The sequence below is a fragment of the Bacillus cereus ATCC 14579 genome, assembly GCF_000007825.1.
GTDB classification, from domain to species: Bacteria; Bacillota; Bacilli; order Bacillales; family Bacillaceae_G; genus Bacillus_A; species Bacillus_A cereus.
The window spans coordinates 297,501-412,843 of sequence record NC_004722.1; the positions used below are offsets into that span (position 1 = coordinate 297,501).

Genomic DNA, 115,343 nt, shown 5'->3' on the forward strand with positions numbered 1-115,343 from the left:
AGTCGAGCAGGGACGAAAGTCGGGCTTAGTGATCCGGTGGTTCCGCATGGAAGGGCCATCGCTCAACGGATAAAAGCTACCCCGGGGATAACAGGCTTATCTCCCCCAAGAGTCCACATCGACGGGGAGGTTTGGCACCTCGATGTCGGCTCATCGCATCCTGGGGCTGTAGTCGGTCCCAAGGGTTGGGCTGTTCGCCCATTAAAGCGGTACGCGAGCTGGGTTCAGAACGTCGTGAGACAGTTCGGTCCCTATCCGTCGTGGGCGTAGGAAATTTGAGAGGAGCTGTCCTTAGTACGAGAGGACCGGGATGGACGCACCGCTGGTGTACCAGTTGTTCTGCCAAGGGCATAGCTGGGTAGCTATGTGCGGAAGGGATAAGTGCTGAAAGCATCTAAGCATGAAGCCCCCCTCAAGATGAGATTTCCCATAGCGTAAGCTAGTAAGATCCCTGAAAGATGATCAGGTTGATAGGTTCGAGGTGGAAGCATGGTGACATGTGGAGCTGACGAATACTAATAGATCGAGGACTTAACCATATAATATGTAGCAATGTTATCTAGTTTTGAAGGAATATGCCTTCATAGTTTGGTGATGATGGCAGAGAGGTCACACCCGTTCCCATACCGAACACGGAAGTTAAGCTCTCTAGCGCCGATGGTAGTTGGGACCTTGTCCCTGTGAGAGTAGGACGTCGCCAAGCAAGAACCTAAGTTATTTTGACTTAGGTTTTTTTGTGTTTATTTTTATTTACCGAATGCTATAATCCGTAAATTTAATAAAGCTACAGACGAAAAAAGAATGAAGTAGAGACTCTTTAAAATAATAGTAATGATTTTTTGTGTTCCTGATTTTCCTAATGTCGCTAAAGTAATACTTAAAATAGGACACATTATTTCTATCATAAGTATATATTTTAAATAATGAGATGCTATAAATAAATATTTAATAATTACAGAAATTACTGCAATAGAGAAAAATAAATAGGATAATAGCCAAGTTCTTTCTTTAACAGTTATCCTCCTTAGAAATTAAATCGTTATAATAATACAAGAGTGTATATATTTTGATTAAAAACATACTGAAGTGCTATTTAAACGATAAATACATAAAATAGATCTCTAGAAATATATATTCTAATTCCCTTTTCTTCTTGTATATAGTTGCAATTCTTCTTTTGAATATAACTAAAACACGAACGTTATTGACTGCTAATAAAAAAACATTCGATTATTTATTGACATTGTTTATGAAATATTGTTAATATAGCCATAGAAACAATAATATAAGACCTCATATAATCGCGGGGATATGGCCTGCAAGTCTCTACCTAACGACCGTTATTCGTTAGACTATGAGGGAAAGTCACTCGGTATTTTTCTATTCACAAGGGATACGTATGCCTGAGTAGAGCGCTTTCTCTCATAGTAAAAGAGAAACTGTTCTATTTCAGGCTTTTTTTATTTGAATCGGGGGGATTCTAATATGAAATCACTAGTTGGAGTCATAATGGGAAGTACGTCAGACTGGGAAACAATGAAATATGCTTGTGACATTTTAGATGAATTAAATATACCGTATGAGAAAAAAGTTGTATCCGCTCATCGGACTCCGGATTATATGTTTGAATATGCAGAGACGGCTCGTGAACGTGGATTGAAAGTTATTATTGCTGGAGCTGGTGGAGCAGCACATTTACCAGGAATGGTTGCAGCGAAGACAAATCTTCCTGTAATTGGAGTTCCAGTTCAATCAAAAGCATTAAACGGCTTAGATTCATTATTATCCATCGCCCAAATGCCAGGAGGTGTTCCAGTTGCAACTGTTGCAATTGGTAAAGCCGGTTCAACGAATGCTGGATTACTTGCCGCACAAATACTTGGATCATTTCATGATGATATACATGATGCATTAGAATTGAGACGAGAAGCGATTGAAAAAGATGTGCGTGAAGGTAGTGAGCTAGTATGACGAGAATCATTTTACCTGGAAAAACAATCGGTATTATTGGAGGCGGCCAGCTAGGAAGAATGATGGCATTGGCAGCTAAGGAGATGGGATATAAAATTGCTGTTTTAGATCCTACAAAGCATTCGCCATGTGCACAAGTTGCTGATATTGAAATTGTTGCACCATATGATGATTTAAAAGCAATTCAGCATTTAGCAGAGATAAGTGATGTTGTCACATATGAATTTGAGAATATTGATTATAGATGTTTACAATGGCTTGAAAAACATGCGTACTTACCACAAGGTAGTCAGTTGTTAAATACAACACAAAATCGTTTTACAGAAAAGAATGCGATTGAGAAGGCTGGGTTACCAGTAGCAACGTATAGATTAGTTCAAAATCAAGATCAGCTTACAGAAGCAATTGCTGGGTTATCATTCCCTTCCGTCTTAAAAACGACGACAGGTGGATATGATGGGAAAGGACAAGTTGTTTTAAGAAGTGAAGCTGATGTTGAGGCAGCAAGAAATCTTGTGGATAAAGCAGAATGTATTTTAGAGAAATGGGTGCCTTTTGAAAAAGAAGTATCAGTTATTGTGATTCGTAGTGTAAGTGGTGAAACAAAAGTGTTTCCAGTAGCAGAAAATATTCATGTAAATAACATTTTACATGAATCTATCGTTCCAGCTCGCATTACAGAAGAGCTTTCTCAAAAAGCAATTGCGTATGCAAAGGTACTTGCGGATGAATTAGAACTTGTGGGAACACTAGCTGTAGAGATGTTTGCTACAGATAATGTTGAGATTTATATTAATGAATTAGCGCCAAGACCTCACAATTCAGGACACTATACACAGGATGCATGTGAAACGAGTCAATTTGGTCAACATATTCGAGCAATCTGTAATTTACCTCTAGGAGAAACAAATTTGTTAAAACCAGTTGTCATGGTAAACATTTTAGGCGAACATATAGAAGGGGTCCTAAGACAAGTGAATAGATTAACCGGGTGCTATTTACACTTGTATGGAAAAGAAGAAGCAAAAGCACAGCGAAAAATGGGGCATGTTAATATTTTAAATGATAATATTGAAGTCGCTCTAGAAAAAGCGAAGAGTTTGCATATTTGGGACCATCAAGAACAACTGTTGGAGGGAAAAAGATGATTAGTCGTTATACACGCCCTGAAATGGGTGCGATTTGGACGGAAGAGAACAAATTTAAAGCGTGGTTAGAAGTTGAGATTTTAGCTTGTGAAGCATGGGCTGAGCTTGGCGATATTCCAAAAGAAGATGTTAAAAAAATTCGTGAACATGCATCATTTGATATTGATCGTATTTATGAAATTGAAAAAGAAACACGTCATGACGTAGTTGCATTCACTCGTGCTGTATCAGAAACGCCAGCATTAGGCGAAGAACGTAAATGGGTTCATTACGGTTTAACATCTACAGATGTAGTAGATACAGCATTATCTTACATCTTAAAACAAGCGAATGAAATTATATTAAAAGACTTAGAGAACTTTGTAAGCATTTTAGCTAACAAAGCGAAAGAGCATAAATACACAATCATGATGGGAAGAACACACGGTGTTCATGCAGAACCAACGACATTTGGTTTAAAACTTGGTCTTTGGTATGAAGAGATGAAACGTAACGTAGAGCGTTTCAAACAAGCTGCTGATACAGTTCGTGTTGGTAAACTATCTGGTGCGGTTGGTACATATGCAAATATCGATCCATTCGTAGAAAAATATGTTTGTGAAAATTTAGGATTAGAAGCAGCACCAATTTCAACACAAACATTGCAACGTGATCGTCACGCACACTACATGTCAACACTTGCACTAATTGCAACATCTATCGAAAAGATGGCAGTTGAGATTCGTGGTTTACAAAAGAGTGAAACACGTGAAGTTGAAGAAGCTTTCGCAAAAGGTCAAAAGGGTTCTTCTGCAATGCCACATAAACGTAATCCAATTGGTTCTGAAAATATGACTGGTTTAGCTCGTGTTATCCGCGGTTATATGATGACAGCTTACGAAAATGTTCCATTATGGCATGAGCGTGACATTTCTCACTCTTCGGCAGAACGCGTAATTTTACCAGATGCTACAATCGCATTAAATTACATGTTAAATCGCTTTGGTAATATTGTTAAAAACTTAACTGTATACCCAGAGAATATGAAACGTAATATGACAAGAACATACGGCTTAATTTATTCTCAGCGCGTAATGCTTACACTAATCGACAAAGGTATGGTACGTGAAGAAGCTTATGATATCGTACAGCCTAAAGCGATGGAAGCTTGGGAAACACAAGTACAATTTAAAGAGCTTGTAGAAGCTGATGAGCGTATTACAAGCAAGTTAACACAAGAAGAAATTAATGAATGCTTCAACTATGAGCATCATATGCAACACGTTGATACAATCTTTGAACGCCTTGGATTAAACGAAGCGTAAAATTTCATATGGCACAGAATAGAGTCATTCTGTGCCATTCTTTATAAAAATATTATTCACATTTTTCAAACTACAGGGGGCTTGCGAAATGCAAAAGCTAGAATTGCTGTATGAAGGTAAGGCAAAAAGAATTTATCGTACAGAATCAGCAGATATGGTTTGGGTAGAGTACAAAGATAGTGCGACTGCTTTCAATGGGGAGAAAAAAGAGACGATTACAGGAAAAGGTCGTTTGAACAATGAAATTACAACTTTATTGTTCAGAAAGTTACAAGAAGTGGGAATTAAAACACATTTTGTTGAGAAGTTATCTGAAACAGAACAACTTGTTAAAAAAGTGAGTATTATTCCTTTAGAAGTTGTCACAAGAAATGTAATTGCAGGAAGTCTTTCAAAACGATTAGGAATGGAAGAGGGAACTGTACTTGCAGAACCAATCGTAGAATTTTACTTCAAAGATGATGATTTAGGAGATCCGCTTGTAACGGAAGATCATATTCGTGTATTAAACGTTGCATCGCCAGAGCAAGTAAGTGTATTACGAGATATGGCTCTACAAATCAATCAAGTGTTGATTGATCATTTCGCAAGCTGTCGTGTAAGATTAGTAGATTTCAAATTAGAGTTTGGTGTAACGGAAGAAGGAGAAATCATTTTAGCGGATGAAATTTCACCAGATACTTGCCGTTTATGGGATGAAACGAGCAATGAAAAGTTTGATAAAGACGTATTCCGTCGTGATCTTGGAAATTTAACAGATGCTTATGAAGAGATTTTAAAACGTTTAGGGGGAATTTCACATGTATAAAGTTAAGGTATATGTAACATTAAGAGAAAGCGTATTAGATCCACAAGGAACAGCAGTAAAAGGAGCACTTCATAGTCTTTCATTCACAGAAGTACAAGACGTTCGAATCGGAAAGTACATGGAACTAACAATTGATAAATCTGTATCTGATTTAGATAGCAAGGTAAAAGAAATGTGTGAAAAACTATTAGCGAACGTTGTAATGGAAGACTTCCGTTATGAAGTTGAGGAGGTTGTCGCACAGTGAAATTTGCCGTAATAGTATTTCCGGGTTCGAACTGTGATGTCGATATGTTCCATGCAATTAAAGATGAGCTTGGCGAAGAAGTAGATTACGTTTGGCACGATACAGAGAATTTAGATGAATATGATGCAATTCTACTACCAGGTGGATTTTCTTATGGTGACTACTTACGCTGCGGTGCTATCTCTCGCTTTGCTAATGCAATGAAAGCAGTGCAAAAAGCTGCTGAGCAAGGAAAGCCGATTTTAGGTGTATGTAATGGATTCCAGATTCTTGTTGAATCAGGATTACTACCAGGAGCGTTAATAAGAAACGAAAACTTAAAATTTATGTGTCGCACTGTTCAGTTACGTGTTGAAAATAATGAAACGATGTTTACATCACAATATGAAAAAGATGAAATAATTAATATTCCAATCGCGCATGGTGAGGGGAATTACTATTGTGATGAAGCGACTCTTAAACAATTAGAAGAGAACAATCAAATCGCATTCCGTTATGTAGAAAACCCTAACGGTAGCGTTTCAGATATTGCTGGTATTGTAAATGAAAAAGGAAATGTACTTGGTATGATGCCGCACCCAGAGCGTGCTGTAGATGAATTACTTGGCGGTGCTGAAGGGTTAAAAGTCTTTCAATCTATCTTAAAACAGTGGAGGGAAACATATGTCGTTAATGCTTGAACCAAATCCAACACAAATTAAAGAAGAGCGTATATATGCGGAAATGGGGTTAACAGACGAAGAGTTTGCCATGGTTGAAAAGATTTTAGGTCGTCTGCCAAATTATACAGAAACAGGGTTATTCTCTGTAATGTGGTCTGAACATTGTAGTTATAAAAATTCAAAACCAGTGCTTCGAAAATTCCCAACAACAGGTGAGCGTGTTCTACAAGGGCCTGGGGAAGGTGCTGGAATTGTAGATATCGGTGATAATCAAGCAGTTGTATTTAAAATGGAAAGTCATAACCATCCTTCAGCTATTGAACCATATCAAGGAGCTGCAACAGGTGTTGGTGGTATTATTCGTGACGTATTCTCTATGGGAGCACGTCCGGTAGCTCTATTAAACTCACTTCGTTTCGGTGAATTACAGTCACCACGTGTGAAATATTTATTCGAAGAAGTAGTAGCAGGAATTGCAGGATACGGTAACTGCATCGGTATTCCGACTGTTGGCGGCGAAGTACAATTTGATCCATGTTATGAAGGAAATCCACTTGTAAATGCAATGTGCGTAGGTTTGATTAACCACGAAGACATTAAAAAAGGGCAAGCACATGGTGCTGGTAACACAGTAATGTACGTAGGAGCATCAACTGGTCGTGACGGTATTCACGGTGCAACATTCGCGTCGGAAGAACTATCTGAAAGCTCAGAAGCGAAACGTCCAGCGGTTCAAGTAGGGGATCCATTTATGGAAAAACTTCTTATTGAAGCGTGTTTAGAATTAATTCAATCTGATGCACTTGTTGGAATTCAAGATATGGGTGCGGCTGGTTTAACATCATCATCTGCAGAAATGGCAAGTAAAGCAGGAATGGGTATTGAAATGTACTTAGATGATGTACCACAGCGTGAAACAGGAATGACACCATATGAAATGATGCTATCTGAATCACAAGAGCGTATGTTAATTGTCGTGAAAAAAGGTAGAGAACAAGAAATAGTAGATTTATTTGAGAAGTATGATCTTGCAGCGGTTACGATGGGGAAAGTAACAGAAGATAAAATGCTTCGTTTATTCCATAAAGGTGAAAAGGTAGCTGAAGTTCCAGCAGATGCTTTAGCAGAAGAAGCACCAATTTATCATAAGCCATCAAAAGAAGCAGCATACTTTGCTGAATTCCAAGCAATGAAAATGGAAACGCCAAAAGTAGAAAATTATAAAGAAACGTTATTCGCTTTATTACAGCAACCAACAATTGCAAGTAAAGAGTGGGTATACGATCAATACGATTACCAAGTTCGCACAAGCACAGTTGTTACGCCAGGTTCAGATGCTGCAGTTGTACGTGTACGCGGTACAGAAAAAGGATTAGCAATGACGACAGATTGTAACTCTCGCTACATTTATCTAGACCCAGAGATGGGCGGTAAAATTGCAGTAGCAGAGGCAGCGCGTAATATCGTATGTTCTGGCGGAGAGCCACTTGCAATTACAGATTGCTTAAACTTCGGTAACCCAGAAAAACCAGAAATCTTCTGGCAAATTGAGAAATCAGTAGACGGTATGAGTGAAGCTTGTCGCACATTACAAACACCAGTTATCGGCGGAAACGTATCGATGTATAACGAGCGTAGTGGTGAAGCTGTATATCCAACACCAACTGTTGGGATGGTTGGACTTGTGCATGACTTAAAACATGTAACAACACAAGAGTTTAAGCAAGCTGGTGATTTAGTGTATGTAATTGGTGAGACGAAAGCTGAGTTTGGCGGAAGTGAATTACAGAAAATGATTCACGGCAAAATTTTCGGTCAATCACCAAGTATCGATTTAGATGTAGAATTAAAACGCCAAAAACAAGTATTAGAAGCAATTCAAGCTGGTCTTGTTCAATCTGCACATGATGTTGCTGAAGGTGGTTTAGCAGTTGCGATTTCAGAAAGTGCAATTGGTGCTAAAGGCTTAGGTGCTACTGTGAAATTAGATGGAGAAGCAACAGCAGCATTATTCGCTGAATCACAGTCTCGCTTCGTGATAACTGTAAAACGTGAAAATAAAGAGGCGTTTGAGAAAGTGGTAGAAGCAATCCAAGTTGGAGAAGTAACAAGTACAAATGAAGTAACAATTCATAATGAAGAAAATGAAGTATTACTTACAGCAAATGTAGATGAAATGAGAAAGGCTTGGAAAGGGGCAATCCCATGCTTGCTGAAATAAAGGGGTTAAACGAAGAATGTGGCGTTTTCGGAATTTGGGGGCATGAAAATGCAGCACAAGTTTCATACTACGGATTGCACAGTTTACAGCACCGTGGGCAAGAAGGCGCAGGCATTGTCGTAAATAATGGGGAAAAAATCGTCGGTCACAAGGGGTTAGGTTTAATATCAGAAGTGTTTTCAAGAGGTGAGCTAGAAGGATTAAATGGAAAATCAGCGATCGGACATGTACGATATGCAACAGCTGGTGGAAGTGAAGTTGCTAACGTTCAACCATTGTTGTTCCGTTTTTCCGATCATAGTATGGCGTTAGCTCATAACGGAAATTTAATTAACGCAAAAATGCTTCGTCGTGAATTAGAAGCAGAGGGCAGTATTTTTCAAACTAGTTCAGATACAGAAGTACTTTTACATCTTATTAAACGTAGTACGAAAGATTCTTTAATTGAAAGTGTAAAAGAAGCTTTAAACAAAGTGAAAGGTGCGTTTGCGTATCTTTTACTAACTGGAAATGAAATGATCGTTGCATTAGATCCGAATGGGTTCCGTCCGCTTTCAATTGGAAAGATGGGGGATGCTTACGTTGTAGCATCTGAAACATGTGCTTTTGATGTAGTAGGTGCAACATACATTCGTGATGTAGAACCGGGTGAATTACTTATCATTAATGATGAAGGAATTCACGTAGATCGTTTCACAAACGATGTAGAACATGCAATTTGTAGTATGGAATACATTTACTTTGCACGACCAGATTCTAATATTGCAGGCGTTAACGTTCATGCAGCACGTAAGAATATGGGGAAACGTTTAGCGGCAGAAGCTCCTATTGAAGCAGATGTTGTTACTGGTGTACCAGACTCTAGTATTTCAGCTGCGATTGGCTATGCGGAGGCGACAGGTATTCCATATGAGTTAGGATTAATTAAAAATCGTTACGTTGGACGTACGTTTATTCAACCTTCTCAGGAACTGCGAGAGCAAGGGGTTAAGATGAAACTTTCCGCAGTAAGAGGTGTAGTTGAAGGGAAACGAGTTGTTATGATTGATGACTCTATCGTAAGAGGAACGACAAGTAAACGAATTGTTCGTATGCTTCGTGAAGCTGGAGCGACAGAAGTTCACGTAAGAATTGCTTCACCACCTCTGAAATATCCATGTTTCTATGGCATTGATATTCAAACGAGAAAAGAATTAATTGCAGCAAATCATACAGTAGAAGAAATCCGTGAAATGATCGGAGCAGATTCTTTAACATTTTTAAGCGAAGATGGATTAGTAGATGCAATTGGACGTCCATATGAAGGGAAATATGGTGGCCTATGCATGGCTTACTTTAATGGGGACTATCCAACAGCTCTTTATGATTATGAGCAAGAGCTTTTAGAAAGTATGAAATAAGAAAAGTGAAACAAGCTTCTACTTCTTTTGATGTAGAAGCTAGCTCCTTTCTTAAAATAGCCCGCCCTGGATGGGGAGAAATTAAAAGACGAGGTGTAAATAACGATGGCGAATGCATATAAGCAAGCAGGAGTAGATATTGAAGCTGGATATGAAGCGGTATCTCGCATGAAAAAACACGTACAAACAACTATGAGAAAAGAAGTACTAGGCGGTTTAGGCGGTTTTGGAGGTATGTTTGATCTATCAAAATTTGCATTAGAAGAACCTGTATTAGTATCTGGAACAGATGGCGTGGGAACGAAATTGATGCTCGCTTTTATGGCAGATAAACATGACACAATTGGTATTGATGCAGTAGCAATGTGTGTAAATGATATTGTTGTCCAAGGAGCAGAGCCGCTTTTCTTCCTTGATTATATTGCTTGTGGTAAAGCTGAACCTAGTAAAATTGAAAACATCGTCAAAGGTATATCAGAGGGCTGTCGCCAAGCTGGTTGTGCATTAATCGGTGGAGAAACAGCTGAAATGCCAGGAATGTATTCTACGGAAGAATATGATTTAGCTGGTTTTACAGTTGGGATTGTTGATAAAAAGAAAATTGTAACAGGTGAAAAGATTGAAGCTGGTCACGTGCTAATTGGCTTAGCATCTAGCGGTATTCATAGCAATGGTTACTCTTTAGTAAGAAAAGTGTTACTAGAAGATGGGGAACTATCTTTAGAGCGTATTTATGGCCGCTTAGAACTACCTCTTGGTGAAGAATTATTAAAACCAACGAAAATTTATGTCAAACCTATTTTAGAACTATTGAAGAAACATGAAGTATACGGTATGGCGCATATTACAGGTGGTGGATTTATTGAAAATATTCCACGCATGTTGCCAGAAGGAATCGGTGCCGAGATTGAACTAGGATCTTGGGAAATTCAGCCGATCTTTAGTTTGCTTCAAGAAGTTGGAAAACTGGAAGAAAAAGAAATGTTCAATATTTTTAACATGGGTATTGGTATGGTAGTAGCAGTGAAGGAAGAAGATGCAAAAGATGTTGTTCGTCTTCTTGAAGAGCAAGGAGAAATGGCTCGTATTATTGGACGTACTATACAAGGAGCTGGCGTTACTTTTAATGGGGGCACAGCACTATGAGTAGATTAGCAGTTTTTGCTTCTGGAAGCGGATCTAACTTTCAATCTCTCGTTAATGCGGTAGAAGAAAAAAGATTGGATGCAGAAATTAGTTTATTAGTATGTGATAAACCAGAAGCACGCGCTGTTGGACGGGCAAATTATCATCATATTCCGTGTTTTGCTTTTTCAGCGAAAGCATATGAGTCAAAAGAAGCATTTGAAAAAGAGATATTAAAGAAGCTAGAAGAATATGAAATTGATTATGTTATTTTAGCTGGATATATGCGGTTAATCGGGCCGACGTTACTAGAAGCATACGGCGGGAAGATTATTAATATTCATCCATCATTACTACCGAGCTTTCCGGGTAAAGATGCTGTCGGTCAAGCGTTAGAAGCAGGTGTGAAAGTAACTGGAGTAACAATTCATTATGTAGATGCAGGTATGGATACAGGGCCAATTATTGCGCAAGAAGCAGTGGTTGTTTCTGAAGGGGATACGAGAGAAAGTTTACAAAAGAAAATTCAACAAGTTGAACATAAATTATACGTAAATACAGTGAATCAAATTGTTCAGTCTGTGAAAGAATCAACTGTTAACTAACATACAACCAGGGGTGAAGGATAAATGAAAAAGCGTGCATTAGTAAGTGTTTCAGATAAAACAGGAGTAGTAGAATTTGTTAAAGGGTTACTAGAACAAGGGATTGAAGTTATTTCAACAGGTGGTACGAAAAAGTTATTAGAAGAAAACGGTTTACAAGTAATTGGTATTTCTGAAGTAACTGGTTTCCCTGAAATTATGGATGGCCGTGTGAAAACGTTACATCCAAATATTCATGGTGGTCTATTAGCAGTTCGTGATAATGAAACACATGTAACACAAATGAATGAATTAGGTATGGAGCCAATTGACTTTGTTGTTGTTAACTTATATCCATTTAAAGAAACAATCGCTAAGCCTGATGTAACATTTGCTGATGCAATTGAAAATATTGATATCGGTGGCCCGACAATGATTCGCTCTGCTGCGAAAAATCATAAATTCGTATCTGTAATTGTAGATCCAGTAGATTATGATATTGTGTTAGCAGAACTGAAAGAGAACGGTGAAGTAGCAGAGGAAACAAAACGTAAACTAGCAGCGAAAGTATTCCGTCATACAGCAGCGTATGATGCGTTAATTTCTAACTACTTAACAGAGCAAATGGGTGAAGAAAGTCCAGAAACATTAACTGTGACATTTGAGAAAAAGCAAGACTTACGTTATGGCGAGAACCCACATCAAAAGGCAACTTTCTATAAAGCGCCATTCGCGGCAACTTCTTCTGTTGCATACGCAGAACAATTACACGGTAAAGAATTATCGTATAACAATATTAATGATGCAGACGCAGCACTTAGCATCGTAAAAGAATTTACAGAACCAGCAGTAGTAGCAGTAAAACATATGAATCCATGTGGTGTTGGAGTAGGAACTGATATTCACGAAGCATATACTCGCGCTTATGAAGCAGATCCAGTATCAATTTTCGGCGGTATTATTGCAGCAAATCGTGAAATTGATAAAGCTACAGCAGAAAAGTTACATGAAATTTTCTTAGAAATTGTTATCGCACCTTCGTTCTCGCAAGAAGCTTTAGAAGTGTTACAAAGTAAGAAGAACTTACGTTTATTAACTATAAATATTGAAAAAGCGACAAGTGCAAGCAAAAAACTAACTTCTGTACAAGGTGGACTTCTCGTTCAAGAAGAAGATACGTTATCATTAGATGAAAGTACAATTTCAATTCCAACGAAACGTGAACCTTCAGAGCAAGAATGGAAAGATTTAAAACTAGCTTGGAAAGTTGTAAAACATGTGAAATCAAACGCAATTGTTTTAGCGAAAGATGACATGACAATTGGCGTCGGTGCGGGACAGATGAACCGTGTAGGTTCTGCAAAAATCGCAATTACACAAGCTGGTGAAAAAGCACAAGGTAGCGCACTTGCATCTGATGCTTTCTTCCCAATGCCAGATACATTAGAAGAAGCAGCAAAAGCAGGAATTACAGCAATCATTCAACCAGGCGGATCAATCCGTGATGAAGATTCTATTAAAGTGGCAGATACTTATGGGATTGCTATGGTGTTCACTGGCGTACGTCATTTCAAACACTAATAGAGGATGTTTAAAAAGTCCGGTCAAGATAACCTTCGCATGTCGTCGTTGCATCGCCAGTGCGGTACTCATGTAGGAAAGCTACACTCCGTGTCCTCCTGGCAAATGCGCCTAGACCTGCTCGGTGCTCTTGATCCTCCTTTTTAAACCTTTATTGATATGGATGTTTAAAAAGTCCGGTCAAGATAACCTTCGCATGTCGTCGTTGCATCGCCAGTGCGGTACTCATGTAGGAAAACTACACTCCGTGTTCTCCTGGCAAATGCGCCTAGACCTGCTCGGTGCTCTTGATCCTCCTTTTTAAACCTTTATTGATAGGGATGTTTAAAAAGTCCGGTCGAGATAACCTTTTATTGATATGAAAAAGCAAACTAGGAGCATAGCTTCTAGTTTGTACTTATTTAATTATTGGGGGATGAAATATGAATGTTTTAGTAATTGGCCGCGGTGGGCGTGAGCATGCTTTAGCTTGGAAGTTTGCACAATCTGAAAAAGTAGAAAAGGTATATGTAGCACCAGGTAATGAAGGTATGAGAGATGTTGCAACACCAGTTGATATTGATGAAAATGATTTTGATGCATTAGTTTTATTTGCAAAAGAGAATAATGTTGAGTTAACTTTCGTTGGACCAGAAATTCCGCTTATGAATGGAATTGTTGATTGTTTTAAAGAAGAGGGACTTCGCGTATTTGGTCCGAATAAAGCGGCTGCTGTTATTGAAGGTAGTAAAGCTTTTACAAAAGAGCTTATGAAAAAGTATGATATTCCAACTGCGGCGTACGAAACTTTTACAGATTATGAAGAAGCAGTACAGTACATTCAAAAAGTTGGTGCACCAATCGTTATTAAAGCTGACGGCCTAGCTGCGGGTAAAGGGGTAACGGTAGCAATGACGCTTGAAGAGGCATTACAAGCTGTGAAAGAAATGCTACAAGATGTGAAATTCGGCGCGGCAAGTAAGAAGATCGTTATTGAAGAGTTTTTAGATGGACAAGAATTTTCATTAATGGCATTCGTGAATGGAACAACTGTACATCCAATGGTAATCGCCCAAGATCATAAAAGAGCTTTTGATGGTGATAAAGGTCCAAATACGGGCGGAATGGGTGCATATTCTCCAGTACCACAAATTCCAGAATCAGCAGTTCAAGAAGCGATTCAAACCGTATTACATCCAACTGCTAAGGCGATGATTGCAGAAAACCGTTCGTTTACAGGTATTTTATACGCAGGTCTTATTTTAACAAATGATGGTCCGAAGGTAATTGAATTTAATGCACGCTTCGGTGATCCTGAAACAGAAGTTGTATTACCTCGCTTAGAAAATGATTTAGTTGACGTATGTAACGCTGTATTAGATGAAAGTGAACTAACGTTACAATGGTCAGAAGAAGCTGTAATCGGTGTTGTACTTGCTTCTAAAGGATATCCAGAAGCATATAAAAAAGGTGATATTATTAGTGGACTAGATGCACTGCAAGATGTGATTGTTTTCCATGCAGGTACAGCAATGAAACATGGGGACTTTGTAACGAACGGTGGCCGTGTATTATTTGTTGCTTGTAAGGCAAATAGTTTACAAGAAGCAAAAGATAAAGTATATAAAGAAATCGGTAAAATTGAGAGTGATGGTCTATTTTATCGAAGTGATATAGGATATCGTGCAATTGGGCATGAGATGACGAAAAGTTAATATGTAAAAATCCCGCTGAGGAATCAGCGGGATTTTTTATGCATCTTTATCTTTTTTTAATTTCCCTTTTTGCTTTGCCATTTCTCGAAGTAAATACTCGATGTGTGCATTGACGCTACGAAATTCATCATTTGCCCATTTTTCGATGACTGCGTGTAATTCAGGATCAATACGTAATGGAAAGCTTTTCTTTTTAGCCATAATTACTTATAGCCCTTAGTATAGGCTTCCTGTATTAATAACTGGTTGCGCACCTTTATCTGAAACGATGGCAACTAATAAGTTGTTTACCATATTTGCTTTACGCTCGTCATCGAGTTCTAGTACGCCTTCTTCATCTAACATATGGATGGAATCTTTCGCCATCTTCACAGCACCTTCAACAATTTCTTTTCTAGCAGCTAATACTGCTTTTGCTTGCTGGCGTTGTAGCATTGCATGGGCAATTTCTGTTGCGTAAGCTAAGTGCGTTAAACGAGTTTCTAATACTTCTACACCAGCAATTTCAAGACGCGCCTCTAACTCACGTTTTAATTCTTCAGAGATTTCTTCAGTATTTCCGCGTAACGTAACGCAGGTTTCATCTTGGAAATTGTCATAAGGATATTTTGTTGCAACATGGCGGATTGCCGTTTCGCTTTGAATTTCTACAAATCGATCATAATGTTCAACACCAAACATTGCTTTTGCAGAATCAACAACTTTATATACGATAACAGCTGCAATTTCAATTGGATTTCCATCAACGTCATTTACTTTTAATTTTTTACTGTTAAAGTTTTCAACACGTAAAGATACAGTTTGACGGAATGCGAACGGAATCGTTAAAAATAAACCGTTTTGACGAATTGTTCCTAAATAATTACCGAAGAACGTAATAACCTTCGCTTGATTCGGTTGAACAATACCGATACCTGTAGCGAGAACTGCGGCTAATATAATAGTTAGTGCCGCTCCTATGAAAATTTCTTGTGCAAGGAAAAATACACCGATAGCAGCTAAAATCAAAATTCCAATAATACCGAGAAAACCATTTACATAAAATACTTGTTTTTCTTTCATATGATCGCCTCCTGATATAAAAATGATATCACTTTTATATCATTTTAAGCAAGAGGTATGCACCTAATTTTCTGAATTTTATTGATTGATATCTTTTATATACATTTTAAGGCCGAAAAAGAGAATGTACGTTCTGTTTTATGGTAAAATAAAGAAGACTTAACCGCCCACTGCAGCAGCTAAGTCCCTTTGAGAGCATCTTGCATCGTGACAAATGATTCAAAGCGGTTTTGCCAGGATTATATTTTCAATCGCTGACTCAATCTCTTTGTCAGAAGCGTCATAACTTCCTTTTGACTTTGGCTTGTCATGAGTGGAAGTTTGATTCACTTCTTCTTTAGCATGTCCTTTTTCAGCAAAATTCATGCTAGGCATTTTAAATGCCCCCATATTCATGTATTTTCCGAATTTCCACATTTCAACAACAGGGCAGAAACGAACAATTCCTTCTGCAACTTTCATTGCACCAATCCATAGAAAAATGTTAGACCAAGTGCACCACGGCTTGCGTACAAGTTTAGTTGCACTACATCCGAAGAGGACAAGCCCAAGTGTAATTCGAATTAGAGCGTTTATTGTCCCGATATTTTGCTTCATTAGAAAAACACTCCTTTTTATGAAAGTTGAAATAGATAATACTATTTCTTTTATTAGTATCCCGTTTGATTTTTGGGATATGTAATCCAACATTTGACGTGGAAAAAGATGTTGGAATGTGCGTGTGTGTAAGTAACTTTTTTTGTTATAATGAAAGAATGCATAAAAGGAACTTCAAAATTAAATCCTCTAGTTTAAAAAATATGGAAGAGGTAATTCCAAACTTAATTCTCCGTTTTAAACAAATATTTAAGATGAAGTTAAAACAATAATGATGAAAATAAACTGTTATTTTGAACAGAAATATATATAACTAGAGAAAAGGAAGGGTGTTTTCATGTACGATATTTCCGGATGGAAACATGTATTTAAGCTTGATCCAAATAAGGAGTTAAGCGATGAACATTTAGAAATGATTTGTGAGTCTGGAACTGATGCGGTTATTGTAGGCGGAAGTGATGGAGTTACAATTGATAACGTATTACACATGCTAGTTAGCATTCGTAGATATGCAGTTCCTTGTGTATTAGAGGTTTCTGATGTAGAAGCAATTACACCAGGATTTGATTTTTATTACATCCCAAGTGTTTTAAATAGCCGAAAAGTAGAATGGGTAACAGGTGTTCATCATGAGGCATTGAAAGAATTTGGGGATATTATGGACTGGGACGAAATTTTTATGGAAGGGTATTGTGTTTTAAATCCAGAAGCGAAAGTAGCCCAGCTTACAGAAGCGAAATGTGATTTAACAGAAGATGACGTTATTGCATATGCTCGTTTAGCAGACAAGTTATTACATTTACCGATATTTTATTTAGAATATAGCGGTACGTATGGAGATGTTGAACTTGTTAAAAATGTAAAAGCAGAATTGAAACAAGCTAAGTTATACTATGGCGGTGGTATTTCTAATGCAGAACAGGCGAAAGAAATGGCACAATATGCTGATACAGTAGTTGTTGGAAATATTATTTATGATGATATAAAATCGGCGTTAAAAACAGTTAAAGCAGTAAAAGGAGAGTAGGTGCAGGCGTATATGAGTATGACAGATAGATTATTAAACGGTTTAAATCCACAGCAACAAAAAGCAGTCCAAACAACGAATGGACCACTTCTATTAATGGCAGGTGCAGGTAGTGGTAAGACACGTGTGTTAACACATCGTATTGCATATTTACTTGGTGAAAAAGGTGTAGCACCATGGAATGTACTGGCTATTACCTTCACAAATAAAGCAGCTCGTGAAATGCGTGAGCGTATTGATACACTTGTGGGACCAGAAGCAGAAGATATTTGGATTTCGACGTTCCACTCTATGTGTGTACGTATTTTACGACGGGATATCGATCGTATTGGTATTAATCGTAACTTTACAATCTTAGATTCAGGCGATCAGCTAACTGTAGTCAAAAAAATTATGAAAGAGCGCAATATTGATCCGAAGAAATTTGAGCCGCGCTCTATTTTAGCGGGTATTAGTAATGCGAAAAATGAACTGTTATCTGCGGATAAATATGCAAAAAAAATTACAATGGCTGATCCATATGAAAAATTAACGAGCGATGTATACACAGAGTATCAAAAACGTCTTTTGAAAAATAATTCATTAGACTTTGATGATTTAATTATGACCACGATTCAGTTATTTGAACGTGTTCCAGAAGTATTAGAGTTTTATCAGCGTAAGTTCCAATATATTCACGTTGATGAGTATCAAGATACGAACAAAGCGCAATATCTTCTTGTTAAACATTTGGCAGCGCGTTTTAAAAATCTTTGCGTTGTAGGTGACTCTGACCAGTCTATTTATCGCTGGCGTGGTGCAGATATTTCTAACATTTTGTCGTTCGAAAAAGACTATGAGAATGCACAAGTAATTTTGTTAGAACAAAACTATCGTTCGTCACAAAATATTTTAAATGCAGCGAATGCTGTTATTGAAAAAAATACGAATCGTAAGCCGAAGAAATTATGGACAGACAATCAAGTTGGAAGTAAAATCTCGTATTATCGTGCTGCAACTGAAAAGGACGAAGCGTATTTTGTTGCGAAAAAAATTCGTGACGATATTCAAATGGGGAAACGAAAATATACTGATTTTGCAGTGTTATATCGTACGAATGCTCAGTCTCGTATGGTCGAGGAGATTTTCCTTAAATCTAACATTCCGTACAAAATTGTCGGGGGTACGAAGTTCTACGACCGTAAAGAGATTAAAGATATTTTGGCGTACTTACGTTTAATCGGTAATCCAGATGATGAAATTAGTTTTGCACGTATTATTAACATGCCAAAGCGTGGTATTGGTGCGACTTCTATCGATAAAATTATTAATTACGGTGTGCAAAACGGAATTTCATTAACTGCTGTATTTGATGAAATTGAGCATGTTGGAGTAAGTGCAAAAATTACAAAGGCAGTAAAAGAATTTGCGAATTTATTAAATAACTGGGTAAATATGCAAGAGTATTTATCTGTTACAGAATTAGTAGAAGAAGTTATTGAAAAAACAGGCTATCGCGATATGTTGAAAAATGAACGTTCTTTAGAAGCGGAAGGTCGTTTAGAAAACTTAGACGAGTTCTTATCTGTTACGCAAACATTTGAATCTCAAAGCGAAGATAAGAGCCTTGTTGCATTCTTAACAGATTTAGCACTTGTTGCTGATATTGATCGTGTAGATGAAGACCCAACTGCTGGTGAAGAAGTTATTTTAATGACGATGCACTCAGCGAAAGGATTAGAGTTCCCGGTTGTCTTTATTGTTGGCTTAGAGGAAGGGATATTCCCTCATACTCGTTCTCTTATGGAAGAGGATGAAATGCAAGAAGAACGTCGTCTTGCTTATGTAGGTATTACCCGTGCAGAAGAAGAGCTATATTTATCTAACGCGCAAATGCGTACTTTATTTGGTAGAACAAGTATGAACGCTGCGTCTCGATTCATTACAGAAATCCCGACAGAACTAGTGGAATCATTAAATGAAACAGCGCCAAAGCGTGAAACATCGTTTGGTGCAAAAGGCAGAACGGCAAGTAGCGGCAAAACGACAATCACAACGACAACACGCTCTCGTTCAGCTTTCGCGCGCCCTGCAGCTAAGACGACAGGTGGCGAACAAATTGGCTGGGCAGTAGGAGATAAAGCTTCCCACCAAAAATGGGGAGTCGGTACAGTTGTAAGTGTAAAAGGTGAAGGTGATGCAAAAGAATTAGATATTGCATTCCCAAGCCCAATTGGTGTTAAACGTTTGTTAGCAAAATTTGCACCTGTGACGAAACAATAGAAAGGAATGAGGATATGTCAAAAGAGATAGCAAAAAAACGTATAGAAGAACTGCGTGATTTATTAAATACATTTAACTATCAATATCACGTATTAGACAATCCTTCTGTTTCTGATGCGGAATATGACCGTAATATGCAGGAGCTTATAAAATTAGAAGCAGAGAACCCAGAGTTTATGAGTGAAGATTCTCCCTCCGTTCGCGTTGGGGGGACTGTTCTTGATATATTTGAAAAAGTAACACATAAGTCACCAATGTTAAGTTTAGGAAATGCATTTAACGAAGGAGATTTACGTGATTTCGACAGAAGAGTACGTCAAGGAATTGATGGTGCGAATGTAAGATATATATGTGAATTAAAAATTGACGGGCTTGCCGTTTCGCTTCATTATGAAAAAGGACGCTTCATTCAAGGGGCGACACGTGGTGATGGTGTAACGGGTGAAGATATTACTCAAAATTTAAAAACGATTAAAGCTATCCCACTTCGTTTAAATGAAGAAGTAACGTTAGAAGCACGAGGCGAAGCTTATATGCCGAAGCGTTCATTCGTTAAACTAAATGAAGAAAAAGAGCAAAATGGAGAAGATGTATTTGCGAATCCGCGTAATGCAGCAGCAGGTTCAATACGTCAACTTGATCCGAAAATTGCAGCGAAGCGTAACTTATCTATGTTTGTGTATGGTCTTGCGAATGTAGAAGAAAAAACAATTCCATCACATAGTGAATCGCTTGATTTCTTAGGTGAACTTGGATTTAAGACAAATCCAAATCGCCGTACATGTGAAACAATTGAAGAAGTTATAGCTTATGTAGAAGAATGGCAAGAAAAACGTCCGCATCTTGATTATGAGATTGATGGAATCGTTATAAAAGTAGATGATGTTGCCCTTCAAGAAAGTCTAGGAACTACAGCGAAGAGTCCAAGATGGGCGATTGCTTATAAATTCCCGGCTGAAGAAGTTGTAACGAGATTAACAGGCATTGAATTAAGTGTTGGCCGAACAGGAGTTGTAACACCGACTGCAGAACTAGAGCCAGTGAGAGTTGCTGGTACGATTGTTCGTCGTGCTTCTTTACATAACGAAGATTTAATTCGTGAAAAAGACATTCGAATTGGTGACTACGTTGTTGTGAAGAAGGCTGGAGATATTATTCCTGAAGTTGTGAACGTTATTTTTGATAAGCGTACTGGTGAGGAAGAAGAATACCGCATGCCAACTCATTGTCCAGCATGTGAGAGTGAACTTGTTCGTTTAGAAGAAGAAGTAGCACTTCGTTGTATAAATCCAACTTGTCCTGCTCAAATTCGAGAAGGGTTAATCCATTTCGTTTCAAGAAATGCAATGAATATTGATGGACTTGGAGAACGTGTCATTACACAACTCTTTGATGCTGATTACATTCGTACATTTGCTGATTTATATGCATTGACGAAAGAGCAATTATTACAGTTAGAACGTTTTGGTGAAAAATCAGCAACAAACTTAATACAAGCAATTGAAAATTCTAAAGAAAACTCGTTAGAGCGATTATTATTTGGTCTTGGAATTCGCCACGTTGGAGCGAAAGCAGCACGTACATTTGCAGAGCACTTTGAAACGATGGATGAGCTTGTAAAAGCAACGGAAGAAGAACTAAAAGCAATTAATGAAATTGGCGAAAAAATGGCTCAATCTGTTGTGACATATTTTGATAATGAAGATGTATTAGAGTTATTACAGCAGTTTAAAGAGTATGGCGTGAATATGACATACAAAGGTATAAAAATTGCAGATTTACAAAATGTTGAATCTTACTTCGCAGGAAAAACGGTTGTTTTAACAGGTAAGCTAGAAGTTATGGGGCGAAGTGAAGCGAAGAAGAAGATTGAGGCATTAGGTGGAAAAGTAACGGGAAGTGTTAGTAAGAGTACGGATTTAGTTGTTGCAGGTGAAGCGGCTGGTTCGAAATTAGCACAAGCGGAGAAACATAATGTTGAGGTTTGGAATGAAGAGAGGTTCTTACAAGAGCTAAATAAGTAAGAGGTGCAAACTTACCATGAAAAAAATAGCATTAGCGGTATTAAGCCTTGGCCTACTTGTAAGTGGGTGTAGTGCAGGTGCCGACAAAGATGAAAAAGTGGCTGAGAAATCGGGGAAAGCAAAAGAACAATCAGTTGTTCCAAAATACGCTATTTCGGATGAATATTATAAGACGACTATTCCATTTGATGGTGGAAATGCACGTGGTTTAGTGGTGCAAGGGTTAAATAGTCGTCTTGATATAGATGAATTTGAAACAGGGTTAATGCGAATTGCAAAAGAATCATTTAGTACGAAAGATAATTTTTTAAAAGGCGGAAAAGCTCTAGATACTCAAACTATACAGATGCTTGTTAAAAGAAAACGTACAGATGCTGAACAAAAGGAACTAGAGGACAAATTAAAAAAAGATGCAGTTAAATTTCCTAATATAGGATTAAACCCTGCATTAGGAACAGGATCCGAATCACTAGAAGTGAAAAATAAAAAAAATCCAATATATATTTCAAATATTTTAGAGCATGATTATTATGTGAAAAAAGGCGATAACGGCGAGGAACGCGTTGGTATGGTAGTTGGATTAGCAATGAATTCTGTTCAATATTTTAACGAAGAGCATGGTTATCCACGTGAAGCTGCAATCCCGGATGAAAAGATGTTAGCTGAAGGGAAAAAAATGGCGCAAGAAATTTTGAAAGTCATACATCAAAAAGAACCTGAAACCAAAAATATTCCAATAACATTTGCGATTTATCGCCAAGCTCCAAAGTCTTCGCTCGTGCCAGGTAACTTTGTTTCTTATGCGAATGTTGAAAAAGGTAGTGAAACGGTTGAAGATTGGCAACAAATTAATGAAAAATATTATTTGTTCCCATCAGAGCAAGCGAAAACAGATAATAAACGTGAAGACCTTGCAAGAGTATCCAACTTTAAGGCAAAACTAAGCGATTATTTCCAAGGCGACTATACAGCTGTTATTGGTACTGGTATGTATAGAGATGATGAATTAAGAGAAATGAAGCTTGATATTCCTGTCCAGTTTAATGGAAAAGCTGAAATAGTTGGTTTTACACAATATGTGGCAGGGCTTGTTATGGAATACTTCCCGAATTATATGAAAGTACAAGTAACGATTAAATCTGTAGAACGCCCAGAAGCTATTATTATACGTGAAGCAAAACAAGATGAACCACTTGTGAAGATTTTAGATTAAATATGAAGGCTGTTCCTCTATGGAACAGCTTTTTTTCTTATGTAATTTTGTTATAATTTAAAATGTTGTAAAAAATAGGGGTAAGGGGTAAAGCTCATGGAAGAATTAAGTTTTCAAGTCATTATTTTATTAATTGCATTCGGTTTTTTAGCAGCTTTTATTGATTCCGTTGTTGGAGGAGGAGGGTTAATTTCGCTTCCTGCGCTTATGTTTGTTGGCTTATCGCCAGCTTCGGCAATTGCAACGAATAAATTAGCGGCAACAATGGGGACGTTTACGAGTGCGATGTATTTTATTCGATCAGGAAAAGTTGATTTTAAAATTGTAGGAAAGTTAATCCCGTTAACTATTGTTGGAGCTGTTGCAGGTGCTTTAGTAGTAAAATTTATTCCACCGGATATTTTACGCCCATTAGTACTTGTAATGTTGGTATTTATTGCTATTTATATTATTGCAAAAAAGAATTGGGGAAGTGTGTCTACCTATAAGAAGATGACGCAAAGAAAAACATTAATATTTTTCTTTGCTATTTTAATGATAGGATTTTATGATGGATTTTTTGGACCAGGGACAGGATCGTTTTTAATTTTTGCATTTTTATTAATTGGCTTGGATTTTATTCAAGCGGCAGCATCTGGAAAACTTTTGAACTTTGTTAGTAATATTGTATCTTTAATTACTTTTTTATTTTTAGATATAATTCATTTTGAATACGGTATTATCATGGGATTATCAATGATCTTAGGTGCTTATTTTGGATCGAAGTTTGCGGTTCAAAAAGGTGTTGGATATGTAAGGACTTTATTTTTATTAGTTACTATATTATTGATCGGGAAAAATGTTTTGGAATATACTCATATTTTGTAGATTCATACGCATGTATGAATCTCTTTTTTTTATTATATTTTAAAAATTTATTAATTTTTAAAATATAAGTCTAGGAATATTTGAATAAATCTAAATTATCGTGTAGAATAATGTTGTAAAATGTAAACGTTTTTCTAAGGGGAGGCTAAAAAAAATGGTAGTAGCATACAAACATGAGCCATTTACAGATTTTTCAGTGGAGGCTAACAAATTAGCGTTTGAAGAAGGTTTAAAGAAAGTAGAATCTTATCTTGGACAAGACTATCCATTAATTATTGGGGGAGAAAAAATCACTACAGAAGACAAAATTGTTTCTGTAAACCCTGCAAATAAAGAGGAACTTGTTGGTCGTGTTTCAAAAGCAAGCCGTGAGTTAGCTGAAAAAGCAATGCAAGTAGCGGATGAAACATTCCAAACTTGGAGAAAATCAAAGCCAGAAATGCGTGCAGACATTTTATTCCGTGCTGCAGCAATCGTTCGTCGCAGAAAACATGAATTCTCTGCTATTCTTGTAAAAGAAGCAGGTAAGCCATGGAATGAGGCAGACGCTGATACAGCAGAAGCAATCGACTTTATGGAATATTATGGTCGTCAAATGTTAAAATTAAAAGACGGTATTCCAGTAGAAAGCCGTCCAATTGAATATAATCGTTTCTCTTACATTCCATTAGGAGTAGGTGTTATCATTTCTCCTTGGAACTTCCCATTCGCAATTATGGCAGGTATGACAACAGCTGCTTTAGTTTCTGGTAACACAGTATTACTAAAACCAGCTAGTACAACTCCTGTAGTGGCAGCGAAATTTATGGAAGTATTAGAAGAAGCTGGCTTACCAGCTGGCGTAGTAAACTTCGTTCCAGGTAATGGTTCTGAAGTTGGTGACTACTTAGTTGATCATCCTCGTACACGTTTCGTAAGTTTCACGGGATCTCGTGATGTAGGTATCCGTATCTATGAGCGTGCAGCGAAAGTAAACCCAGGCCAAATTTGGTTGAAACGCGTTATCGCTGAAATGGGCGGTAAAGATACAATCGTTGTTGATAAAGAAGCAGATCTTGAATTAGCAGCTAAGTCTATCGTTGCATCAGCATTCGGATTCTCAGGACAAAAATGTTCTGCATGTTCTCGTGCAGTAATCCATGAAGATGTATATGATCATGTATTAAATCGTGCTGTTGAATTAACAAAAGAATTAACAGTTGCTAACCCAGCAGTATTAGGTACAAACATGGGTCCTGTTAATGACCAAGCTGCATTCGATAAAGTAATGAGCTATGTTGCAATTGGTAAAGAAGAAGGTAGAATCTTAGCAGGTGGCGAAGGAGACGATTCTAAAGGCTGGTTCATCCAACCAACAATCGTTGCTGACGTTGCAGAAGATGCTCGCTTAATGAAAGAAGAAATCTTCGGACCAGTAGTAGCATTCTGTAAAGCGAAAGACTTCGATCATGCACTTGCAATTGCAAATAATACGGAATACGGTTTAACAGGTGCTGTTATTACTAACAACCGTGACCATATTGAAAAAGCACGCGAAGACTTCCACGTTGGTAACTTATACTTCAACCGTGGATGTACTGGTGCAATCGTAGGTTACCAACCATTCGGTGGCTTTAACATGTCTGGTACAGACTCTAAAGCTGGTGGACCTGATTACTTAGCACTTCACATGCAAGCAAAAACTACTTCTGAAACTTTATAAGAAATAGTAGAGGAGCTCTTCACAGAATGTGAAGAGCTTCTTTTAAAATTGAAATCCTATATATTACCATCGTTCGAAGGGAATGAGCTAAAACCTATTAATAGCGGGATAAACATGTGAACAGAAATAAAATGATGAGAAAAGTTGACTTATTAGTCATATTTTTTAGTATTCATTTTGAGAATTTCCTGTATAATACAATTTGAAAGAAAATCTATGGTTCGACAAGGAACACTCCTTTCGGTTTTGCTCACTGAAAGGAGTGTTTTTTTATGTAGCTAAAAATTCTTGCGTGCTTATTACATTTGCATATACGCCATTTAAACTAGCTAAAATTGTATTGTGAATGTAAACAGCTGGTATAGTAGCGTTCTTAAAAGACAGGTCTTTTGTAGCACAAGCATCATGTATAACGGTACATTGAAAGCCAAAATCGAATGCAGCCCTTACTGTAGCATCGATACACATATGAGTCATCATCCCACATACAACGACATGTTCAATATTTAAACGTTTTAATTGCTCTAGAAGATTAGTTTCTCGGAAGCTATTTGGATAATGTTTGACTATAACTGTTTCTTCTCTAAGTGGACGTACGCTTTCGTGAATATGTACACCTTCTGTATTAGGTAGGAAAAAAGTAGCGTCATCTTTTATAGCTACGTGTTGGATATGAAGAATAGGTTCGCTGTTTGTTCTAAAGTGTTGTAATAACTGATTAGCATATTCGCTTGCTTCTACTGGATTACGCAATTCCATCTTTCCATTTGGAAAATAATCGTTTTGAATATCGACGAGTAAAAGAGCTGTTTTCATATATTTATCTTCCTCCGAGTTTCATATTCAAATAAATTTATTCAATTCGTAGAGAGGATTCTCCTGTTTAAAAATATGAGGAAGAAGAATTTTAAATAACCTTGAAAGTTACTATTTTCTCATGAATTTTCATCTGAAAATTTTAATAAAGGAATAATTAATATTTTTCTAAAAAATGTATTGACTCTTATTATTCTGAGTTCTATAATGAGAATTAATTAAACGACAATTAAATCGATACATTCTTATCCAGAGAGGTGGAGGGACTGGCCCTACGATACCTCAGCAACGGGTTTTTTTAATACCGTGCTAACTCCAGCAAGCCATATAAAGGCTTGGAAGATGAGAAGATGTGAATGAGTACATATAAGTGCTCTCCTTCTTATCTTTATGGTTGATAAGAAGGAGAGCACTTTTTATTTTACCTCGAAAGCTCTGCTTCAAGTTTTTACAGCATATAGGAGGGGAAAAAATGATTTCTTTTAACAATGTAAGTAAATTGTATGAATCAGCTGGGCAATCTGTTCATGCGGTGGAGGATGTAACATTATCAGTTGAGAAAGGCGAAATTTTTGGCATTATTGGTTTTAGTGGCGCTGGAAAGAGTACGTTATTACGCTTAGTAAATATGTTAGAGAGACCGACGGCAGGAACGATTTCAATAGATGATAAAGATATTACATCATTATCGACGAAAGAATTACGTAAACTGAGACAAAGAATCGGAATGATTTTCCAAAGTTTTAATTTATTTAATTCAAGAACAGTATTTGGAAATATTGCTTATCCATTAAAGTTAGCGAAAGTACCAAAGAATGAGATAAAAGAAAGAGTAAATGAACTGCTGAAGTTTGTAGGGTTAGAAGATAAAGCAAACTATTACCCAGAGCAGCTATCAGGTGGACAAAAGCAGCGTGTGGGCATTGCTAGAGCACTTGCGACATCGCCAGATATTCTTATATGTGATGAGGCAACATCAGCCTTAGATCCAGAAACAACGACAGAAATTCTAAACTTATTAAAGAAAGTAAATAGAGAATACAATTTAACAATTCTTCTTATTACACATGAAATGCATGTTGTGAAAGAAATTTGTCACCGTGTAGCTGTAATGGAGAAGGGAAAAGTTATTGAAGAAGGAAAACTGTTTGATGTTTTCACGCAACCAAAAACAAAGACGACTCAAAACTTTGTACGTTCTGTCATTAATGATCATTTACCGGAAAGTGTTCTAGCGAAAATTCAAAATGGTGGTCAAATTTATCGTCTAACATTTACTGGTGAGGAGACAGGACAGCCGGTACTATCATATATCGCAAAAAACTATAACGTCGATGTAAATGTACTGTACGGAAATATTATTGAACTTCAAAATGTGCTATTTGGAAATCTTCTTGTAGAGTTGCAAGGTGAGCAGAGGGAAATTCAAAAAGCATTACAACATCTAAGACTGCAAGTGCAGCTGAAGGAGGTAGAAGCTCATGCGAGTTGATTGGAGTATATTTTGGCCGCGCATACTAGATGCGACGGGGGATACCCTCTTAATGGTAATTGTAACCCTTATATTTGCTACAATTCTTGGTATACCTCTAGGTTTACTTTTATATGTAACGAGAAAAGGAAACTTTTTAGAAAATAAATGGGTCTTTTCTATTCTTAACATCATAATTAATACAATTCGTCCGGTACCATTCATTATCTTTTTAGTAGCCTTAAGTCCACTAACAAGAAGTGTTATCGGAACGACGATTGGAACAGCAGCGGCAATTTTCCCGATGACGTTAGTCGCATCAATTGGTATTGCTAGAATGGTTGAAACAAACCTTGTTTCCGTTCCGAAAGGAGTAATTGAAGCAGCGCAAGCAATGGGCGCCTCGCCAATTAGAATTGTTTTTGAAATCCTTGTACCAGAAGCGTTAGCACCATTAATCTTAGGTGTCACATTTATGACAGTTGGTTTAATTGAATTTTCTGCAGTTGCTGGGCTTGTCGGTGGTGGCGGTCTTGGTGATTTAGCAATGACATATGGTTATCAACGTTTTGATACATCAGTTATGTTCGTAACGGTCGTGTTACTTATTATTCTCGTACAGATAGCTCAAAATTTAGGAAATTACTTTGCGAAAGTCTTGTTACGTAGATCATAAAAAGGAAGAGAGGAAAAGAAAATGAAGAAAATGAAGAAAATTTTAGCATTTGCATTATCAGCGATTGTAGGGATTTCGGCGTTAAGTGGCTGCTCGGATGCAGGAGCAAAAGAGAAAACAGTTCGCATTGGTGTAACTGGAACGGATGGAAACGCTTGGGAAATTGTAAAGAGAAAAGCTGAAAAAGAAGGGATTAAAGTTAAACTGATTGAGTTCTCTGATTACACAACGCCAAATAAAGCGTTAGCTGATGGAGATATTGAACTAAACTCATTCCAGCATATTGCGTTCTTAGAGCAATTTAAAAAGGAACATAAGTTAGATATTACAGCTGTTGGTACAACACAAATTGCACCAATGGGTTTATACTCTGAAAAATATAAGAAATCAAATGAAATCCCAGATGGTTCAGAAATTGCAATTCCAAACGATCCAACGAACCAAGCACGTGCATTAAAACTTCTTGATGCAGCTGGATTATTAAAGCTGAAAAAGGATTTTGGTCTATTTGGAGATCCAAGTGGTATTGCTGAAAATCCGAAGAAATTAAAAATTACACCGGTTATCGCACAGCAAACACCTCGTGTGTTAAAAGATGTAGCGGCATCAGTTATTAATAACGGTGTTGCTGGTCAAGCTGGATTAGATCCAGCGAAGGATCCTATTTTCTTAGAAGATCCAAAGAATGAAAATGCGAAGCCTTATATTAATATTTTCGCAGCTCGTACGAAAGATAAAGATGATCCAACACTGAAAAAAGTAATTGAATTATACCATTCAAAAGAAGTAACAGATGCAATTAAGAAAGAAACAAATGATGGTTCAATTTCAGTAGATCTTTCACTTGAGGAGCTTGAAAAAATCGTAAAATAATGATTGAGTTTAATGGACTAACAGAAGGAACCCCTCCGCTGTTAGTTCGTTCAACATATAAACTTAACAAACAAACCCTAATTCTGTACCTTCCAATTTTGTATAACGTAGAATCCAATGTTTGTTAAGTAGAGTAATGGACCAGGAGTTTTCCTGGTCTTTTTTTATGAATGAAAATAGCTAGCGAACAGTAAGGTAATCTGAAAAACCAATTGTTTAGATTGTTTTTTCAGATTAGGCAGAAAACTTTCTTTAAAATAGTATTCTTTTATGATAGATTTATAAATATAAAACTAGAATTTACATAAAAATCCATCATGGTAAATATACTTATCTATAATGGGTATACAGCTAACGAGGGGGAGAACGATGAGAAGACGTAATACGCAAGCGTTCACATTTTTAGCATGGACTTCATTTGTTTGTGCGCTTTCAGGTATGCTAATTGGGATTTATACGTTAGATGAAACGCTTAGTGTAAAAGGATACTATTTAATTGGAACATTATTTTTAACGATGTCTTGTTTTGTATTACAAAAAACAATTCGTGATAATGAAGAAGATAACGAGAGATTTCCAAAAAATAAACCGTTAGATAAAGAGTAAATTGTAAAGAAAGGCATTTGCCTTTCTTTTTTTATGTAAAAATGGCGTAAGTACTCTGTGTTGACTTGCTTGAAGTACTGAAAATTTGGTATCATCAATAGTATTGTAGATTGAACGATATATTATGGAGGTGGCCTAGCCGTGTCAAGAATTTCCGTTGAGAATGTAAAGCACGTAGCACATTTAGCACGTCTTGCAATTACTGATCAAGAAGCAGAAAAATTTCAAAAACAACTAGATGCAATTGTTACATTTGCAGAACAGTTAAATGAATTAGATACAACAGATGTAAAACCAACAACTCATGTATTAACTATGAAAAATGTTATGCGTGAAGATGTACCAGAAAAAGGTTTACCAGTTGAAGAAGTATTAAAAAATGCACCGGATCACAAAGATAATCAAATCCGTGTTCCAGCAGTATTAGAATAGAGGAGGGGAATTTCGATGTCATTATTTGATCATTCAGTATCAGAGTTACATAAGAAGTTAAACAACAAAGAAATTTCCGTTACGGATTTAGTAGAAGAATCTTACAAACGTATTGCGGATGTTGAAGATAACGTAAAAGCCTTTCTTACATTAGATGAAGAAAATGCACGCGCAAAAGCAAAAGAATTAGATGCAAAAATCGGCGCTGAAGATAATGGTTTATTATTCGGTATGCCAATTGGTGTAAAAGATAACATTGTAACTAACGGTCTTCGTACAACTTGTGCAAGCAAAATATTAGCAAACTTCGATCCAATTTATGATGCGACAGTTGTGCAAAAGCTAAAAGCTGCTGACACAATTACAATCGGTAAATTAAACATGGACGAGTTCGCAATGGGTTCTTCAAATGAAAACTCAGGATTCTACGCTACGAAAAACCCATGGAACTTAGATTACGTTCCAGGCGGATCTAGTGGTGGTTCTGCAGCAGCTGTAGCAGCAGGAGAAGTACTATTCTCTCTAGGTTCTGATACGGGTGGTTCTATCCGTCAGCCAGCTGCATATTGCGGTGTTGTAGGTTTAAAACCAACTTACGGACGCGTATCTCGTTACGGATTAGTAGCATTCGCATCTTCACTTGACCAAATCGGACCGATTACACGTACAGTAGAAGACAATGCATACTTATTACAAGCTATTTCAGGTATTGACCGCATGGATGCAACTTCTGCAAACGTTGAAGTTGGAAACTATTTAGCTGGTTTAACAGGCGATGTTAAAGGTTTACGCATTGCTGTACCGAAAGAATACTTAGGCGAAGGTGTTGGCGAAGAAGCTCGTGAGTCAGTACTAGCTGCTTTAAAAGTATTAGAAGGTATGGGCGCAACTTGGGAGGAAGTATCTCTTCCACACTCTAAATACGCTCTAGCAACGTATTACTTACTATCTTCTTCTGAAGCATCTGCTAACCTTTCACGCTTTGATGGCGTGCGTTACGGTGTTCGTTCTGATAATGTAAATAACTTATTAGATCTTTACAAAAACACACGTAGTGAAGGTTTCGGTGATGAAGTTAAACGTCGTATTATGCTTGGTACATTTGCTCTTAGCTCTGGTTACTATGATGCATATTACAAAAAAGCACAACAAGTACGTACATTAATTAAGAACGACTTTGAAAATGTATTTGCTAACTATGATGTTATTATTGGACCAACAACACCAACTCCGGCATTTAAAGTGGGAGAAAAAGTTGACGATCCAATGACAATGTATGCAAATGACATTTTAACAATCCCAGTAAACTTAGCGGGTGTTCCAGCGATTTCAGTTCCATGTGGATTCGGTGCTAACAACATGCCACTTGGTCTACAAATTATTGGTAAACACTTCGATGAAGCGACAATTTACCGCGTTGCACATGCGTTTGAGCAAGCAACAGACTATCATACAAAAAAAGCAAGTCTGTAAGGAGGCGAGCATAGATGAATTTAGAAACAATTATTGGTTTAGAGGTTCACGTTGAGTTAAAAACAAATTCGAAAATTTTCTCTGCGAGTCCAACAGAATTCGGAGCGGAGCCAAATACACAAACAAGTGTAATTGACTTAGGATACCCAGGGGTACTTCCTACTTTAAATAAAGAAGCAGTTAACTTTGCGATGAAAGCTGCAATGGCATTAAACTGTGAAATCGCAACGGAAACGAAGTTTGACCGTAAAAACTATTTCTATCCAGATAACCCGAAAGCTTACCAAATCTCTCAATTTGATAAGCCAATTGGTGAAAATGGTTGGATTGAAATCGAAGTAGACGGTAAAAAGAAACGTATCGGTATTACACGTCTTCATTTAGAAGAAGATGCTGGTAAATCAACGCATACAGCTGATGGTTCATTAGTAGACTACAACCGTCAAGGTATGCCTTTAATCGAGATCGTATCTGAGCCAGATATGCGTACGCCAGAAGAAGCATATGCATACTTAGAGAAGTTAAAATCAATCATTCAATACACTGGTGTATCTGATTGTAAGATGGAAGAAGGTTCCTTACGTTGTGATGCGAACATTTCTCTTCGTCCAGTTGGACAAGAGAAGTTCGGTACAAAAGCGGAACTGAAAAACTTAAACTCATTCACTTACGTACAAAAAGGTCTTGAGCACGAGCAAGTGCGCCAAGAAAAAGAACTGTTATCTGGTGGTATCATCCAACAAGAAACACGTCGTTATGATGAAGCAACGAAGAAAACAATCTTAATGCGTGTGAAAGAAGGATCTGACGATTACCGTTACTTCCCGGAGCCAGACTTAGTTGAACTTTACATTGATGATGAGTGGAAAGAAGCAGTTCGAGCTTCTATTCCAGAACTTCCAGATGCACGTAAAGCTCGCTACGTTGCAGAACTAGGCTTACCAGCTTATGATGCACACGTGTTAACATTAACGAAAGAGATGTCTGATTTCTTTGAAGCAACTGTTGCAGACGGTGCTGATGCGAAATTAACATCGAACTGGTTAATGGGTGAAGTACTTGCATACTTAAACAAACAACAAAAAGAATTAAAAGACGTTGCATTAACGCCTGCTGGTTTATCTAAAATGGTTCAATTAATTGAAAAAGGTACAATTTCTTCTAAAATCGCGAAGAAAGTATTTAATGAATTAATTGAAAAAGGTGGAGACCCAGAAGAAATCGTTAAAGCGAAAGGTCTTGTTCAAATTTCTGACGAGGGTACACTTCGTAAAGTTGTAACAGAAATTCTTGATAATAATGAGCAATCTATCGAAGACTTTAAAAACGGTAAAGACCGTGCAATTGGCTTCTTAGTTGGTCAAATTATGAAAGCTACAAAAGGACAAGCAAATCCACCGCTTGTTAACAAAATCTTACTTGAAGAGATTAATAAGCGATAATAGTAGTAACTTTTAAAGATTAAGCAGAAAAACACCCGTACATGGGTGTTTTTCTAGGTTAATCAAACGTTTGTTTAAATGAGACAAAATCGTTTAAACAAACGTTTGATTAACTGTCAAAAGTGGAAAAATGTTTGTATAGCAACTATGGTATGATAGTTGCAAAAAGGTGGGAATAATGATAAATCTAAACATAGAGGTTTTTTTCATCTCATGAAATAATAGATAGTTATTATTCGTTATATGTAAATTTTTATGGAAGAATGGATAGAAATAAAGTGAAACTTTAATCAGTGGGAGGTTCATCCAACACTGATTATTAGCCCTCACCAATCGGGCATTTACTGCCCGCAAATAGCGGGATAAATTTTGGGGTCAAATAAAAAACCATTGAAATGAATATTTACTTTTGATGGACTACACGAATCGGGTTCTTACTGCCTGTTTGAGCGGGATAAAAGAAGGATAGCAAGATGAGAGGAGGTAGGCATGGGAATACTGAATAGAAGTTCAGTATGTTCTTTTTCGATACATAAAGAAATTTCCTGTGCTAATAAATGATGAAGCGAGCAAGAATTATTTATAATCCTACTTCTGGGCGTGAGCTATTTAAGAAGAGCTTACCAGAAGTATTACAAAAATTAGAACAAGCTGGCTATGAGACATCTTGTCATGCGACAACGGGTCCTGGAGACGCTACTGTGGCGGCGAGGCAAGCTGCGGATCGTAAGTTTGATGTTGTTATTGCGGCTGGTGGCGACGGTACGTTAAATGAAGTAGTAAACGGTTTAGTTGGGCATGAATTCCGTCCGAAATTTGGAATTATTCCAGTTGGAACGACAAATGACTTTGCACGTGCAATTGGTGTACCTCGTTCTATTGAAGAGGCAGCAGATATTATTTGCGAAGGAAAAACAGTGCCATTAGACCTTGGTAGAGCGAACGATACATATTTTATTAACATCGCTGGTGGCGGTCGTATTACAGAATTAACATACGAAGTACCGAGTAAGTTAAAGACAGTATTAGGGCAGCTTGCTTATTACCTAAAAGGTATCGAGATGTTACCATCATTGCATCCGACATATGTTGAAATTGAGTATGATGGAAAGTTACTACAAGAAGAAATTACGATGTTTTTAATTACGAATACTCGTTCAGTAGGTGGATTTGAAAAGGTAGCACCGTATGCATCTATTAACGATGGGTTATTTGACCTATTAGTACTGAAAAAAGGTTCTATCGCTGATTTAATTAAAGCAGCAACACAAGCACAACGTGGTGAACATATTAATAATCCAAAAGTGTTATATACACAAGCGAACCGAATTAAAGTACATTCACCAGATAAACTAATGATTAATTTAGATGGTGAGTATGGTGGAGATGCACCGATGGAATTCGAAAATATATATCATTGTTTAGAACTATTTGTTCCTGAACATCAAGAGGATGCCCTGTAAAGGCATCCTCTTTTACTTTGTTAAAATGAATTGTAAATTGGGAGTTAGTTTGATTTTTATGGTATTTTTACAATTCTTTTATTTTACATCCATATTTTATTGATACACTGGAGGAGATAAGAAACGAGAGGTAGGATGCTATGGAGAAGGTAAAAGCAATATTATTTGATAAAGATGGGACATTAATGGATTTTCATTCAATATGGATAAAAGTAGCTGAAGAACTTGTAGCTGAATGTATAAGTTTATATCATTTACCAAGTACAATGCGGCAGACCTTATTAGAAGAGATTGGTGTAGAGGGAGCATTTGTTAATCCAAGGAGTGCAATAGCTGCTGGAACAAGCCTTGATGTAGCGAAGGGGCTTTGTAATTATATTGAGTCTGCTAGAGAAGAAGAGATGCATCAGTGGGTAAGTGAGAAGTTATTTTCCCTTATGTATGAGCATCGTTCGCATATGAAAATGACAGCAGACTTACCGAAAGTGTTACAGGCATTAAAAGATAAAGGATTTATATTAGGGGTTGTCACGGCGGATGATTTCGCACCAACAGAATTATTTTTAAAACAATATAAGTTGGAGAACTTTTTTGATTATATTATAGCCTCGGATACATTCCCTGCGCAAAAACCAGATAAAAAGATTATAGAAGTGTTTTGTGAGAAATTTAATTTAGAATCATGTGAGGTTGCGGTTGTTGGAGATACGCCAACTGATTTACATTTAGCTAAAAATGGCGATTGCTATGCAATTGGGGTGCTATCTGGTACAGGAGACCGTCCAACATTAGAACCACTTGCTGATTTAGTGTTAGATTCTGTTGGAGAGTTTATTTCTCAATCGGGTGAGTTTTTCTGGGAGAAAGAAGAGTCTAATGTGTAAGGAAAATAAGTCTATAAAGACTCTTAATGAGTCTTTATAGACTTATTTTTTATGCCTGGATACAAAGAATATAGGATAAATGCTAGAAAAGAAAGTTGGCATATATTTTGCAATAAAAAGAGAAAACAATGTAAAGAAAAGGATGGGGTACGCAATGAACACAAAAAAATTTGCTAAAGTAAATGAACAAATTCCAGGACCGAAAGCGGCATCTTTATTAGAACGCCGTCAAAATATAGTACCAAAAGGAGTAAGTAACGGCATCCCAACGTTTGTACGATCTGCCAATGGTGCTCTTGTAACAGATGTTGATGGCAATCAGTACATTGATTTTGCAGGAGCAATCGGGACAATTAACGTAGGGCATTGTCATCCAACGGTTAAAGAAGCGCTCCATAAACAAGTCGATCAATACATTCATACTGGATTTAACGTTATGATGTATGAGCCATATATTGAATTAGCAGAAAAGCTTGCGGCATTGGCACCAGGAAGTTTCGATAAGCAAGTCCTGTTTTTAAATAGTGGTGCAGAAGCAGTTGAGAACGCGGTGAAAATCGCTCGTAAATATACGAAGAGACCTGGTATTATCGCATTTTCTAAAGGTTTCCACGGGCGTACATTAATGACAATGACGATGACAAGTAAAGTGAAGCCATATAAATTTGGGTTTGGTCCCTTTGCTCCAGAAGTATATAAAGCGCCATTTCCATACGAATACCGTCGCCCAGAGGGATTAACGGAAGAGCAGTATGATGATTTTATTATTGAAGAGTTTAAGAACTTCTTCATATCGGAAGTAGCACCAGAAACAATTGCAGCTGTTGTAATGGAACCTGTTCAAGGGGAAGGTGGATTTATCGTCCCAAGTAAGAAATTTGTTCAAGAAGTACGCCGCATTTGTTCAGAGAACGGCATCTTATTTGTAGCGGATGAAATACAAACAGGCTTTAGTCGTACAGGAAAATATTTTGCAATTGATCACTATGATGTCGTTCCAGATTTAATTACAGTGTCTAAATCATTAGGTGCTGGTGTACCGATAAGTGGTGTCATTGGACGTAAAGAAATTATGAATGAGTCTGCACCAGGTGAACTTGGTGGAACGTATGCAGGAAGTCCATTAGGATGTGCGGCTGCATTAGCTGTTCTCGATGTAATAGAAAATGAGAAATTAAATGATAGAGCGATAGAATTAGGAAAAGTCGTAATGAACCGATTCGAAGAGATGAAAAATAAATATCATTGCATCGGTGATGTGCGTGGGTTAGGCGCAATGTGTGCATTTGAGGTCGTTCAAGATCGTAAGACGAAAGCACCTGACAAAACGTTAACGGCTAATCTATGTGCAGAAGCAAATAAGCGTGGGTTACTGTTATTATCAGCAGGGACATATGGAAATGTTATCCGTGTGTTAATGCCTTTAGTTATTACAGATGAGCAACTTGAAGAAGGTTTAACAATAATTGAAGAATCATTGCAAGCTTGTTATGAGCAAACAAACATCGCTCGCGTTTAAAAACTGAAGTATAAATAGCAAACATTCTAGTTGACTCTATATTAAATGCAGAAAATTCACTTTATAATAAAGGTAGTGAAGTGGATCGATGGATTTGAAGTTAGGGGTGGCTAGGATGGTTGCAGAAAAGGAACGAGTGTTAATGGATTTAAAAGATGTATTTGAATATGCGTTTGACGAAATTTTTGTTACAGATGAGCAAGGGATCGTTGTACGTGTAAATAGTACATGTGAAAGGCACTACCAACTAGCTGCAGAAGAGTTAGTTGGTAAGCATGTAAAAGAACTACAAAAGGATGGAATCTTTTATCCATCAGCGACATTAGAAGTGATTGAAAAAAAGAGGCCAATTGAACTCGTTCAAACTACAAAATCAGGAGAGTATTTACACGTTCGTACAAGGCCTGTTTTTGATGATGAGGGAAATTTAAGAAGAGTGATTAGTTATTCTCGCGACCTTACTGAACTCTATCAATTACGTCAAAAGGTAGAGGAAATGGATAATCAGCTAAAAACATATAAAAAAGAATTAAGAGAAACATATGAGCATGAAGGACTTATTTTTAAAAGTCTAGCTATGCAAAAAATAGTCGATACAATCAAAAAAGTATCTGTAGTGGATAGTACTGTTCTCGTTTTAGGCGAGACTGGAGTAGGAAAAAGTCGATTAGTACGCCATTTACATGAAGTGAGTCACCGTAAGCATGAAAGTTTCTATGAAATTAATTGTGCGGCATTACCAACTAATTTAATTGAATCGGAGCTTTTTGGATATTCAGGTGGATCTTTTACAGGTGCGAATCGTGAAGGGAAAAAGGGACTATTAGAATCCGCGCATAAAGGAACTCTTTTTTTAGATGAAATCGGTGAAATGCCGCTTGAAATTCAAGCGAAGCTTTTGCAAGTATTGCAAGAAAAAACATTTCGTCCTATAGGCGGAAGAGAATTAAAAAAAGTAGATGTTCGAATTGTGGCGGCAACAAATAGAGATTTAAGCGAGATGGTGAAAGAAGGAACATTTCGGAAAGATTTATACTATCGTTTGAATGTCATTCCAATTGCAATTCCCCCGCTTAGGGAAAGAACAGAAGATATTTTGCCGCTTATTTATCATTACTTGCAGCACTTTAATAAAAAGTACGGACGTGATGTGAAACTAGCGCCGAGTACGTTACAAATGTTTGTTGGATATCCGTGGGAAGGGAACAATAGAGAAATAGAGAATGTAATTGAGAGAATTGTTATTACTGTTGATGATGTTGTAACGGTAGAGGATTTGCCACTCTCTATGCAAGAGGCTGCAGTTGAACAATCGGGGCAAAGCCTTTATAAAATGCTGGAAGAGGTAGAGAGAAATATAATTCTTAAAGCATATAAAACGTATGGATCAAGTTATAAAGTGGCTGAGTTTTTGCAAATTAGTCAATCTGCTGCTACTAGAAAAATTAAGAAGTTCATAGAGGAGGAAGAAAACATTGGATAAAAAGGCGACTTTCGTAAGTATAGATAAAAAGGCGATGTATATAAATGGTGAGTGGATTACACTACAAGAACAAATTGAAGTAAATAATCCTGCGACGAAGGAAATATTTGCAACTGTACCAAAAGGCGGAGTAACAGAGGCAAAGCAAGCTGTTGATGCTGCACATGAAGCTTTTAAAACGTGGTCTAAGTTAACGGCAGCAGATCGTGCAACGAAGTTAAAAAAGTGGTTTACGCTTATTGATGAAAATAAAGAAGAGATCGCAGCGATTATGACGAAGGAACAAGGGAAGCCGTTTGCAGAAGCGCTTGGTGAAGTAAATTATGCAAACAGTTTTGTTGAATGGTATGCAGAAGAGGGGAAACGCGTATATGGTGAAATGATTCCTGCTGCTCATCCGAATAAGCGCATTTTAGTTATGAAGCAACCAGTTGGCGTTATGGCAGCTATTACACCTTGGAACTTCCCAGCTGCTATGATTACGAGAAAGGTAGCCCCAGCGCTTGCAGCAGGCTGTACAGCCGTTGTGAAACCGGCAAGTCAAACGCCATTAACTGCATTGAAATTAGCTGAATTAGCCCATGAAGCAGATATTCCAAAGGGCGTAATCAATATCATAACAGGTAGTGCAAAAGCAATTGCTGATACATGGATGGAAGATGGTCGCGTTCGAAAAGTGTCCTTTACAGGGTCAACGGAAATCGGGAAAGAGTTAATGGCTAGTGCGGCGCAAACGATGAAAAAAGTTTCGCTTGAGTTAGGGGGACACGCTCCGTTTATCGTAATGAATGATGCAGATTTAGATAAAGCAGTAGAAGCGGTGATTGGTTCGAAATTCCGTAATGCAGGACAAACGTGTATATGTACAAACCGAGTATTCGTTCAAGAAGAAGTATACGAAGTATTTGTAGAGAAGTTCCAAAAGGCAGTAGGGCAGTTGAAAGTAGGAGACGGTTTCGGTGACGGAACGACTGTCGGGCCACTTATTGATGAGAATGCAGTTTCAAAAGTACAAGAACATATTGAAGATGCTATTCAAAAAGGTGGAACAGTTTTATATGGTGGTCAAAAGGTCGCAGAGTTAGAGGGACATTTCATTCAACCGACTGTAATTGGGTTGGCAAATGATACGATGCTTTGTATGAATGAAGAAACATTTGGGCCAGTGGCACCAGTTGCGAAATTTAAAACAGTTGATGAAGTAATCGAACGTGCAAACAATACACCATACGGTTTAGCTGCGTATATTTTCACGAAAGACATTAGCCAAGCATTCCAAATTAGTGAAGCGTTAGAGTACGGTATTATCGGTCTAAACGATGGTCTTCCATCAGTTGCACAAGCACCATTTGGTGGATTTAAAGAAAGTGGTATCGGTCGTGAAGGAGGCCATTTCGGCATCGAGGAATATTTAGAAATTAAATATATTTCATTGGGACTATAAGTAGTATACTAGAATCTCTATAAGGTAACAGAGAAGGAGATTCTAGTATGGTATATTGGCTATTATTACTTGTTACAATTATTTTTGAAGTAGCTGGAACAATTGCGATGAAACTATCAAATGGTTTAACAAAGCTCGTTCCAAGTGTACTGATTTTCGTGTTTTATGGGATTTGTTTCAGCGTGTTTGCCATCGTTGTGAAAAAGATTCATTTAAGTATTGCTTATGCTATTTGGTCTGGCGTTGGAACATTACTTATTACAATCATTAGTGTGTACTTTTTTAAAGAGCATATTAGTTTATTTCAAGCATTTTGTATTCTTTTTATTGTTTTGGGTGTCATTGGGCTTAAGGTTTCATCGGCATCATGAAAGCTATCTTTTGTAGAAGATAGCTTTTTTCTATTTGTGCAGTTAACAATTAATACGACAAAATATGACAAGAAAGAGTAAAGCGTTTTGTTATGATACATATGAAATATTGTCTTATGTGGAGGAAAGAGTATGTTAAAAAAGGTAAGTCAAATTGTTTTAATTTTTGGCATAGCTTTTAGTTTAAGTGCTTGCACTGAGACTAAAGATAGTAATGAAAGTAAACAAGAAGATGTTCAAGATAAAGTGTATAAAATAGGGGAGACAGTAGACGTAGATGGTTTGCAAGTAACTATCGATTCAGTTAAATTAGGATATCCGGATTATGATGAGAATAAAAAGAAAGAGGAGATTTTGGGGATTATTTTCAAAGTAGAAAATAATAGTAAAAAGGAAATACCTTTTGCATTTTATGAATTTGAGATTACCGATAAGAAAGGTACAAGATTTAAAGAATATAATAACCCTGATAGCTTTATTAGTAAAAAGTTAGCACCAGATGAAAAAATTCAAGATATCATGCTATTTGACGTAGCGAAAGAAAATACGTATATCGCTACGTATAGACCGGAGTTTACGCATGAAAATAGAACGATAAAATTTGAATTGAGACCAAATAAATAAAGAAACACATTTGATTATCCAATGTGTTTCTTTATGGTAATAAATTTAAAACGCCCAGTTACCTTTACGGAAGATAGGCTCATGTCTGCCATCAGCAGTAATACCGTCAATATCAAGCTCAGCTGATCCAATCATGAAGTCGTTGTGTGTGATACTAGCGTTTGCGCCGTTTTCAGCAAGTTCTTCTTTAGACATTGTTTTTCCGCCAACTAAGTTAAATGCATAAGCATTTCCGATTGCAAGGTGGCAAGATGCATTTTCGTCAAATAGTGTATTGTAGAATAAAACATTTGTGTTTGAAATTGGTGAGTCATGAGGTACTAAAGCTACTTCTCCTAAGAAGTGAGAACCTTCATCTGTTTCTACTAAATGTTTTAAAGCTTCTTCACCAGCTTCAGCTTTATAGTCTACGATACGCCCGTTTTCAAATGTTAACGTGAAATTATCGATAATATTACCTGCAAATACTAACGGTTTTGTACTAGAAACTTGGCCGTTTACACCTGTTTTAAGTGGCATTGTAAATACTTCTTCAGTTGGAATATTAGCCATAAATGGTACGTTCTTTTCATTTAAGCTACCAGCACCAGCCCATACATGTTTTTCTGGAAGTTCGATTGTTAAATCTGTTCCAGGACCTGTATAGTGAAGAGCTTTATAATGCTTTTCGTTTAAGTAATCCACTTTTGTATGTAATGTTTCATCATGTTCTTTCCATGCTTCGACAGGATTTTCTAAATCAGCACGAGTAGCTTTGAAAATAGCATCCCATAACTTTGCTTCTTGTTCTTCTGGCGCTACGTCAGGGAATACTTTCGCAGCCCATTCTTTCGTAGGAACAGAAATGACACACCAACTTACTTTATCTGCTTGTACGTAATCACGGTATACTTTCATTGCTTCTCCAGCTACTTTATGAGCTGTTGCAATACGCGATGCTTCTACACCTTTTAATAAATCAGGGTTTTCTGCATAGATAGACATAAATGCAGCGCCTTCTTTTGCTAATTCTTCACGAGCATGTGCTTTCCAAGATGGAAATTCAGCGAAAGCTTCTTCAGGAGCTAGATCGAACTTTAAGCGTGTTAACGTCTCATCATTCCAATCTACATATACGTGTTTTGCACCAGATTTATATGCTTTTTCTGTAACGAGGCGTACAAATTGTACAGCTTCAAGAGGTGCACTAATTGATAAAGTTTGTCCAGGTTGAATATTAACACCAACATTAACTGCAAGAGCAGCATATTTCTCTAACGTTTGTTCAAATGACATATGTATAATCTCCTTTAATTTGAAAGATTTCTTACTATATATAATACAAGAAAATTCTAAAAATATATATAAATATAAAGTAAAAAGAGAGCTCAAAATGTATTGAGCCCTTATATTTACTTAATTGAAGAAGCAAACTGCTCTACAGTCGTTGTATGGTGTATACGAACGCGCTTCATCTTTAACAATTCATCAGGTTCACCCTTCGTAATGAATTGCCCAGGCTTTGTCGTCGTCGCAAATTGATAATACTTCTTCGTTTCTGTAACAACCTTATCATCTACATGACCGAATGGATAAGCAATCGCGATAACAGGCTTACCTGTTATTTTTTCTAGTTTTTCTTTTGAACCTTTTAACTCTTCCTCATAGTTTGTAATTTTCGGTAAGTCTGCATGTGTTGCAGTATGAGATTGCACCGAGAAAATGCCGGAATCAACCATTTCTTTTATTTCAGAAGTAGACAATGCTCCTTCTACATCAACGTTATCAACAATCATATATTCTGTTGCTGCCGGTTTAAAAGTATCATCTTTTAGCTTTTGTAAAACGCGAAATGCATTCATATTATTTTTCATACCATCATCAAATGTAACGAAAATCGGCTTATTTACTTTATTTATATCACCCCAGCGTTCAAACGTTAAAAGCGTATAACCATTGTCTTTTAAATGTTTCATTTGTGCTTCAAAGTTAGCTGGTGATACGAATAAGTCTTTAATACCTTGACCATGATAATCATCGATTGCGTGATACATAAGAACAGGAACCTTTTGTTCGAAAGTAATAATAGATTTCGTAAGCGGGATTGTTTTCCCATCTTCTTTCATTCCTGTTGCTTCAATTTGGAACTCACCGCGTTTTCCTTCAAATTCTTTTATGTCAAAAGGAATTGTAAATTGTTTCTCCTTTTCTTTAGAAGAAAAAGATTTAGCACGTTCCTTTCCATCAGCTGTGCGCCAAATTTTATATTGTACTTCATTTAAAGAATCTTTTAAGTCTGTAATATGAATACTTGTGTTTGTAGATTCGTGTGTGATGGGAGTATAAGAAATTTTACCTTGTTCTTGTAGAGCCTCTTTTTGTATAGCTACTTCTTGAACCTTTTTCTCTTTTTTAGGTTCTTGGCTTACATTGCTAGTATTGCAGCCTGCTAGAATGGCAGACGTACATAAAGCAATTGCTGCGTATTTTCTCATAAAAATCACCTTCTATTGTGTAGTATGTTGCATATTGACATTAAAATCCCCACCGCTATAAGAGTGGTGGGGATATACCCTTGTTCATCATATCATTTGAAGAAAATGAGGGGAATATGATTTTTAGGAGGCTATTAAGGTAATAGATTAGTGACTTTGAATAGATGTGTTTTTTTGTTTTTTATTAGAATTAATAATAATATAACCGACTACAAAGATAAGAGGAATAATGAAGACATAGATAGGCATTCCCCATACATAATAGCTTTTCAGCGTTAAGACTAGTAAATGTAAGAAATCGAAAATAGCGTGAGCTTTCATAATATCCTCCAATGTTTTTTTGAAAATTATAACATTTTTAACTTGTTATTTGTATAATTTGGAAAGTGATTTAAGCTAATTTTAAAGTAAGAAGAATACATATTAATATGCAATTTTGCATAAGGATATGTATTTTATTAAAATATAAAGATTTTATACTATAATGAAAACCGCTATAAAACTAAGTAAGAATAATGTATGGAGTGGAGAATAGAAATGAAATATAAAAAAATAATATATATCTTTTTCATATCGCTATTTATAGTTGGTTGTCAAAGTGAAGTGAGTAAAGCGAATAGCGTGGAAGAGTATATTCCATCGCATCTTATGAATGCGGAAGTGACGGCGGATATTATGACAATAGAGATGGAACCAGATACTCTTAAAAAGGTAGGGAGTATTGGTCAAAGAATGAGAGAGCATCTAGCGAGTAATATGGAATGGTATTTAAAATATGTAGAAGAACATGCAGAGAAAAAAAGTTTTCCATATCACCCTAATTTCGGTGTTACAAAAGAAGAGTATGAGTTTGTACTAAATGCAATTGATCAAAGTAAATTGGTTAATACAAAAGATGGAAAGCTGAAATTCAAGAAAAAAAATGATCATGAAGTAGAGATTTTTTCAAGTGAAAGTATAAAGCTCCTTAAATATGTAGTTATTAATACGAAGAAGAATACAGTAAAAACATCTCTAGGCGAATGTGAATATTTTGGAGAAATACTGGCGTCACCAGAACAGAAGTTAACTGGTCCTTGGCACGGAAAACAATGGATGTTAAAAAAAGATGATTTAATATATATATTTTCTTTAGGGAAAATGGAAGCAGAAAATAAATCAATTATTGATATTTCGGTGAAAGGTAAATATAAGGGGGAAATTATTAATAAGGAAGAGGCATTAGAGTTTTCTTCAGTTTCTTAAATGATGATAATAAAAAAATCACCTTGCTGTCTAAGCAAAGGTGATTTTTTATTAAATAAACAATCCAGCGATTGTCGCAGATAAAATAGAAGCAAGTGTTGATGCAAATAGCATTTTCCAACCAAATTTAGAAACAACGCTTCCTTGTTTTTCAGAAAGGGCACGGATTGTACCAACGATTGCACCAATTTGGCTAATACTTGCGAAGCTAATTAAGAATACTGTAACGATTCCAACTGTACGTGGAGCTAATGTTGTAGCTGTGTCTTTTAAATCAAGGATTGCTACAAACTCATTTAAAACAATCTTCGTACCCATAATACCACCAGCTGGGATAATATCTTGAGTTGGAATACCCATTAAGAATGCGAATGGAGAAAGTACGTAACCGAAGATTTGTTGTAAAGTAACAGCATGTCCCATTGCGCCTGAAGCTGCACTAATTACGTAGTTTACAACTTCCATCACACCGATAAAGGCGATCATTAATGCGGCAACGATACCAGCTACTTTTAAACCATCAAGCGCACCGTTAATCATTGCGCCGATAAAGCTGTCTCCGAATAGAGTTCTATCAAATTTCTGAATCACTTCATCTTCTTTCTTCGTATCAACTGGTGTTAATAACGAACAAACGATTAAGCTTGAGAATAAGTTTAGCGGAAGAGCTGCCAGTACGTATTTTGCATCTAACATCATTACGTATGATGCTGTAACAGAAGCAGAAACGGAGCTCATCGCAGAACAACAAATGATAAACATACGGTTTTTATTGAAATGCTGTAAATCGTTTTTAATAACGATTAACGCTTCACTTGAACCGAAGAATACAGAGTTTACTGCGTGGAATGACTCAACACGTGGTAAACCAGTAATTTTTGAAATAGCACCGCCGACAACGCGAACGATGAATGGTAAAACACCTAAATAACTAAAGATTGAAAGTAGTGCTGAGAAAAATACGATAATTAATAATACGTTTAAGAAAAAGACAAAATCTCTGTGAATTCCATTAAAGAGAAAATCGACACCTGTCGTACCAAGTTTAATTAGTTTGTTGAAAACTTTACTAATGAAAATAATGATTTGTTGACCAATCTTTGTAGCAAACATAAACCAACCGATTAAAATTTGGAAACCAATCATAATTGCAATTGCACGGAAGTTGATTTTACTTTTGTTGTTTGACAAAGCAAAACATAAACCTAACACGGCAATAATACCGATAATGCTCATTACATATTGCATGTAGTTGCCCCTTTCAGAAGTTCGTATAAAGTTTGTACATAAAACGCTCGTTATATTACTAAAAATAAAGGAATGAGGTTTTATGTCATACGTAAGATGTCTGACCTTTTAGAAAAATAAAAATAAAAAAAGACCCATATGGATTCACTTTCATCTATGAGAGAAAGCTAATCAATATGAGTCCTTTTTTGCGCATAGGCTAATATTCATTAGTTTTCCCCATAGTCCAGCAATTTAAGGTTGCCGGGTAGAAACTCTCGATCCATATTATCAAGTATATATGAGGTAACATCGTCCGTATTAAATTAGTAGTAGCGTAACATTAACAGAGAAGTATCGTCAATAGCTTTTTTTCTTCCAATAGAAAAAGACCATATAAGTATGATAAAATGTAACGCAGTGTTATGAAAAAGAGAGGTCGGAAAATGAGTACTAAAATGACGCCACCAGTTGAGAAAAACGAGTTTATAGATGTAGTATTTGAAGATTTAACACATGATGGTGCCGGTGTTGCGAAAGTAAAGGGCTATCCTATTTTCGTTAAAAACGGATTACCAGGTGAAGAAGCGCAAATTAAAATTATTAAAGTGAAGAAAAACTTCGCATTTGGTCGTTTAATGAAGCTTCATACAGAAAGTCCATATCGTAAAGATGCTGAATGCCCAGTATATAATCAGTGCGGCGGTTGTCAGCTTCAGCACTTAACTTATGAAGGACAATTACAAGCGAAAGAAAAACAAGTACGTGACGTTATGCAGCGTATCGGAGGACTAGCTGATGTTCCTGTTCATCCTGTACTTGGCATGAAGAATCCGTGGGTATACCGTAATAAAGCACAAGTACCAATCGGAGAACGTGAAGGCGGACTTGTAGCTGGTTTTTATCGCCAAGGAACGCATGACATCATTAATATGGAATCATGCTTAATTCAGGCAGAAGAAAACGATACATTAATCCAAGAAGTAAAACGTATTTGTGAAAAGCACGGTATCACTGCGTACAACGAAGAGCGTAACAAAGGAACACTTCGTCACGTAATGGCTCGTTACGGACAAGTAACAGGGGAAATTATGCTTGTCTTCATTACGCGTACAGCAGAATTGCCGAACAAAAAAGCAATTATTGAAGAAATTGCAGCGAAATTCCCAGAAGTAAAATCAATTGTTCAAAACGTAAATACGAAGCGTACGAATGTAATTTTCGGAGACAAAACGACAGTACTGTACGGATCAGAATACATTTATGACTTTATCGGTGACATTAAATTTGCGATTTCAGCACGTTCATTCTATCAAGTAAACCCAGAGCAAACGAAAGTGCTTTACGATAAAACGTTAGAATACGCAAAATTAAATGGTAACGAAACAGTAATCGATGCCTATTGCGGAATCGGATCAATCTCGTTATTCCTAGCGCAAAAAGCGAAAAAAGTGTACGGCGTTGAAATCGTCCCAGAAGCAATCGAAGACGCAAACCGAAACGCAGCACTAAACAACATGACAAACGCTGAATTTGGCGTAGGAGAAGCAGAAGTAGTCATTCCAAAATGGTACAAAGAAGGCGTAATCGCCGACACAATGGTCGTAGACCCACCGCGTAAAGGCTGTGACGAAGCATTACTAAACACAATCATCGACATGAAGCCAAACCGCGTCGTATACGTATCATGTAACCCAGCAACATTAGCACGTGATTTAAAAGTACTAGAAGAAGGCGGATATAAAACGCAGGAAGTACAACCTGTTGATATGTTCCCGCATACGACGCATGTGGAGTGTGTGGCTTGGCTTAAGTTAGTATAATAGGAAAGCAGTTGATATAGGAAAATCTATACCATCTGCTTTTTGGTTTACAAAAATACCATTCATAAGCGATTTTAGTTAAAATAAATATTGCTGATTTTCACAAATTATAAATTGAGATTTTGAAATTGTATTCATAGTGAGAGGATTTGAATTTGAAATGATAGATAATTTTTGGCGTGAATTACCACGACCATTTTTCGTACTTGCACCAATGGAAGATGTGACAGACGTTGTTTTCCGTCACGTAGTAAGTGAAGCAGGTCGTCCGGACGTATTCTTCACAGAGTTTACAAACTCGGATAGCTATTGTCATCCAGAAGGTATGAAAAGTGTACGTGGCCGTTTAATTTTTACAGAAGACGAACAGCCGATGGTGGCACATATTTGGGGAGACAATCCCGAATACTTCCGTCAAATGAGTATTGGTATGGCAGAACTAGGATTTAAAGGCATCGATATTAACATGGGTTGCCCAGTACCGAACGTTGCATCAAGAGGAAAAGGTAGTGGCCTTATTCTACGTCCAGACGTTGCGGCAGAACTTATCCAAGCAGCAAAAGCGGGCGGACTACCTGTCAGCGTAAAAACACGACTTGGCTTTAAAGAGTTAAGCGAGTGGGAAGATTGGTTAACGCACATTTTCAAACAAGATATTGCAAACCTTTCTATTCACTTACGTACAAGAGAAGAAATGAGCCAAGTAGATGCGCATTGGGAACTAATTCCGGAAATTAAAAAATTACGTGACCGTATCGCACCAAATACGTTAATAACAATCAATGGAGACATCCTTGATCGTAAAATGGGGCTGGAACTTGCTGAAAAATACGGCATTGATGGCGTAATGATCGGGCGAGGCATCTTCAAAAATCCATTTGCGTTTGAAAAAGAGCCAAGAGAGCATAGCAGTAAAGAACATCTAGATCTTTTAAGACTACAGCTGGATTTACAAGATCAATATGCAGAAGTACTGCCACGCTCAATCACAGGGCTTCACCGCTTCTTCAAAATTTATGTAAAAGGCTTCCCTGGAGCTGCTGAATTGAGAAATCAATTGATGAGCACGAAGTCAACGGATGAAGTACGTGCATTGCTTGATAAGTTTGAGGCGAGTGTTGATGAGGCTCAGGATAGTGAGACGGTTTAACGCTCTGAAGATAGAGGAAAATGGACTGTATTAATTTGTGGGTAGTTATTTTATTTAGTTTTGAGTTTTTTTGTGAATGTAACTTTTTTTGTTGATACAGTCTGCTTGCTGAAAAAAGAAGTCTTTGAGAATATAATGAACTAACGAATACTCGTAAGGGGAAAAATGACAAGATCTGGAGTAGAGTACATTAGGCTCTATCGAGGTATGAAATGTAATCTGAATAATAGACAGAAATAAAAAATCCCTTTATTTGAGCATGGCCATCAAGTTAAGAAAATGTATGATTTTTATCTAAATAGAACCTCCTTACATGCAGATTGCATGTAAGGAGGTTCTATTTTATGTTTAAATTAATTAATTTAACAGAGGAAAAATTAAATCTGAATTTCCGATTATAAAAATATTGTTTTTCGACTTCTTTCGACATAATTTATAAAGTTAATTATTTAGTATTGGTATGAAGATCTTTTGAATAATAGTTATTTTTAAATATTCGATAATAATTTTAGAGTACTGTGGAATTTTCTTCTGATTTGAAGATTTTTTCTTATATGAGCTACCAGAATTTTTTTATTTTAATTGGAGGGAAATTATGAAGAAAGTATTAATAGCTTTACTTACAGCAGGATTAATTACATCGGGTTGTCAAAAATCAACAGAATCAGTACCAACAAAAGAAGTAAGCCAAAATGTTAAGCAAGATGAGAAGAAAATTATGACGAATGAGAGCAATGATATTTCGACTTCAAATTTAAGTGGAATAGCAATGTACCTAAAAAAAACTTATCGACTTGAAGATTTAGAGAGAACGCTTTCATCGCCAAGAACAAAAGAGGAAACTAGATGGTTATATGTAGATAATTATGCTAAATATACATTTGAAAGTGATGGGAAAATTATTAATCATATTAAGATTGAATTATTAGAGCCAAAAGATTTGAAGTATAAGGATGCCTTCAAATTATTAGGTCTTGATATTATGTTAGGTACTAAAATTGAATCAGAAGGCACTGAGGCGGAAGGGTATGCAAAATATGATGTTCGAGGAAATGATGCGGAAAGTGTGCAGATTGAGAAGTTTTCAGGAACTGGGGGCGGTAGCATATCTGTAAGTGTGGATGGGGCTTTCAAAAATAAAGAAGGTACTGTTTGGTTGGATTGTGACCGGGATGGTAATGTGAAATTTATTGAAATGAATTATAAGGGTAAGGCGGTAGGAAATGAAACAAGTGTTGCTAACGAGAAATTAGAACCCTTTGATGCAGAGGCAGGATCGGAAGTAGGAAAGAATATTGCAAATATAAAAGTTTATGATACGAAGGATTTACTTATTGAACAAACCGGATTAGCCCCATTTTTATTTCAAGCAACGCTGTATGATAATCCAAATATGTATTATACAGCTGATTTTCCGATAAAAGTTCGAGTTGATAATAAGTCTACGGTAGAAGAAGCTGTGAAAATCGGAAATGAAATTAACAATTTAGTGGTAAGTGCTGTAAATAAAAAGTTTCCACATAAAAATTTTAGAGTCAAAACGTACATTTATCATACAGAATTGGATTCATCAGGTAATTTTAATGCTACTACATCAAAAAAATTGAAAATAATAGAAAATTAATATGTGAAACTTTGGGGATTTGATTTTAATAATAGGGCAGGGAGAAATAAAATAATGAATTGTACAGCATGTAATAAGAAATTATTGAAAACAAATAAGTACTGTACTAGTTGTGGTACAGAGAGAATAAATTTGGATGAATCAGAAGAACTATTTGATAATGGAGAATTCCATAACGATATTACGCCCCAAAATAGAAATGATAAAAACATAAAATTAATAAGAATTGCAAAAAAATCTCCTTGGTACGTGTGGATAATTGGGATTGTGTTTATAGTTATATTAGTTAACGTTCTAATTCAAAATAATAGTCCACAAGAAACAGTAAAAGGCTTTTTTAAAGCTCTTGAATCAAGAGATTTAAACAAAGCAGGTGAGTATATACATCCGAGTCTCCCTTGGGATGTAGAAGCTGGAAAACGTATTGGAATTCCAAAAAATGCGTCAATAGATATATTGAATATAGAAGAAAGAAAAGTTGGAGATAGAGCAAAATTAAAAGTTACGATAGATATCTCTCCAAAACCTTTATACGGCCCTAATCCTGACAATATTACTATTGATTTGAAGAAAGTTGACGGAAAGTGGCTAATTTATGATATGCAATAGTCTCCTATATGGATAAAATTCATCGAAACCCATAAACTCTAGTTTGTATAGAAGAAATATAACAATGTAAGAGACGAGCAGTGTATTTGAGGAATCAAAGCACTGCTTTTATAGTTAACAAATATAAACTAGAATGTAGATCTAATGAACTAAGAAAAAATGAACCGAAAAGTTACTGTAACCCTTCTATAGAATCAAATTATTGCTTGGATTGTAGTATAGCCTCTATAATCATAAATTTGGTTAAGACTACAAAACCTCCTCCTAAAATGTTAAAGTAGTAACTTAACGACATTAATTTACACATGCTAAAAGCATTACTATAATCAACATTTCAGGAGGAAACCCAATGGCAATGAGCAACAACGATATATTAAAAAGAGTACGATACGCTTTAGACATAAGAGATATAGATATGGTGGAAATCTTTAAACTTGGCGGGATGGAAGTAACGAAAGAAGACGTAGTTGATATGCTTACAAAAATAAAGAGGGCTCCTCAGCATGAAGCTGAAAATGATGAGGTAGCTGAAGATGAGTACGTATTAACGTGCGATATGATGATGTTAGAGGCATTTTTAAATGGATTTATTACTTTAAAAAGAGGAAAGCAAGATCCGAAACCAGGGCAGCCTGCACCTGTACAGAGCAAGGAGAGTGCCAATAACCTTCTTCTAAAGAAAATGAAAATCGCACTATCTTTAACGAGTGAGGATGTACTTGATATATTAGATAGCGTAGGCGTTACGGTAACAAAAGGAGAGTTAGGCGCTCTATTAAGAAAGAAAGGCCATAAAAATTACAAAGAGTGCGGCGATAGATACGCAAGGAATTTCATTAAGGGATTAGGTGTAAAGTATAGAGGATAATAAGCTTGCTAAAGCAGTAAATGATATAATAGGTAGAGTAGGACGTTCGTATCCTACTCTTTTTTATTTGTAAAAATACTATGCTAGGTGATGAAATGGTACATACATATTTAGGTGAGACAATTAATTTTCATATAACTTATAAGAAGAAAAAGTCCGTGCGTCTTTTTGTGGATTCGTATGGAAATGTGGAAGTGCAAGCTCCGAAAGGAACACCTGTTGAATACTTAGTCCAGTTGCTAGAGGAGAAGTGGGATTGGATTCAGGCAACACGTAAGGAAATGCAGGAGAGAGCGCTTGGACCACAGGAAAAGGACTATGATCAAGGAGAGGGCTTTCTATATTTAGGAAGTACGTATCCGATACAGATTTCCCAAGATGCAAGCATTGAGCAAGACAATGCGATTTTTGAAGGGGATAAGTTACATATTTATGTGAAAGAGCTTAAGGATGAGAAAATACAACAAGCTTTAAAACGATTTTACTATAAGCAGTGTAAATCTTTAGTAGAGAAGAGTATTAAAGCGCATCAAAGTAATTTCAAAACAAAACCACGTTCTATTCGTATTACAGATAGTAGTCGTACTTGGGGTACTTGCGATTCAAATTTACAACTAACATTCAATTGGAAGCTAGCAATGGCACCACAGCGAGTAATTGACTATGTAGTCGTTCATGAAATGTGTCATATGGTTCATTTAAATCATGATCGCTCTTTTTGGCGTCTTGTCGGGAAGATAATGCCTGATTATAAAGAAATGGAGAATTGGTTAGCGTTATCTAGTTGGAAGATGACGGTTTAGGAAGGGATATCGATTTTTATCTGTAAATCGATATTTCTTGTCGAATCGTTGATATATTGTGAGTTTTGATAGATATATTTTAAAAATCGTTGATATATTGTAAGTTATGATAGATATATTCGAAAAATCGTTGATATAATTTCATTTACCACAGGATTGTTCAACAAATCGAAAAGAGAAGAGGTCACAGCAGACATCTCCTCTTTTCGACCATATAGATTATCGCCCAAACTTCACAATGAAAGTATCTGCTGTTTTCTCCATCTCATACCCAAGATACCCCTCCGAAAGCAAAGCCTGCTGTCCACTAGCATCACTCATTAGAATACTTTGAATATCCGTCCAATCGCTTTCTTTATCTCCGCGCAATTTCTTCACAAAAACATACCGCAGACTACCACCATACTTCTCCTTTAGCGCAGCAATCGCCATCCCTTGCGCAAACTTATCCTTCAAACTCGGGATGTTAAAAGGAGCAACGGTGCAGCATACATAATCATATTTGCTATCTTCTTTTTGTAATTCGTCCATGATGACGTTTGCTAATATTTTTTGCATCCCATTTCCTCGGCAGTTCGGATGAACGTTTGAGATTTCTTGATAGATGACGCGGTGCAGTTCACTTTCTGATAGACCAATATCAAGCCCTAAATGTTCATCGTCGATAGGAGGGACGAGTAGAGCGCGAAATGCGATGAGTTCGTTTTCGATAAAAGCACCGATCATCATGCCGTTTCCTTCTAGAATGTATTGAAATTCTTCTTGTGAGAGTGGTTGTAAACGACTTTTATCTTCTAGTGTTTCAACTACGATGTTTTGTAGTGATAAAATTTGTTCGATGTGCTCTAGTGATAGTAATGTAACGTGAAATGATTCGTTATTTTGTTTTAATGTTCCTTTGTATAGAACTGTCATGCGTTAGTCCTCCTTTAGCGTACAATGTCCTGAAAGACGGTGAGTTCTTGTAATGTATCTTCGTTTATTTCAATGCCGAGTCCAGGCTTTTCGTTTAAGCGAATGAATGGTACGTCGTAATGTAAGTTTCCGATGTCTTTTGTGAATTTTAATGGCCCTGTTAGCTCTACGCTCGTAATGATTTTCTTTGAGAAAGCGACATGGAATCCTGCGGAAGAGGCAACAGATGATTCGACCATTGATCCCACTTGGCATTCAATGCCTGCCATTTCTGCTTGATGAGCGAGCTTTACAGCTGGATATATGCCGCCGCATTTCATTAGTTTTATATTTACTTTATCAGCAGCTTCTAATTTAATAATTTGGCGCATTTCACGAGAACTTTTTAATCCTTCATCAATCATAAGCGGGAGGTCTGTTTTAGAACGAATATGAGCCATGGCATCAATATCGTCCGCGATAACAGGTTGTTCAATCCAGTCAATGTTTAAATGTCCTAATGAACGTAGTGCTGTTAATGTGTTTGCGCTATTTTTCCAGCCTTGGTTTACATCAACGCGAATAGCGATGTCATTTCCTACACGTTCTCGTACAGCTTCAATACGTTTCACATCTTCTTTTACATTTGTACCAACTTTCATTTTGAAAGATTGGTAACCTTTTTGAATCATAGAAGCAGCTTCTTCAGCCATGTTTTCTGGATCGGCAATACTTAAAACATGAGTGACAGGGAATTCTTCATGATAGCGCCCGCCAATTAATTGATATACAGGTTGATTTAGTTTTTTGCCCATTATATCAAAACAAGCAATATCAATTGCGGCTTTCGCTGTTGGAACACCGTAAATTGTATTGTCCATCATGTCGTGTATTTTTTCGATATTCATTGGATTTTGCCCGATTAGAGCAGGGGTTAGCGTATGTTTTAAAGTATGGAAAGTACTTTCCCATGATTCACCTGTGACGTGATCATCAGCAACGCCTTCACCGTAACCGATAATACCTTCATCTGTTTCCATTTTGACGATAATAGAGGGCATATCAGAATAAGAGCCATAACTAATAACAAACGGATTGCGAAGCGGTAAACGAATTGCGTAAAGATGAATAGCTGTAATTTTCATTGAATAGAAACCCCTTCCTGTTTACAATAGTTTTATACATTTGATATAGTTGACGTTAAATAGTCGTTAATTAATGATAAGGAGTTAGAGAAAATGATGATAAAAATTGCAGTTGTCGGTTCAAAGGAGTTTATGGAGAACCTTTTTCCAATTGCTCAAAAATTAGAAGGAATAGAAATTGATCCATATATTTACCTTCATCCGGCGGAATCTTCTGAACTATTAAAGTGTTTAAAGCCTTGTGATGTCATCTTTTTCTCAGGTGCTTTACCTTATTATATGGCAAAAGAAATAAGAGAACAATTACGAATTCCAAGTACATACTTACAGCAAGACGAGACAACTGTCGCATCTTCAATTCTTTCTATCATGTATCATCAAAGTATTCAACCACATAACATTTCCATCGATTTAGTAGACCGCTCGTTTATTACAAATGTGTTCCATGATATCGGTATAAAAGAAAGTCCACAAGTGTTGGATTATGAAAATATGCTGTGGAGTAAAGATGAAATAAATAGAGTTATCGATTTTCATGTAGCTAAATATCAATATGGAGAGGCTCATTTAGCTTTAACTAGTATTCACGCTGTTTACGACGAGCTTCAAAAAATAGGTATTCCTTCAGAGCGTATGATTGATCCAACACAGTCCATTATACATGGGCTAAAAGATGCAAAAATAAAAGCTGAGTTAGCAAAAAGCTATTCAGCTACTGTTGGTGCTTGTATTATTTCTTCCTTAGAATTACGAGCGAGTTTGCTTGAAAAACTAGATGTCATTTCAAAAGAACTACGTGGTTCATTTAAACAAGTGGATGAAATGACATGCATTTTGTATACAACTCGTGGTGATATCGAATCGATTATTAAAACAAATGCGATAGATAACTTGTTTGCGAGCATAGAAGGAACGATAGCTATTGGATTTGGTTATGGGAAAACCGTGAAAGAAGCGGAGCAAAATGCAAAAATTGCTCAAAGTTTTGCAAAGAACTATCCAATAGATCGTTGTTTTTATATACTAGCAAGTGATAAAGATTTGTTTGGTCCGTTCCCGAAAGAACAGAGAGTACAAAGTTTGAAAAATGATAATCCGGAACTAATGAAAATAGCGAAGGAAACGAAGCTTAGTCCGGCCAACTTGTCAAAAATCATTCAATTTAGTCAATCGCACCCGTCATTGAAGTTTACAGCAGCTGACCTTTCTGAGTATTTACAAGTGACTCGAAGATCGACAGAAAGGTTGTTAAAGAAATTAGTTGATTACGGGTATGCTCATATTTGCGGCGAGGAAATGCCCTATCAACAAGGGCGACCTCGCGCACTATATGAACTGAATTTCCCGCTATTTTTAAGCTTCTAGTTGAGCTTTTTGTTTCTTTAGTAGTTCTGCTTTTTCAATGTCTGATAGTTTTACAATTGTGAAGCCTGTTATACCATAAATGATTGAGATAATAGGTACGATGAAATTCAAAATAGCATAAGGGGCATATTCAAATGCACCTACGCCAAGTGTAGCGAGAATAAATACACCGCACGTATTCCAAGGAACGAAGACAGAAGTTAATGTTCCGCCATCTTCTAATGCTCTGGATAAGTTTTTTGAATGTAGTCCTTTTTCTGTGTATGCATTTGCGTACATTCTTGAAGGGACAACAATTGAAATATATTGTTCAGAGCAAGTAAGGTTTGTTGCAAAACAAGATGCGATAGTAGAAGCGATAAGCCCTTTTGCTGATTTCGCTAACTTTAAAATCTGATTTACAATTGAGCGAAGAATACCTGTATGTTCTAATACTCCTCCGAAAGTCATAGCGACAATTGTCATCGAGACTGTATTCATCATCGAATCTAAGCCACCGCGGTTAAATAGTTCGTCTACTAGCTTGTTTCCAGTGTCTATAACAAATCCAGCTTGGAGTGCACCGACAGATGCTGATACAGAACCACCTTGAATAAAGACTTGTGATAAAAATCCTAAAATAATACCGACGAGAATCGCTGGTATGGCAGGGACCTTTTTAGCGACCAATACCATAACGACTACGGGTATAATGAGTAGGAAAGGTGAGATAACAAAGTTTTGTTGCAATACTTGTAACGTTTGATCGATGCTCTTCGCATCAATATTGTTAGCGCCGAAGCTTCTTCCTAAGACCGCGTAGACGATAAGAGTAATAATTAAACCTGGAACTGTAGTAAATAACATATGACGAATGTGTGCGAATAAATCTGTATTTGTTAATCCTGCGGCTAAGTTAGTTGTGTCTGAAAGCGGTGACATTTTATCGCCAAAATAAGAGCCTGAAATAATGGCACCAGCAACCATTGGAGCTGGAATTCCCATACTTAGGCCAATTCCCATTCCAGCAACACCAATTGTGCCCATTGTAGACCAAGAGCTACCAATTGCTAATGCTACGATAGAACAAATGACGGTAATGGAAACTAAAAATAGTGATGGAGTTAAAAGTTTTAAACCGTAATAAATCATCGTTGCGACGATTCCACCGCCAATCCAAGCACCAATTGTTAAGCCAACAAGAATAATAATGACGATAGCGGGTAATGCAAGACGAATCCCTTTATACATTGCTTCTTCAAGATCATTCCATTTGTAACCGTAACGCCAAGCGACAATAGAAGCAACGGTTGTACCAATAATAAGTGGAACGTGAGGGGTTTGTTTTAATACAACAATTGTAACCATCATAACTGCAACGGTAATGATAATAGGGATAATCGCTATTCCAAAAGGTATTTCTTTTTTCATAAAGTTCCTCCTTGTTACGTATGTTTGTTTGTATTTTTAGAATTGTCGTAAAATAGACGTTTATTAGGTTATGATAACTAAAAGTTTATGTAAGCGTCAACATAAAAAACAGAAAATAAGGAATGTTCTAGTTGTTTGTTTAGTTTGTAATATAAGTGCAGAGTAAGCTTTTTAAGTATTTAAAAATAAATAATTGACTTTTTTCTTAAAATTCAATATGTTCATAAAAACATCTGTTTTTCATAAGTATAATTAACCCGAATCGTTTGTAATGTGGGAAGGAGACTGGAACGTTGAAAACATTAGAACTACAAGAGCGCTTAACGGAGATTTTTCAGCATTTACACGAAAACCCTGAAGTAAGTTGGAAAGAATATGAAACGACAGCGTATATTACTGACTTTTTAAAAGAAGAAGGAATTTCATATAGAACATTTGATGATTGTCCAGGTGTAATTGCTGAGATTGGAGGCGGGAATCCAGTTATTGCGATTCGTGCTGATATGGATGCACTTTGGCAAGAAGTAAATGGAGAATTTAAAGCGAACCATTCATGTGGCCATGATGCTCATATGACCATTGTAATGGGACTTATTTTACAATTGAAAAATATGAGATGGAAAAGTGGTACGGTTAGATTTATTTTTCAGCCAGCAGAAGAGAAGGGGAATGGTGCTTTGAAGATGGTGGAGAAAGGTGCTGTAGATGATGCTGATTTCTTATTTGGCGTCCATCTAAGACCAATTGAAGAACTATCTTTGAAACAAGCAGCCCCATCTATTCGTCATGGAGCAGCAGGATTTTTAGAGGGTATGATTCATGGGGAGGATGCACACGGGGCAAGACCACATCAAGGTGTGAATGCAATTGATGTCATTTCCATGATTAATATCGGTTTGAAAAATATCTGGCTGCCACCGCAAAGTTCTTATTCAGTAAAAATGACGAGATGCCAAGCTGGTGGTGATAATTTAAATATTATTCCGGGAAATGGTCATTTCAGTTTAGATGTAAGAGCAGAGAGTAATATACTATTAGAAGAATTAAAGAAAAAGATTGAGCATGTAATAGAATCAGCTGCATCGATGGGATCAAAAACTTCATACGAATGGATGGATCTTGCACCAGGAGCAGAGGTTTCCGAAGAAGCAGAGCGCTTTATGCGTAAAGGTATTCTCGAAGTGTATGGGGAAGAGAGATGCACAGGGCCTCTCTATACGACAGGAAGCGATGATTTCCATTACTATACAGTGAAAAGACCACATTTAAAAGCTGTCATGCTTGGACTAGGAGCAGACCTACAACCTGGATTACACCATCCGTATATGAGGTTTGATCATAGTTGTATTATGGATGGGGTAGAAATATTGAAACAAACTGTATTGAAAGTGTTAGAAGACAGGGGCTAGAGAGCTCCTGTTTTTTTGTCGTGAATTGTCGGCAAATCGATATATTTGAAAAACCGTTGATATATTTTGAGTTATGATAGATATATTGAGAAAATCGTTGATATATTTGAAGTTACGATAGATATATTGAGAAAATCGTTAATATAATTTCACGTACCTATTAATTTGATGAAAAATGAGCCTCCAGTACATGGTGTATAATAATAAGTATCATTTTTTAATAGGAGAAAACGAATGAACGAACAATATTACGATGCAGTTTTACATATAAAAACAGTCGGTGAGCAAAAAGGGTTTAACAAGTCTATGCATTATCATCGCTATGAACCGACACCGTATAGCGGGTTAGATGAGTTATTGAATCAATATGAAATACGAAGTAGCGACCGAATTGTAGACTTTGGGTGCGGAAAAGGGCGATTAAACTTTTATATGCATCATAAATGTGGTGCTTCAGCAGTTGGAATTGAAATGAATGAAGAGTTTTATAAAGAAGCGATGGATAATCGAGATCGTTATGCACGAAAGGCACGAAACAGTAAGGGGAAAATTCAATTCCAATGTTGTTTAGCGCAGGAATATGAGATTGATCCACATGATAATAGGTTTTATTTCTTTAATCCGTTTTCTGTGCAAGTGTTTATGAATGTAGTAAATAACATTTTGCTTTCAGTAGAAGAAACGGGGAGAGAAGTAGATATTATTTTATATTATCCTTCTGAGGACTATATTTTCTTCTTAGAAAATCAGACTGCGTTTGAGCTGAAGAAAGAAGTTAGATTGTCAGGTGCTTATGAGAAGAATGGGAATGAGAGGTTTTTAGTTTATACATTAGGGTAATAAAAAAACAGGTGCCAAGGCACCTGTTTTTTTATTAGTTACGGATTAAGTAATCAAATGCACCTAAAGCTGCGTTTGCACCTGAACCCATAGAGATGATGATTTGTTTGTACGGATTATTTGTACAGTCACCTGCAGCAAACACTCCTGGTACGTTTGTAGCGCCGTGCTTGTCTGTTACGATTTCACCGCGAACGCGTTCAACTGTTTCGCCTAACCAGTCTGTGTTTGGCACAAGACCGATTTGTACGAATACACCTTGTAATTCAACGTGATGAACTTCTTCAGTTTCACGATCGATGTAAGAAATACCGTTTACTTTATCAGTACCAGTGATTTCTTTCGTTTGAACGTTTTTCAGAACAGTTACGTTTGGTAAGCTGTTAAGACGCTCTTGTAATACAGCATCAGCTTTTAATTCTGGCATGAATTCAAGAACAGTTACGTGCTTAACGATACCTGCTAAGTCGATAGCTGCTTCAATACCAGAGTTACCTCCGCCGATAACTGCTACGTCTTTTCCAGTGAATAATGGACCGTCACAGTGTGGGCAATATGCTACACCTTTATTTTTGAACTCAGCTTCACCTGGTACGCCAACATTACGCCAGCGAGCACCTGTAGAAACGATTACGCTCTTACTTTTCAGAATAGCGCCGTTTTCAAGTTCCACTTCAATAAGTTCTTTTTTCTCTAAACGTTTCGCACGTTGTAGATTCATTACATCGATGTCGTATTCTTTTACGTGCTCTTCAAGGCTTGCTACTAGCTTAGGACCTTCAGTCTTTTTCACGCTGATGAAGTTCTCAATGCCCATAGTATCCATTACTTGACCACCGAAGCGCTCAGCAACGATACCAGTGCGGATGCCTTTACGTGCTGCGTAAATTGCTGCACTTGCACCAGCAGGGCCGCCACCAACAACAAGAACATCGTATGGATCTTTATCAGAAAGCTCTGATGCATCTGGCCCGTTACCCATTTTAGCTAAAATTTCTTCAAGTGTCATACGCCCGCTTCCGAAAGATTCGCCGTTTAGGTAAACAGTTGGTACTGCCATGATGTCTTTGCTTTCTACTTCCTCTTTGAATGCAGCGCCATCAATCATAGTATGTGTAATACCAGGGTTAAGAACGCTCATTACGTTAAGAGCTTGTACAACATCAGGACAGTTATGACAACTTAGGCTGATATAAGATTCAAAATGATATTCGCCTTGAATGTTTTTAATTTGATCGATTAATTTTTGTTCAACTTTTGGAGCGCGTCCACTTACTTGTAGTAAAGCTAACACTAATGATGTAAATTCGTGTCCTAATGGAATACCAGCGAATACGACACCAGTGTCTTCACCAGGGCGGTTTACGCTAAAGCTTGGTGTTCTCTCTAATTCAACTTTTTCTACTGTAATCTTAGATGACATAGTAGCTAATTCGTCTACTAGAGCTAACATATCTTTAGATACGTTATCGTCTCCTGCGCTTACCTTAAGTAAAATATCGTTCTCCATTAATTGAAGGTATTGGGATAGTTGTGTTTTTATATCTGCATCTAGTATCATTTTGATCGAACTCCTTAGATTTTGCCTACAAGGTCAAGGCTTGGTTTAAGTGTTGCAGAACCCTCTTGCCATTTAGCTGGGCAAACTTCACCTGGGTTGTTACGTACGTATTGAGCAGCTTTAATTTTGTTAACAAGAATGCTTGCATCACGGCCGATACCGTCAGCATTGATTTCCATAGATTGGATAACGCCGTCTGGATCGATGATGAATGTACCACGAGCAGCAAGACCTTCTTCTTCCATTAAAACGTTGAAGTTTGTAGTGATTGTGCGAGTTGGGTCACCAATCATGATGTACTCGATTTTGCCGATAGTTTCTGAGCTATCATGCCATGCTTTGTGAGTGAAGTGAGTGTCTGTAGATACAGAGTATACTTCAACGCCTAAGTCTTTTAGAGTTGCGTATTGGTTTTGTAAGTCTTCAAGTTCAGTTGGGCAAACGAATGTGAAGTCAGCTGGGTAGAAACAAACTACACTCCATTTTCCTTTTAAACTTTCGTCAGTAACTTGGATAAATTCTCCATTATGGTAAGCATTAGCTTTAAACGGTTTTACTTCTGTGCCGATTAATAACATATTAAAATTCCTCCTAAATGTTGGTTTTGAGCATCAAAAAATAGTGTGCTCATAAAATATATTTTTTAATTAACTATAATAATTCTAATTCGATATTAATTATCATATAGAAGTGGTTATTTTGTCAAGAGAATAAACCAACTTTATACCGATTTAATTAATATTTATTCTCAATTAAGGCTAACAGAGAATGGAAAGGTAACTTTAAGTTTATAAATTTTCAATGATTGTTTGAAAGAGTAGTGTGTATGTTAGAGATATGGTGTAAGTGTAAATTCTTAGGAAGGAAATATTTCTTAGAAGTTATGTATTTGAAAAGGAACTGCTTATTTCTATTTTACAAAGAATTGTGCGATAAATAAAATAAAATGAATCGAAATCTTTTTGAACAATTTTTGTCATCTCGAATATATAATTAGGAAGTATATTACGATGATAGTTAGAAATATTGACTCAAAGTGCTAACGAGATATAATAAAACCTAGATATACCTTTCAAAAAGAAGAATACATATTTATAGGATGAAAAAATTCAACCTATTATTTTTTATAGCTTTTAGAAAACGCTTACAATTGGTGTGGAGGGGAAACCATGTCTAAGTTCACAAAGTATTTTTTAATGGAAGCTAAAGATGTGATTGCATATGTGAAAGAGAAATTATCTAAGTTTGAACATGCAAAGGGGCTAAAGTGTAAAGAAATAGGTGATGGCAATTTAAATTATGTGTTCCGCGTTTGGGATGAAAAAGAGAACATGTCTGTCATCGTAAAGCAAGCTGGGGATACAGCTCGCATTTCAGATGAGTTTAAGTTGTCGATGAATCGTATTCGTATAGAATCAGATGTTTTGCAGTTAGAGGATGAGTTAGCACCTGGACTTGTTCCTAAGGTGTATTTATTTGATAGTGTGATGAATTGTTGCGTAATGGAAGATTTATCGGATCACACAATATTACGTACAGCACTTATAAATCATCAAATATTTCCGAGGCTTGCTGACGACTTAACTACTTTTATGGTAAATACACTTTTATTAACATCGGATGTTGTAATGAATCATAAAGAGAAGAAGGAACTTGTGAAGAATTATATAAATCCTGAATTATGTGAGATTACAGAGGACCTCGTATATTCAGAACCATTTACAAATCATAATAAGCGTAATGAGTTATTTCAGTTAAATGAGGGATGGATTAGGGAACATATTTATAGTGATAAAGAGCTTCGTATGGAAGTAGCGAAACGTAAATTTTCTTTTATGACGAATGCACAGGCATTACTTCATGGTGATTTACATACTGGTTCTGTTTTTGTAAGAGATGATTCTACAAAGGTTATTGATCCTGAGTTTGCTTTTTATGGACCTATGGGATATGACGTTGGGAATGTAATGGCGAATTTAATGTTTGTTTGGGTGAATGCAGATGCAACGATGTCACCTGGAGCTAAGAAAGATACATATATGGATTGGTTACAAACTACGATGGTAGAGGTAATTGATTTATTTAAGCAGAAGTTTTTAGGTGCTTGGGATATTCATGTGACCGAGATTATGGCGAAGGAAGAAGGCTTTAGCGAAGTCTATTTGCAATCTGTATTAGAGGATACAGCTGCAGTGACAGGTCTGGAATTAATTCGCCGTATTGTTGGATTAGCGAAAGTAAAAGATATTACTTGTATTGGGAATGAGGAAGCACGTGCTAGAGCGGAGCGAATTTGTCTTCAAGTAGCGAAGGGTTTTATTTTACGAGCGAATCAATATAGAACGGGCACAAGTTTTGTAGAAACGTTAAAAGAACAGTCAATGCACTACGCGAAGTAAGGGGAGAATATGATGGAAGAGCAATTAATACCAATTCAGTGGAAAGATGATGCTTTAGTTTTGTTAGATCAAACGTTATTACCAAATGAAATTGTCTATGAATCTTTTAAAACAGCTGAAAGTGTGTGGGATGCGATTCAAGTAATGAAAGTACGAGGTGCACCCGCGATTGGTGTTTCAGCTGCTTATGGAGTGTATTTAGGGATAAAGGAATTTGCTGAAAGTACGGAAGAAGGATTTATGGATGAAGTAAGAAAGGTATGTACATACTTGGCGACATCAAGACCGACTGCCGTAAATTTATTTTGGGCACTTGAAAGAATGGAAAGTGTAGCGACAGATAATATTCATTTATCAATCTCACAGCTGAAAAATAGATTACTAGAAGAGGCAAAAGAGATTCATAGAGAAGATGAAGAAATTAACCGTCAAATTGGAGAACATGCATTAACATTATTCCATGATGGAATGGGAGTATTAACACATTGTAATGCTGGTGCGTTAGCGACAACTAAGTATGGTACCGCGACAGCTCCCATGTACTTAGCGAAAGAAAAAGGATGGGACTTAAAAATCTATTCTGATGAAACACGCCCTAGATTACAAGGTTCAACGTTAACAGCATTAGAACTGCAGCGAGCAGGCATTGACGTTACTGTTATTACAGATAATATGGCAGCTATGGTCATGTCACAAGGGAAGATTGATGCGGTAATTGTTGGATGTGATCGTGTGGCAGCAAATGGTGATGTAGCAAATAAAATTGGCACGTTAGGCGTATCTATTTTAGCTAAGTACTACAACATTCCGTTTTATGTAGCAGCGCCAACACCGACAATTGATTTAAAGACATCGACAGGAAAAGAAATTCCGATTGAAGAAAGAGATGCTTCTGAAGTGATTAATCGCTTCGGAAAATATTCAGCTCCGAAAGAAAGTAAAGTATATAATCCAGCATTTGATGTTACTCCACATGAAAATGTAACAGCGATTATTACAGAAAAAGGGATTGTAAAGGCACCGTTTACGGAGAATTTAAAAAAGCTATTTCAATAAGTAGATAAATGTAAAAGTCAGTCATCATAAGCTTCATACTTAGGGGGATGTATATGTTATTACAAAAAGAAAGAGAAGAAATTGTAGCGTATGGAAAGAAAATGATTTCTAGTGGTTTAACAAAGGGAACGGGCGGTAATATTAGTATCTTTAATCGTGAACAAGGTCTTGTTGCGATTAGCCCAAGTGGTTTAGAGTATTATGAAACAAAGCCTGAAGATGTAGTTATATTAAACCTAGATGGTGAAGTAGTAGAAGGAGAGAGAAAACCATCAAGTGAATTAGATATGCACCTTATTTACTATAGGAAGCGTGAAGATATAAATGCGCTTGTGCATACACACTCTCCTTACGCGAAGACGATTGCATCATTAGGATGGGAGCTTCCTGCTGTATCGTATTTAATTGCTTTCGCAGGACCGAATGTGCGCTGTGCACCGTATGAAACATTTGGTACGAAGCAATTAGCGGAGGCTGCTTTTGAAGGCATGATTGATCGCCGTGCTGTTTTACTTGCAAATCACGGTTTAATTGCTGGTGCAAATAATATAAAAATGGCGTTTACTGTTGCAGAAGAGATTGAGTTTTGTGCTCAAATTTATTATCAAACGAAAAGCATTGGGGAACCAAAGCTATTGCCAGAAGATGAGATGGAGAATTTGGCGAAGAAGTTTGAAGGGTATGGGCAGCAGTAGAATGAAACAAAAACACCCTCAAGAAATCTTGAGGGTGTTTTTTAAGCTTTTTTAAGCAACAAATACATAAAGTAAGGAGCCCCAATTAAAGCAACGACAATACCTGCTGGAATGCCATTAGGATCAACGATATTTCGTCCGATTGTATCTGCTAATAATAATAGCCATCCGCCGATTAAAAGGGCGATAGGCATGAAGATTTGATGTCTTGGACCTACTAAAGATTTCGCGATATGAGGAGCCATTAATCCGATAAAGCTAATTCCTCCTGTTACGGAAACAGCTGCGGCTGCAAGTGCAACGGCTGCAACTAATAAGTACCTGCGTTCTTTTTCAATTTCAATTCCAACGCCAATTGCGACTGGTTCGTTTAATGCTAAAATGTTTAATCGATTTGCTTTATAGAAAACAAACGGAATGAATACGATTAACCATGGGAGCATTGCTAAAACGAAAATCCAGTCATCTCCCCAAATATTTCCGGCAATCCATTTTGAGATAAAGTCCACTTTCATACGATCAGCGGATGAAATAAGGACAATCATCGCTCCAGATAGTGCAAATGCAAAACCGATACCAGTTAATGTTAATCGTATTGGTTGAAGTCCAGTTGATTTACTATATGAAAACACGTAAATTAGAACAGCTGTCAGAAATGCCCCAATAAATCCAACGACAGGTAGTAAGTAAAGAAATGAACCTACGTCTATTGGAAAGTATAAAAAGAAAATAGCAACAGCAACACCAGCCCCAGAGTTAATACCAAGAATACCAGGTTCAGCTAAATCATTTCGGGTAATTCCTTGCAGAATAGCCCCTGATAAAGCGAGAGCCATACCAGCTAATAATGTAATGACAATTCTAGGTAGTCTTAAAGAGTATAAAACAAACTCCTCTTTAAAAGTCCCTTGCCCCATTAATGTTGGGAGTAGTCGATCATAAGATAAAGATGCTGAACCAAGTCCCATTCCAACTACAATGGTTGTGATGATTACTATAAGTAAAGCGAGTATAATGAGACGCTGTTTTCTTAAAATAGATTGCATCATGAGAATGTTTTTCCTCCTTTACGTACAATGAATAGGAAGAATGGTAACCCTACAATCGCGACAATTGCCGCAACTGGTGTTTCGTATGGAGCGTTAATAGTACGTCCGATTGTATCTGCAAGTAGCATAAAGGAAGCTCCAGCAATTGCTGACATCGGTATAACAAATCGGTAATCTGGACCGACAATTGGGCGTACCATGTGAGGTACCATTAAGCCGATGAATGCCATATTTCCAACAAGAGCTACAGATGCACCTGCAAGTAAGATAATAATGATAAATAAAATAGTTTTAATAACAATAATTTTTTGACCTAGTCCAATAGCCACTTCCTCACTGAAACTAAGAACTGTCAATTTTTTTGCTAGTAAGATAGCGATAAAGATACTAATTGAAATGACCGGAATAATAATTTTTAATTGGCTCCAAGTTGTTCCAATTACGCCCCCAGCAGTCCAAAGTGATACATCTTGTGAAATTTTAAAGTAAATGCCGATTCCTTCTGAAATTGCGAGTAGAAATGCTGAAACTGCAGCGCCCGCTAATACAATTCGAAGAGGAGAAAGGCCGCCTTTTTTCACCATACCAATTCCAAATACCATAATTGCGCCAATTGCAGCACCGATAAAGCAAGCTAATGTTAAGTAAAGATAGCTGATGGAAGGGTTGAAAGCAAGTGTCAGTGCAAGCGCAGCATTTGCTCCACCAGATAGCCCTAATAATCCAGGATCCGCAAGTGGATTTCGTGTTAATCCTTGCATAATTGCCCCAGAAACGGCTAATCCAGCTCCTACAAAAATAGCAGCAACTTCACGTGGTAAACGTATTTCTCGAATAATAGATATTTTGTCTCCTTTAGCGGAGGAAGTGAGTGCTAACCATACATCTTTTATCGAAGTATCTGCAGCACCTAATACCATTGCAACCATAAAAATAAGAAAGAATGCAATTAAGCTTAAAATTAGTTTGTATGTAAAAGCTATAGAACGTGGATTGTCATGATCTTTTGTCATTCGTTTCACATCTTTTCTGTTCATAGAATAAAGGAAGAGGAATTCTTAAATTAAGAATTCCTCATGTTTGTATTATTTACCAAGAAAGCTCTTCTTGAAGAAGTCTAGTTGGAAATCTAATGTAAGTGGATCATTGAAATAGAATTCCATCATGTTTGCTTCATATACGCGATTATTTTTTACTGCTGGGATGTTTTTATATGATTCTGTCTCTTGGAATGAGTTATCAGTATCTTTGTTTTTACTTACGATTAAGTAATCACCAGCAAATTCAGGTAATACCTCAGTAGATAATGCGTAGTAACCTTCTTTTAATGCTTTTTCTTTTACTTTTTCAGGCATTTTTAATTTCATTTCTTGGTACAGGATTTCTGTTCCACGGCCCCAGTTCTCGCCGTATACATAAAGCTGTTTGTTGAAGTTTTCTACAACAGAAACCGTTGCGTCTTCACCGATTTTTGCTTTAATTTCTTTACCAGCTTCTTGTGCACGTTTCTTGAAGTCATCAACCCAAGTTTTTGCTTCTTTTTCTTTATTTAATAACTTACCGATTTCTAAATGCTGTGTTAAGTAATCAACTTTTCCGTAAGTGTATGTTACAGTAGGCGCGATTTTCTTTAACTTATCGACATTTTTAACATTTGATAAACCGATGATTAAATCTGGATTTAGTTCAGCGATTTTTTCAACATTTTCATCAGATACTTCAGCAACATCTTTAAGTTTGCTATCAAAACGTGGGTTTTGTTTAGACCATGAATCTACCCCAACAAGATTTACACCTAATGACATTACGTTACCAGCGAATGATGATAATACAACAACGCGTTTTGGATTTGCAGGAACTTCTACTTTTTTACCATCTTCAGATTGGTATGTAATTGTTTCTGATTTGCTACCTTTTGCATCGTTCTTTTTGTCTGTAGAGCTATTGCTACAAGCGCTCATAACAAGAACGAAAAGGACTGTTAGTGAAATAAATAACTTTTTCATCGTCTTTCTCCTTTAACATAGATGATATGTGTATACAATAATTTGTTTAACTGCAATCTTTTTGAAATAGTAGTGGTAATGCAAAATAATTTATTAAAAATCTTGAATATGAGATTTTATAATATAGTAATAACCATATTAATGAAAGAAGATGTAATCTCAAATTTGCTAATTATTAACAAAATGATAATGATTATCACTATTGATTCTTTAAATAATATAATTTTATATAGGTGTATTGTCAATAGTAATTTTGATTGTAAATTTTGCGGAAACAGGTTATATTTTATTGAGAATGATAATCAACGATTAATAGCTGAGGAGTGAGCACGAATGAATCGAGAAGAATTGTTTGATGTAACCGTGATAGGCGGAGGACCTGCAGGGCTTTATTCAGCTTTTTATAGTGGACTCAGAGAAATGAGAACGAAAATAATAGAATTTCACCCACATTTAGGTGGAAAAATACATGTGTATCCGGAAAAAATGATTTGGGATGTAGGAGGACTATTGCCAGTTACAGGTGATAAGTTAATTGAACAACTTGTACAGCAAGGGTTAACATTTAAGCCGGAAGTTGTATTAGATACAAAAGTAGAATCGATTATTCGTAATCAAGATGGTACTTTTACATTAAAAACAAGTACTGGCGAAGAACACTTTTCAAAAACAGTTATCGTCGCAACAGGAAGTGGTATATTGAAACCGCAAAAGTTATCTATTGAAGGTGCTGAGCGATTTGAAGTATCGAATTTAAATTATACAGTTAAATCTTTAAAGCGTTTCAAAGGTAAAACAGTTATTATTTCCGGTGGAGGCAATTCTGCTGTTGATTGGGCAAATGAATTGGAACCAATTGCGAAAAAAGTGTATGTAACTTATAGAAAAGAAGAATTATCTGGTCATGAAGCACAAGTAAAACAACTTATGAACAGCTCAGCGGAGTGTTTCTTTAATACATCGATTACAAAATTAATTGCCGGTGATAATCATGAAGCGATCGAATATGTAGAATTAACAAATCATGAAACAGGTGAGGTTTCTCATTTACCTATTGATGAAGTTATTATTAATCATGGATATGAACGCGACATTACATTATTAGAAAATAGTGAGTTAGACGTTGCAATTATAGATAATTATTATATTGCAGGTAATGCAAATAGTGAGTCTTCAGTAGATGGATTATATGCTGCTGGAGATATTTTAAAGCACGAAGGGAAACTACACTTAATTGCAGGTGCATTCCAAGATGCTGGAAATGCTGTGAATAAAGCAAAACAATTTATCCAACCAGATGCAAGTGAGTACGGAATGGTTTCTTCTCATAATGAAGTATTTAAGAAGAGAAATCGCGAACTGATTAAGCAGATGATGAAATAATAAGGAACAAGTATACCCCCACGTATTTCTCTATTCAAGTGAATGAGAGATGTACGTGGGGGTTTTCCTGTTTACTATATTTTCTATCATTATAATGACACCGGTTTCATCAGTTCATATGATATGAACATTTTATTGGTAAAGCATCCTAGAAAACAATTTAGCTATGTTTTGCTTACACAGAACATGGCTAAATTACGCTGTCCCTTTAGCGCGTTTATTAGGAAATGGCATATTTAGTATAGAAGCAATATACTGTTTTCCGTGTTTTCGAGCCAATGATTCTAATATTTGACGGACGCGTTTTGTAAGATGACCTTGTTTTTGGATGGCTTCACAATATGCGTCATAGAAGGCATATTTAGCCCAAAGGAAATCATCTTGTTGGAATAAGAAATGATTTTTGTACCATTCACCAATTGTATGATAACAATTGTTTTCATGTATTGCTGTGCTTTGAGAAAGAAAACGATCAGATAAAGATACATTCAAATGAGAAATTGTGTTTTCTGTTTCAACTTGCAGTGTTTTTTCTAACATTGTAATGATGTGACGAGTAGCCATATGTTAACTCTCCTTTGTGTAAATGGGTAATACCATTCTATATTTAAAAAATTCTTACTATATAATACTATACAATATATGGAATGCATCTACCTGCTTTTTGAACTGCATTTACGAAATCTTTTTTATTTGTTTACAAAAATAAAGTAAAGTAAGATACAGTATAGATGAAAAAATAATAAAGGAATGAACGCATTGTATATAACAATAGAAGAGACTGCGGAGTATTTGAATTTACCAAAATCGTATATTGAAGAGTTAATTCAGCAAAAGAAAATTCGTGCGCTATTCGATGGAGAGCAATATTTAGTAAATAAAGAACAATTCAATACGCATTTAGAACAAATGGAGAAATATAAGCAATTAGTGGAAGAAATATTGAACGAACCAATTCCAGAAGATATGGATGTTAAAGACGAAGATTAAACTATGGGAAATCCCTTATGAAGATATGCAGAAATGTATCTTCATAAGGGATTTTTTGTTTGAAGATATCAAAAACATAAGGAGTTCTTAGCCTTTCTTCAAATTTTGATAGGTAGTAGTCTACCATGTTAAAAGCATATTTTTTTCTAGCTAGGACAAACATAGAGAACGTAACCTGTACAGATACATATACTATCAGTGCAAAAGCTTATAAATTAATGGAAGGGGTTTTCTCGTGAGTTTATTTCATTGTGATTTTTTGAAAGACTTAATTGGATCTTTTGTGAGAGTAAACAGGGGTGGTCCAGAATCTCAAAAAGGAACAATAATATCAGTATGTCAGGACTACTTCGTATTGAAGAATGAAAAAGGTGAGCTTTATTACTATCAACTTAAACATCTAAAAAGTATTACAAAAAATGCGAAAGAATGTGGATCAAGTGATTGTGAGTGGGAAGATTGCGCCTGTGCAGAAGATTTTGAAGCACTACTTGAAAGTTTCAAATATTGCTGGGTGAAAATTAATCGCGGCGGTCCAGAGAAAGTGGAAGGCATTTTGCAAGATGTTTCTTGTGACTTCGTAACATTAATCGTAAAAGAAGAAATTATATTAATTGCAATAAAGCATATTAAAAGTGTTAACTATAATGCTTTAGCATGCGGAGAGAGTGATGAGAGCGACGATAGTAAGGAAAGTAGCGATAATTCAGGTCGTGCTCGTGCACAAAGACAATCAAGTAGAGGAAGATAATAAGAAAGGGGGATACGAAATTGGAGAATGTATTATGCTGTGACCAAATTAAATGTTTAGTTGGTGAGACTGTAAAAGTAAACCTTCGTGGACCAGAAAGTCGAGTTGGTGAGCTCGTATCGTTAGGAAAAGATTATCTAACGTTACAGTTACCTCATGGTGAATTAGTATATTATCAGTTGAAACATGTGAAGAGTCTAGTGAAGAAAGTGAAAGAAAGTAAATGTGGCGATTGCTATAGTTCATGTTTCTGCTCTGATGAGGATACTTTTTTAGATATATTAAAAGACTTGAAGTATAAGTGGGTAAAAATTAATCGTGGCGGTCCAGAGTGTGTGGAAGGTTTATTAAGTGAGGTACACCATGGCTGTATTACACTAGTAAACGGTGATGAAGTTATTTATGTAATTAAGTCTCATATTAAGAGTGTGAGTCAAGTAGTTAAATGTAAAAAGAATGAAGATGAATAATGTTTAATAAATAAGAGGGGCATTATGAGGGAAAGAGAAGAACAATTTCTTATTTCGATAGTATGAAAAGGAATTACTTACTATTAAAACAGAACTTTGCCCTGATTATTTTTTTAGAAATGGAAGACAGATAAGAAGAAATTCGTAGGAAGGAGGATATAGATGAATGAGTTAAACAAAAGTATTGGAGAAAATATATATGTTAAATTAATCGGTGAAAAAAGATTTAAAGGTGTATTAATTGATGTAGGAAATGATATCGTTGTTCTTTACAATGGACAAGACTACGTATATATATCTTTATATCATGTACAATATTATAAGTTTTTAAGATCAAATGATGAAGAAATCTCAAAACCAGATGTGGATTCTGTAATTAAGAGAGAGTCTCCTTCAATTTCTTTGAGGAAAGTATTAAGTACATCTAAAGGGATTTTTACGGAAATTTATGTAGCCGGAAATGCTCCAATACATGGTTATGTTACAAGTGTGATGAACGATTATATTGTTTTTTATAGTCCAGTTTATAAAACTGTATATATATCTTTAAAACACTTGAAATGGTTAATTCCGTATAAAGAAAATCAAGTGCCTTATGCCCTCAATAAAAATGAACTCCCCGTGAATCCGTTAAATATTACGTTAGCTCGAACGTTTGAAGAACAGCTTATTAAAATGGCTGGGAAAATTATGGTGTTCGATTTAGGTGAGGAGTCCAATAAAATTGGAAAAATGGCGAAAATTGATGAAGGTCATATTGAAATATCAAAAGCACGTGATGCGAAAATGTATGTAAATATTCAACATGTAAAATCTGTCCATTGTCCGTAAGCTAGTTGAAAGGGCTGGCTTTTTCTTTTATATGCAGAAGAAAAGGTCGAGCCTATTTGTTTTAGTTTAATTTGGAGATGAGGGGAAAATGAATTGAATATAAGCATAGTATAGTGTGATTTTTTAAAAGGTAACTTTGCACTAACTTATAAACATTGTGTACGAGCTATCTTATTATATATTCAATTTATTTTTTGAGGAGGAGCTGCTCAACTAATTTATTAAAGGGGTTTTGTTTGTGGAGCAGTTTCCGAATTCGTTATCAATTACATTGCTTGGTAGTGCTGGTGGAGCAGCAAAAGCAGTTTTAGCAATTTTAAATCAAGCGATAGCAAATGAAAAAGATCCAATTTATGAAGTATTAAAGAATGCCAAATTTCATTTGGTGGATATAAAACAAAAAGATAGGACTTATTATGATGAGTTGTTTTCGAATCTGAAAGGTCAATTATATTTATATGAAATAAACCTTCAAAATGTAGTGGAATTTAAACAACATTTAAAAGAAAAAAGAACGAGTGTTGTGATTGATGTTTCAGGGGCAGATACAATTAGAGTATTAAGCTGCTGTAATGAACTAGGAATTTGTTATATTAACTCAGCCTTGGAAAATGAGGCAGTAGATCAGGACGATAGCTTAATTGGCTTTCAGCTTACGGAAAGATATACAAGGTTTGAGAAGGAGAAAGAGAAATTTACAAATACAAAAGCGATTATAGGTTCAGGTATGAATCCAGGTGTTGTTCAATGGATGGTTGTTGAGCTTATGAAGGAACGACCAAATGAAAGGCCAAGAGCATGTTATATTGTAGAACATGACACGTCATTTTTGAATGATACAGCACTTATAAAGCCACATACACTTTATGCTTCATGGGCAGTAGAGCGATTTTTAGATGAAGCGATCTGGAGTTATCCGATGTATATGAGCCATCATCGTCCTCTTTACTTTTATGAAGATGTATATGCTTCAGAGTATAAAGTGAAGTTAGGAGAAAAAGAATTCTATGGTTGTTTAATGCCACATGAGGAAGTATTAATTTTAGGGAAAAACTTTAATATGGAAGTTGGTTTTCTTTACCGAATTAATGAGTATACAACAAATATAATTAGACAGAACTTAGATCAAGTAGAAGATTTATGGAACTGGAATCGTAAAGTGTTTAATCCAGCGGAAGAAGAGGTTGCTGGTGAGGACTTGGTCGGTGTGTTACTCGTTTATGAAAATAGTGAGACATATATGTATAATGTGATGAATAGTAGCCAAGTTTTTCGTAAATATAAAACGAATGCAACGTATTTTCAGGTAGGGTGCGGGATTTATGCGGGCTTGTCCAGTTTACTTTTAGATCAATTTGAACAAGGTGCTTATTACGTTGAGGAGTTGTTATTAAATACAGAAAGTAAGTACGGTGAGTATTTAAATTTATATATGAAGGATTTTGTAATAGGGCATAATAATTTTACGGATGGATTGTTACATGACAGGGTAAGATGGATGTAAGTTGTTACCAAAAGGAAGGAGAGATCTCCTTCCTTTCAGTATTATAAGGTTAAATATTGCCCTGAAAGCAATTTCATACTTATACTTTAAGGAGATAACAATGAAAGTTTTTTGTATCGATCAAGGGGAGTTTTTATATGAATAAATACAAGAGCTTGATTTATGAAGAAAGAAGAGCCTTAAAGGTATTTATATTATTATTTTATATTATATTCTTTTTATATGACGCTATATATTATTTTGTATATCCTGCTATGAATATTAGTGGAACAGCGGTAGGTTGGCCAGAAGGTAGTCTTGGGATAGGTGTGCCTATATTTGTAATAGCATTATTTCCTATTTCTATATATCTTCAAAAAAGAGGGTATGTATATTCTGTAAAATATTTATTTTTATTTGGGTACATGTTTATCAATCTTGTGAATAATTTAATGATTTATTTGCGAACGGATAGACCTTTTGAACATGGCAGTATGGTAGAAATGTTATTAATTTTATTTGCCCCAGTTTTCGTGAATAGAAAATACTTTTATTTAGTGTCCTTTAGTGTAATTGGAAAGTACGTATTTTTCACATTGCTATTACAAGATTTAAAAGTGATAATTCCACTTGTTTTATGTGTATTTTATTTCATTATTTCACATTCTTTATTAAAACGATTTCAATCTTATGTAAGAACAGTGGTTGAAATGATGAACAATATGAAAGAGACGGAAAATTTAGCTGTGATTGGGACTATGTCTACAACAATTGCTCATGAAATTCGAAATCCGTTAACAGCGTTAAAAGGGTTTACGCAAATGCAAAAAGAAAGAAATCCAACTGATACGATGAGCTACGACATTATGCTACAAGAAATTGAAAGAGTCAATGGATTTGTTAGTGAATTGATGTTGTTAGGAAAACCAAAGCCAACAAATTATGAAAGGTGTAATATACGAGACATCCTTCTATATGTTGTGCATCTAATGGAAAGTTATGCAACGCAATATAGAGTTAAATGTCATTTACAAGTAGATGGGAATTTACCGGCTATAAACGGTGATGATAAGCAATTAAAACAAGTGTTATTAAATATCATTAAAAATGGAATAGAATCAATGCCAGAGGGTGGAGAAATTCATATCCGTGCATATCAAAAAACGCAAGGACATTTGTGTATTTCTGTTGAAGACCAAGGATTTGGTATAGAGAATGAGAAGTTAGAAAAAATTGGCAAGGCGTTTTACACAACAAAGGAGACTGGTACAGGACTTGGATTAATGATTACATATAAAATTATTAAGGAACATCAAGGGAGTATCACGATCCAAAGTAGTGTAGGAGTAGGAACGAAAGTAGAAATTTTTTTGCCGACCTTTTAATGTATTGGGAGAAAAGATTTTTCAGAAAAGTGTTCTTGTTGTGTAAATATAAACATTTTATAAAATGTTTCAAGAAGGGTTTTTTTTATAAAATACTTCGTTTATAATGGAGGAAAATATCGACATGAGATTGATTGCTCATGTAGCGGTTCAGTAGTGTTATGAAAAGATAAGAAGGGGTGCACACGCATCCTTTTTTCTATGCAGATATTATGAAAGAGGTGGTATGATGGAATTAACATTAAATTCGACTGTATGTTTACACACGATTCAATTTCGAAAAGAGCAAAAGAATTATATTGTAAAAGATACAATTACAGGAGAAAAATATGAAATGCCGCCACTTTGGATTGATGCATTGGCAATGATGCGTGACGGTTTTTTATTGGGGGAAATTGAGGAGAAATTAAAAGAAGAGTATCCATCCGAAGAAGTGAATATGTTAGCATTCACGAGGCAACTGTTAGAACTAGAACTTGTTGAAATGGTAGATGGAGAAGAGATAGCTTGCACAAAGAAGAAAGAGATAGATTGTTTAGCTTGGGTGCGTCCTCGTGTGGAACAATTCTTTCTTAATTTAAATAGAAAATATAGAAGCAAAGACCAGTAGTGGCCTTTGCTTTTTTTATAGGCTATGTTTAAAAAATAACAGCAAATGCTCTTGCGAAAGCACCGTCACTATTTTTAATTTTTAAAGGTGCTGCTGAGAAAAAGAAACGTTTTTCTTCGATAGCATCTAGATTTGTTAAGTTTTCAATTAAGTAAATATCATTCCCTAGTAATATGTGATGAATCGGTGATGTTTCTGTTGTGACTTCATCAGGAGAAATGAAATCTAAACCGATAGATTTTACTTTTAATCGCACTAGTTCTTTAGCTAATTCTTCAGAAAGATAAAATGCTTCCTTCTCATAAGCTTCTGTATTCCATTTTGTGGATAGATTAGAATGAAAAATAACAATATCACCTTCTTTTATGTCAGTATTATGCAATACTGTCTTAGGTAATTTTCGCTCTTGAATATGTGTTACATCTATAAGAACAGCTTCACCTACAAATTGATCCAGCGGTAATTGATCGATGGTCGTTGCGCCTGAAATAAAATGCGCAGGAGCATCACAATGCGTGCCAACATGAACGACAGAATGAAAATCTGTAACTTGATATCCTGATTCTTCAACACTTGTAACAGCTTTTAGTTGTATTTTAGGTGTTCCAGGAAATTGAGACATATTATTTTCAAATGTTTGTGATAAATCAATTACTTTCATTTTACATACCTCCAATATATGTTTTTCAAATAATAAAAAGCTCATCCTTCAGTATCAAGAAAGATGAGCTTTACATGCTAGTTGAGTTTTATCTTCCAAAATGCATTGCATTTTGCAGGAATTAGCACCTATTCAGTTTGTATAAACTGAGGTTGCTGGGCTTCAAAGGGCCGGTCCCTCTGCCTCTCTTGATAAAGAAGTATTCAGTTTTTAAAATCGGAATTTTCCGATAGTTAAATTGTAATTCATTTCCTTTTTGCGTGCAATACAAAATAGGTATTCACCCAAATAAAGCTGCTCGCATATTGTAGCTTATGTAAATAGAATGCTGCGAAGGAGTGAGTGCAGTGACAGGAAATGTATTAAATTATTATGCTGGTGGTAATACAGCTAGGGGATTTCACAATTTATACGAAGAGAATTTAAAAGGATTAGACAGATTATTTATCTTAAAGGGTGGCCCAGGAACGGGAAAATCTTCTTTAATAAAGGCAATAGGTCGTGAATGGATTGAAAAAGGATATGATATTGAATTTTTACATTGTTCTTCTGATAATAAATCGGTTGATGGTGTAATTATCCCAAAATTAAAAGTAGGAATTGTTGATGGGACATCGCCGCATGTTATTGAGCCAAAAATGCCAGGAGTTGTTGAAGAGTATATAAATTTAGGAATTGCTTGGGACTCAGATAAACTAAGAAAGCAGAAGTTAGAAATTGAAAGATTTGTTTCAGAAGCAAGCAAAGCTTTTCAGTCTGCTTACGCACGTTTTAAAGAGGCATTGGTTATACATGATGAGTGGGAGAAGATATATATTGATAATATAGATTTTAATAAAGCAAATGAACTAACCAATCAGCTAATCCAGAAATTATTTGCAGATAAAAGCGGGAGACAATCGCTTGTAAAACATCGTTTTTTAGGAGCTGCTACACCGAAAGGAGCAGTTGATTTTGTTCCTAATTTAACAGAAGGGTTACCACATCGTTATTTTATAAAAGGGCGCCCAGGTTCTGGAAAATCAACGATGCTCAAAAAGTTAGCTAAGGCAGCTGAAGAAAAAGGGTTTGAAGTTGAAGTATATCATTGCGGATTTGACCCGAATAGTCTTGATATGGTTATCGTAAGAGAATTAGGTTTTGCAATTTTTGATAGCACCGCACCACATGAATATTTTCCAAGTCGCGAGGGTGATGAAATTATTGATATGTATGCCCTTATTGTTACGCCAGGGACGGATGAGAAATATGCGAAGGAAATTCGTGATGTTTCCATTCAATATAAAGCAAAAATGAATGAGGCGATGTCTTTCTTAGCGAAAGCAAAATCGATTCGTGATAAATTAGAACGAATTTATATTGCTGCTATGGATTTTTCAATAGTAGATGCATATAAAGAGGAGATTCAAAAAGAGTTTGAACGAATTGCTGCTACTGTAATTGAAAAGCAACAATAGACGTTTCATTAGGCTGTCAGTAATTTCTGACAGTTTTTTTAGTATGTAGTAAAATTAATAGTGTATTGTCGAATTTCCAAGGAAATAATCAAAAAATGGAGATGTTATGAAATGAGAGAGAAAATCGAGTTGGAGTTAGAAAGAATTGAAAAAGAGAATGATGTAAAAATTTTATTTGCGGTGGAATCAGGGAGTCGTGCTTGGGGGTTTCCATCGAAAGATAGCGATTATGATGTTAGGTTCGTTTATATACATCCGGTAGAATGGTATTTATCAATTCATGACAAACGAGATGTAATTGAATATCCAATTAGTGATGATTTAGATATAAGTGGTTGGGATATTAAAAAGGCGTTGCAACTATTCGCGAAGTCGAATCCTGCTTTACTTGAGTGGATTCGATCACCAATTTTTTATTCGAAAAACTCTAATTTTCCAGAACTACTTCAACAGATGAGTGAGAAGAATTTTGATCCAAAAGCAACGATATATCATTATTTACATATGGCTTCGAAAAATTATCGTGAATTTTTGCAAGGTGAGAATGTAAAGCTGAAAAAGTACTTTTATGTATTACGTCCCATTTTAGCTTGTAAGTGGCTAGAAGAGAAAACGACTTTACCTCCTGTAGAATTTGATCGATTAATTACAGAATTATCATTAGAACGTAGCGTATTAGATGAAATTGAAAAGTTGTTAATAAAGAAAAAAGCAGGTACTGAATTAGATGTTGGATTGAAAATTAAGGTGCTAAATCAATTTTTAGAAGAACAAATTCATTACTATCAGCAATATGTAAAAGGAATTGAAAAGGGATCAGGAATCGATATTGAGAGTTTAAATACATTGTTTCGAGATATGTTGTTTGAAGCATATGAAAAAGAGCACAAGTAAGTTTGTGCTCTTTTTATTTTGTAGGAATGAAGAAAACAGATATAGCTGCGATAAGACCTGCAAAGGAGAATAAGTAAAAATTCCATGCTAAGTCATATTGCATTGTCATAATAATACCGACGAGAATTGGGCCAGCAATTGCACCAACTCGGCCAAGCCCCAGTCCCCAGCCTAAGGAGGTAGCTCGGATATGTGATGGGAAGTATTGTGTTACATATGCATTTAATATTTGAGTAATACCGACTGATCCAATACCAGCAAGGCCAATTAAAAGATAAATGATTGTAACAGATGGTTTGATTGTTAATAGTCCGATACATATGGCTGCCATAAGATAAGAGATGCTAATAACAATTTTTGCTCCTATACGATCAGCAATTGCTCCAGCGAATAATGCGCCGATAGCTGCGGTAATATTTAGCATAAGTAGAAATGACAGACTAGACCCAAGAGGATATCCTGCCTGGCGCATCATCTGTGGTAACCAAGTGTTTAAACCATATATTAAAAACATTCCCATTATATAAGTGATCCAAAAAAGTAGCGTTGCTTTTATGTATTCTTTTGAGAATAAAGTAAAAAATCCATTTTTCTTTCGTATAGTAGATGGGTCTTGATGAGTTTTATCTTTTACATGAAATTCAATTTGAAAACGATTAAGAATTTGGTTCACTTCTTCTTGGCGATTACGTGATAATAAAAATTGAATGGACTCGGGTAAATAGCGAATAATGAAAGGAATGAGGAGTAGTGGAATCATTCCGATACCAAACATAATTCTCCATCCGAAATCTTCTAACATAAGCATGGACAAAATAGCACCTAACACGATACCTAAAGGATAGCCAGTAAACATAAGAGCATAAATAAAAGATTGCCTTTTTTTTGGTGAATATTCAACAGTAAGTGCTGAAGCTGTTGGGATAACACCGCCTAATCCGATTCCTCCTATAAATCGAGATAATCCAAATAACTCAGGAGAAGGAGCGATAGCCGCTAAACCCATTGTGATAGAAAAAAGTGCTAAACAGCATATAAGCGTCCATTTACGCCCAATTAGATCTGTAATCGTTCCAACTAGAATAGCTCCAATAAACATCCCCAATAAAGCATAGCTTGCAATTGTACCAGCATGCGCTGGTGATAGCGCCCAGCTTTTGTCTTCTAGGAGCTTTGGTAGAACGGCACCGTAAATACCTAAATCATATCCATCAGCTAAAATGGCTAGCCAACAAATAAAAACAACAAGTTTTGTAATAGAGCTTGGAAAGATAGTTTCTGTAGATTCTAGATGAGGTGGAGCTGAAGGTTGCATAATATTCACCCCTTTTAATTTGTAGATGAATATATTATTTTATTTAATGTTAATATTTTCCTCCTTGTGTCGAATTTTATCTGAAAAGGGTTTATAACAAATAAAGAAGTTCAACAGTAATTTTGTTGAACTTCTTTATTTGTTTACTCATTATCAACTCGTTTTAACGGTTGATCTGCTGGGCCTTCAAGAACGTCTCCCTCAATTGAAAAACGAGAACCATGGCAAGGGCAATCCCAAGTACAATCACCATTATTCCATTCAACTTCACAGCCGAGATGTGTACAAGTTGTATCGACGATATGTAATTTTCCTTCTTTGTCCTTATAAGCACCTGCTCGTTTACCGTTAACATGTACGACAGATCCTTCACCAACTTCGAGATCTTCTGGCTTACGTAATGCGGTTTCAATCTTTCCTGCAATTAAATGTTTCGCAACATCAATGTTTTGGGAGAGGAATGTTTTTATATCTGGATTTGCATGGAAGCGTGATGGTGCATACAGTTCTTTATAGGGACTGTGGACTTTTAGGATGGAGTCCTTCAGTAGGTGAGCAGCAGCAGTTCCAGTTGTCATTCCCCATTTGCGATATCCAGTTGCAACAAATATATTTGGATTTCTTTCGTTAATATGTCCGATATAAGGAAGCTTATCTAGAGTAATTAAATCTTGTGCTGACCATCTATAAGAAACTTCATCTATTCCAAAAGTGGCTTCAGCAAAAGAATAGAGTGCTTCATAATGAAGCATCGTATTTATTCCCTGACCTGTTTTATGACTCTCTCCGCCAATCAAAATTAATTTTTCTCCATTGTTTGTTATATAGCGTAAGGAGCGCTTTGGATCATCAATACTTAAATACATGCCACCTGGATACTCCGTTTTTGCTTTTATTGCAAGAGCGTAGGAGCGTTCTGCGTACATTCGCGTAAAGAAAAAGCTATTCGCATCATAAAAAGGAAAATGTGAACAAGAGACGACATATTCACAAGTGATATGATGGCCCTCTTTTGTAATTATTTGTGAATAATCGCCCTTTTCCACATCCATAGCTGTTGTTTGTTCGTAGACCTTTCCGCCCATCTCCACAAACTTTTCTAAAAGTGTTTTTAAATAAAGAAGGGGATGGAATTGTGCTTGATTTTTCATTACAAGCGCAGATTGTACTGGAATAGGAATCGATAGAGATTGAACATAGTCACAAGGTATATTTAATTTTTGATAAGCTTCATATTCTTTCGATAAATTTCTTAATCCGTTATCAGTAGTTGTATATAAATATGAATCTTCATTTGAGAAATTACAGTCGATTTTATATGTTTGAACAGTTTTATTTATGAATTGTAGAGCCTGATTATTTGATTCATAGTAAAGCCGGGCCTTTTCTACACCGAAATGATTTATTAATTCATCATAAATAAGATCATGTTGTGCTGTTACTTTCGCTGTTGTATGCCCAGTCGTTCCATTTAAAATACGACCAGAATCAATTAAAACAACATCGATGCCTTCTTTTGCAAGTAAATAGGCAGTAGTAATACCTGTAATACCAGCACCGATAATAGCAACTTTCGTCTTTATATTTTCGGATAAACGAGGGAAAGTAGGAAACTGAGTAGATTCAATCCAATAAGATAGCGGCAGTTGTGGAAATGTATCACTTGTCATTGTGGAAACCTCCTGATTTTAGAACAATTTTCCTTTTAATATTTCCATATTATATGAAATTCATGTGTGTTGTTTTAGAAGTAGTCTATTTTTATTAAAAGAGGTTATAAATTATTTTGATATAATTAATTAGGTGGGGCATTATGATGTAGTAAGATTTATATAAAACTAAATTCAAGTGATTCTGTTTGTTGATTACATAGGGAGTTATTGAATGAGATAGAGTCTATGGCGTTTAAGAAAATGTCTATATATAGTGGGTAAATCCTTATGGAATCTATACATTTTCTTTAGTGAAATAAAGTATGATTATAAAAATATAACCACCTTTTATTACTAGGTCATAAAAGGTGTTGACAATATAGAAATTCTATTGTTATGATTCATCATGTGGAAAGGTTGATAGAGAGTAAAAAGAGAAATGTTTTTCATTGATAATAAAAGCGAAAAATAAGTGACGATAGAGTGAGTATATTTTCCTTATAGTAGATGCTTTTTGGATCATCTAGTAAAATCAATCTGGAAGCAAGAATTGATATATGTAAGTTGCGCAAGGCGCGGCATAAGAAAGGAGCAAAAGGATGAAGGAGCTTCATACGTTTGGGTGGTATGCAGCACGTGTATCACCACATTTGCCGAAAAAAGCATTTAAACCAGTGCCTACTCGTTTATTTGGTGGACTGGCTTATTTGCTTGTGGCATTGGCGGGATTAATATCGATTGGTGTATTTGAATTGAATGTGTGGGCGAATCTAGGAATTGCGATTGTTCTTGGATTATGTTTTGCTTCACTAGGATTTTTAGGGCATGAAATTTTACATGGAACTGTTGTAAGAAAGGCATGGCTTCGTGACTTCTTAGGCGCGATTGCATTTATGCCATTATCAACAGGGCCAAAGCTTTGGAGAAAGTGGCATAATGCAACGCATCATGTTCATACACAGCATGAAGAGAATGATCCAGATGCATGGCCGACACTTGAGAAACTTAAGAAGAGTAAGTTTTTGAGTTGGGTATATCGTATGCCTTTACATGTACGTTCATTCTTTAGTTTTCTGTCACTAACAATTCAATTTACATTGCATTCGACTCGAATGTTCTTTCATTTTATAAAAGAGTTCAAGTCATCCAATCAAAAATCTGTATGGCTTCAACTTCTTTTGCCTTGGACAGTTTGGATTAGTTTATTGTTTATTATGGGACCTGGAAAATGGTTATTTGCATATGTCATTCCGTTGTTAATTGCTAACTTTATTGTAATGGCATATATCGCAACAAATCACCGCTTAAATCCAATTGTTCCAGTAAATGATCCGTTAGCAAACTGTTTGTCAGTAACAGTGCCGCGCTGGGTAGACGTTTTACATTTCAATTTCTCATATCATACAGAACATCATCTGTTTCCCGCTATGAGTTCTAAATACTATCCGTTAGTAAAAGAGAAGATTAAAGAAATGTGGCCGGAACGCTATCATGAGATGCCGATGACAAAAGCTTTGGCAGCGCTATGGAATACACCACGTGTGTATTATCAAGGAAGTGAATTAGTGGATCCGCATAGAGAGCATTTCTATGGTTCTTTAGGAAATGGACTAGATCCTCATAATATTTCATATCGTGAGGAACATATAGAAGAAGAAAAGAGTATTAAAAAAGTAAATCAGTAAAAATTAATATATTTTTGCAATGAAAAAGCAAGCCATCTCAGGCTTGCTTTTTCTTATAAAGAAACTTCCTTTTTGTTCCTTTTATGGACTTGGACGGAGTTAGTTTCTTTTCGTTGTAGTCGTTTTTCTAAAAGATTAACAAAATAAGTAAATAGAAGAACAAGTATGAGATAGTATGCACCAACGATTATGTAAGTATCTAATTGTTGGAAATTACCTGCTGCAATTGATAAACCTGAACCCCATAATTCGGACATTCCTACATAAGCAACAAGTGAAGAATCTTTTAATCCGATAATAAATTGGTTTCCTAGAGGAGGAAGAGACAGACGAAATGCTTGTGGTAATATAATTCGTCGCATAGCTAAAGGATAAGGCATGCCTAAAGAGCGAGCTGCTTCTAATTGTCCCCGGTCAACGGATTGAATAGATCCACGGAAAATTTCCGTAATATATGCTCCGTTATGAATTGCTAAAGCGATTGCACCTGCCCAAAAAGGGGTGAAAACAACAACGGATGTAATCCCAAAATAGAGAATGGCAATTTGAACAATTAAAGGTGTACCACGAATAATAGCAATGTAGACATGAGCGATACTATTTAAAACTTTATTGTTAGAGATTCGAAAGAAAGCGAATAATAATCCAATTAATGAACCGAGTACTAGGGAAGTTAATGTTAATTGTAATGTGACAATAGTAGCCTTTAAGAGTGTGGGATAGGAAGAGATAAAAATTTCAAACATGCGTTTCACCTCATATTGTATAGATTTTAGTAGAGAATGAAATGCCCCACATAAAATGAACATTTAATCAGTGGGGCATTGTTTATGAATCTTTTGAATGGCTAACTTACTTCGTTTTTTCCTCTTCACCGAGAATATTACGCCCGAACCATTTTTTACTGATCTTTTCATACGTACCATCTTTAATGATTTCATCTAACGCTTTATTTACTTTCTCAACCATTTCTTTATCATCTTTGCGAATAGCAATTCCCATTTCATCAAGATTTAATGGTTTTCCGGCTTCTTTTATCTTCGATTTTCCTTCTTTTATCATACGTAGACCAACCATTTGATCCGTAATTACTGCGTCAACACGCCCAGGCTCTAAGTCCATAAGAGCAGTAATATCGCTGTCATATTCTGTGATTTGATCTGTATATTTTGCAACAAGATTTTTAAAGGTACTAGCTTTTACAACACCAATTTTCTTACCTTTTAAATCTTCTGGAGAAGAGATAGCGGTATTCTTTTTAGCCACAAAAATTTGGGCGCCAGAGCGATAGTACGGATTTGAGAAACTAACAGCTTTTAAGCGCTCCTCTGTAATTGCCATACTACCCAGTATTACATCATATTTCTTCGCTTGAAGACCTTGAATCAGCGTTTCCCATGGGTTTGTAACGGGCGTAGCCTTCATGTTCATCTTTTTAGCAAGAGCTTCACCGATTTCTACATCAAAGCCGACAAGTTTGCCGTCATTTTCTTTATAGTTAAAAGGTTTGTATAATCCACTCATCGCATAGCGAAATTCTTTTTCACTATTTGATGAAGTAGTAGAGCTTTCTTTGCTACAAGCTCCTAGTATGAAGGATGTACATAGTGTAATGCTCGCAACAATGGTTAATAGTTTTCTTTTCATAAAACCCCTCCTATATATTGATCATACGGATGGTTTTTTAGTATGTTATTGAAATATTTTATTTGGATGATTAGTTGTGCACCGTATGAATGTATTCCTTTTCGTTTGAAACAAAAGTTACATTATAAAACGTTGCGTAAAAATTGTTTTGCCCGTTCATGTGATGGAGCTGAAAAGAATTGTACTGGCGGAGCATCTTCTACAATCTTTCCATCGTCCATAAAGATGACGCGATCAGCTACATCTTTTGCGAAATTCATTTCATGAGTAACAATAACCATTGTCATCCCTTCTTCAGCAAGTTCTTTCATAACTTGCAATACTTCTCCAACAAGTTCAGGGTCTAAAGCTGAGGTAGGCTCATCAAATAGCATAATCTTAGGGCTCATTGCAAGAGCTCGTGCAATGGCAATGCGCTGTTTTTGACCACCTGAAAGAAGATGAGGAGTTACATCCGCTTTATCTTGAAGGCCGACTTTTTGGAGAAGTTGATTTCCAATATCCTGTGCATTTGCTTTCTCTAATTTTTTTACGTGAATAGGTGCTTCTATGATGTTTTCTAGTGAGGTCATATGAGGAAAGAGGTTAAAGTGCTGAAAAACCATACCGACATTTTCACGGACTTTATTTAAATTTGAATGCTTTGGATCAATTCGCTCACCTTGTAAGTGAATTTCGCCTTCATCGTACATTTCTAAAAAGTTAAGACAGCGAAGTAATGTACTTTTACCAGAACCACTGGCACCAATTAAAACAACAACTTCTTTTTCTTTTACTTCTAAATCAATTCCTTTTAACACATCAAGTGAACCGAATGATTTTACTAGATTTCGAACTTGAATCATACAAAACCCCCAGTTAAAAATATATTTTACAAATGTTGCCCTGTATTTCTGTTATTAGTCATAAATTGTCAGAATCCTTTATTTTTTTCGTGCAATTTGATATTCAAAGAAATAATGATTTTTAAAATCTCTATATCCTTCTATAATGAAAATATGGATAATAATATATAGGTAGTATTTATATTGCTTATAAAAAGGGGGAAAGGGAAGATGGAAAAAGAAAGAAAAACATTTTCTTTTGGATTACGTACACAACTTATGCTATTCACTACAGTTTTAGCTTTCATTACATATTCAACAAGTATATTTTTTATTTACGTGATATACGATTATTTTCAAAGTTATGTAAGTCAAACTGTATATAATATTATCGTTATGTTATTAGGGGTAGTATGGTCTGGAATTTTAGCATATGGAGCAGCCGTATTTTTAATTAAACCGCTTCGCAAGTTAGAGGAAGCGGCAAGAAAAGCAGCTGAGGGTGATATTCGTGAAGATGTTCCATTACCGAAGACAGATGATGAAATTAAATCTTTAAGTGTTGCATTTAATATGATGTTAGGAAACTTAAGGGGCATGGTAAAAAATATTGATACAACATTTTCGTATACAAATAATCAAGTACAGCAGATTAGAAAACAAACAGGCGAAGCAACGAGACAAGCGCAAGGTGTATCTGAGACACTTGCAGAGATTTCTTCAGGCGCTGAGCAATCAGCGGCATCAATTCAAGCAATTGTTTCTGCTGTTGATACAACGACTTCTATTGCAAGTGAAGTAGAAGAAAAAGCGAAGCAGTCTGATACATTGTCTTCAGAAATGGTTGAAGCTTTAGGGCATAGTACTCGTGTCTTTACGTCTTTAATTCAAGGTATTCAAACATTGGCAAAAGAAAATGAAGATTCAATGCAAAATGTACAGAAGTTAGAAGAACGAATGAAACAAGTAGAACATATTGTGTCTGTTGTGAGTGCGATTGCTAGCCAAACGAATTTATTAGCACTAAATGCTTCTATTGAGGCAGCTCGTGCAGGAGAGCATGGAAGAGGCTTTGCGGTTGTTGCGGAAGAAGTACGTAAACTTGCTGATGAAAGTGATCATTCTGCAAGAAACATATCGCAGTTATTACGGAATATGCAAGATGAAGTACAACAAGTTGCAATGAAAATGACAGAACAAGTGAAAATAGCTAAAGAAGAGGCGAAACGTGGGGAAGCTACGGAATTAATTTTAAAAGAAATGTCATCAAGTGTTATGGAAGTAGCCGATGCAACTCAGCAAATTAGTAGTTATATGAATGAACAAGTGAGCCACATTCATCAAACAGGAGCACAAACAAAAGCTGTAGCAGCAATTGCTGAAGAAACGTCAGCTGGTTCGCAAGAAGTAGCACGTGTGACGCTACAACAATCTAAAAATATGATAGTAATCGATCAATTATTAAAGGATTTAGAGAAGCAAGCAACTGATTTGAAACAAACAATTGAACGATTTTCAATGTAAAAGGAAGAACAGAATATTGTTCTTCTCTTTTTTATTTAGCTTGATTTAATATTTACAGTTAAACTATGAACGTTTCCGCAACATTCTTTTCTGTCCCTTTCGGATGAAAATTATAGCGAGCTATAATATTAAAAGGGGTGTCTTTTATGAAAAAAGAAAAAAGACAACGGTTAATTAAACAATTTGTAAAGGAGTATGAAATAGATAAGCAAGAAAGATTAGTAGAATTGTTAGCAAAAAAAGATGTATTAGTAACACAAGCTACGGTTTCTCGCGATATTCGTGAGTTAAACTTAACGAAGGTACCTTCTCAAGAAGGATTAATGATATATAAAGTTTTCTCAGAAGAGCATTTACAAACTGATATAAAGTTAAAGAAAAAATTACGAGAAGTTGTTGTAAAAATTGATTGTGTAGATCAATTAATGGTTATTAAAACATTACCTGGTAATGCACATGTTATTGGTGTTTTATTTGATGAATTAGATTGGAAAGAAAAAATAGGATGTATATGTGGAAATGATACATGCCTTATAATTTCACAGTCGAAATCAGATAGGGAGATTATAGAAGAAAGATTAAATTTAATTATTTAGATGCAAAAATCCTGTTTTTAATAAAATTAAAAACAGGATTTTTGCTTAAATACGGAAGTTAAATATTCAATATATATGCGTAATATATGTATTTTTTATTGAGAAAGCAAGATAGTTTGTTATAAAAATACATATTCGTATGATTTTAAAAAAATAACTTGTTTAATATTTCACAATGATAATGTGGATGCTTTCACAAAGATGAAAATACAGAGCATTTATTATGTACTTGTAAGACATCAAACATATTTAAAAGGAGGTACAACAAATGAAACATCCGATACATGTTACTTCAGAAATTGGGGAATTACAAACGGTTTTATTAAAACGACCGGGTAAAGAAGTGGAAAACTTGACGCCAGATTATTTGCAGCAATTATTATTTGACGATATTCCATACTTACCAATTATTCAAAAAGAGCATGATTATTTTGCACAAACGTTACGCAATCGGGGTGTTGAAGTTCTTTATTTAGAAAAACTAGCCGCTGAGGCGTTAGTAGATAAAAAACTTCGAGAAGAATTTGTTGATCGTATTTTAAAAGAAGGACAGGCCGACGTAAATGTTGCACATCAAACTTTAAAAGAATATTTACTTTCCTTTTCAAATGAAGAATTAATTCAAAAAATTATGGGCGGTGTACGGAAAAACGAAATTGAAACAAGTAAGAAGACACATTTATATGAATTAATGGAAGATCACTATCCGTTTTACTTAGATCCAATGCCTAATTTATATTTTACTCGTGATCCAGCAGCTAGCGTGGGCGATGGCTTAACGATAAATAAGATGAGAGAACCAGCGCGTAGACGTGAATCATTATTCATGGAGTACATCATTAAATATCATCCAAGATTTGCAAAACATAATGTACCAATCTGGTTAGATCGTGATTATAAATTTCCGATTGAAGGTGGCGACGAGCTAATTTTAAATGAAGAAACAATTGCGATTGGAGTATCTGCTCGTACTTCAGCTAAAGCAATTGAACGTTTAGCTAAAAATCTCTTTAGCCGACAAAATAAAATTAAGAAAGTGTTAGCAATAGAAATTCCAAAATGTCGAGCATTTATGCATTTAGATACAGTATTTACAATGGTTGATTATGACAAGTTTACAATTCACCCAGCCATTCAAGGGCCAAAAGGGAATATGAATATTTATATTTTAGAAAAAGGATCAGATGAGGAAACTCTTAAAATTACACATCGTACTTCTTTAATGGAAGCATTAAAAGAGGTATTAGGCTTAAGTGAATTAGTTCTTATTCCATGTGGAGGAGGAGATGTAATTGCTTCTGCTCGTGAACAATGGAATGATGGCTCGAACACATTAGCAATTGCGCCAGGTGTAGTTGTTACATATGATCGCAACTATGTATCTAATACGTTATTACGTGAACACGGTATAGAAGTGATTGAGGTGCTAAGTTCGGAATTATCTCGTGGTCGTGGGGGTCCACGTTGCATGAGTATGCCAATTGTTCGTAAAGATATTTAGTATAAATAACGGAGAAAGTAGGGATGAATTATGTTAATGACTAGACCAAATTTAAAAGGAAGAAGCTTTCTAGCAGAAAAAGATTTTACACAAGAAGAATTGTTATATTTTCTAGATTTGGCAGCAGAATTAAAAGAGAAAAAGAAAAATGGTATCCCGCATCATTATTTAGAAGGTAAAAATGTAGCGCTCTTATTTGAAAAAACTTCTACTCGTACGCGTTGTGCATTTACAGTAGCATGTACAGATTTAGGGGCAAATCCTGAATATTTAGGGAAAGGTGATATTCAACTTGGGAAAAAAGAATCTGTAGAGGATACAGCAAAAGTGTTAGGGCGTATGTTTGACGGAATTGAGTTTCGTGGATTTAATCATGAAACTGTAGAATCTTTAGCACAAAATTCTGGTGTGCCAGTTTGGAATGGATTAACAGATATGTGGCATCCAACACAAACACTAGCAGATTTATTAACAATTAGAGAACATATAGGGAAATTGAAAAATGTGAAGCTCGTTTACGTTGGCGATGGGCGAAATAATGTTGCTAATAGCTTACTAGTTGGTGGAGCAATCGTTGGAATGGATGTACGTATTTGTACACCGGAATCTTTATGGCCTGCACAAGAAGTAATTGATTTAGCAAAAAAATATAATGAACAAGTAATGATAACAAGTAATGTGGAAGAAGCTGTTGCGAATGCAGATGTAATTTATACAGATGTATGGGTGTCTATGGGGGAAGAAGAAAAATTTGCTGAACGTGTCGAGTTATTGAAACCTTATCAAGTAAATATGAAAATGATTAAAGCAACAGGGAATGAAAACGTGATTTTCTTACATTGTTTACCTGCATTTCATGATGTTGAAACGATGTATGGCGAAGAAGTTTATGAGAAATATGGGTTGAAAGAAATGGAGGTAACTGACGAAGTATTCCGCAGTAAACATTCAAAAGTATTTGATCAAGCTGAAAATAGAATGCATACAATTAAAGCGGTTATGGCAGCTACTTTAGGAAACATGGAGTAAAGAAGAAAGGGAGTCTTCCTTTCTTCTTTCTCCTCCTTTAGACACTATCATTCACTATTGCTTTTGTATTGTTATTGCAATTAAAGAGAGGTGAGTGGAATGGGTGAAGATAAGAAATTAGGGTTGTTTACACTAACGGCTCTTGTAGTTGGGTCTATGATTGGCGGTGGAGCCTTTAATTTAGCGAGTGATATGGCAAAAGGTGCTGGTGCTGGAGCCATTATTATTGGCTGGGTTATAACAGGAATTGGGATGATCGCACTCGGATTATCTTTTCAAAATCTAACTGTAAAACGGCCAGATTTAGATGGTGGTATTTTTAGCTATGCAAAAGCAGGGTTTGGTAATTTTATGGGGTTTAATAGTGCATGGGGATACTGGCTATCTGCTTGGCTTGGGAATGTAGCTTACGGTACATTATTGTTTTCTTCATTAGGATATTTCTTCCCGATCTTTGAAGGCGGTCAAAATGTAGAATCCATTATTGGTGCAAGCGTATTATTATGGTGTGTTCACATGTTAATTTTACGTGGAGTTCAATCAGCAGCCCTTGTGAATTTAGTAACTACAATCGCAAAATTAGTACCTGTATTTGTATTTATTGTCATAGGAATCTTTGCGTTTCATATTGATACGTTCTTAGATGGATTTTGGGGGCAAACTGGTTCTTTTTCATGGGGAGCAGTTGGCAGCCAAGTTAAAAGTACAATGCTTGTAACTTTATGGGTATTTATTGGGGTAGAAGGGGCTGTTGTTTTATCCAGTCGAGCAAAAAATAGAAGTGATGTAGGGAAAGCAACCGTTATTGGCTTAATTGGTACACTCATCATTTACATTTTAATCACATTATTGTCTCTTGGACTTATGCAGCAAGCAGACATTGCAGGTTTGAAAAATCCGGCTATGGCTTATTTGTTTGAAAGTGTTGTTGGAAAATGGGGTGCTATCTTTATTAATTTAGGTTTAGTCATCTCTGTATTAGGTGCTTGGTTAGGTTGGACTTTGCTCGCTTCTGAAATTCCATATTTAGCGGCTAAAGATGGAGTATTTCCAAAATGGTTCGCAAAAGAAAATAAAAATAAGGCTCCAGTAAATTCATTATGGATAACAAATGGTTTAATACAAATATTCTTGTTAACATTCGTCGTTTCTGATCAGGCGTATAACTTTGCATTCTCTTTAGCATCTTCAGCTATTTTAATCCCATATGCTTTTTCAGCATTTTATCAACTGAAGCATAGCTTAAAGTCTGAAGAAGCAGATCGAAATAAAAATATAATAATTGGCTTGATCGCAAGTATTTATGGCGTGTGGTTAGTTTATGCAGCCGGTTTAGAGTATTTATTATTAACAATGACTTTATATGCGCCAGGTATTTTTATTTTTTACAATGTTCAAAAGCAAAAGAGTTCGAAGCAAATATTTACTCGAGTGGAATTAGCATCATCCGTAGCAATTGGTGCTTTAGCATTCTTTGCGATTTATGGATTAATTACAGGCAGTATTACTTTATAAAGCGCTGTGAAAGCGAAATCAACTGGAGGGCTGGAATATGGCACGAAGAAAAATTGTAGTTGCACTAGGGGGAAATGCGATACAGTCTGGAGAAGCTACTGCGGGAGCGCAGCAAGAAGCGTTGGAAAAAACGGCAGAACAACTTGTGAAAATAATGGAAAATGATGTGGATATAGTAATTGCGCATGGAAATGGCCCACAAGTGGGGAATATTTTATTACAGCAAAAAGCTGCAGAAACGGAAAAGACACCTGCAATGCCATTAGATACTTGTGGGGCAATGAGCCAAGGGATGATTGGATATTGGATGGAAAATGCAATTGAAAAGGCATTGAAAAAACGGAATATAAACAAAGATGTAGCAACGGTTATAACACGTGTTGTTGTGGATAAAAAAGATGAGGCATTTAAAAATCCAACTAAACCAATTGGTCCTTTTTATACAGAAGAAGAGGCCAGAAAATTAATGGATGAAACAAAAGCAGTGTTTAAAGAAGATGCTGGTAGAGGATGGAGACGTGTTGTTCCATCACCGAAGCCTGTAAGTATTCATGAACATAAAGTGATTAATTCTTTGGTCGAAGATGGAAACATAGTGATAGCTGTGGGCGGGGGTGGAATTCCAGTAATTGATTCTGAAGAAGGGTTAAAAGGAACTGAAGCGGTTATCGATAAAGATTTCGCTGCGCAGAAATTAGCAGAATTAGTAGATGCCGATACGCTCGTTATTTTAACTGCAGTTGATTATGTGTATGTAAATTATAATCAACCGAATCAAAAAAAATTAGAGCATGTCACAGTGAATCAATTAGAAGAATATATTGAAGAACAACAATTTGCTGCGGGAAGCATGCTTCCAAAAATCGAAGCTGCTATTAATTTTGTTAATACAAATCCAAAAAGAAAAACGATTATTACGTCTTTAGAAAAAGTATATGAAGCACTAGAAGAAAAAGCCGGTACTATTATTTCAAAACAGAATGTATGCATGTATGTTTAAATTATTATGTACGCTACTTAGTAGTAAAAAAAGAATGAGGTTAATAACTTCATTCTTTTTATTTATTAATATTTTTTGTACTCATTGTTCATAAAGTTTTCATGATGAAATCTGAATATACAAGTTAATTATGATAAAATTCAAATTGAATACGCTTTCTTGATTTTTCGCTCCAACATACAGCAAGAGAGAGGGAATTTTATGAATAGACGGAACGTAGTGAAAGACTTAAAGCAGTTCGAATTATTTGCTCATTTAACAGAAAAAAAATTGAAAGGCTTAACAGAGTTTGTTTATTGGCGAACTTATAAAAAAGGTCAATTTTTATTTTTAGAAGGGGATTCAAGGGAAAGAATTTACTTCATGTTAGATGGTTTTGTAAAGTTAGAGCGGGTTAATCAAAATGGGAACTTATTATACGATGACTATGTAAAGCGGTATTCTATTTTTCCTTATGGTGGTATGTTTACAGACAGAGGATATAACTATACAGCAGAAGCAATGACGGATGTGGAGGTATATTATATTCCAACGGTAATCTTTGAAGATATGGTAAAGTCCAGCAGAACACAATTGATGTACGTTGTTCAGCAATTATCATCTATATTAAAATTGAACGAAAATCGAGTGCAAAATATTACAATTCCTAATGCACAAGATCGTGTTATCCAAACGTTAAATTATTTAATGCAGGATTTAGGAGAACAGAGTGGAGAAAAGATTGTAATTTCATGTCCACTTACAACAATTGAAATATCCAAAATATCTGGAACATCTCGAGAGACAGTTAGCAGCGTATTAAAACAATTAAAAAATGATAGCATTGTTACAATTTTAGATAAAAAAATTACAATACATGATCCAACATATTTTGAAGAAATCTCTATGTGAAAATTGTATATTGATTTTTTAATTCATAGTGTATATTAATAAGGTTCTTTATATATTTATAAGGAACTTTTTTACGTTATCCTCTATAAAAAGATTGTATAGTATGGTAATAATAGCTAAAATCGATAATAAAATACAAAGTGAAGGGGAGAAAGAATGATTCGTATTGAGTATGATCGATTAGTAGCTATTTGTTACAGTATAGGGGTTTTGTTATTATTAAAAATTCCAAATGATAATGAATTAATTGGGGAAAAACTATTCAATGTCTATAAGATTCCGATACATACGTATGTTTATATGGATTATAAAGTCTCAAATATATTGATTGTTTCTTTCATACTACATGTAATTGCATTTATATTATTTTTAAAATGGCTAGGAAAAAAGGAGTCTAGTACATTTAGAAAAGTGAATAAAATAAAAGTAGTAGGTACTAGTATTTTGATTGTAATGATGCCGTTTATTTTAAATACAATCCTCCAGACATTGAATAAAACATGGTATTATGCAGGAAAAACAGGGGTAGAAGCAATAGAATATAAAAAAGAAGATAGCCAGTGTAGAATGGAGAAAAATGGAGAGAATATCCAACCGAAGTGCATTGTTACTTTAAAAAATTATCGTAATCATTCACAAGCATTAAAAGTTGTTTTATATGATAGTGCAAACGAGAATTCAAAAAGCTATCCAGTACCGAAACCAGTCTATTTACAAAAACATGAGACAAAGCAATTTGAATTTCAAGTTCCTGTTTCTTATAATAGAGGTATTGAAAAAGATAAAGTACCAAATATTAAATTACATTCATTGCATGAAAATGATACGAAATACAATTAATCTGTAAGTAAAAGTTTATGAGTAGGAGCAAGAATTTGAAACGATATAGAAAATCAACTTGAATCATCCAACATACTGCGAGGTAACGGTATAGTGGATGATTTTTTTATGTTATCCCCTTTTTTCACGTATGAAAAGGAGGAATACTTTGTTGGAAATGAAAAACATCACAAGGATCATACATAGTTTTTACTTTACGTAATCTGTGAAAGTTAGAGCCATAATAACTAGTTTGCCAATTTTTAATGTCGATATCGGGCCAGTTCACATAGTCACCTAGTGTATAAGGATCTAAGCTTTCTCGTAAACCTTTAACCCAGCGTATATTTCGATTTTCTTCATCATCACATTTCCAAGAGGTAATGTATTCTTGAGCGATAATTGCTTTACGATGAAAATAAGCCGTTTCATTCGGCGAAATATTTTCAACAGCACCTATGAGCGATTGATGCCAAATACTAGCATCTTTATTTGGTGCATGAGAAAGAAAGGATTGCATGATTTGAATGCCTTTAAGGGGAATAGGTTTATAGACATAGGAACCAGAGCGCTTAAAATTTTCAGGGATGTTACCTCCATTAAAAAATTCAACAGCCTTTATATAAGGAACTTCTTCTATAAAGAGAGAGGGGCTACCAGTTTCAAGAAGAGGGGATAATAGGGAATGGAGTTCAGAGGGAGAACCGACAAACTCGCCTTGTGCTTCAATTTTATTTCGTTGCTTGGCGAATAATTCGATCGATGAAGTGAGACGTTCATCTATATAAGGTGCCCAGTTTTGCCACGCTTGAAATGCAGCAATAAAGTCTTCCCATTCCCATGTAATTGAGAAAATTGATACATTTTTTATCGGGTGGACTCGAAAAGTTAAGGAAGTGACAATTCCGAAGCTTCCACCACCGCCACCACGGCATGCCCAAAAAAGGTTAGAGTTTTCTTGTTCATTTGCACGAATGAGTTTTGCACCAAATTTTCCACACGCTTGTACCATTTCCACTTCCATTAATTGATCACATGTTAATCCAAATAAGCGCGAAAGCATACCAATACCACCGCCAAGTGCTAATCCAACAACTCCAACGCTTGCACTTGTACCAGCAGGAATTGTAACACCGTAATTCCAAAGTTCTTTATAAACAGTGCCAAGATTTGCACCAGCCTCAATTGTTGCTGTTAATTTCTCTGTATTAACAGTAATGCGATGCATTTCACTCACATCAATAATAAGTCCTCTATTTAAAAGAGAAAAATTTTCATAGCTATGACGTCCACTTCTTAACCGAAATGGTATATGACGTTCACGTGCCCATTTTAAGGCGTTACAGACATCCTTGTTATTTTGACAAAAAACAATAATACAAGGGAGTTTTGGAATACTTAAATTTAAATTCATTCGGGCTACGTCGTAGTCAGGATCTGTGGGAACAACGATACGACCTGTTAATTTTGTTTGCTTCAATTTATTACTCCTTTCTAAAATAATCAGAGTTTTTTATTAATATATGAAAAATGTCTGTAATACGCGTGGACAAGGAGAGGTGAAGAATGAGATTTACCTTTGTGAGAAATAAATAAAGCATAAGAATAAAGAATCTACATAGAGTTCAATGAAAACAGTTGCAAACTGTTCATATTTTGTTATGATAGTGTTACGAAAACGTTTGCATAAAATTTCCGATGGGATGCAAAAGGAGAGAATGACTATGAATAAGACATGGTGGAAAGAAGCGGTTGCTTATCAAATTTATCCACGAAGCTTTATGGATTCAAATGGTGATGGTATTGGAGATTTACAAGGTATTATTGCAAAACTGGATTATTTAAAAGATTTAGGTATAGATGTAATTTGGATTTGTCCAATGTATAAGTCGCCTAATGATGATAATGGTTATGATATTAGTGATTATCAAGATATTATGGATGAGTTTGGTACAATGGCAGACTTTGATGCTTTACTAGATGAAGTTCATAAGCGTGATATGAAGCTTATTATTGATTTAGTTATTAATCATACGAGTGATGAACATCCATGGTTTATTGAATCACGTTCATCTAAAGATAATCCGAAGCGTGATTGGTATATTTGGCATGATGGTAAAGATGGTGCGGAGCCAAACAACTGGGAAAGTATTTTTAATGGTTCGGCATGGGAATATGATGAAGAAACAGAACAATATTATTTACATTTATTCTCACGTAAACAACCAGATTTAAACTGGGAGAATAAAGAAGTTCGCGAAGTACTATACGATACGGTTAATTGGTGGCTTGATAAAGGTATTGATGGTTTCCGCGTTGATGCGATCAGTCATATTAAAAAAGAAGAAGGCCTCAAGGATATGCCAAATCCAAAAGGGTTAAAATATGTGCCATCTTTTGATAAACATATGAATGTGAAAGGTATTCAACCTTTATTAGAAGAGCTAAAAGAAAATACATTCTCTAAGTACGATATTATGACTGTTGGTGAAGCAAATGGTGTTAAGATTGAAGATGCTGAGCTTTGGGTTGGAGAAGAGCAAGGTAAGTTCAATATGGTATTCCAATTTGAACATTTAAGTTTATGGGATGCAGAGAAGAAGAAAGACCTTGATGTTGTAGGATTGAAAAAAGTATTAACGAAATGGCAAAAAGGATTAGAAAATAAAGGATGGAACGCTTTATATATTGAGAATCACGATAAACCACGTATCGTTTCAACATGGGGAGATGATAAACAATATTGGCGTGAAAGTGCAACAGCTCTAGGGGCGATGTATTTCTTTATGCACGGTACACCTTTTATTTATCAAGGCCAAGAAATTGGTATGACAAATGTTCAGTTACCAAATATTGAAGATTACGATGATGTAGCAATTAAAAATTTATATCGCGAGAAAATTGCAGAGGGCGTACCACATCAAGATATGATGGAGATTATATGGGCTTCTTGCCGCGATAATTCACGTACACCTATGCAGTGGAATGATGAGATGAATGCTGGTTTCACAACAAGTACACCTTGGTTTAGCATGAATCCAAATTACAAAGAAATTAATGTTGAGAAGCAAAAAAATGAAGAAAAGTCTATTTTCAATTTCTATAAGAAAATGATTGCCCTGAAAAAAGAGCACGATGTACTGAACTATGGCACGTACGATTTACTTTTAGAAGACGATCCACAAATTTATGCATATACACGTACGTTACAGGATGAAAAAGTCATTGTAATTAGTAATATCTCAAAAGAGGAAGCTGTGTATAATGAGGGTTCATTTGCACTAGAACGCAAACGTTTGCTTTTAAATAACTATGAAGTTGCGGAACATGAAGAAGTAACAACAATTGCTTTAAAGCCTTATGAAACAAGGGTTTATCGCATTTCATAATAAAAAAGGATGCTCTTTGAGCATCTTTTTTTATGAAAAAAAATAAATTTCTATTGCAAAGTGAAAACGCTTTTATTAAAATAGATTTATGAAAACGGTTGCGTAAAGATAAAAATAAAGTAACATAAGGAATCGTTTTCATAAAGGGAACAGAAATTATAATTTAAATCATTATGTTTTTATAAATAAAGGGGAGGAAGAACAGATGAAAATTACGTCTTTTGATTTTTGGCAAAAGTTCGGGAAAGCGTTATTAGTTGTTGTAGCCGTAATGCCAGCAGCTGGTTTAATGATTTCCATCGGTAAGTTAATTGGTATGTCTGCTGGGGATGTTAACGCAGTTCATACAATCGCTCGCGTAATGGAAGACATCGGTTGGGCAATCATTACAAATCTACACATCTTATTCGCAGTAGCAATTGGGGGATCTTGGGCGAAAGATCGCGCAGGTGGTGCATTTGCAGCGCTATTAGCATTCGTCTTAACAAACCGAATTACAGGAGCTATATTTGGGGTAAACGCTGAAATGTTAGCGGATTCAAAAGCGAAAGTTTCTTCAGTAATAGCGGGAGATTTAATTGTAAAAGATTACTTTACTTCTGTACTTGGTGCACCTGCATTAAACATGGGAGTGTTCGTAGGGATTATCACAGGTTTCTTAGGAGCTACTTTATATAACAGATATTATAACTATGATAGACTGCCGCAGGCATTAGCATTCTTTAATGGAAAACGATTTGTACCATTCGTTGTAATTCTTTGGTCTACAGTTACTGCGATTGTATTATCACTTCTATGGCCATTCATCCAAAGTGGGTTAAATGAATTTGGTCGCTGGATTGCAGCTTCAAAAGATAGTGCACCAGTTGTTGCACCGTTTGTATATGGAACGTTAGAGCGTTTATTATTACCATTTGGTTTACACCATATGTTAACGATTCCGATGAACTATACAGAGCTAGGCGGAACATATACGATGCTAACTGGTTCAAAAGTTGGACAAGTTGTAGCAGGACAAGATCCATTATGGCTTGCATGGATTACAGATTTAAATAATTTATTAGCAAATGGAGATACGAAGGCATATAACGATTTATTAAATAATGTTGTACCAGCTCGTTTCAAAGCTGGACAAGTTATCGGCTCAACAGCAGCGTTAATGGGGATTGCATTTGCGATGTTCCGTAACGTTGATAAAGAAAAGCGTGCAAAATATAAACCAATGTTTTTATCAGCAGCATTAGCAGTATTCTTAACAGGTGTAACAGAACCAATTGAATTCATGTTCATGTTTATTGCTCCAGTATTATATGTTGTATATGCTATTACAACAGGACTTGCATTCGCGCTAGCTGATTTAATTAACTTACGTGTTCATGCATTTGGATTTATTGAGTTAATTACTCGTACGCCAATGATGGTTAACGCAGGTTTAACAAGAGACTTAATCAACTTTGTTATTGTTTCATTAGTGTTCTTCGGTCTTAACTTTACACTATTTAATTTCTTAATTAAAAAATTCAATTTACCAACACCAGGGCGTGCAGGTAACTATATTGATAATGAAGATGAGGCATCAGAAGGAACAGGAAATGTACAAGACGGTTCATTAGCAACAAAAGTTATCGATTTATTAGGTGGAAAAGAAAATATTGCTGACGTAGATGCTTGTATGACGCGCTTACGTGTAACAGTAAAAGATTTAGATGTTGTTGCACCAGAAGCACAGTGGAAACAAAATGGTGCTTTAGGGCTTATTGTAAAAGACAAAGGTGTACAAGCGGTATATGGTCCGAAAGCTGACGTATTAAAGTCAGACATTCAAGATATGTTAGGTGCGTAATAATATGAAATTGCTAACTTTAAACTGTCATTCTTGGCAAGAAGAGAATCAAATAGAAAAGATACAATACCTTGCTAAAGTAATTCAAGAAGAAGAGTACGATGTCATCGCATTGCAAGAAGTAAGTCAGTCCATACAAGCTGAAAATGTATGCGGTAACAAGAAAAAAGATAATTTTGGACTTTTACTATTAGAAGAGTTAAAAGCGCTACATGTAAAAGATTACAATATTACTTGGGATTTCTCTCATATTGGTTATGATGTGTACGAAGAAGGATTAGCAATTATAACGAAGCATAATATTATAAAAGAAGATACGTTCTTCATTTCAGAAAACGAGGATACAACGTATTGGAAAACGCGTAAAATTGTAAGTACAACAATTGCTTATAATGGTAAGGATATAACGTTTTACTCTTGTCATCTCGGTTGGTGGAATGATGAAGAAGAGTCATTCAAAGGTCAAGTCGATCGTTTGATGGAGCGTGTAGATAGCAATAAGCTCGCCTTCCTAATGGGGGATTTTAATAACAATGCTCGATTGAAAGGCGAAGGTTATGAGTATATGATGCAAAAAGGGTTGTATGACACATATGAATTAGCAATAGAGAAGGATGAAGGAACGACTGTCCAAGGTGAGATTGCTGGTTGGGATGAAAATAAACATAATTTGCGAATCGATCTAATATTGTGTAACCAAAGTAAAAAAGTTCATTCTTCAAAAGTTATTTTTAATGGTACAAACAGAAATGTAATTTCAGATCATTTCGGTGTAGAGGTTCAATTGGATATATAATAGAAGAAATCCTCACAGAGAATAAAAGCTGTGAGGATTTTTTTTAGGAATACAAGTATTTCCAAGAGAAAATACTTGTATTTTTTATGACATTTCATATATATTTGTTATTATTGAATGTAAAACCGATTTGGTCATTTTGTATTCATACTTTGACTCACTTCGTTATATAATGAAGTAAGTGAAAGTTAATGGGAAAAAATAGTACGTTTTTGGTTAATACACGATGTAGAAAGTGATATAATTGCAAAATGTATGTATCATTTTCTAAAGAAGGAAAAATATATAATTAGGTGATAACTTCTATGAAACAGATTTGGCGTATTTATAAGACAGATTTACGGAATGTAGCCAAACATTGGGCTGCAATTGTTATTGTTTTAGGATTAATGATTTTACCATCGTTATATGCATGGTTTAACATTAAAGCTTCTTGGGATCCATATGGAAATACAAAAGAGGTTCCCATTGCAGTTTCTAACCAAGATGCAGGTTCTAATTTAAGAGGGAAAGATATTAATATCGGGAAAGAGATTGTAGACTCCCTTAAGAAAAACAACAATCTTGGCTGGAAATTTGTAGATGAAAAACAAGCAATTCACGTAGTTGAGCGTGGAGATTATTATGCAAGTATTACGATTCCAAAAGATTTCTCTGAAAAAATTGCAACTGTTCTGGATGAAAATCCTAAAAAACCAGAACTGGATTACTATGTGAATGAAAAAGTAAACGCGATTGCACCGAAGATTACAGCAAAAGGTGCATCAGGTATTACAGAAGAAATTAGTAAAAACTTTGTAAAAACAGCAAACGGTGAGATTTTTAAAATCTTCAATGACCTTGGAATCGATTTAGAAACAAACTTACCAAGTATCGAAAAAGTAAAAGATCTTGTATTTAAGTTAGAAGCGCAGTTCCCAGAAATGAATACACTTATGGATAAGGCGTTAGATGATGCAACTCGAGCAGAAGATGTTGTGAAAGTGGCGCAAAAAGATTTACCTGTTGTAGAGAGTGTAATAAATGATGGGCAGGAAGCATTGGCGAATTTAGATAAGTTCTTTGCAAGACAAGATCAAACATTAAAAAACGCTCCAGGAACGATAAGAAATGATTTAGTAGCAGCAAAAGGCGTTATGGATAGTGCAGCTGCATTTACTGACTTTTTAATGAATCCAGGTGTAGAACTAAATATTCCTGACTTGTCTGGAATGAATGGATTACCTGAATTCCCAGCGAGACCAGATCTTTCTAAGTTGAATAGTGATGGTTATAAGAGTATAGCGCAAAATATTAATCAAACAGTAAATAATGTTTTAAGTTCATCACGTGCAGGAACAGCTTATGGGAAAAGTGTTTTAAATGGATTGCAAAATGGTCAGTTTGATCCAGAACAAGCAAAGAGAGATTTAAATGCGGTATCAGAACGATTACAAACTGGTACAGATGGTATTTCATATCTTATTAATTTCTTTACTGAACTTCAAAAATCGGCGACTACTGATTTTGGTCAAAGCTTTTTCAAAGGGCGAGTGGATCACTTAACTAATGTTAAAAAAGGTATGGAAAATGCAAATAACGGTATTAAAGATATTGTAAATGTTATTGGCAAAGGACAAGAAGTAAAGAAAGATGTAACAGATGTAGCGAATCAAAAATTAGATGCAGCAAATGGATTAATTGATCAAGCTGAAAAAGATTATAATGAAACGTTTGTAGCAGATTATAAAAAAGCAGTTAGCACAGTCGATCAAGCTAAAGTTGATGCAAATGCAGTATATGATAATGCAAAAGCAGATTACGATAAAGTAAAAAATGGTATTGAGGGTGCAAAAGCAGATTTACAGAAAGCAAAAGAAGATGTACAAAATAGAGGTATTAACGGTTTAGATTCAACGAAAGTAGCTTTAAATAGCTTAAATGGTCAATTCCAATCTGGAATCGGTTTAATTGATGATATGATTCCAGTTCTAGAAAGTACAAATAAGGTTTTAGCGGATGTAAATAGTGATAAAAACCTTAATAATGGAATCGCAAAATTAAACAAAGCGAAAAGTAGTCTGCAAAAAGGTGTAGATGCAACGAATAAGGGGATTACACTTCTTAACAATGGCCAGAAACCTACAAAAGATGTAATTGAAAGTATTAACAACGCTGCGAAGGGCGGATCAGCTCAATTAACAGATGTATTATCGACGTATGATTCAGAAATTGTACCTAATTTCAATACAGCAATAGCTCGTACAAAAGAGATGTCGAAAAATACAACTCAAATTTTAAATGATGCAGACAAAAAGCTTCCAGATGTTAAAAAATTACTAGAAGATTCATCAAAAGGTTTAGTAGATGGTAAAAAGAAATTAGCAGACATTAAAGCTGAAATGCCGGAGACTGAGAAAAAGATTAAAGAATTAGCAGATAAAATTCGTGATTTTGAATCTGAAGAGGATTTAAAAGACATCATACGTTTATTGAAAAATGATGTTGAAAAGCAAAGCGATTACTTTGCGAATCCAGTAAATTTAAAAGAAAATAAATTATTTGCGATGCCGAATTACGGTTCAGCGATGTCACCATTCTATACAGTGCTTGCATTATGGGTAGGCGCATTATTAATGGTTTCATTATTAACGGTAGAAGTACACGAAGAGGGCGCGAATTATAAGAGCCATGAAATTTACTTCGGACGTTTATTAACATTCTTAACGATAGGTCTTTCACAAGCGTTTATCGTATCGATGGGAGATATATTCTTACTCGGTACGTACGTAGTCGATAAGTTCTGGTTTGTGTTATTTAGTTTATTTATTGGTGGAGTCTTCGTTTGTATCGTATACTCACTCGTTTCTATTTTCGGAAACGTTGGGAAATCGATGGCGATCATTTTACTTGTACTACAAGTAGCAGGATCGGGCGGAACATTCCCAATCCAAATGACACCAGCGTTCTTCCAAGCGATTTATCCGTTCTTACCATTCACATACGCAATTAGCGCAATTCGTGAAACAGTTGGCGGAATGCTTTGGGATATCGTAACGCGAGATTTACTTGTGTTAAGTGCTTTCGTAGTAGTTATGATTGTGGCTGCGTTATTACTGAAAACACCAATTAACAAATCAAGTGAAAAATTTGTTGAGAATGCAAAAGGAAGTAAAATCATTCACTAAAATAAAAGGTTCCTACCGATAGAGGTAGGAACTTTTTGTTTAATCAAATTTTAATTTTTTTAATGCTTCCGCAAATGGGTTGTTTAATGGTTCTTCCTCTTTGTTCTGTTGTTTCATATATTTTTGAACGTCGCGCTTATCAGCTTTGTTTCCAGATTCTTTTTTACGTCTTTCTTGGAATGTTGATAATTTCTCACGATAGCCACATTTACATGCGAAAATTTGGCCTGCACCCTCACCACGTAATTCTAGTTTCTTCTTACATTGCGGACAGCGAGCGTTTGTTGTACGAGATACATTTTTACGATGACCACATTCACGATCTTGGCATACGAGCATTTTTCCCTTTTTGCCGTTTACTTCTAGCATTGGTTTACCGCAGTCTGGACAAGACTTCGTTGAAATGTTGTCATGTTTATATTTTTTATCACTCGATTTAATTTCAGAAACAATTTCTTTCGTATAGTTCTTCATTTCCGAAATGAATACTTCTTTCTTTAATTTTCCTTTTGCAATTGCTTCAAGTTTTTGTTCCCACTCACCAGTTAGTGTAGGTGATTTTAATTCTTCTGGTACTAAATCAAGTAATTGACGACCTTTTGATGTAATGTGAATATCTTTACCACGTTTTTCAATTAAGAATGAATTGAATAGCTTGTCGATAATGTCTGCACGTGTCGCTACAGTACCTAATCCACCAGTCGATTTTAACGTATCAGCAAGTTGTTTATTTTGCGTATCCATATATTTTGTAGGATTCTCCATTGCTGAAAGTAAAGTCGCTTCGTTAAATCGTGCAGGTGCTTTTGTTTGACCTGATGTTTGCATAATTAACTTTACAGCTAATGTATCGCCTTTCTCAATGTGAGGTAGAAGTTGCTCTTTTACGTCATCAGTTACATCATCATCTTCAAAGCGATTTTCATATACTTCTTTCCAACCGGCATGTAGAATTGTTTTTCCGCGCGCAATGAACGTTTCATTGCCAACCTTTGTGCGTAACGTTAGTTGCTCATATTCGAATGCCGGGAATAACACAGCTAAGAAACGTTTTACAACTAAATCATAAATTTTGCGTTCTTTATCTGTGAATGCTGAGAAGTTAACGTATCCTTCTGTTGGAATAATCGCATGATGATCGCTTACTTTACTATCATCAACAAATGATTTGTTAGGTTTGATAGGCTTTTGTAATACTTTATGTGCGAAGGGACGGTATTCTCCAACACCACATGCTTTTAGACGTTCTGGAAGTGTTCCAACGATATCAGATGAAATGTAGCGTGAATCTGTACGAGGGTACGTTAGTACTTTATGCTGTTCATACAATTTTTGCATAATATTTAATGTTTCTTTAGCAGAGTAACCGAACTTTTTATTCGCATCACGTTGCAATTCAGTTAAATCGTAAAGACCAGGAGAGAATGACTTCTTCTGTTTCTTATCAATTTCCACAACAGTAGCATTTTGTTTATCTAAACGTTTTACAATACCATCGATTTTTTCTTTATTAAAACTACGGCTATTGCCATTTGCATCTTGCCAAGTAAGTTTGAGCTTCTCCATTGTTTGAGCTTCGATGCCGTAGTAAGTTTGTGCTTTGAAGTTCTTTATTTCATCCTCACGACTAGCAATCATAGCAACAGTAGGGGTTTGTACACGGCCGCAATTTAACTGGGCATTAAAGCGAGTCGTTAAAGCACGAGTTGCATTAAGACCGATATACCAGTCAGCTTCTGAACGCGCAACTGCTGAAGCGTATAAATTGTCATAGGCTTTACCTGGTTTTAAATTTGCAAAACCATCTTTAATTGCTTTATCGGTTACAGAAGAAATCCATAAACGTTTGATTGGTTTATTTAGCTTAACTTTATCGATAATCCAGCGTGCGACTAATTCCCCTTCACGTCCAGCGTCTGTTGCTACAATAATTTCATTTACATCTTTTCTAAGTAGCTGACTTTTTACAGCATTAAATTGTTTACCAGTTTGTTTAATAACCGTTAATTTCAAACGCTCAGGTAGCATCGGTAAATCTTCTAAATTCCACTTTTTATATTTCACATCATAACTTTCTGGATCTGCTAATGTAACGAGATGACCTAAAGCCCAAGTTACAATATATTTACTACCTTCAAGATAGCCGTTTCCTTTTTTATCACACTTCAGTACACGAGCAATATCTCGTGCAACGGAAGGTTTTTCAGCGATTACAACGCTTTTTGACATATTAAAAACATCCTTTCAAATTTCCATAAGTTAAATATAGCATACATCTTCTTGAGATTCAGTTTCGCTCCATATTTCAGCTGTTTTTAATGGAGTTAACAAAATCCCAACTGATTAAAGTTTCACTTTATCAGTTGCCTCTATATCAAATAGAAAAGTAAAGAACTTGTTATTTTACTAGAATAAGAGTAGACTTTGAAGTAGATGAATAAGAAACACATGGGAGTTTGTGGATACAAACTGAGAGTATGGCTACTAGTCCGTCATTGACCATTTGAACCTGTTGGATAATGCCAGCGTAGGGAGAGTGTAAAAGCACATATTCAGGCACTTTGCGTACGCGCAAAGTGTCTTTTTGTGTATCTCCCATCATTATAGTTAGGAGATGAAAAGGATGAATATGAAAGAAATTAGTAAAGTAGTGGATTTGGTGAGAGAATCTAATCCGCTTGTTCATAATATTACAAATGTTGTTGTAACAAATTTTACTGCTAACGGTTTGTTGGCACTTGGGGCATCGCCTGTAATGGCGTATGCAAAAGAAGAAGTGGCAGAAATGGCTAGCATTGCTGGAGCGTTAGTATTAAATATGGGAACACTTCGTCCTGAAGAAGTAGAAGCGATGTTACTTGCCGGTAAATCAGCAAATGTGAACAATGTACCAGTACTGTTTGATCCAGTTGGTGCAGGAGCAACATCGTATCGGACAGAAGTTGCGAGACATATTCCGGCTGAAATTGAATTAGCGAGTATTCGCGGAAATGCAGCTGAAATAGCGAACGTTATTAATGAGAGATGGGAAATTAAAGGGGTAGACGCTGGTACTGGAAATGGCAATGTTGTAAGTATTGCAAGGCAGGCAGCAGATGAACTAAATACAGTTGCGGTCATTACTGGAAAAGAAGATGTTGTTACAGATGGAGAGAGAACTATTGTTATTCGAAATGGTCACCCTATTTTAACGAAAGTTACGGGAACAGGTTGTTTACTAACTTCTGTAATAGGAGCATTTGTAGCAGTGGAAAAAGATTATGTAAAAGCAGCAGTAGCAGCATTAACGTTTTATGGTGTAGCTTCGGAACTGGCAGCTGCTAAGACCGTGGAAAAGGGACCTGGTAGTTTCCAAATTGAATTTTTAAATCAGTTAGCGAATACTACTTCTAGTGATATTGAGAAGTATGGAAAGATTGAGGAGTTAGAGTAAGAGGGAGTGAAAGAAATGGCACGCATTGAAATAGATAAAATGTCTAAGCTATTGCAAGTGTATTTTATTATGGGAAGTAATAACTGCACGAGGGATCCTTTAGCTGTATTGAAAGAAGCGTTAGATGGTGGAGTGACAATTTTTCAGTTTCGCGAGAAGGGGGAAGGTTCTTTAATCGGAGAAGATAGAGTGCGCTTTGCAAAAGAATTGCAGACGCTTTGTAATGAATATAGTGTTCCTTTCATTGTAAATGATGATGTAGAATTAGCCATTGAATTAGATGCAGATGGTGTTCATGTCGGACAAGATGATGAAGGAATTACATCTGTTCGTGAAAAAATGGGAGATAAAATTATCGGCGTATCTGCTCATACAATTGAAGAAGCACGCTTTGCAATCGAAAATGGAGCAGATTATTTAGGCGTTGGACCTATTTTCCCAACGAGTACGAAAAAAGATACGAAAGCGGTTCAAGGAACGAAAGGATTAGCCTATTTTAGAGAACAAGGAATTACAGTGCCAATCGTTGGTATTGGTGGGATTACAATTGAAAATACAGCGGCAGTTATAGAAGCGGGTGCGGACGGTGTTTCAGTTATTTCAGCAATTAGTTTAGCTGAATCTGCGTATGAAAGTACGAGAAAATTAGCTGAAGAAGTAAAGAGAAGTTTGTAGGGAAGGACGTGTAGTATTTTAAGTGCTACATGGAGAAATAGACTGCCCCAAAATTTAAACAAACATTTGATTAAAAAAGCACAAACCTTTTTAAATAAAGGTTTGTGCTTTTTCTTTAAAACATAATTGAAATTAAGAGCATTCCAATTCCGATAGAAGTAAATGTTGCGATTAAGCCAGGAATCATAAAACTATGATTTAATACGTATTTACCGATACCTGTTGTACCAGTACGGTCAAAGTTAATAGCAGCAACGATTGTTCCATAGTTTGGAATGAAGAAATATCCATTTACTGCAGGGAACATAGCAATCAGTAGCGCTGGTGGAATGCCAAGAGATAGTCCAAGTGGCATTAAGGCACGTACTGTTGCAGCTTGGCTGTACAGTAAAATAGATAGAATGAATAGTGCGATGGCAAATAGCCAAGGTGCACTTGTTACTAAATGCTGAATGGATCCTTGAATCATATTTAAGTTTCCGTTAAAGAAAGTATCTCCCATCCAAGCGATACCGAAAATAGCAACAACTGCTGTTGCTCCTGCTTTAAAGACGTTACCAGACACAATGCTTTCTACATTTGGTTTACAGAAAATAATAATAAGAGCCGCGATAGTTAACATAACCATCTCAATTGTGTTCGGCATGGAAAGACGAGCTAACTTCCCATCAACTATCCATCCTGGACGAAGTGCTTCAAATGAACCAAGAAGTACAACAAGGAAGGTTCCTACTAGGAAAAGGATAACTGATAATTTTGCGCCCTTTACACCTACAAATGCTTTTTTCTCTTCAAGCTTAGGAATCATTCCTTCTTTTAATCGTTTTAAGTATTCAGGGTCTTCATTTAATTCTTTTCCCATCTTACTAGCAACGAATGCAGCTATCATACAAGCGATGAAAGTAGAAGGGATACTTACTTTTAAAATATCTAATAAGGTGATTTTATAGTCAGCTAACATTGCTAAAAGAGCAACTGTGGCAGCTGAAATTGGACTAGCTGTAATTGCTTGTTGAGAAGCGATTACGGCAATCGACATTGGGCGTTCCGGTCTAATCCCTGATTCACGAGAGACTTCTGCAATAACAGGAAGTACAGAATAGGCAACGTGACCAGTACCTGCACATAGTGTGAATAAATAAGTAACAATTGGAGCAAAAAAAGTAATACGCTTTGGATTTTTTCGTAATGCCTTTTCAGCTAGATGAACAAGATAGTCCATTCCTCCAGCAGCTTGCAAAGCACCAGCAGCTGTAATTACTGCCAAAATCATAAGCATTACATCGATAGGAGGCGCGGTTGGTTGTAGGTGGAAGACAAAAACGAGTATTGCCATACCAACTCCACCCATTACTCCTAAACCAACTCCGCCTAGGCGTGCACCAATAAAAATACAGAGTAACAAGGTAAGAAATTGTAGCCAAAACATGATAAACTACCTCCGAAATTCATTAGTTAAGATATATTCGAATAGTTTAATTTGAATGAAAATTAAATAAATACCCGAAGAAATCCTTGTTATTTATACATTTTTTATTATATAACACAAAAAAAGTAACATTCACGTACTTTTTGAAATTATTTCGAAAAAGCAATGCATTAAAAATTTGTATTTATATCTCTAAATAAGTAGACATTTTGATTTATATGTTGTAATCTTTGAAAGAGAATAAATTAATTCTCATAGAACTCCCATATCGTTCAACTCGTTCAGCGAGAAAGGCAAACTGATGGAAACATGAGGACGCAAAACTACAGGAGCTAAGGTCGAAAGGCTACGCTAGCCAGTTACCGGACGGATAGGGTTGGTCTTGGCCAATGCTTTTACATTGGCTTTTTTTTATTCTCGAACATATTGAGAAACATTTTCAAACAAAATATCCATATATTTTGTTTTTTTGTTTGTGTTGATTAAGGAAGGTGGATATTAATGAAAAAATATTGGCATAAGTTATCGTTCCTTCAAAAGAACGTCTTATTAACCGTATTAGTTATTTTGACACTTGTTGGAAGTATGGGTGCATTAAGTTTCAATATGTTTCAAAATAGTATGATGTCTTTATTTGAAAGGCAGTCTATTGAAACAGGAGAAATAGTATTGAAAAAACTGGATGTAGAATTAGTTAGAGACATGGCGAAAGATCCTACAGCCGAAAAAGTGAAAAAAGAAAAGTTAACAGAGAAATTAGATGAAGTATCAAAAGAATTGAAAAGCGTTGGACAAACGTATGTTACAGGAGCAAAGCCGAATGAAAAGCGAGAATTACAACTCGTTGGTTTGACTACAGAGTTAACAAATGCGTTTCCTATAAAGCCGGGAGATTATTATGAACAACCCGCTCATTGGATGAAGGCATACGATAAAGTGATTGATACGAAAAAGGCTCAAATGACAGAAGTATATGAAGATGAAATAGGTTCGTGGGTGACAATATTAGAACCAATTACAGATGGAGAAAACAATATTATTGCAATTGTTGCCGCTGACTTAGATGCTTCCATTGTTCCTATTACCAAAGAGAAGTTTATGATACAGGGTTTACTCTTTATCATTATTTCATTAGCAATTGCGACTATTACTCAATTCTTTATCGTGCGTCACTCGCTAGCTCCATTAAAAGATTTACGAGAAGGGTTACGTAAAATTGGTGAAGGTGACTTGAGTATTAAATTAAAAGAAAGACCAGATGATATTGGAATTATTAATGTTTATTTCAATAACACGATTGAAAAGTTTAAAGGGATTATAGATAAAGTAAGGCAAACTGCTGAGCAAGTTTCTTCTTCTTCACAAGAATTGTCGGCGAGTACAGAGGAAAACAGCATGGCAGTTCAAGAGATTGCAAGTTCTATTGAAGGTTTAAGAGTAGGGGCACAGTCTCAAAAAACTTCAGTACAACAATGTTTAGGGATTGTACATGGAATGGAAGATAAGGTAGAAGAGATAACTGGGGCTGCGAAACAAGTTGCGGTTGCTTCTGAAGGTATGGAGCAACATTCAATTGAAGGTAATGAAGTGATTGGACAAATTATTAATCAAATGAGTTTAATTCAAAATGCAGTACAAGATTTATCTTCCATCATTTATTCGTTAGAAACAAGGTCAAAAGAAATTAGTGATATCGTAACTGTAATTACAGGTATTTCAAATCAAACAAATTTATTAGCTTTAAATGCTTCTATTGAGGCTTCACGTGCTGGAGCAGCTGGAAGAGGGTTTGCAGTTGTTGCTGATGAAGTACGAAAATTAGCAGAACAAACTGAAGCGTCTGCAAAAGATATAGCGAAATTAATTGGTGAAACACAAGCTGAGACAGAAGATGCTGTAGTTTCCATGCAAAAAGGTTCAAAAGAAGTAGAAACTGGAATTTCACTTGTTCAAAGTAGTGGAGATTTCTTCGAAAAAATCTCCAAATCAGCGCAATCTGTTACAGATCAAGTAAAAGCTGTTTCGGGTAATTCGAGTGATATTTTACAAAATAGCCAGAATATCGTTCAAGTCGTAAATGAATTATCACATATTGCAAATACTTATGCCAACAGCAGTAGTAATGTTGAAGAAAGCATGAAAGAGCAAGAAATATCAGTACAAGATATTGCAGAATTAGCGACTTCTTTAAGTTGGCTCTCTCAGGAATTACAAGAGCTTATTGGTGAGTTTAAAAGCGAATAAGGAGAAAGTTCAATTCTAATCAAGGGGGATCCCCCCTTGATTATGAATTGAACGAATCTGCCCGTTAATAAGGGATGAAAAAGGTGTGAATTTTCACACCTTTATTATATTTAAGAGAGGAATTTACATAAATATGAAATTAGCAATTTCTTATAATAAGATGGTAAAAGAATTTTTAGGAAAAGTAGAAGGGAGTATTAAAATACCTAAAGATGTGCAAGGAACAGAACTTGGGGTAAAAAGGAAAACGGAACTGTTTCCAAATTTGACTCACATTGTAGATTTAATAGGAGCGACTGCAACGTGGTTATATCATATTTCTAAAGAAAAACATATTGTCGTGCTTTATCATGTAAGAGGAAGTTTATTTCCGATTACTATTGAAGTTTCTAATTTTCTCTCCTATGAAAGTTTGAATTTACAGATTGAAGAGCAACTGGAGCAAATTAAAGAAATGAATGAGGAAGAAATAGAAGAGTTTCAAAACGGTAATACATTATATGAAATGTCACCTATTATTATTGGCGAAACATATTATGAGCTACAAGACACGAATACATTACAATTTGTATTTAGTAAAAATATGCAAAGTGTAGAAATAATATTTAATAGTGTTAATTGGAAAGAGACAACAATTACTCGTTATGCACAACAAATACAAGGTGTTTTAATTAATAAATCAAAAAATAAGAATAATCATATAAATAATTTTAATATTATTACAGAGGCCGAGATGGCACTTTATAGTCAAGTGAATGATACGACAGCAGTATATCCTGAGAAAAGTATCGTCGATATGTTCTATAATACTGTTACTCAATTTCCAAATCGTATAGCTTTATCTTCAAGGGAAGGTACTTTAACTTATGAGGAGCTAAATAAAAAAAGTAATCAAATAGCTCATATGTTAATCAAAAACGGCGTCCAATTAGGAGACTATGTTGGAATATTTATGAAACGTAGCATAGACACAGTAGTAAGTATGGTAGCTATATTAAAAGCTGGTGCAGCGTATGTTCCGATTGATCCAGATTATCCGGAAAGTAGAATACAGTACATTATTCAAGATAGCCAAGCGAAAGTTATATTGATGAAAGAGACGCCTATAACATGTGATGGGGTTCAAACAGTTTCAATGTATGATAGTGAAACTTATGAAGATATAGATGTAAAGTTGTCTATTCATTGTGATGATGTAGCTTATATGATTTATACATCTGGTTCAACAGGGAATCCAAAGGGAACGATGTTAGCACATAGAGGCGTTGTTAATCTGTATACTTGGATGAAAAAGCAATATGAATTGACAGAAGAGGATGTATTTGCCCAATTTCCTTCCTTTAGTTTCGATGCTTCTGTATGGGAGTCATTTGCTTCTTTATTCTGTGGAGGAAACTTATATGTACTATTAGAGGAAGAGCGATTGTCTGTAGAAGCATTTGCAAATGCAATCTATAAAGTGAAAGCAACTTCAATCTTGGCATTAGCAACAATTTTTGTTCGACAAGTAGCAACTTATTTAGCAGAAGAAGATATATATAAGCTAGCTTCCCTAAAAAGAATTGCGATTGGCGGTGAAATGTTGCCTGTAGAGGTTATTAAATTGTGGAGAGAAAGAATGGGTACAAATGTTGAAATTCATAATGTATACGGACCGACAGAATGTACTGTAGTGACGACAACCTATAAAATACCTAGTCAGTTAAATGAGGATGTTGCGAGTATTCCCATTGGTAAACCATGTGCTAATTATCAAGTTATGATTTTGGATGAGAATATGAATCTTTGTCCAATTGGTGTACCTGGTGAATTATATATAGATTCAGTGGGATTAGCAAAAGGGTATTTTAATAAGCCTAATAAAACAATTGAAGCTTTTATTCCGAACCCTTTTAATCCTATAGTTAATATATATAAAACAGGTGATATCGTTAAGTTGCTAGAGGATGGAAATATAGAGTTTTTACATCGGAAAGATGATCAAGTAAAAATTAGAGGACATCGTATTGAACTAGGCGAAATCCAAAGTAAAATTTCTCAAAATCATAATATAAAAGAAAATGCTGTTTTTGCTAAGAAGAGTAAGGAAGGTAGCCAATATTTAATCGCGTTCTATACAACTTTAAATAAAAAAGAAATACCAGAATTAGTTTATCAGTTACAAGAGCAATTACCAGATTATATGGTGCCATCTAAACTAATTTATATTAATGAATTGCCACTTACACCTAATAAAAAGATTGATGTTAAGAAGTTAGCTCAGTTAGAAGAAAAGTATGAACCGGTTCGGCTACAAGAATATGTTGCACCTTCTAATAAAGCAGAAAAACAAATAGCGAACGCCTGGGCGGAAGTATTAGGAATTTCAAAAGTTGGAGTGCATGATGATTTCTTTACAATTGGTGGACATTCATTAAAAGTATTACGAGTCTTAACATTGTTAAAAGAAGATTTCTCACATTTAACAATTCAAGATTTCTTTAAAGAAAGAACGATATATGGATTAGCTCGAATTGAGCGAGAAGTAAAAGTAGAGAAAGAAGAAGTATTTCGTGAATATAAAGTGATTCACGAACCAGATACTATCACGTATGCAAACGTTTTGGAAGAAAACCAGATTTCAAATGTCTTTTTAACAGGAGCTACTGGTTATTTAGGATCATACATATTATATGAATTGTTGAGAGATACATCTGCTACTATTTATTGTTTAGTAAGACCAACTA

General features: G+C 35.7%; 97 protein-coding genes, 2 rRNA genes, 3 pseudogenes and 6 riboswitches (2 of these 108 cut by a window edge). Of the genes and pseudogenes, 75 read left to right on the plus strand and 27 right to left on the minus strand.

Annotated elements, in window-relative coordinates; translation table 11 throughout:
- Both BC_RS01640 and rrf read left to right on the plus strand, forming a co-directional pair.
- A 23S ribosomal RNA gene (locus tag BC_RS01640) occupies positions 1–539 on the plus strand; it begins 2,383 nt to the left of the window's first position.
- Between the two features lie 48 nt (positions 540–587).
- Positions 588–703 (plus strand): 5S ribosomal RNA (gene rrf, locus BC_RS01645).
- A gap of 43 nt (positions 704–746) precedes the next feature.
- Here the strand turns inward: rrf and BC_RS27910 are convergent.
- A complete protein-coding gene (locus BC_RS27910; RefSeq protein ID WP_078214846.1) occupies positions 747–1,019 on the minus strand; it encodes a hypothetical protein in 273 nt (90 codons plus the stop codon).
- A gap of 254 nt (positions 1,020–1,273) precedes the next feature.
- A riboswitch (purine riboswitch) is annotated at positions 1,274–1,375 on the plus strand.
- 110 nt (positions 1,376–1,485) lie between these two features.
- Here BC_RS27910 and purE point away from each other — a divergent pair.
- From purE to purD, 12 genes are all read left to right on the plus strand, one after another.
- The gene (gene purE / locus BC_RS01655) at positions 1,486–1,971 is read left to right on the plus strand and encodes a 5-(carboxyamino)imidazole ribonucleotide mutase (RefSeq protein ID WP_000839365.1); all 486 of its coding nucleotides are present in this window, start codon (positions 1,486–1,488) and stop codon (positions 1,969–1,971) included.
- On the plus strand, positions 1,968–3,119 hold the full coding sequence (purK, locus tag BC_RS01660) for a 5-(carboxyamino)imidazole ribonucleotide synthase (RefSeq protein WP_000196775.1): 1,152 nt from the start codon (positions 1,968–1,970) through the stop codon (positions 3,117–3,119). Before purE ends, purK begins: the two co-directional genes overlap by 4 nt.
- Positions 3,116–4,423 carry an adenylosuccinate lyase gene (gene purB, locus BC_RS01665; RefSeq protein ID WP_000625682.1) on the plus strand — a complete coding sequence of 436 codons (1,308 nt, stop codon included), beginning with the start codon at positions 3,116–3,118 and terminating at the stop codon, positions 4,421–4,423. The genes purK and purB overlap by 4 nt, the downstream gene beginning before the upstream one ends.
- A gap of 88 nt (positions 4,424–4,511) precedes the next feature.
- Positions 4,512–5,231 (plus strand): phosphoribosylaminoimidazolesuccinocarboxamide synthase, encoded by a 720-nt coding sequence (gene purC, locus BC_RS01670; protein ID WP_001170544.1) that lies wholly within the window; start codon positions 4,512–4,514, stop codon positions 5,229–5,231.
- Positions 5,224–5,478 (plus strand): phosphoribosylformylglycinamidine synthase subunit PurS, encoded by a 255-nt coding sequence (purS, locus tag BC_RS01675; RefSeq protein WP_000278823.1) that lies wholly within the window; start codon positions 5,224–5,226, stop codon positions 5,476–5,478. Before purC ends, purS begins: the two co-directional genes overlap by 8 nt.
- A complete protein-coding gene (purQ, locus tag BC_RS01680; RefSeq protein WP_000666774.1) occupies positions 5,475–6,158 on the plus strand; it encodes a phosphoribosylformylglycinamidine synthase subunit PurQ in 684 nt (227 codons plus the stop codon). Before purS ends, purQ begins: the two co-directional genes overlap by 4 nt.
- A complete protein-coding gene (gene purL, locus BC_RS01685) occupies positions 6,142–8,361 on the plus strand; it encodes a phosphoribosylformylglycinamidine synthase II (protein WP_000055555.1) in 2,220 nt (739 codons plus the stop codon). The genes purQ and purL overlap by 17 nt, the downstream gene beginning before the upstream one ends.
- Positions 8,346–9,761: an amidophosphoribosyltransferase gene (gene purF, locus BC_RS01690; RefSeq protein WP_000879025.1), complete on the plus strand. Its 1,416-nt coding sequence runs from the start codon at positions 8,346–8,348 to the stop codon at positions 9,759–9,761. Before purL ends, purF begins: the two co-directional genes overlap by 16 nt.
- A 105-nt stretch (positions 9,762–9,866) precedes the next feature.
- Entirely contained in the window at positions 9,867–10,907 is a 1,041-nt protein-coding gene (gene purM / locus BC_RS01695; RefSeq protein ID WP_001262439.1) for a phosphoribosylformylglycinamidine cyclo-ligase, read from the plus strand.
- Positions 10,904–11,491: a phosphoribosylglycinamide formyltransferase gene (gene purN, locus BC_RS01700; protein WP_000088589.1), complete on the plus strand. Its 588-nt coding sequence runs from the start codon at positions 10,904–10,906 to the stop codon at positions 11,489–11,491. Before purM ends, purN begins: the two co-directional genes overlap by 4 nt.
- A gap of 24 nt (positions 11,492–11,515) precedes the next feature.
- Positions 11,516–13,051 (plus strand): bifunctional phosphoribosylaminoimidazolecarboxamide formyltransferase/IMP cyclohydrolase, encoded by a 1,536-nt coding sequence (purH, locus tag BC_RS01705; protein ID WP_000745439.1) that lies wholly within the window; start codon positions 11,516–11,518, stop codon positions 13,049–13,051.
- A 422-nt stretch (positions 13,052–13,473) separates the two neighbouring features.
- Positions 13,474–14,745 (plus strand): phosphoribosylamine--glycine ligase, encoded by a 1,272-nt coding sequence (purD, locus tag BC_RS01710; protein ID WP_001101962.1) that lies wholly within the window; start codon positions 13,474–13,476, stop codon positions 14,743–14,745.
- A 36-nt stretch (positions 14,746–14,781) separates the two neighbouring features.
- Here purD and BC_RS01715 read toward each other — a convergent pair whose 3' ends face one another.
- The 3 genes from BC_RS01715 to BC_RS01725 all read right to left on the minus strand — a co-directional run bounded on the left by BC_RS01715 (position 14,782) and on the right by BC_RS01725 (position 16,404).
- Entirely contained in the window at positions 14,782–14,946 is a 165-nt protein-coding gene (locus tag BC_RS01715) for a toxin-antitoxin system HicB family antitoxin (RefSeq protein ID WP_001085171.1), read from the minus strand.
- A gap of 15 nt (positions 14,947–14,961) precedes the next feature.
- On the minus strand, positions 14,962–15,807 hold the full coding sequence (locus BC_RS01720) for an SPFH domain-containing protein (RefSeq protein WP_000660669.1): 846 nt from the start codon (positions 15,805–15,807) through the stop codon (positions 14,962–14,964).
- A gap of 219 nt (positions 15,808–16,026) precedes the next feature.
- Positions 16,027–16,404 carry a YgaP family membrane protein gene (locus BC_RS01725; protein WP_000812346.1) on the minus strand — a complete coding sequence of 126 codons (378 nt, stop codon included), beginning with the start codon at positions 16,402–16,404 and terminating at the stop codon, positions 16,027–16,029.
- 337 nt (positions 16,405–16,741) lie between these two features.
- Between BC_RS01725 and BC_RS01730 the strand changes: the two genes are divergently transcribed.
- From BC_RS01730 to pruA, 6 genes are all read left to right on the plus strand, one after another.
- Entirely contained in the window at positions 16,742–17,431 is a 690-nt protein-coding gene (locus tag BC_RS01730; RefSeq protein ID WP_000272099.1) for a heptaprenylglyceryl phosphate synthase, read from the plus strand.
- Between the two features lie 12 nt (positions 17,432–17,443).
- Entirely contained in the window at positions 17,444–19,693 is a 2,250-nt protein-coding gene (gene pcrA / locus BC_RS01735) for a DNA helicase PcrA (protein WP_002164784.1), read from the plus strand.
- Between the two features lie 14 nt (positions 19,694–19,707).
- Positions 19,708–21,717 carry an NAD-dependent DNA ligase LigA gene (ligA, locus tag BC_RS01740; protein WP_000031450.1) on the plus strand — a complete coding sequence of 670 codons (2,010 nt, stop codon included), beginning with the start codon at positions 19,708–19,710 and terminating at the stop codon, positions 21,715–21,717.
- 16 nt (positions 21,718–21,733) lie between these two features.
- Positions 21,734–22,930, plus strand: coding sequence for a CamS family sex pheromone protein (locus BC_RS01745; RefSeq protein WP_000717031.1), 1,197 nt, complete (start codon positions 21,734–21,736; stop codon positions 22,928–22,930).
- A gap of 96 nt (positions 22,931–23,026) precedes the next feature.
- Positions 23,027–23,797 carry a TSUP family transporter gene (locus BC_RS01750; protein ID WP_000391974.1) on the plus strand — a complete coding sequence of 257 codons (771 nt, stop codon included), beginning with the start codon at positions 23,027–23,029 and terminating at the stop codon, positions 23,795–23,797.
- Positions 23,798–23,951: 154 nt separating this feature from the next.
- On the plus strand, positions 23,952–25,499 hold the full coding sequence (pruA, locus tag BC_RS01755; RefSeq protein ID WP_000259555.1) for an L-glutamate gamma-semialdehyde dehydrogenase: 1,548 nt from the start codon (positions 23,952–23,954) through the stop codon (positions 25,497–25,499).
- Between the two features lie 250 nt (positions 25,500–25,749).
- Here the strand turns inward: pruA and BC_RS01760 are convergent.
- Positions 25,750–26,315 (minus strand): annotated as a pseudogene (locus tag BC_RS01760) (cysteine hydrolase family protein).
- Positions 26,316–26,557: 242 nt separating this feature from the next.
- A riboswitch (SAM riboswitch) is annotated at positions 26,558–26,664 on the plus strand.
- 123 nt (positions 26,665–26,787) lie between these two features.
- On the opposite strand from BC_RS01760, the gene BC_RS01765 reads away from it, so the two are divergent.
- The 14 genes from BC_RS01765 to BC_RS01830 all read left to right on the plus strand — a co-directional run bounded on the left by BC_RS01765 (position 26,788) and on the right by BC_RS01830 (position 41,076).
- A complete protein-coding gene (locus BC_RS01765; RefSeq protein WP_000622962.1) occupies positions 26,788–27,807 on the plus strand; it encodes a methionine ABC transporter ATP-binding protein in 1,020 nt (339 codons plus the stop codon).
- Positions 27,797–28,462 carry a methionine ABC transporter permease gene (locus BC_RS01770; RefSeq protein WP_001261865.1) on the plus strand — a complete coding sequence of 222 codons (666 nt, stop codon included), beginning with the start codon at positions 27,797–27,799 and terminating at the stop codon, positions 28,460–28,462. Before BC_RS01765 ends, BC_RS01770 begins: the two co-directional genes overlap by 11 nt.
- 30 nt (positions 28,463–28,492) lie before the next feature.
- The gene (locus BC_RS01775; protein WP_033685432.1) at positions 28,493–29,335 is read left to right on the plus strand and encodes a MetQ/NlpA family ABC transporter substrate-binding protein; all 843 of its coding nucleotides are present in this window, start codon (positions 28,493–28,495) and stop codon (positions 29,333–29,335) included.
- Positions 29,336–29,704: 369 nt separating this feature from the next.
- Positions 29,705–29,941: a YiaA/YiaB family inner membrane protein gene (locus BC_RS01780; protein WP_001254393.1), complete on the plus strand. Its 237-nt coding sequence runs from the start codon at positions 29,705–29,707 to the stop codon at positions 29,939–29,941.
- A gap of 141 nt (positions 29,942–30,082) precedes the next feature.
- Entirely contained in the window at positions 30,083–30,373 is a 291-nt protein-coding gene (gene gatC / locus BC_RS01785; RefSeq protein WP_000086999.1) for an Asp-tRNA(Asn)/Glu-tRNA(Gln) amidotransferase subunit GatC, read from the plus strand.
- 15 nt (positions 30,374–30,388) lie between these two features.
- Complete coding sequence (gene gatA / locus BC_RS01790; protein ID WP_000051433.1) at positions 30,389–31,846, plus strand: Asp-tRNA(Asn)/Glu-tRNA(Gln) amidotransferase subunit GatA; 1,458 nt, start codon at positions 30,389–30,391, stop codon at positions 31,844–31,846.
- A 14-nt stretch (positions 31,847–31,860) separates the two neighbouring features.
- Positions 31,861–33,288, plus strand: a complete 1,428-nt coding sequence (gene gatB / locus BC_RS01795) for an Asp-tRNA(Asn)/Glu-tRNA(Gln) amidotransferase subunit GatB (protein WP_001047685.1) — start codon at positions 31,861–31,863, stop codon at positions 33,286–33,288.
- Positions 33,289–33,845: 557 nt separating this feature from the next.
- Complete coding sequence (locus BC_RS01800) at positions 33,846–34,751, plus strand: diacylglycerol kinase (RefSeq protein WP_000977679.1); 906 nt, start codon at positions 33,846–33,848, stop codon at positions 34,749–34,751.
- A 140-nt stretch (positions 34,752–34,891) separates the two neighbouring features.
- Positions 34,892–35,635, plus strand: a complete 744-nt coding sequence (locus BC_RS01805) for an HAD family hydrolase (protein ID WP_000416671.1) — start codon at positions 34,892–34,894, stop codon at positions 35,633–35,635.
- A gap of 154 nt (positions 35,636–35,789) precedes the next feature.
- Positions 35,790–37,154, plus strand: a complete 1,365-nt coding sequence (gene gabT, locus BC_RS01810; protein ID WP_033685433.1) for a 4-aminobutyrate--2-oxoglutarate transaminase — start codon at positions 35,790–35,792, stop codon at positions 37,152–37,154.
- Between the two features lie 115 nt (positions 37,155–37,269).
- Entirely contained in the window at positions 37,270–38,637 is a 1,368-nt protein-coding gene (locus BC_RS01815) for a sigma-54 interaction domain-containing protein (RefSeq protein ID WP_000225134.1), read from the plus strand.
- Positions 38,630–40,081 (plus strand): NADP-dependent succinate-semialdehyde dehydrogenase, encoded by a 1,452-nt coding sequence (gabD, locus tag BC_RS01820; RefSeq protein ID WP_000358132.1) that lies wholly within the window; start codon positions 38,630–38,632, stop codon positions 40,079–40,081. The genes BC_RS01815 and gabD overlap by 8 nt, the downstream gene beginning before the upstream one ends.
- 47 nt (positions 40,082–40,128) lie before the next feature.
- Positions 40,129–40,452: a DMT family transporter gene (locus BC_RS01825; RefSeq protein WP_000263262.1), complete on the plus strand. Its 324-nt coding sequence runs from the start codon at positions 40,129–40,131 to the stop codon at positions 40,450–40,452.
- Between the two features lie 132 nt (positions 40,453–40,584).
- Positions 40,585–41,076, plus strand: coding sequence for a DUF4352 domain-containing protein (locus BC_RS01830; RefSeq protein ID WP_000915110.1), 492 nt, complete (start codon positions 40,585–40,587; stop codon positions 41,074–41,076).
- Between the two features lie 45 nt (positions 41,077–41,121).
- Here the strand turns inward: BC_RS01830 and BC_RS01835 are convergent, their stop codons facing one another.
- The 3 genes from BC_RS01835 to BC_RS27485 form a co-directional block, all read right to left on the minus strand.
- Positions 41,122–42,351 carry an aminopeptidase gene (locus BC_RS01835; protein ID WP_000007349.1) on the minus strand — a complete coding sequence of 410 codons (1,230 nt, stop codon included), beginning with the start codon at positions 42,349–42,351 and terminating at the stop codon, positions 41,122–41,124.
- A gap of 116 nt (positions 42,352–42,467) precedes the next feature.
- The gene (locus BC_RS01840) at positions 42,468–43,550 is read right to left on the minus strand and encodes a polysaccharide deacetylase family protein (protein WP_001233729.1); all 1,083 of its coding nucleotides are present in this window, start codon (positions 43,548–43,550) and stop codon (positions 42,468–42,470) included.
- A 147-nt stretch (positions 43,551–43,697) separates the two neighbouring features.
- On the minus strand, positions 43,698–43,871 hold the full coding sequence (locus BC_RS27485) for a hypothetical protein (protein ID WP_000643592.1): 174 nt from the start codon (positions 43,869–43,871) through the stop codon (positions 43,698–43,700).
- A gap of 216 nt (positions 43,872–44,087) precedes the next feature.
- On the opposite strand from BC_RS27485, the gene BC_RS27490 reads away from it, so the two are divergent.
- Positions 44,088–44,795, plus strand: coding sequence for a hypothetical protein (locus BC_RS27490; protein ID WP_000875593.1), 708 nt, complete (start codon positions 44,088–44,090; stop codon positions 44,793–44,795).
- Positions 44,796–44,846: 51 nt separating this feature from the next.
- Here the strand turns inward: BC_RS27490 and BC_RS01850 are convergent, their stop codons facing one another.
- A complete protein-coding gene (locus BC_RS01850) occupies positions 44,847–46,043 on the minus strand; it encodes a NupC/NupG family nucleoside CNT transporter (RefSeq protein ID WP_001200484.1) in 1,197 nt (398 codons plus the stop codon).
- Positions 46,044–46,245: 202 nt separating this feature from the next.
- Positions 46,246–46,347, minus strand: a riboswitch (purine riboswitch).
- 121 nt (positions 46,348–46,468) lie between these two features.
- Here BC_RS01850 and rlmD point away from each other — a divergent pair.
- The 6 genes from rlmD (at position 46,469) to BC_RS01880 (ending at position 52,899) form a co-directional block, all read left to right on the plus strand.
- Entirely contained in the window at positions 46,469–47,845 is a 1,377-nt protein-coding gene (gene rlmD, locus BC_RS01855) for a 23S rRNA (uracil(1939)-C(5))-methyltransferase RlmD (RefSeq protein ID WP_000105019.1), read from the plus strand.
- Positions 47,846–48,005: 160 nt separating this feature from the next.
- On the plus strand, positions 48,006–48,995 hold the full coding sequence (locus tag BC_RS01860) for a tRNA dihydrouridine synthase (RefSeq protein ID WP_000566703.1): 990 nt from the start codon (positions 48,006–48,008) through the stop codon (positions 48,993–48,995).
- A gap of 595 nt (positions 48,996–49,590) precedes the next feature.
- On the plus strand, positions 49,591–50,619 hold the full coding sequence (locus BC_RS01865; RefSeq protein ID WP_000756602.1) for a hypothetical protein: 1,029 nt from the start codon (positions 49,591–49,593) through the stop codon (positions 50,617–50,619).
- 54 nt (positions 50,620–50,673) lie between these two features.
- A complete protein-coding gene (locus tag BC_RS01870; RefSeq protein WP_000995851.1) occupies positions 50,674–51,228 on the plus strand; it encodes a zinc ribbon domain-containing protein in 555 nt (184 codons plus the stop codon).
- 349 nt (positions 51,229–51,577) lie between these two features.
- Positions 51,578–52,096: a DUF1456 family protein gene (locus BC_RS01875; RefSeq protein ID WP_001251731.1), complete on the plus strand. Its 519-nt coding sequence runs from the start codon at positions 51,578–51,580 to the stop codon at positions 52,094–52,096.
- A gap of 95 nt (positions 52,097–52,191) precedes the next feature.
- Positions 52,192–52,899 (plus strand): M48 family metallopeptidase, encoded by a 708-nt coding sequence (locus tag BC_RS01880; protein ID WP_000233742.1) that lies wholly within the window; start codon positions 52,192–52,194, stop codon positions 52,897–52,899.
- A gap of 219 nt (positions 52,900–53,118) precedes the next feature.
- Here the strand turns inward: BC_RS01880 and BC_RS01885 are convergent, their stop codons facing one another.
- Together BC_RS01885 and BC_RS01890 are read right to left on the minus strand one after the other, a co-directional pair.
- Positions 53,119–53,814 (minus strand): hypothetical protein, encoded by a 696-nt coding sequence (locus BC_RS01885; protein WP_000217578.1) that lies wholly within the window; start codon positions 53,812–53,814, stop codon positions 53,119–53,121.
- Between the two features lie 14 nt (positions 53,815–53,828).
- Positions 53,829–54,938 carry a mandelate racemase/muconate lactonizing enzyme family protein gene (locus BC_RS01890; RefSeq protein WP_000704492.1) on the minus strand — a complete coding sequence of 370 codons (1,110 nt, stop codon included), beginning with the start codon at positions 54,936–54,938 and terminating at the stop codon, positions 53,829–53,831.
- A gap of 93 nt (positions 54,939–55,031) precedes the next feature.
- Between BC_RS01890 and BC_RS01895 the strand changes: the two genes are divergently transcribed.
- On the plus strand, positions 55,032–56,303 hold the full coding sequence (locus tag BC_RS01895) for a hypothetical protein (protein ID WP_000972815.1): 1,272 nt from the start codon (positions 55,032–55,034) through the stop codon (positions 56,301–56,303).
- Here BC_RS01895 and nhaC read toward each other — a convergent pair.
- Complete coding sequence (gene nhaC, locus BC_RS01900) at positions 56,292–57,713, minus strand: Na+/H+ antiporter NhaC (protein WP_000711525.1); 1,422 nt, start codon at positions 57,711–57,713, stop codon at positions 56,292–56,294. The two genes, BC_RS01895 and nhaC, sit on opposite strands and share 12 nt — an antisense overlap.
- Positions 57,714–58,006: 293 nt before the next feature.
- On the opposite strand from nhaC, the gene BC_RS01905 reads away from it, so the two are divergent.
- Positions 58,007–59,122 (plus strand): M20 peptidase aminoacylase family protein, encoded by a 1,116-nt coding sequence (locus BC_RS01905; protein ID WP_000853516.1) that lies wholly within the window; start codon positions 58,007–58,009, stop codon positions 59,120–59,122.
- 234 nt (positions 59,123–59,356) lie between these two features.
- Positions 59,357–59,962, plus strand: a complete 606-nt coding sequence (locus BC_RS01910; protein ID WP_001005627.1) for an SAM-dependent methyltransferase — start codon at positions 59,357–59,359, stop codon at positions 59,960–59,962.
- 34 nt (positions 59,963–59,996) lie between these two features.
- On the opposite strand, the gene ahpF is transcribed toward BC_RS01910, so the two are convergent.
- Both ahpF and ahpC read right to left on the minus strand, forming a co-directional pair.
- Positions 59,997–61,523, minus strand: a complete 1,527-nt coding sequence (ahpF, locus tag BC_RS01915; RefSeq protein ID WP_000599501.1) for an alkyl hydroperoxide reductase subunit F — start codon at positions 61,521–61,523, stop codon at positions 59,997–59,999.
- Positions 61,524–61,537: 14 nt separating this feature from the next.
- Positions 61,538–62,101, minus strand: coding sequence for an alkyl hydroperoxide reductase subunit C (ahpC, locus tag BC_RS01920; RefSeq protein ID WP_000924420.1), 564 nt, complete (start codon positions 62,099–62,101; stop codon positions 61,538–61,540).
- Positions 62,102–62,692: 591 nt separating this feature from the next.
- Here ahpC and mtnK point away from each other — a divergent pair.
- The 3 genes from mtnK to BC_RS01935 are packed head-to-tail and all read left to right on the plus strand — an operon-like array spanning position 62,693 to position 65,673.
- On the plus strand, positions 62,693–63,922 hold the full coding sequence (gene mtnK / locus BC_RS01925) for an S-methyl-5-thioribose kinase (protein ID WP_000033222.1): 1,230 nt from the start codon (positions 62,693–62,695) through the stop codon (positions 63,920–63,922).
- A gap of 9 nt (positions 63,923–63,931) precedes the next feature.
- Positions 63,932–64,978, plus strand: a complete 1,047-nt coding sequence (gene mtnA / locus BC_RS01930) for an S-methyl-5-thioribose-1-phosphate isomerase (protein WP_002025237.1) — start codon at positions 63,932–63,934, stop codon at positions 64,976–64,978.
- A 53-nt stretch (positions 64,979–65,031) separates the two neighbouring features.
- The gene (locus BC_RS01935; RefSeq protein ID WP_000926557.1) at positions 65,032–65,673 is read left to right on the plus strand and encodes an L-fuculose-phosphate aldolase; all 642 of its coding nucleotides are present in this window, start codon (positions 65,032–65,034) and stop codon (positions 65,671–65,673) included.
- Between the two features lie 41 nt (positions 65,674–65,714).
- Here BC_RS01935 and BC_RS01940 read toward each other — a convergent pair whose 3' ends face one another.
- The 3 genes from BC_RS01940 to BC_RS01950 are packed head-to-tail and all read right to left on the minus strand — an operon-like array spanning position 65,715 to position 68,728.
- Positions 65,715–66,722, minus strand: coding sequence for a FecCD family ABC transporter permease (locus BC_RS01940; RefSeq protein ID WP_000983751.1), 1,008 nt, complete (start codon positions 66,720–66,722; stop codon positions 65,715–65,717).
- The gene (locus BC_RS01945; protein ID WP_002025239.1) at positions 66,719–67,759 is read right to left on the minus strand and encodes a FecCD family ABC transporter permease; all 1,041 of its coding nucleotides are present in this window, start codon (positions 67,757–67,759) and stop codon (positions 66,719–66,721) included. Before BC_RS01945 ends, BC_RS01940 begins: the two co-directional genes overlap by 4 nt.
- 48 nt (positions 67,760–67,807) lie before the next feature.
- A complete protein-coding gene (locus BC_RS01950; RefSeq protein WP_000732597.1) occupies positions 67,808–68,728 on the minus strand; it encodes an iron-hydroxamate ABC transporter substrate-binding protein in 921 nt (306 codons plus the stop codon).
- A gap of 333 nt (positions 68,729–69,061) precedes the next feature.
- Here BC_RS01950 and BC_RS01955 point away from each other — a divergent pair, with 333 nt between their 5' ends.
- Positions 69,062–70,111 (plus strand): NAD(P)/FAD-dependent oxidoreductase, encoded by a 1,050-nt coding sequence (locus tag BC_RS01955; RefSeq protein ID WP_001078295.1) that lies wholly within the window; start codon positions 69,062–69,064, stop codon positions 70,109–70,111.
- Positions 70,112–70,306: 195 nt separating this feature from the next.
- Here the strand turns inward: BC_RS01955 and BC_RS01960 are convergent, their stop codons facing one another.
- Entirely contained in the window at positions 70,307–70,675 is a 369-nt protein-coding gene (locus BC_RS01960) for a hypothetical protein (RefSeq protein ID WP_000235476.1), read from the minus strand.
- Between the two features lie 186 nt (positions 70,676–70,861).
- Here BC_RS01960 and BC_RS01965 point away from each other — a divergent pair, with 186 nt between their 5' ends.
- From BC_RS01965 to BC_RS01995, 7 genes are all read left to right on the plus strand, one after another.
- Positions 70,862–71,101, plus strand: coding sequence for a helix-turn-helix domain-containing protein (locus tag BC_RS01965; RefSeq protein WP_002025240.1), 240 nt, complete (start codon positions 70,862–70,864; stop codon positions 71,099–71,101).
- A gap of 235 nt (positions 71,102–71,336) precedes the next feature.
- Positions 71,337–71,852, plus strand: a complete 516-nt coding sequence (locus tag BC_RS01970; RefSeq protein ID WP_000051525.1) for a spore coat protein B — start codon at positions 71,337–71,339, stop codon at positions 71,850–71,852.
- 20 nt (positions 71,853–71,872) lie between these two features.
- Positions 71,873–72,322, plus strand: a complete 450-nt coding sequence (locus tag BC_RS01975; protein ID WP_000432509.1) for a spore coat protein B — start codon at positions 71,873–71,875, stop codon at positions 72,320–72,322.
- A 162-nt stretch (positions 72,323–72,484) separates the two neighbouring features.
- Positions 72,485–73,153 (plus strand): hypothetical protein, encoded by a 669-nt coding sequence (locus BC_RS01980; protein WP_001004284.1) that lies wholly within the window; start codon positions 72,485–72,487, stop codon positions 73,151–73,153.
- A gap of 238 nt (positions 73,154–73,391) precedes the next feature.
- Positions 73,392–74,657 carry a hypothetical protein gene (locus BC_RS01985; RefSeq protein ID WP_000434719.1) on the plus strand — a complete coding sequence of 422 codons (1,266 nt, stop codon included), beginning with the start codon at positions 73,392–73,394 and terminating at the stop codon, positions 74,655–74,657.
- Between the two features lie 137 nt (positions 74,658–74,794).
- Complete coding sequence (locus BC_RS01990; RefSeq protein WP_001046103.1) at positions 74,795–76,021, plus strand: ATP-binding protein; 1,227 nt, start codon at positions 74,795–74,797, stop codon at positions 76,019–76,021.
- Positions 76,022–76,250: 229 nt separating this feature from the next.
- On the plus strand, positions 76,251–76,631 hold the full coding sequence (locus tag BC_RS01995; RefSeq protein ID WP_000424116.1) for a hypothetical protein: 381 nt from the start codon (positions 76,251–76,253) through the stop codon (positions 76,629–76,631).
- A 28-nt stretch (positions 76,632–76,659) separates the two neighbouring features.
- Here BC_RS01995 and BC_RS02000 read toward each other — a convergent pair whose 3' ends face one another.
- A complete protein-coding gene (locus BC_RS02000) occupies positions 76,660–77,292 on the minus strand; it encodes a cyclase family protein (RefSeq protein ID WP_000862987.1) in 633 nt (210 codons plus the stop codon).
- Between the two features lie 85 nt (positions 77,293–77,377).
- A riboswitch (SAM riboswitch) is annotated at positions 77,378–77,490 on the minus strand.
- 149 nt (positions 77,491–77,639) lie between these two features.
- Between BC_RS02000 and BC_RS02005 the strand changes: the two genes are divergently transcribed.
- Together BC_RS02005 and BC_RS02010 are read left to right on the plus strand one after the other, a co-directional pair.
- Complete coding sequence (locus BC_RS02005) at positions 77,640–78,749, plus strand: PRK06851 family protein (RefSeq protein ID WP_000147460.1); 1,110 nt, start codon at positions 77,640–77,642, stop codon at positions 78,747–78,749.
- A gap of 111 nt (positions 78,750–78,860) precedes the next feature.
- Positions 78,861–79,643 (plus strand): nucleotidyltransferase domain-containing protein, encoded by a 783-nt coding sequence (locus BC_RS02010; RefSeq protein ID WP_001208237.1) that lies wholly within the window; start codon positions 78,861–78,863, stop codon positions 79,641–79,643.
- 13 nt (positions 79,644–79,656) lie between these two features.
- Here BC_RS02010 and BC_RS02015 read toward each other — a convergent pair whose 3' ends face one another.
- Complete coding sequence (locus BC_RS02015) at positions 79,657–80,958, minus strand: MFS transporter (RefSeq protein ID WP_001183086.1); 1,302 nt, start codon at positions 80,956–80,958, stop codon at positions 79,657–79,659.
- 143 nt (positions 80,959–81,101) lie between these two features.
- A complete protein-coding gene (locus tag BC_RS02020) occupies positions 81,102–82,628 on the minus strand; it encodes an FAD-dependent oxidoreductase (protein ID WP_000199987.1) in 1,527 nt (508 codons plus the stop codon).
- 581 nt (positions 82,629–83,209) lie between these two features.
- Here BC_RS02020 and BC_RS02025 point away from each other — a divergent pair.
- On the plus strand, positions 83,210–84,295 hold the full coding sequence (locus tag BC_RS02025) for a fatty acid desaturase family protein (protein WP_000661226.1): 1,086 nt from the start codon (positions 83,210–83,212) through the stop codon (positions 84,293–84,295).
- A 53-nt stretch (positions 84,296–84,348) separates the two neighbouring features.
- Here BC_RS02025 and BC_RS02030 read toward each other — a convergent pair whose 3' ends face one another.
- From BC_RS02030 to BC_RS02040, 3 genes are all read right to left on the minus strand, one after another.
- A complete protein-coding gene (locus BC_RS02030; RefSeq protein WP_002025246.1) occupies positions 84,349–85,104 on the minus strand; it encodes an amino acid ABC transporter permease in 756 nt (251 codons plus the stop codon).
- Positions 85,105–85,147: 43 nt separating this feature from the next.
- Complete coding sequence (locus BC_RS02035) at positions 85,148–85,942, minus strand: ABC transporter substrate-binding protein (RefSeq protein WP_000823765.1); 795 nt, start codon at positions 85,940–85,942, stop codon at positions 85,148–85,150.
- A 122-nt stretch (positions 85,943–86,064) separates the two neighbouring features.
- On the minus strand, positions 86,065–86,787 hold the full coding sequence (locus BC_RS02040; RefSeq protein ID WP_000616927.1) for an amino acid ABC transporter ATP-binding protein: 723 nt from the start codon (positions 86,785–86,787) through the stop codon (positions 86,065–86,067).
- Positions 86,788–87,162: 375 nt separating this feature from the next.
- Between BC_RS02040 and BC_RS28355 the strand changes: the two are divergent.
- The 9 genes and pseudogenes from BC_RS28355 to BC_RS02080 form a co-directional block, all read left to right on the plus strand.
- A pseudogene (locus tag BC_RS28355) lies at positions 87,163–87,348 on the plus strand (HAMP domain-containing protein); the annotation flags it as partial.
- Positions 87,349–87,717: 369 nt separating this feature from the next.
- A pseudogene (locus BC_RS28360) lies at positions 87,718–88,290 on the plus strand (methyl-accepting chemotaxis protein); the annotation flags it as partial.
- 146 nt (positions 88,291–88,436) lie between these two features.
- Complete coding sequence (gene argR / locus BC_RS02050; protein ID WP_000711826.1) at positions 88,437–88,886, plus strand: arginine repressor; 450 nt, start codon at positions 88,437–88,439, stop codon at positions 88,884–88,886.
- A 268-nt stretch (positions 88,887–89,154) separates the two neighbouring features.
- Positions 89,155–90,387, plus strand: coding sequence for an arginine deiminase (gene arcA, locus BC_RS02055; protein WP_000682331.1), 1,233 nt, complete (start codon positions 89,155–89,157; stop codon positions 90,385–90,387).
- A gap of 30 nt (positions 90,388–90,417) precedes the next feature.
- A complete protein-coding gene (argF, locus tag BC_RS02060) occupies positions 90,418–91,416 on the plus strand; it encodes an ornithine carbamoyltransferase (protein ID WP_000930289.1) in 999 nt (332 codons plus the stop codon).
- A 99-nt stretch (positions 91,417–91,515) separates the two neighbouring features.
- A complete protein-coding gene (arcD, locus tag BC_RS02065; protein ID WP_000503412.1) occupies positions 91,516–92,931 on the plus strand; it encodes an arginine-ornithine antiporter in 1,416 nt (471 codons plus the stop codon).
- A gap of 37 nt (positions 92,932–92,968) precedes the next feature.
- On the plus strand, positions 92,969–93,931 hold the full coding sequence (gene arcC, locus BC_RS02070) for a carbamate kinase (protein ID WP_000113951.1): 963 nt from the start codon (positions 92,969–92,971) through the stop codon (positions 93,929–93,931).
- 201 nt (positions 93,932–94,132) lie between these two features.
- Positions 94,133–94,822 carry a Crp/Fnr family transcriptional regulator gene (locus BC_RS02075; protein WP_001081905.1) on the plus strand — a complete coding sequence of 230 codons (690 nt, stop codon included), beginning with the start codon at positions 94,133–94,135 and terminating at the stop codon, positions 94,820–94,822.
- A gap of 156 nt (positions 94,823–94,978) precedes the next feature.
- Positions 94,979–95,662 carry a hypothetical protein gene (locus BC_RS02080; protein ID WP_000619189.1) on the plus strand — a complete coding sequence of 228 codons (684 nt, stop codon included), beginning with the start codon at positions 94,979–94,981 and terminating at the stop codon, positions 95,660–95,662.
- Positions 95,663–95,786: 124 nt separating this feature from the next.
- Here the strand turns inward: BC_RS02080 and BC_RS02085 are convergent, their stop codons facing one another.
- The gene (locus BC_RS02085) at positions 95,787–97,121 is read right to left on the minus strand and encodes an FAD-dependent oxidoreductase (protein ID WP_000814899.1); all 1,335 of its coding nucleotides are present in this window, start codon (positions 97,119–97,121) and stop codon (positions 95,787–95,789) included.
- Positions 97,122–97,365: 244 nt separating this feature from the next.
- On the opposite strand from BC_RS02085, the gene BC_RS02090 reads away from it, so the two are divergent.
- The 4 genes from BC_RS02090 to BC_RS02105 all read left to right on the plus strand — a co-directional run bounded on the left by BC_RS02090 (position 97,366) and on the right by BC_RS02105 (position 104,836).
- Entirely contained in the window at positions 97,366–99,030 is a 1,665-nt protein-coding gene (locus BC_RS02090; RefSeq protein WP_001044710.1) for a glycoside hydrolase family 13 protein, read from the plus strand.
- Between the two features lie 205 nt (positions 99,031–99,235).
- Positions 99,236–100,873, plus strand: coding sequence for a PTS transporter subunit IIBC (locus tag BC_RS02095; RefSeq protein ID WP_000705561.1), 1,638 nt, complete (start codon positions 99,236–99,238; stop codon positions 100,871–100,873).
- Between the two features lie 4 nt (positions 100,874–100,877).
- Positions 100,878–101,669, plus strand: coding sequence for an endonuclease/exonuclease/phosphatase family protein (locus BC_RS02100; protein ID WP_000771997.1), 792 nt, complete (start codon positions 100,878–100,880; stop codon positions 101,667–101,669).
- 305 nt (positions 101,670–101,974) lie between these two features.
- Complete coding sequence (locus BC_RS02105) at positions 101,975–104,836, plus strand: YhgE/Pip domain-containing protein (RefSeq protein WP_000810103.1); 2,862 nt, start codon at positions 101,975–101,977, stop codon at positions 104,834–104,836.
- A gap of 39 nt (positions 104,837–104,875) precedes the next feature.
- Here BC_RS02105 and topB read toward each other — a convergent pair whose 3' ends face one another.
- Positions 104,876–107,065 carry a DNA topoisomerase III gene (topB, locus tag BC_RS02110; protein WP_000047293.1) on the minus strand — a complete coding sequence of 730 codons (2,190 nt, stop codon included), beginning with the start codon at positions 107,063–107,065 and terminating at the stop codon, positions 104,876–104,878.
- A 209-nt stretch (positions 107,066–107,274) separates the two neighbouring features.
- Positions 107,275–107,387, plus strand: a riboswitch (TPP riboswitch).
- Positions 107,388–107,459: 72 nt separating this feature from the next.
- Between topB and thiM the strand changes: the two genes are divergently transcribed.
- Both thiM and thiE read left to right on the plus strand, forming a co-directional pair.
- The gene (thiM, locus tag BC_RS02115) at positions 107,460–108,269 is read left to right on the plus strand and encodes a hydroxyethylthiazole kinase (RefSeq protein ID WP_001056115.1); all 810 of its coding nucleotides are present in this window, start codon (positions 107,460–107,462) and stop codon (positions 108,267–108,269) included.
- A 15-nt stretch (positions 108,270–108,284) separates the two neighbouring features.
- Positions 108,285–108,944, plus strand: coding sequence for a thiamine phosphate synthase (gene thiE / locus BC_RS02120; protein ID WP_000090962.1), 660 nt, complete (start codon positions 108,285–108,287; stop codon positions 108,942–108,944).
- Positions 108,945–109,059: 115 nt separating this feature from the next.
- On the opposite strand, the gene BC_RS02125 is transcribed toward thiE, so the two are convergent.
- On the minus strand, positions 109,060–110,373 hold the full coding sequence (locus BC_RS02125) for an anaerobic C4-dicarboxylate transporter family protein (RefSeq protein WP_000498700.1): 1,314 nt from the start codon (positions 110,371–110,373) through the stop codon (positions 109,060–109,062).
- A gap of 282 nt (positions 110,374–110,655) precedes the next feature.
- Positions 110,656–110,740, plus strand: a riboswitch (cyclic di-GMP riboswitch).
- A gap of 134 nt (positions 110,741–110,874) precedes the next feature.
- Between BC_RS02125 and BC_RS02130 the strand changes: the two genes are divergently transcribed.
- Positions 110,875–112,617, plus strand: a complete 1,743-nt coding sequence (locus BC_RS02130; protein ID WP_000761079.1) for a methyl-accepting chemotaxis protein — start codon at positions 110,875–110,877, stop codon at positions 112,615–112,617.
- Positions 112,618–112,750: 133 nt separating this feature from the next.
- On the plus strand, positions 112,751–115,343 hold the 5' portion of the coding sequence (locus BC_RS02135; protein WP_000761478.1) for a non-ribosomal peptide synthetase. Its footprint extends 989 nt past the window's final position; the window shows 2,593 of its 3,582 coding nt (coding positions 1–2,593); its start codon is at positions 112,751–112,753; its stop codon lies beyond the right edge, outside the window.

Excerpts from the sequence above, each read along its gene's own strand:
- purE (WP_000839365.1), top strand. The coding sequence starts at position 1,486 with ATGAAATCACTAGTTGGAGTCATAATGGGAAGTACGTCAGACTGGGAA.
- purK (WP_000196775.1), top strand. The coding sequence starts at position 1,968 with ATGACGAGAATCATTTTACCTGGAAAAACAATCGGTATTATTGGAGGC.
- purB (WP_000625682.1), top strand. The coding sequence starts at position 3,116 with ATGATTAGTCGTTATACACGCCCTGAAATGGGTGCGATTTGGACGGAA.
- purC (WP_001170544.1), top strand. The coding sequence starts at position 4,512 with ATGCAAAAGCTAGAATTGCTGTATGAAGGTAAGGCAAAAAGAATTTAT.
- purS (WP_000278823.1), top strand. The coding sequence starts at position 5,224 with ATGTATAAAGTTAAGGTATATGTAACATTAAGAGAAAGCGTATTAGAT.
- purL (WP_000055555.1), top strand. The coding sequence starts at position 6,142 with ATGTCGTTAATGCTTGAACCAAATCCAACACAAATTAAAGAAGAGCGT.
- purF (WP_000879025.1), top strand. The coding sequence starts at position 8,346 with ATGCTTGCTGAAATAAAGGGGTTAAACGAAGAATGTGGCGTTTTCGGA.
- purM (WP_001262439.1), top strand. The coding sequence starts at position 9,867 with ATGGCGAATGCATATAAGCAAGCAGGAGTAGATATTGAAGCTGGATAT.
- purN (WP_000088589.1), top strand. The coding sequence starts at position 10,904 with ATGAGTAGATTAGCAGTTTTTGCTTCTGGAAGCGGATCTAACTTTCAA.
- purH (WP_000745439.1), top strand. The coding sequence starts at position 11,516 with ATGAAAAAGCGTGCATTAGTAAGTGTTTCAGATAAAACAGGAGTAGTA.
- purD (WP_001101962.1), top strand. The coding sequence starts at position 13,474 with ATGAATGTTTTAGTAATTGGCCGCGGTGGGCGTGAGCATGCTTTAGCT.
- BC_RS01715 (WP_001085171.1), bottom strand. The coding sequence starts at position 14,946 with ATGGCTAAAAAGAAAAGCTTTCCATTACGTATTGATCCTGAATTACAC.
- BC_RS01720 (WP_000660669.1), bottom strand. The coding sequence starts at position 15,807 with ATGAAAGAAAAACAAGTATTTTATGTAAATGGTTTTCTCGGTATTATT.
- BC_RS01725 (WP_000812346.1), bottom strand. The coding sequence starts at position 16,404 with ATGAAGCAAAATATCGGGACAATAAACGCTCTAATTCGAATTACACTT.
- BC_RS01730 (WP_000272099.1), top strand. The coding sequence starts at position 16,742 with ATGTACGATATTTCCGGATGGAAACATGTATTTAAGCTTGATCCAAAT.
- pcrA (WP_002164784.1), top strand. The coding sequence starts at position 17,444 with ATGAGTATGACAGATAGATTATTAAACGGTTTAAATCCACAGCAACAA.
- ligA (WP_000031450.1), top strand. The coding sequence starts at position 19,708 with ATGTCAAAAGAGATAGCAAAAAAACGTATAGAAGAACTGCGTGATTTA.
- BC_RS01745 (WP_000717031.1), top strand. The coding sequence starts at position 21,734 with ATGAAAAAAATAGCATTAGCGGTATTAAGCCTTGGCCTACTTGTAAGT.
- BC_RS01750 (WP_000391974.1), top strand. The coding sequence starts at position 23,027 with ATGGAAGAATTAAGTTTTCAAGTCATTATTTTATTAATTGCATTCGGT.
- pruA (WP_000259555.1), top strand. The coding sequence starts at position 23,952 with ATGGTAGTAGCATACAAACATGAGCCATTTACAGATTTTTCAGTGGAG.
- BC_RS01765 (WP_000622962.1), top strand. The coding sequence starts at position 26,788 with ATGATTTCTTTTAACAATGTAAGTAAATTGTATGAATCAGCTGGGCAA.
- BC_RS01770 (WP_001261865.1), top strand. The coding sequence starts at position 27,797 with ATGCGAGTTGATTGGAGTATATTTTGGCCGCGCATACTAGATGCGACG.
- BC_RS01775 (WP_033685432.1), top strand. The coding sequence starts at position 28,493 with ATGAAGAAAATTTTAGCATTTGCATTATCAGCGATTGTAGGGATTTCG.
- BC_RS01780 (WP_001254393.1), top strand. The coding sequence starts at position 29,705 with ATGAGAAGACGTAATACGCAAGCGTTCACATTTTTAGCATGGACTTCA.
- gatA (WP_000051433.1), top strand. The coding sequence starts at position 30,389 with ATGTCATTATTTGATCATTCAGTATCAGAGTTACATAAGAAGTTAAAC.
- gatB (WP_001047685.1), top strand. The coding sequence starts at position 31,861 with ATGAATTTAGAAACAATTATTGGTTTAGAGGTTCACGTTGAGTTAAAA.
- BC_RS01800 (WP_000977679.1), top strand. The coding sequence starts at position 33,846 with ATGATGAAGCGAGCAAGAATTATTTATAATCCTACTTCTGGGCGTGAG.
- BC_RS01805 (WP_000416671.1), top strand. The coding sequence starts at position 34,892 with ATGGAGAAGGTAAAAGCAATATTATTTGATAAAGATGGGACATTAATG.
- gabT (WP_033685433.1), top strand. The coding sequence starts at position 35,790 with ATGAACACAAAAAAATTTGCTAAAGTAAATGAACAAATTCCAGGACCG.
- BC_RS01815 (WP_000225134.1), top strand. The coding sequence starts at position 37,270 with ATGGTTGCAGAAAAGGAACGAGTGTTAATGGATTTAAAAGATGTATTT.
- BC_RS01825 (WP_000263262.1), top strand. The coding sequence starts at position 40,129 with ATGGTATATTGGCTATTATTACTTGTTACAATTATTTTTGAAGTAGCT.
- BC_RS01830 (WP_000915110.1), top strand. The coding sequence starts at position 40,585 with ATGTTAAAAAAGGTAAGTCAAATTGTTTTAATTTTTGGCATAGCTTTT.
- BC_RS01835 (WP_000007349.1), bottom strand. The coding sequence starts at position 42,351 with ATGTCATTTGAACAAACGTTAGAGAAATATGCTGCTCTTGCAGTTAAT.
- BC_RS01840 (WP_001233729.1), bottom strand. The coding sequence starts at position 43,550 with ATGAGAAAATACGCAGCAATTGCTTTATGTACGTCTGCCATTCTAGCA.
- BC_RS27485 (WP_000643592.1), bottom strand. The coding sequence starts at position 43,871 with ATGAAAGCTCACGCTATTTTCGATTTCTTACATTTACTAGTCTTAACG.
- BC_RS27490 (WP_000875593.1), top strand. The coding sequence starts at position 44,088 with ATGAAATATAAAAAAATAATATATATCTTTTTCATATCGCTATTTATA.
- BC_RS01850 (WP_001200484.1), bottom strand. The coding sequence starts at position 46,043 with ATGCAATATGTAATGAGCATTATCGGTATTATTGCCGTGTTAGGTTTA.
- rlmD (WP_000105019.1), top strand. The coding sequence starts at position 46,469 with ATGAGTACTAAAATGACGCCACCAGTTGAGAAAAACGAGTTTATAGAT.
- BC_RS01860 (WP_000566703.1), top strand. The coding sequence starts at position 48,006 with ATGATAGATAATTTTTGGCGTGAATTACCACGACCATTTTTCGTACTT.
- BC_RS01865 (WP_000756602.1), top strand. The coding sequence starts at position 49,591 with ATGAAGAAAGTATTAATAGCTTTACTTACAGCAGGATTAATTACATCG.
- BC_RS01870 (WP_000995851.1), top strand. The coding sequence starts at position 50,674 with ATGAATTGTACAGCATGTAATAAGAAATTATTGAAAACAAATAAGTAC.
- BC_RS01875 (WP_001251731.1), top strand. The coding sequence starts at position 51,578 with ATGGCAATGAGCAACAACGATATATTAAAAAGAGTACGATACGCTTTA.
- BC_RS01880 (WP_000233742.1), top strand. The coding sequence starts at position 52,192 with ATGGTACATACATATTTAGGTGAGACAATTAATTTTCATATAACTTAT.
- BC_RS01885 (WP_000217578.1), bottom strand. The coding sequence starts at position 53,814 with ATGACAGTTCTATACAAAGGAACATTAAAACAAAATAACGAATCATTT.
- BC_RS01890 (WP_000704492.1), bottom strand. The coding sequence starts at position 54,938 with ATGAAAATTACAGCTATTCATCTTTACGCAATTCGTTTACCGCTTCGC.
- BC_RS01895 (WP_000972815.1), top strand. The coding sequence starts at position 55,032 with ATGATGATAAAAATTGCAGTTGTCGGTTCAAAGGAGTTTATGGAGAAC.
- nhaC (WP_000711525.1), bottom strand. The coding sequence starts at position 57,713 with ATGAAAAAAGAAATACCTTTTGGAATAGCGATTATCCCTATTATCATT.
- BC_RS01910 (WP_001005627.1), top strand. The coding sequence starts at position 59,357 with ATGAACGAACAATATTACGATGCAGTTTTACATATAAAAACAGTCGGT.
- ahpF (WP_000599501.1), bottom strand. The coding sequence starts at position 61,523 with ATGATACTAGATGCAGATATAAAAACACAACTATCCCAATACCTTCAA.
- ahpC (WP_000924420.1), bottom strand. The coding sequence starts at position 62,101 with ATGTTATTAATCGGCACAGAAGTAAAACCGTTTAAAGCTAATGCTTAC.
- mtnK (WP_000033222.1), top strand. The coding sequence starts at position 62,693 with ATGTCTAAGTTCACAAAGTATTTTTTAATGGAAGCTAAAGATGTGATT.
- mtnA (WP_002025237.1), top strand. The coding sequence starts at position 63,932 with ATGATGGAAGAGCAATTAATACCAATTCAGTGGAAAGATGATGCTTTA.
- BC_RS01935 (WP_000926557.1), top strand. The coding sequence starts at position 65,032 with ATGTTATTACAAAAAGAAAGAGAAGAAATTGTAGCGTATGGAAAGAAA.
- BC_RS01940 (WP_000983751.1), bottom strand. The coding sequence starts at position 66,722 with ATGATGCAATCTATTTTAAGAAAACAGCGTCTCATTATACTCGCTTTA.
- BC_RS01945 (WP_002025239.1), bottom strand. The coding sequence starts at position 67,759 with ATGAACAGAAAAGATGTGAAACGAATGACAAAAGATCATGACAATCCA.
- BC_RS01950 (WP_000732597.1), bottom strand. The coding sequence starts at position 68,728 with ATGAAAAAGTTATTTATTTCACTAACAGTCCTTTTCGTTCTTGTTATG.
- BC_RS01955 (WP_001078295.1), top strand. The coding sequence starts at position 69,062 with ATGAATCGAGAAGAATTGTTTGATGTAACCGTGATAGGCGGAGGACCT.
- BC_RS01960 (WP_000235476.1), bottom strand. The coding sequence starts at position 70,675 with ATGGCTACTCGTCACATCATTACAATGTTAGAAAAAACACTGCAAGTT.
- BC_RS01965 (WP_002025240.1), top strand. The coding sequence starts at position 70,862 with ATGAACGCATTGTATATAACAATAGAAGAGACTGCGGAGTATTTGAAT.
- BC_RS01980 (WP_001004284.1), top strand. The coding sequence starts at position 72,485 with ATGAATGAGTTAAACAAAAGTATTGGAGAAAATATATATGTTAAATTA.
- BC_RS01990 (WP_001046103.1), top strand. The coding sequence starts at position 74,795 with ATGAATAAATACAAGAGCTTGATTTATGAAGAAAGAAGAGCCTTAAAG.
- BC_RS01995 (WP_000424116.1), top strand. The coding sequence starts at position 76,251 with ATGGAATTAACATTAAATTCGACTGTATGTTTACACACGATTCAATTT.
- BC_RS02000 (WP_000862987.1), bottom strand. The coding sequence starts at position 77,292 with ATGAAAGTAATTGATTTATCACAAACATTTGAAAATAATATGTCTCAA.
- BC_RS02010 (WP_001208237.1), top strand. The coding sequence starts at position 78,861 with ATGAGAGAGAAAATCGAGTTGGAGTTAGAAAGAATTGAAAAAGAGAAT.
- BC_RS02015 (WP_001183086.1), bottom strand. The coding sequence starts at position 80,958 with ATGCAACCTTCAGCTCCACCTCATCTAGAATCTACAGAAACTATCTTT.
- BC_RS02020 (WP_000199987.1), bottom strand. The coding sequence starts at position 82,628 with ATGACAAGTGATACATTTCCACAACTGCCGCTATCTTATTGGATTGAA.
- BC_RS02025 (WP_000661226.1), top strand. The coding sequence starts at position 83,210 with ATGAAGGAGCTTCATACGTTTGGGTGGTATGCAGCACGTGTATCACCA.
- BC_RS02030 (WP_002025246.1), bottom strand. The coding sequence starts at position 85,104 with ATGTTCATTTTATGTGGGGCATTTCATTCTCTACTAAAATCTATACAA.
- BC_RS02035 (WP_000823765.1), bottom strand. The coding sequence starts at position 85,942 with ATGAAAAGAAAACTATTAACCATTGTTGCGAGCATTACACTATGTACA.
- BC_RS02040 (WP_000616927.1), bottom strand. The coding sequence starts at position 86,787 with ATGATTCAAGTTCGAAATCTAGTAAAATCATTCGGTTCACTTGATGTG.
- argR (WP_000711826.1), top strand. The coding sequence starts at position 88,437 with ATGAAAAAAGAAAAAAGACAACGGTTAATTAAACAATTTGTAAAGGAG.
- arcA (WP_000682331.1), top strand. The coding sequence starts at position 89,155 with ATGAAACATCCGATACATGTTACTTCAGAAATTGGGGAATTACAAACG.
- argF (WP_000930289.1), top strand. The coding sequence starts at position 90,418 with ATGTTAATGACTAGACCAAATTTAAAAGGAAGAAGCTTTCTAGCAGAA.
- arcD (WP_000503412.1), top strand. The coding sequence starts at position 91,516 with ATGGGTGAAGATAAGAAATTAGGGTTGTTTACACTAACGGCTCTTGTA.
- arcC (WP_000113951.1), top strand. The coding sequence starts at position 92,969 with ATGGCACGAAGAAAAATTGTAGTTGCACTAGGGGGAAATGCGATACAG.
- BC_RS02075 (WP_001081905.1), top strand. The coding sequence starts at position 94,133 with ATGAATAGACGGAACGTAGTGAAAGACTTAAAGCAGTTCGAATTATTT.
- BC_RS02080 (WP_000619189.1), top strand. The coding sequence starts at position 94,979 with ATGATTCGTATTGAGTATGATCGATTAGTAGCTATTTGTTACAGTATA.
- BC_RS02090 (WP_001044710.1), top strand. The coding sequence starts at position 97,366 with ATGAATAAGACATGGTGGAAAGAAGCGGTTGCTTATCAAATTTATCCA.
- BC_RS02095 (WP_000705561.1), top strand. The coding sequence starts at position 99,236 with ATGAAAATTACGTCTTTTGATTTTTGGCAAAAGTTCGGGAAAGCGTTA.
- BC_RS02100 (WP_000771997.1), top strand. The coding sequence starts at position 100,878 with ATGAAATTGCTAACTTTAAACTGTCATTCTTGGCAAGAAGAGAATCAA.
- BC_RS02105 (WP_000810103.1), top strand. The coding sequence starts at position 101,975 with ATGAAACAGATTTGGCGTATTTATAAGACAGATTTACGGAATGTAGCC.
- topB (WP_000047293.1), bottom strand. The coding sequence starts at position 107,065 with ATGTCAAAAAGCGTTGTAATCGCTGAAAAACCTTCCGTTGCACGAGAT.
- thiM (WP_001056115.1), top strand. The coding sequence starts at position 107,460 with ATGAATATGAAAGAAATTAGTAAAGTAGTGGATTTGGTGAGAGAATCT.
- thiE (WP_000090962.1), top strand. The coding sequence starts at position 108,285 with ATGGCACGCATTGAAATAGATAAAATGTCTAAGCTATTGCAAGTGTAT.
- BC_RS02125 (WP_000498700.1), bottom strand. The coding sequence starts at position 110,373 with ATGTTTTGGCTACAATTTCTTACCTTGTTACTCTGTATTTTTATTGGT.
- BC_RS02130 (WP_000761079.1), top strand. The coding sequence starts at position 110,875 with ATGAAAAAATATTGGCATAAGTTATCGTTCCTTCAAAAGAACGTCTTA.